This window comes from Hoeflea sp. EC-HK425, from assembly GCF_902498795.1.
Classification (GTDB): Bacteria; Pseudomonadota; Alphaproteobacteria; order Rhizobiales; family Rhizobiaceae; genus Hoeflea; species Hoeflea alexandrii.
Genome location: NZ_LR701572.1, coordinates 2,306,837 through 2,418,065, shown reverse-complemented (window position 1 = coordinate 2,418,065; position 111,229 = coordinate 2,306,837). Strand labels below are relative to the sequence as shown.

The following is a 111,229-nucleotide window of genomic DNA, read 5'->3' as shown; positions in this document are numbered from 1 at the left end:
GTGATGATGCTGTTCCTGATCGGTTTGGAAATGCAACCCAAAGTACTTTGGGCCATGCGGGCGAAGATCTTCGTGATGGGCGGTCTGCAGGTTGGTCTGACCACCGTGGCGGTTATGGCAATAGCCATGCTGTTCGGACAGGCATGGACCATTGCGCTCGCCATAGGGCTGATCTTCGCCTTGTCTTCGACGGCGATCGTCACGCAAACGCTAAATGAGAAGGGATTGATGCGCAGCGATGGCGGGCAGGCGGGTTTCGCGGTGCTGCTGTTCCAGGACATCGCGGTCATTCCAATGCTCGCGCTGGTTCCGCTGCTTGCGCTGAAGGAACTCAGCGACGCTTTGCATCAGGGTGATGACCATGGCGGAGGGCACGGCGATTCAGCGTTGAACCTCAACCTGGTTGAGGGCTTGCCCGGCTGGCAGACCGCACTGATTACAGTGGCTGCCATCGCTCTGGTGGTTCTGGCAGGCCGCTATCTGACAGGTCCGATCTTCCGGTACATTGCACGCGCCCGGCTGCGTGAGCTTTTCGTGAGCACTGCATTGATGATGGTCGTCGGCATCGCGCTTCTCATGACAATGGTCGGCTTGTCGCCTGCGCTTGGAACCTTCCTGGCGGGTGTCGTCATGGCCAACAGCGAATACCGGCACGAACTGGAAAGCGACATCGCCCCCTTCAAGGGCATCTTCCTCGGCGTCTTCTTCATCACTGTCGGGGCGAGTATTGATTTTGCGCTGTTGAGCGAGAACGTTGCGCTGATCATCGGTCTGACGCTTGGCCTGATCCTGCTTAAATGTGTCGTCATGCTGGTGCTTGGCCGTGTCTTCAAGCTGGCCGGAGGCGACAAATGGCTGTTTGCGCTGGGCCTTGCGCAGGCCGGCGAATTCGGCTTCGTGCTGGTTTCCTTCACGGTTGCCAATGCCGTTGTTCCTTCGCCGATCGCCGACCTGCTGCTGCTGGTCATTGCGATTTCGATGCTTCTCACCCCGGCCCTGTTCATCCTATATGACTGGCTGATCGCGCCGCGTTACTCGCGCCAGCAGGAACGCGAGGCTGACGAATTTGCCCATGGTTCAGGGATCATCATCGCGGGCCACGGCAGGTTTGGCGGCATCGTCAATCGGGCATTGCGGGCGGCCGACTACGAAACGACGGTGATCGATTACAGCAATGATCAGCTCAAGATGCTGCGCCGGTTCGGCCTCAGCGCCTATTACGGCGACGCGACACGTCCCGATCTTCTCCATGCTGCCGGTATTGAAAGTGCCAAGGTCCTTGTGATCGCCATCGACAACAAGGAAGCGGCAACCGAACTCGCGCGCCACATGCACGAACATCATCCCCGGGTTCATGTCATTGCCCGCGCCATCGACCGTTGGCACGTCTACGACCTCTGGTCCGCCGGTTGCCGCGACATTATCCGCGAAACCTATGACAGCTCGATCCGTGCGGCGCGGTCTGCCTTCGAAGCGCTCGGCCATCCCCGCGAAAAGGCGGAACGGCTTGTTGGCGCGTTCGAAACGTTCGACCGCAAGACGATGATTGAAACGGCGCAAGCCTTTATACAGAGCGAGGATCCGCATTCCGACGACAGCGAATACTCCCGCTTGATCCGCGAAAATCAGGAAGCCTGGGAAGCGCAATTGAAAGCCAGCATGCAGGAAGTGCTAAAAGCGCGCCAGGATTGATACCGACATAAAATCAGATGCAGAGCATTGAGGAGCTGGAGTCTGCTGCATCATCCTTCTTGACGTCAGATAGCCTTATCGGTCAACGAGCTGTACGCAGTGAACTGGAGCACCAGAACAACAGATGAACGGCCGATCAGGCCCGGCGACCGACCGCCTTCCAACAAACACCGCATCTGATGCGATCCATGCATGTGCCAGCGTCCTGCCCAAAGCTCTCGTCGCGCTCAATTTCAGCATTCGGCCTGATCCGCTCGCCAGCGCCCGCTACTCCCCCTCAATCTCCTCAGGCCCCGTCACCCGGATCTCTCCGGCATGCGAGCGCGCAAACTCCGTTTTCAGGAACGCCTCCAGCAGCCGCGCGGGGAGGGTGACCGTTGCACGGTCGGCGTCGGGCAGGGCGTCGAAGCGGCCGGATTTCGAGCGCTTGCCGTCGATCATGCCGCCGGCGACCGTGTTGAGGCTTTCCGGATCGATCAGGATGAAGGCGCCGGTTTCGCGGTTGGTCTCATAGGCGTCGAAGATCGCCGTGTCCTCGAAGTCGAGCTCGACCACGCCGATGCCGTTGACCGGCAGGAAGGAGGCGTCGTCCCAGTTTCCGGTCGCAAGGTCCAGCGCCGAGGTCGGGCGCACCATTACCCGCTGGCGGCGCGCGCCGGCCTTGAGCCAGTAGCGCTTGCCCGGCACGACGCCGTCGGGTGACAGCGCCACCAGCCGGGCGCTGAAGGCGCGGCCGGTCTGCGGCCGCTGGTCGATGGCCGCAATCATGTCGCCGCGCGCCACGTCCACCGGCCGGTCGAGCACCAGCGTGATGGCATCGCCGGACACCGCCGCGTTGCGTACCAGGTCGTAGGTGACGATGGCCTTGACATTGGCTTCCACGCCCGAGGGCAGCACCACAACGCTGTCGCCGGGCTTGATCGACCCGCCGGCGACCGTGCCCTGGTAGCCGCGGAAACCCTCGCCGGGGCGCGAGACGCGCTGCACCGGCAGCCGGAACCCGGTGGTCTGGCCTGTGCGCTGGGTGGCTTTCTCCAGCGTCTCCACCAGTGTCGGGCCCGAGTACCATGGCATCACGTCGTCACCGCGGAGCACGATATTCTCGCCCTTCAGCGCCGACACCGGAATGGCGGTGACCTGGCGCACGCCGAGCGACAGGGCGATCTCCTTGAAGTCGCGCGAAATCGCCCGGAACCTGGCCTCGTCATACTGCGCCAGGTCGATCTTGTTGACCGCCAGCACGAACTGCCGGATGCCCATCAGCGCCGCGATGGTCGCATGCCGCCGTGTCTGTTCGAGAATGCCCGCGCGCGCATCGACCAAGAGCACCGCCAGATCTGCGGTCGACGCACCGGTCGCCATGTTGCGGGTGTATTGCACATGGCCGGGCGTGTCGGCGACGATGAAGGAACGCCGGTCGGTGGCAAAATAGCGGTAGGCGACATCGATGGTGATGCCCTGTTCGCGCTCGGCCTGCAGACCGTCCAAGAGCAGCGCGAAATCGGGCAGGCCGAGCTCGTTCTGCTTGCCGGTGGAATCGCGCCTCAGCGTCGCCGCCTGATCTTCCTTGACCGCCTTGGTGTCCCACAACAGCCGGCCGATCAGCGTCGACTTGCCGTCGTCGACCGAGCCGCAGGTGATGAAGCGCAGGGGGCGGGCCTGCCGCCCCACCGTCTCCGGATGGGGCAGGGCGGCGGTTTCATTCGCTGCGGACTCAATTTCTGAGGCGGTCTGCGAAAGTGTTTGAGAATTCATCAGAAATAGCCTTCGCGTTTCTTCTTTTCCATGGAGCCGGACTGGTCGCGGTCGATCGCGCGGCCCTGCCGTTCGGACACGGTTGCGATCTCGAGCTCAGTGATCACTTCATCGAGTGTGGTTGCTTCCGAACGGACAGCGCCGGTCAGCGGGTAGCAGCCCAGCGTGCGAAACCGCACCATCTCTTCGCGCACCTGTTCTCCCGGCAGCAGTTCGAGCCGTTTGTCCGCCGCCCAGATCAGCATGCCGTCGCGCTCGACGATCTTGCGGCGCGCGGCGAAATAGAGCGGCACCAGCTCGATTTGTTCGGCCTGGATGTAGCGCCAGATGTCGACCTCGGTCCAGTTCGACAGCGGGAAGGCGCGCACGCTTTCGCCGGGATGGATCATGCCGTTGTAGATCGACCAGAGTTCGGGGCGCTGGTTGCGCGGGTCCCAGGCGTGGTCGGGCGTGCGGAACGAGTAGATCCGCTCCTTGGCGCGGCTGGCTTCCTCGTCGCGCCGCGCGCCGCCAAACGCTGCATCGTAGCGGCCCATGTCGAGCGCCTGCTTCAGCGCCTGCGTCTTCATGATGTCGGTGTAGCGCGCCGAACCGTGGCTGAACGGGGTGACGTTGTCGCGCAAGCCTTCCGGGTTGGTGTGCGAGATAAGATCCAGTCCATGTTTGGCGACCACCGCATCACGGAAGGCGATCATTTCCGGAAACTTCCAGCCGGTGTTGATGTGCACCAGCGGAAACGGCAGCTTGCCCGGGTGAAACGCCTTCAGCGCAAGGTGCAGCAGCACAGAGGAATCCTTGCCGATCGAATAGAGCATCACCGGACGCTCGAATTCGGCCGCCACCTCGCGGAAGATGTGGATCGCCTCGTTCTCGAGCGCTTTCAGATGCGGGTCGAGCGGCGGCTTGCCGCGCCCGTGTTCAATCACGTTCATGTCGATGTCCTTCGCGGGGTCTCAGGAAGCCGGCCCTTGGGATGCCGAAATCGTTACTTTGGGTTGGCCTTGTGCACGCGAGCCGGAAACCGAGGCCGACAGGTGCAGCCCGCATTCGCGGCGCTCGTCCTGCTCCCACCACCAGCGCCCGGCGCGCTCGGGCTCGCCCGGCTTGATGGCGCGGGTGCAGGGCTCGCAGCCGATCGAGGGAAAACCCTTCGCGTGCAGCGGGTTGACCGGCACATCGTCGGCGCGCGCGCGCGCCTGCAGGGTTTCGAGCGACTGATCGGCCAGCGGATTGATCTTGAGCAGGCTGCGGTCGGCGTCCCATTCGGCGAGCGGCGCATTGGCCCGGTTTCCCGACTGGCCGCGCCTGAGGCCGGTCACCCAGATCTCGGCATCCGCCAGCGCGCGCCCCAGAGGCTGCAGCTTGCGGGCATGGCAGCAGGCGTGCCGCGCCTCGACGCTGTCGTAGAACCCGTTCATGCCGTAGAGCGCGACGAAGCCGTCGACCTCGTCCTTCCATGGCCGGAACACCTCAATTGCGATGCCGTACTGCGCCTCTGTCCTGTCGAGCAGTTCCAGTGTCTTGGCAAACAGCCGCCCGGTGTCGAGCGTGACGATCCGCAGCTCGGCGCGTGTTGCCGCGATGATCGAGGTCAGCACCTGGTCCTCGAGCCCCAACGAGGTGGTGAACACCGCCCGGCCCAGCGACGCGATGCGCAGGATCCTGCCCGGCAGCGGCATCGAGGCAAGTTCCGCATTCAGCTGGGCGGCAAGCTGGGGCCCGAAATCGGGATCTGCGGCTACTTTGGAAGTTTGGGGCTTGGTCATGAGAGCGGCTCCGGTTGAAGTCTCAATTTTCAACCACCGTGTCAGCAAAGACGAGGCATCACAGTCTTTTTGGCCGGGCCGAAGAGGTCTGTTGTTCCGCTCAGGCGGGGTGCAACGGAAAAACCTGTCCAATTACCGCCATTGTTGCATTGCACTCATGATTGACCGGGCGCTGCAATCATGCGACGCCAGAACGCAACGACAATCCGACCCTGGACAAGTGCAGATGGGCGCCGCAGACCGATCCGATTCCGACCATCAGCCCTTGCCGGACCTGATCGACACCTTTGAGAAAGCGGCGATTGCAGCGGGCAGGGAAATACTGGCTGCCCGCGCCGCCGGTGCCAGGGTTTCCATCAAGTCGGACTCCACGCCCGTGACCCAGGCCGACCGCGCCGCCGAAGCCATCATCCTTGCCAGGCTGACGGAACAGTTTCCTGACGTGCCGGTGGTTGCCGAGGAAATGGCCGAGGACGGCAAATGCCCGAACTCCACCCAGGCCTCCTATTTCCTCGTTGATGCGCTTGACGGCACTGGCGATTTCATCGCCGGCCGCAACGAGTTCACCGTCAACGTGGCGCTCATCCGGGATCTGAAGCCCGTGGCCGGTGTCGTCTACGCCCCGGCGCTGGGGCGCATCTGGAGCGGCGCCGGACTGAAGGCCCATGTTGGCGAAGTGACCGCCGAGGGCGAAATCCGCAACCGGCGGGAAATCCGCACCCGCGCCCTGCCGAAAACGCCGGTCGCCCTCGTCAGTCTCAGCCATCGTGAGCCCGAGACGCAGGCCTGGCTCGACAAGCTCCCCGCCCACGAAACCGCCCATATCGGCTCGTCGCTGAAATTCTGCCTCGTGGCTGAGGGCAAGGCCGATGTCTATCCCCGGCTCGTCTGCCTGCACCAATGGGACATCGCCGCCGGTGATGCCGTGCTCCGCGCGGCTGGCGGCGTGACCCTCGGCCTTGACGGCAATCCGCTCGAATACGGTGTCGACAATTCCGACTTCGGGTGTGGCCGTTTCGTCTGCTGGGGCCAGCATCCGGATGCGGCCGCCGCCGGCTGATCGCGCCTTGAGGCGTGATCACATCACATCCCGGAAATAATTGCGGCGGGTATCGCTCAGGCCTGTTTCAGCCTGTCGGTCTCGCGCCAGTCGGGGTTCATCCAGGGTTCGAGATTGCTCGGCGCCAGCGGGGTGCGGCCGAGAATGTGATCGGCGGCCTTCTCGCCGGTCATGATCGACGGGCCGTTGAGATTGCCGTTGGTCACCCGCGGAAAGATCGACGAGTCGGCGACTCTGAGGCCCTCGACGCCGATCACCCGGGTTTCCGGGTCGACCACGGCATGGGGATCGTCGGCGCGGCCCATACGGCAGGTGCCGCAGGGATGGTAGGCGCTCTCGGCGTGTTCGCGGATGAAGCCGTCGATCTCTGCATCGCTCTGGATATGGCTTCCTGGCTGGATTTCCTTGCCCCGGAACGGGTCGAAGGCTTTTTGCCCGAACACTTCGCGGGTGATCCGCACGGCGCGGCGGAAATCGCGCCAGTCTTCCTCGTGGCTCATGTAGTTGAAACGGATCACCGGCGCGTCCTTCGCCTCGCCCGAACGCAAGGTGACAGCGCCGCGCGAGGGTGAGCGCATCGGCCCGACATGGGCCTGGAAGCCGTGCATCGGGGCGGCAGCCTTGCCGTCATAGCGGATCGCGCCGGGCAGGAAGTGGAACTGGATATCGGGGTAGGGGACACCCGCTTCCGAGCGGATGAATGCTGCGGCCTCGAACTGGTTCGAGGTGCCGAGTCCCTGCCTGAGGAACAGCCATTGCGCTCCGATAACGGCTTTTGAGAACAGGTTGAGCTTCGAGTACAGCGTGATCGGCTGGATGCATTCCTGCTGGATATAGACCTCGAGATGATCCTGCAGATTGGCGCCCACGCCCGGACGGTCGGCGACCACCTCGATGCCGTGTTCGCCAAGATGTGTACCGGGTCCGATGCCCGACAGCATCAGCAGCTTCGGCGAGTTGAAAGCCGAGGCGGCGATGATGACTTCACGTCGTGCCTTAACAACCTGAATCGAGCCGCGAACTTCGAGCTCGACCCCGGTGGCGCGGTGATTCTCGATGACAACACGACGCGCCAGGCCCTTGACGAGACTCACATTCTTGCGCTTCAGCGCCGGCTTGAGATAGGCTTGCGCTGCCGACCATCGCTGACCCTTGTGGATGGTCTGCTCCATCAGGCCGAAGCCCTCCTGGCGCGATCCATTGTAGTCCTGCGTCACCCCGTAGCCTGCTTGCCGGCCGGCTTCGATGAAGGCCGAGAACAGCGGATTGACCGCCGGCCCACGCTGCACATGCAACGGTCCGTCGGTGCCGCGCCAGCCGTCCTCGCCGCCGATGCCGCCATCCTGGTGCGAGGTTTCCATGCGCTTGAAATAAGGCAGCACGTCGGCGAACGACCAGCCATTGGCGCCTTGCTCGGCCCAGTGGTTGAAGTCCTCGGCGTGGCCGCGCACGAACACCATGCCGTTGATCGATGAAGACCCGCCGATCACCTTGCCGCGCGGCGCGGCAAGCCGCCGGTTGCCCAGATTGGCTTCCGGTTCGGTGGTGTAGCCCCAGTCGTAAAGCCCCATGTTCATCGGGTAGGACAGGGCCGCCGGCATCTGGATGAACGGCCCGAAATCCGATCCGCCATGCTCGATGACAATGACCGAATGTTTCCCGTCCTCGCTCAGCCGCGCGGCCATCGCCGAGCCTGCCGAACCTGCGCCGACGATGACGAAATCTGCTTGCATGGTCATGGGTGAATGCTCGTCTCTAGTGGAGGGTTTGCTTTGCCAGGGAGTGATTGACCGAAGTATAGCTTAGAGCTATATTCGATGGATGAAGCGGGTCGTCTATTCCAAGACAGCGGAAAAAAGCCTCGCCCGGATGCAACCGAAGCGGCGCGCGGCCATTTTCGCCAAGGTGGATGCATTCGCGCGCGGCGAACAGGTTGATATCAAAAAGCTGTCCGGGTCTGACCTGTACCGCATCCGGGTAGGCCAGGACCGCGTCATCATCGACGACCAGGGCGTTGTCGTCTTGGTGATCAGCGCAGGCCCGCGTGGCGGCATCTACAAGGAGTGATTGCCGATGGGTGAAATCCAGAAAATGACCATTGACGGCAAGACCTACGTTCTCGTCGGTGAAGAGGACTATGAAGACATGATGGACAGCCTCGAGGCACACGCGATCCTTGAGCGCGTCAGGGCGGGCGAAGAGACCTGGCCTTCCGAACTCGTGCATGAACTCATGGAAACCGACAGCCGCATCCGCACCTATCGCAAGTATCGCGGCATGACCGGAACCGAGCTTGCCGCAGCCGCGGGCATTTCCCAGCCCCACCTCTCCGATATCGAAAACGGCAAGAAGGCTGGCTCGGTCGATGTGCTCAAGCGCATCGCAACCGCCCTTCGTGTCGATCTCGACGATCTCGTGGTGTGACAAGCCCATCACCTGCACCTCAATACGGGCTGTCGACAGGGCCGGTGGCGACATAGACGCTCTTCAGCCGCGTGTAGTGCTCGATCGCCGCGCGCGAGTTCTCGCGGCCGATGCCCGATTGCTTGACGCCGCCGAAGGGGGCCTCGACCGGGGTGAGATTGTAGGTGTTGATCCAGGTCGTGCCGGCATCGAGCCCAGCGATCACCCGGTGCGCGCGGGTGAGGTCGGTGGTGAACACGCCGGCGGCCAAACCGAACTGGGTGTCGTTGGCGCGGCGCACGGCCTCGTCCTCGTCGTCAAAGCTGAGCACGCTCATCACCGGGCCGAAGATCTCTTCCCGCGCAATCGTCATCTCGTCGGTGACGCCGGCGAAGACGGTCGGCTGGATCCAGGCGCCATTCTCAAATCCCTGAAGCACGGGCACGCCGCCGCCGGTGACGAGTTTTGCACCCTCGCGCCTGCCGGTCTCGATGTAGCCCAGCACCTTGTCGCGTTGCGCCGTTGAGACCATCGGTCCCAGATGCGTGTCGGGATCGAGCGGGTCGCCGAGCTTGATGGCCTCGGTGCGGGTCTTCAGCCGCTCGAGGAACCGGTCATAGACCCCGCGCTGCACGAACACCCGTGTGCCGTTCGAGCAGATCTGCCCGGTCGAGTAGAAATTGCCGAGCATTGCCCCGCCGATGGCGCTCTCGATGTCGGCATCGTCAAACACCAGAATCGGCGACTTGCCGCCAAGCTCCATCGTCACCGCCTTGATCGTCTGTGCTGCCGCCGCCAGCACCTTGGCGCCGGTCGGCACCGAGCCGGTCAGTGACACCTTGGCGATATCGGGATGCGAGGCGAGCGCCGCCCCGACATCGCCAAAACCCTGCACCACGTTGAAGAGACCATCCGGCAGGCCCGCATCCTTGAAGGTTTCCGCCAGCAGCAGCGCCGTCAGCGGGGTCACTTCCGACGGCTTGAAGATGAAGGCATTGCCACAGGCGAGTGCCGGCGCCGATTTCCAGGCGGCGATCTGGATCGGATAGTTCCAGGCGCCGATGCCGGCACAGATCCCGAGCGGTTCGCGGCGCGTGTAGACGAAGTCGCCGCCCAGATCGACATGCTCGCCGGTGATGGCACCCGCCAGCCCGCCGAAATACTCAAGCGCATCCGCAGCTGATGCTGCGTCGGCGACCAGCGTTTCCTGGATCGCCTTGCCGGTGTCGAGCGTCTCGATGCGGCTTATCTCCTCGTTGCGTTCACGCAGGATCTGCGCCGTGCGCAACAGGATCCGCCCGCGCTCGACGCCCTTCAGCCTGGCCCAGGCCGGCTGCGCGGCCTTTGCAGCTGCGACAGCCTGCTCGATCACCGCCGGGGTTGCCGAGTACAGCCGGGCGTTTACCTCGCCGGTGGCCGGGTAAATGCTCTCGAAGGACCGACCGGAGGCGTCCTCGCGGTACTGTCCGTTGATGTAGTGGGATGCTTTTGGCTGTGCGGCGGTCATTGTCCGGCCTCTCGCTTTTTCGTGTTCATCTCTCGGCGGTTCTCGCCATCAGGCCCGGCCGGAACCGAACCACCTGTCCTTCATCTCGCGCAGGAAAACGGGACTCATGCCGAACCCTGCCGCGTCCCCGATCACCGCGTCGATGCCGCAGCTCGGGCACAATGCCGTCCATTCGCCTTGCGCGCGGCTTTTGTCCGTCCAGTGCAGCACGGCGCTCGCCGTGAACACGCTCTCGCAGTGGAAGCAGCCGCAGCGCCGGCTCTTTTCGAGCTCCGCGCGATTGTGGACGGAGTGGCTCTGGGCCCGTTCGAGTTCCTGCCTGTTCATCATTCCCCGCGCGGAAACCGTTGTGATTCTTCGAGGATGTTGAGGTCCATGTGGTTGCGCATGTAGCGCTCCGAGGCCTTCTGCAGCGGCTGGAAATCCCACGGGTAGTAGTTGCCGTTCCTCAGCGCCTCGTAGACCACCCAGCGCCGCGCCTGGCTCTGCCGCACCTCGGCGTCATAGGCAGCCATGTCCCAGCGGGCCCGGACCTGGGCCATGTAGTTGGCCACCCGCTTGGCGTGGGCCGGATCATTGGCGAGATTGGTGAGTTCTTCGGGATCCGCGTCGAGATCGAACAGTTGCGGCGCATCCAGCTCGCAGTGAATGAACTTGTACTGTCCCTCGCGGATCGCCACCAATGGCGCCTCGGAACCTTCCGCCGCATATTCCATCAGCACCGGAGAGGTGCGCGTCTCGCCCTCCATGGCCGGGACCAGGCTTTCGCCATCGGTCCAGGGCGCGACCTCCTCGAGCGACACGCCGGCAAGCGCTGCTAAGGTCGGCGTGATGTCGAGATTGGAGGTCGGCTCGGCTACCTGCCGGCTTGGCGCACCTGGCACCGCAATCATCAGCGGCACCCGCGCCGAGCCTTCGAAGAAGCTCATCTTGAACCACATGCCGCGTTCGCCCAGCATGTCGCCATGGTCGGAGCAGAATACCACGATGGTGCTGTCCGCCATCCGCGTGGCTTCCAGTGTCGCCAGAATCCCGCCGATCTTGTCATCGAGATAGGAGATGTTGGCGAAATAGGCCTGCCGCGAGCGCCGCACATTGTCTTCGGTGATGTCGAAATTTTCGGAATCGTTTGCCTTGTAGAGCCGCTGCGAATGCTGGTCCATCTGCTCATAGGGGATCGGCGGCACCCGCGGTTCGAGCTCGGCACAATCCTCGTAGAGATCCCAGTACTGCTTGCGCGCCACATAGGGGTCATGCGGATGGGTGAACGACACCGTCAGCGCCCAGGGGCGGGCCTCGGCACTGTCGCTGGTCCGCGACAGCTGGTGCAGCTTCTGTGTGGCGAAGAACGCCACCTCGTCGTCATACTCCATCTGGTTCGATGTCTCGGCCACACCTGCGCCGGTGACGGACCCGAGATTGTGGTACCACCAGTCGATCCGCTCGCCGGGCTTGCGGTAATCCGGCGTCCAGCCGAAATCGGCCGGGTAGATGTCGGTGGTCAGCCGTTCCTCGAAGCCGTGCATCTGGTCGGGTCCGACGAAATGCATCTTGCCCGACAGGCAGGTGTAATAGCCCGCGCGCCTGAGATGATGCGCATAGGTCGGAATGTCGGATGCGAACTCCGCCGCATTGTCATAGACCCGCGTCTGCCGCGGCAACTGTCCCGACATGAACGAGGCCCGCCCCGGCGCGCACAGCGGCGAGGCGGTGTAGTTGTTGGCAAACCTGACCGAGCACGACGCAAGCGCCTTCAGGTTCGGCGCGTGCAGGAAGTCTGCGGGACCGTCGGGAAACAGCGTGCCGTTCAGCTGGTCGACCATCAGGATGAGGATGTTGGGTCTCTTGGCGCCTCTGTCCGTCATACCGTCCTCCCGCGAATTTCGAGCAATTGCGTTTCGATGTGATCCTCTACCAGCGCCACCGCGTCGTGCCGTGCCGGCCCGGTGCCGAGTGCCTTGCGGATGTAGAGCCCGTCGATCATTGCAGCCGCACCCTCTGCGATGCGCTCGGCCTCGTACTGGCCGCAGAGCGGCGCAAGCCCGCTCATCAGGTTGGAATGCAGCCGCCTTGCATAGACTGAAAGCAGCCGGCGAATCTCCGGCGCGCGCTGGGCGTCGACGTAGAACGCCAGCCAGGCAGCAACCACATCCTCGGAGAACTGCTTGTCGGAGAAGCTGACCGCGATGACCGCCGAGACCCGCGCCCTATGGCTCCGCGCGGTCTTCAGGGCTTCCACCGTGTCGCGTCTCAGATCGCGGAGCAGAGCCCGCACCGACGCCGTGATCAGTTGCTCCTTGGAGCCGAAATAATGGTGTGCGAGCGCAGGCGACACGCCGGCGCGGCCGGCGATGTCCGACATCGTCACATCCATCGAGCCGCGCGCGCCGATGGCTTCGATGGCCGCATCCGTCAGCGCCTTGCGGCGAATTGGTTCCATGCCGATCTTGGGCATTTGCATACCTTCCGAGAAATGGATGGTCGAGGCCGGACCCTCGACGGCAGGCCAAGTCTAGTTTTGATTGACTGATCAATCAACCAAAATTTGCCATAGCTTTTGCCTCGACTTGTTCAGGGAAGCGCTATGCCGGGTCGGAAGCAGGTATGTCGGTGTCCTCTGTCACGGCCGGAACCCCGGTGGCGATCAGGGTCTCGCCGACCGGCGCGGGTGTCTCGGCCCGCTCGGGCGCGCGCAGTTCGCGATAACCGATATAGAGCCCGGCGCCGATGATCAGTGCCATCCCGGCAAGCGTGTTGAGCGCGGGAACCTCGCCCCAGAAGAACCAGGCTGCGGTCGCGGCAAACGGCAGGTAGGCATAGTCGAACGGCGCGATCAGGCTGGCATTGGCCACCTGGTAGGCGCGGCTCAGAAGAATGTATCCGGTCATCCCCACTATGCCCAGGAGCGCCAGGTCGGCCATCTGTGCTGCGTCCGGCACAATGAATTCAAGCCGCAGGTGATGGAACTCCGGTCCCATCGGCACCAGCGTGTTGACCAGCCATCCCAGCGGCCAGATCATCAGCCCGGATCCGCCGATGGTCCACAACCCCATCGTCAGGCTGCTTTCGCCGTCGCCCACGCGCCGGGTCAGGATCATCGATGCCGCGTAGGACATGGCGCAGATGAGCGGCAGCAGCGCCACCCACTGGAAGCTGTCCTGGCCGGGCGCCATGGCGATCAGCACCCCGCTGAAGCCCACCACAAGGGCTGCGATCCGATGCACTCCCATGCGCTCGCCCAGGAACAGCGCCGCCAGGATGCCGATGAACAAGGGTGCGGAGAAGAAGATCGTGGAGACTTCTGCGAGCGGCATGAACGGGAAGGCGGCATAGAACATGGCGAAGCCGCCGGTCAGCAGAAACGCCCGCAGCAGGTGTATCGGCCACAGCGGCGTATAGAGACTGTGCTTGCCGCCAAGCCACGTGATCAGCGGCGCCAGCACCAGCACGGCGATGCAGGCGCGAGCAAAGATCAGCATCCACAGGGGTTGCGCCCCGAGCAGGTCCTTGATCAGCAGGTCCTGGCCGACAAAGCACCAGGCGCCGCCAAGCACGCAGGCAATGCCCTCGATCGGGCGCGAGGATTGTGCGGGCGCAAGGGAGGCCACTGCGGTCATTGTGAAATCCCCCGGTTTCATCTCGTCGGCTGCAGGCTGCGAACCAGCGGACCGCGCGGCGTGAACTCGACTGGGCAGCCTGAAAACCATGGCCGATTTTTCGATGTCGCGCGCGCCATTCCGCGACATCGAGGCCGAAAAATGCCGGACGCGCCGGGGCCGCCACCCGGGCCATTTCCAGCGCATGCACCAAACCGGCCCGACAGGCCGGCCCGACACGCCGGACGGCGAGGCGACGGCGACGATTTCCCGCACTCCCGGCCACGCGCAGGGTCGCTCTATTAATGCTGACATAAACTGTCATCAAGACAGTGCTAGTCGGGCCTCGGAATCATCAACCGGACAGGAGATCCGAAATGCTGACGCTCTACCACTCGCCCCAAACCCGCTCATCCCGCATCATCCGCCTGCTCATCGAGCTTGGCGTGCTTGATCAGGTCGATGTCCGCATCGTCACAGTCACGCGCCAAGACGGATCGGGCGGTGCCGATCCATCCAATCCGCATCCGGAAGGCAAGGTGCCGCTGCTGGTGCACGACGGGGTCGAGCTATGGGAATCAAACGCCATCATTATCTACCTGACCGACCTTTTTGCTGAAAAGGGGCTTGGCCGGAGCATTGGTGACAAGGACCGCGGCACCTATCTGAGTTGGCTTGCCTGGTATGGAAATATCGTCGAGCCGGTGTTGGTCTTCACCGCCGCCGGGCTGAACCATCGCTATCTCGATGCCACATTCCGTGGAGCGCCGGAGGTGGCGGCGCGGCTCAGCGCCCAGCTCGAAAAGACGCCCTATCTGATGGGCTCGGATTTTTCCGCGGCCGACCTGCTTGTCGTCTCGCCCTACACCTGGATGCCGCAAGCCACGCCGGATGTGCAGGTTGTCCGGGACTGGATCGAGCGCTGCGAGAGCCGTCCCTCGGCCAGGCAGACCATGGAGTTCGACAGGGCGCACATGCCCGGATAACCGGATAGTGCGCTGACGGCATCTCATCCCCGCGACCGGCGCGAACAGCCCGGTCGCGGGGTGAAATCCGTTCTCCCCTTTACAAAGCCGCCCGCGGGATCAAAATGCGCGCCAGCACAGACAAGATTCCCGGGAGAGTAGATCATGAGCGCCTGTATCATCGGCTGGGCCCATACGCCCTTTGGCAAACACAGCGACGAGACTGTCGAAAGCCTGGTCACAAGGGTGGCGCGAGAAGCGGTCGAGCATGCCGGGCTCGAAGCCGGAGACATCGACGAAATTTATCTCGGTCATTTCAACGCAGGCTTTTCCGCGCAGGATTTCACTGCAAGCCTGGTGCTTCAGGCCGACGATGATTTCCGCTTCAAGCCTGCCACCCGGGTCGAGAATGCCTGCGCCACCGGTTCGGCCGCCGTCCACCAGGGCATCAAGGCGATCCGCGCCGGCGCTGCGAAGCGGGTACTGGTCGTCGGCGTCGAGCAGATGACCACGACGCCCGGCCCGCAGGTCGGCGCCAATCTGCTCCGCGCCTCCTATCTGCCGGAGGATGGCGACACGCCGGCGGGCTTCGCCGGCGTCTTCGGCAAGATCGCCGATGGCTATTTCCAGAAATATGGCGACCAGTCCGACGGGCTTGCGGCGATCGCCGCCAAGAACCACAAGAACGGCGTCGACAACCCTTGGGCGCAGATGCGCAAGGATCTGGGCTACGAGTTCTGCCGCGCCGAGAGCGACAAGAACCCTTACGTCGCGGGCCCCTTGAAGCGCACCGACTGCTCGCTTGTCTCCGACGGCGCCGCGGCCATCGTGCTCGCCGATGTCACCACCGCCATGCAGGCGCCGCGCGCCGTGCTGTTCCGCGCCGCCGAGCATGTGCAGGATTTCCTGCCGATGTCCAAGCGCGACATTCTGGCCTTCGAGGGCTGCGCGCTCGGCTGGAAGCGGGCCTTCGCCAATTCCAAGACCGCGCTCGACGATCTTTCCTTTGTCGAGACCCACGACTGCTTCACCATCGCCGAACTGATCGAATATGAAGCCATGGGGCTCGCCAAGCCGGGGCAGGGCGGCGACGTCGCGATGAGCGGCGCTACGCAGAAGGACGGCCGTCTGCCGGTCAACCCCTCCGGCGGTCTCAAGGCCAAGGGCCATCCCATCGGCGCCACCGGCGTCTCCATGCACGTGCTTTCGGCGATGCAGCTGACCGGCGAGGCCGGCGGCATCCAGGTCAAGAATGCCGAACTCGGCGGCATCTTCAACATGGGCGGTGCGGCGGTGGCGAACTACGTCTCCATCCTCGAGCGCATCCGGTGACCTCTAGCGCCACCGGTCACGTCGTCGTCACCGGTGGCGCATCCGGCATCGGCGAGGTCACAGTGCTGGCACTAATCGATGAAGGCGTTGCCGTCACCATCCTCGATGCGAACGAGGAGGCTGTGGCGCGCCTGGAAGACCGGCTGGCGGGCGAGGATGTGCAGGCACTCACCTGCGATGTCACCGACGAGGAGGAGGTGGCCGACTGCCTTTCGCAGGCCGTCGACGCCTTCGGGCCGGTCACGGGCCTCGTCAATTGCGCCGGCATTGCCCGCGACATCCCGGCCGAGAAGACCAGCGCCGAGATCTTCCGCCAGATCCTCGACGTCAATCTCACCGGCAGCTTCATCACCTGCCGGGCTTGTCTCGACCAGATGGGCGACACGCTGTCGATCGTCAATTTGTCCTCGGCGTCGGGAATCCGCGCCAATGCGGGCAGGGTGGCCTACGGCGCCTCCAAGGCCGGCGTCATCCTGATGAGCCAGGTGCTCGCCAGCGAGTGGGGCGCCTCGGGCGTCCGCGTAAACGTGGTCGCGCCCGGACCGGTCGACACGCCGCTGATCTCGAACCTCCACACCATCGACGACCGCAAGCGCTGGACCGCCCAGATCCCGCTGCACCGCTACGGCCGCCCGGACGAAATCGCCGACGCCATCCTGTTCCTGCTGTCGCCGCAAGCCAGCTACATCAACGGCCATGTTCTGACAATCGACGGCGGGTTCAGCTCTACGGGGATCCTGGCGGGGCGGTGAGGCATGTAAGTCAAGACGTTAGGAGAGAATCCAAGTATAAATAAAAAGCGGCTCGAGAGTGAATTAGTTATGGCTGATAAGTCAGGCAAATTGCATGATGTTTTTACGAAACATTTGGAAAAAATATGTCGCCACCCTCACGATTTGAAATTCGACAAGAACTGAAAAAGCTTAACCGATTGGACCCGGAGCGCGCCTTATATTCGGCAATAAATTCAACTTATATAAAAATCATGCACGGACTCGTCACTGTCGTGGGGATGGCAGGTGGGGGAGAGCTTTTTTATCGAGTGCGTCGAACTAAAGGCTCAAAGCCAACGCTGGTGTCTGAGCTACAGGCACCTCCTGAGAAATTTGTGACTGGTTATCAAAGATGCAACCCACCCGGAACTCCGATGTTTTATGCCGCGTCAAGGCGCATAGGGGCGCTTGTCGAGGCACGCGTTGAACCCGGAGAGATCGTCTATTTAAGCGAATGGATAGGGCGCAACCGGATACCGGTAAATAGGATATTCGAGAATGAAGAAAATCAAATAGTTCCATTCGTCGAAATGTCCACAATTCATGGGCCAAACCAAGATATCATTCTAGCTCATCTGGATACTATGTTTACCAAGCGCATACACTCCACGTTTGGAGACGATTACAAATTTACAGCAGCAATAGCTCAACAGCTAACAACAAAGTTCCCGGAAAACGAAGAGCATGATGTTCATGAAGACGGGTATGTTGCATTAAAATACCCTTCTGTCTTGAATCGAGAGAACATCCATAACACCGCCATGCATGCGAGCTTCGCTTCGGAGCGACTCGAACTGTTGCATGTAATGGAGTTGCGCGTAAATTCTAATGATGAAGATGATTTTTCAATCGAAGTAATAGATACTGCCGTAAATATTTTGGGAGACAAATTTGAATGGACAGGCAATCCCAAGCTTATTCCAGAGATGTTGGATAAAAAACGTAGCGTCCCATTTATTTTTAATGGAAATAAATGGAGCAGGAGGTTGTTTCAGGGGGATGTAACAATGGAATATATTAATAACTTAATGAAGGAGTGAATTTTATTATTTATGTGTTGCAATGTATTTCTTGAAATTATTTACTGCGTGAGCCAATATGCAGTTGAAATGAACGCGCATTCAACACATTGAGACCATCTTATTTCGGCGGAAGATCTTACCCCCGCCGCCCGATCGAAACCCCGGCCGCCGTCGCCCCGATCACCAGCGCCATGCCGGCCCATTGCGCCGGGCTGAACCATTCGCCGAGTGCCACCGCGCCGATGGCAGTGGCCACCACCGGGCTGGCAAGCGAAAGATAGGTGGCGCTTGAGCCGATCCGGCCGATGCCGCGGGTCCAGACGAAATAGGCAAACGCGGTGCCGAGCAGCATCAGCCAGCCATAGCCGAGCATTTCGCTCAGCCCCGGCGCTGGCGGCAGGCCCTCGATCACCAGCGCCACCGGCAAGAGCATAGCGCCGCCGAAGATCAGTTGCCAGGTGGTGGTCTCGAGCGGCGTCCCCATCCGCCCCCAGCGGTCGATCAGCACGGTGCCGATCGCCATCGACAGCGCCCCGCCGATCGCCGCCGCGACACCGATCGGGTCGGGGCGGGCCTCCGGCGACAGCACCAGAAGGCCGACCCCGATCACGCCGGCGACACCGGCCAGCAGCTGGACCCGGTTCGGCGCGCGGCGGATCAGAAATGCGGAGATCAGCACCACCACCAGCGGCTGGATCGCGCCCAGCGTCGCCGCCAGCCCGCCCGGCATCCGCGATGCGGCGACGAACAGCAGCGCGAAGAACAGGCCGATATTGGTGAAACCGATCGCCGCATGGCGCTTGAGCGCCGCCACCGGCGGAATGCGCGGGTTGAGCATCAGCAGGATCAACCCCGCCGGCAGCGCCCGCATCGCACCGACGAGCAGCGGATGGCTGACCGGCAGCGTTTCGGTAAACACCGCATAGGTGGTACCCCAGAGCATCGGCCCCAGTAGGGTGATCAGGATGGTGCGCAGCATGGGGGCTCGGGTGGTTGGACAGGGTGCCGGAGAGCTTAGCGCCGATCAAGTTCAATTGGAAACATTTGAACGACGAAGCATCGTGACCCAGGCACGGCTAACCTCGCGCGACGTCGGACAATGAGGCGGTATTTTCAGTGTTTTGCGGTGGGGTCGGAGGCCATGCAGGCTGACGCGGAACTGTTATTAGATTCCTGCCCACAGGATGCAGCCGAGCAAGCCGACAACAAAACAGACCGGCAAGACAGCCGGGGAGCTCAGCCATCGCCAGTAAGACTGCCGTCCCAGCAAGACCAGAAAGCTGGCGGTTATTCCGGCCGCCGCACCCAGGCCCAGAAAAAGAGTTATGGCCGCCCCTAAAAACACGCCAGCGCCATCGGCTCTGGAAATGTCTTGATATTGCAGCACGGCAACAAAAACTGCGACGACGGTTGCCCAAAACAGCGGTCTCCAATGCCACAGGAACCCAAATAGCACGAAGCCGATCACGTATGGGGGCACAACAATGAAGAACAGCATTGATCGCTCGGACAGTTGCAAAAGCCAAACTCATTCCATCATGTGTGGCTGGGTCAAGCCATTTGCAATTTTTCCGGGTGCAATCCTTCACGGGCGCTTAACAGATAGAGTCCCTTCAGCTACGAATTGGTTGTCGCACTGAAGCAGCGATAAAAGCGCTGCCGCACCAGTTCGCAAGTGCACCTGGCGAAGCCAATGCAGTTGCTTTCTTGTATTTTGTGCAGATAGGCAAGGCCCGACCAGGGGGTTCCATTTGCCAGGTCGGTATGGTCTCATCTCATGCATGGATTTCGAAGATACTGGATAGATGCAGTCGCGGTATGCGCCATTCTGGCGGTATTCGCCTACTATGCTCAGAGGCCCTATTCCTGGCTCCTGGAGCATGAATGTGCCGATACCGGCACCGTGATCGCCGATGAAGTCTTTGTCAAAAACGGTTTCGAGTTGGTGGCGAGCTATTGGGTGAAGCTGTCGCCACGGACAGGTTATACCAATACCTATGAAGACCTTCTTGCCCAGTATCCGGACTGTTGCACGATCTATGAAGGCCCTCCGGCAGATTATATGCAATCACCATCCTGGTGGCAGACTGTGACCAACCAATATGCAAAGGCTGTCTTGGTGATATTGGATATCAAATCCAGGGAAGGAGCCGATTATCGGACTATGGAGTTTTCCCGACTGGTAACCTTCGATGCCTGCGGAAACAATGTTCCGAACTGAGCGTCGCAAGCCACGGCCTTTCAAACACAGCCAACCCTGTTCCTGGAGTTGGCAATTGCAAGGAAAATGATGGGAGGTCTTGCCGGGCTTCAGCCGTTTCCATGTATTTGGACATTCCGCTCGCAGACAACCCGTCTCACCCCTTCGATCCCGGCCGCAGGCCCTCGGTGAGGAGCGCCGCTACCTTCGCCGACGCCTCGGCCTTTGTGACCTGGCCGTCACCATTTAAATCCAGCCCCCGGTTGAGCTTGTAGGCTTTCGATCCTTTTCGAAAGAGCACGTAGCCGGGTTCCTTGTCGACGGCGCGCGGATAGAGCACCGCCATGTAGGCGCTCGGCAGATCCTTCATCCGGCCCGCATAGGGGGCGAGATAGGCTTCCACGGAATCGAGCTGGTCGATGGCGCTCATCCGGGACAGGGCCGCCGTGCTGGTTCCAAGCGACCTGGCCGTTGCCGGCATGAACTGGATCAGTCCCGTAGCGCCCGAGCCTGCCCGGTTGGTCTCGGAAGGGTCAAATGTGCGGCCGGTCTCGAACGCCATGATTGCCATCAGGTGGTTCGGGTCCATCGCGAGCCTGCCGGCGACGGCTATCACCTTGCGCCTGAAGGCGGACGAAACATGCGCGCCCCAGGCGACGGCTGCATCCTTATCGCCGGGTGCGCGCGGGCGCGATCCGGAATCCGGTTGCGGTTTGAGGCCGGGCGAGGGCGGTTGGTCGGGCGCCAGCCGCAGCCTGAGCCAGGAGAACAGGCTATCGAGAAATGGGATGCGGGGCATGCGGGTCTCCCGTCTGCGATGTCAGGTGAACGATGCGGACAAGTCTGGGCCAGCGCCTGCGAGTGTGGATGAACTTGCCGGCTGCCCGGTTGGCGCGCTTTGGCGCCGCAAGGTGCGGGGCTCAAGGAGCCGCGTGGCAGGCGGTCGGCAAAACCGGAGCCGGTTCAGAGCCTTGGGGAGATGCAAGCCGGCGCGTCGGATGTCGTGCAAGGCGGCGGCGGGCCGTCTCCGGGCAGGGTGAACGGGGCAAAGCTGTCAGCGCTTTTATCCCCGCCTCTTGCCCGAAGCTGCGGCTTCTGCGATCACACGCGCATGAAAGCGTCCGCTCATACGGGCGCCACCACGCAACCACCGCCAGGAAATCAAGCCATGCAGAACCCCGTCCTTGTCGAAGTCACCCGCGGAGAGATCGTCGAAAGCCGTCATCGCGGCATGGCCGTGGTGGTGGATGGCGACGGCGCGGTGGTGATGAGCCTCGGCGACGTCGAAACCCCGGTGTTCCCGCGCTCGGCGGTCAAGTCGATGCAGGCGCTGCCGCTCATTGAGACCGGCGCCGCGGACCGCTACGGCTTTGGCAACAAGGAACTGGCGCTGGCCTGCGCCTCGCATTCGGGCGAGCCCGGTCACATGCAGCTGGCCGGTGAAATGGTTGGCCGCGCCGGATTGGGTGAAGCCGATTTCGAATGCGGCTGCCACTGGAGCTCGGAACAGAAGGTGCTGATCGCCCAGGCCCGCGCCGGCGACAAGCCCAACCAGCTCGGCAACAATTGCTCCGGCAAGCATGCCGGTTTCCTCTGCCTCGCCTGCCATGCCGGCGTCGATCACCACGGCTATGTCGGCTATGACCACTTCGTCCAGGCCTCGGTCCGCGATGTCATGTCAGATCTGACCGGCACCGCGCTCGGCCATGACAATTGCGGCACCGACGGCTGCTCGATCCCCACCTACGCGGCGCCGCTCAGGAACATCGCCCACGGTTTTGCCCGCATGGCATCTGGCGCGGGCCTCGGGCCCGAGCGCGCGAAAGCAGCCGAGCGGCTGATGTCAGCCTGCATGGCCGAGCCGTGGCACGTGGCGGGCACGGGTCGCGCCTGCACCGCCCTGATGCAAATCGCCCCGGGCCGGATCTTCGCCAAGACCGGTGCCGAGGGCGTCTTCTGCGCGACTGTTCCAGAGAAGGGCTACGGCATCGCGCTCAAATGCGAGGACGGCTCCACCCGCGGCGCCGAGGCAATGATCGGCGCGGTCCTGGCAAAGCTTTTTGCAGATGACGAGGAATTCTCTTCCCGGCTTGGCGACTGGTCGCGCAAGACGTTGAAGAACTGGAACGGCATCGAAGTCGGTCGCATCCGCCCCGTAGGCGAACTGGCCTGAGCTTCAGCCCGCGGACTGCGCCGGCTGGTAGATCGGCTTGGCACGGTCGGGCTCGGCGCGGCGGATGCTGCCCGGCGGTTTGCCGAAGACCCGTTTGAACGCCCGGCAGAACGCGGCTTCCGACTGGTATCCAAGATCCATCGAGATTGCCGCCAGACCGTCGCCGGTGTCGATCAGCCGGGCGCGGGCCACCCGCATCCTCCATTCGGTCAGGTAGCGAAGCGGCGTCTGGCCGACCAGATTGGCAAAACGCGCCGCAAAGGCCGAACGTGACATGCCGACTTCAAGCGCCAGCGTGTCGACGCTCCAGTCCTCGCCGGGGCGGCGGTGCATCAGCGCCAGGGCCTTTCCGATCTGTGGATCGCGCAGCGCCGCCAGCCAGCCGGTCTCTGTGGTGGGCGCGGTTTCGAGCCAGGACCGGATCGCCTGGATCACCACCACGTCCGACAGCCGGGTGATCACCGTTTCGCCGCCCGGTTTCAGCGACGCCGCCTCGCTTGCGATAAAGCGCAGCGTGCTTTGCAGCCATCCGCCGGTCTGGTCGTCCCAAGCGTCGATATTGATGATCTGCGGCAACAGTCCGAGCAGGTGCTCGGCGGCGACATCATCAAACCGCACCACGCCATACATGGTCCGGGTCATCGCGCCACCGCCGCCGTGGCGCATGACCTCGTAACGCTCGCTCACCTTTTCCACCGGCAGTTCGAACAGCGGCTCGCCTGCCATGTCCGGTGCGCTCGAGATTACGTGGGGCGTGCCGTGCGGGATCAACGCCAGGCTGCCCTGCTGCAGGAGGCGCGGCTCGGCGCCTTCCAGTTGCAGCCAGCAGGCGCCGGACGTCACCACCATGAAGATCATCACGCCCTCCAGCCGCGGAATGGCAATCGCCCAGGGCGTGGTCAGCTCGCCGCGGCAATAGAGCGTGCCCGTCAGCCGCAGCATGTGCAGCGTTTCGGCAAGAGGGTCGGATGTGAGGGGAATGCTCGGATCAGGTTTTGACATCAGAATGGGATAGCGGTGTTTTTGCGGATTGTCCATGAGTGTGGACGATCTGCATACCAATAGAGCTTTTCAATCATTGTTCATCCAAAATTCGAGGCGTAGGTCTAGCGCATCATCAATCGAACGCAAGGAGCTTCTCATGAACACCGCACCCATTCTCGTCATCGGATCCACCGGCAAGACCGGCAACCGCATCGTCAGGTCGCTGACCGAAAAGGGTTTTTCCGTCCGCGAAGGATCGCGCAACTCGGCCATCCCGTTCGACTGGGAGAAGCCTGAAACTTGGGCAGCAGCACTCGCCGGCGTCAAAGCGGCCTACGTCTCCTATTTCCCCGATCTCGCCTTCCCTGGCGCTGCCGCAAAGATCGAGGCTTTGACCAAAGCTGCCAAGGCAGCCGGTGTCCGCAAGCTGGTCCTGCTGTCGGGCAGGGGAGAGGCGCATGCCCGCCATTGCGAGGAGATCGTACGCAATTGCGGGCTTGATTTCACGCTGGTCCGCGCCGCCTGGTTCGCCCAGAATTTTTCCGAAGGCTATCTTCAGGCGCCCGTTCTCGACGGTGTGGTGGCGCTTCCGGCCGGTGACATCAAGGAGCCGATCGCCGATGTCGACGATATCGCCGATGTTGCCGTCGCGGCGCTGACCGATGACCGCCACAATGGCGAACTCTACGAGATTACCGGCCCGCGTCTGCTGACATTCGCCGAGGCTGCCGCAGAAATTTCTTCCGCCGCCGGAATTCCTGTCCAGTACATGCCGATCACGCTGGAACAGTTCCATGCCGGCATGCTCGACATCGGCGGTCCGCTGATCGCCGATGTCTTCACCGAGATCTGTCGCGAGACCCTCGACGGCCACAACGCCTATCTCACCGACGGCGTCCAGCGGGCTCTCGGCCGCGCCCCGCGCGACTTCGCGGACTTCTGCAGCAATGCCGCGGCAGGCGGTGCCTGGAAGAAGGCCGCCTGACCTGGCTTTCCGTCTCAAACAGGAGTGATCCCATGAATACCTCTCTGCTTCAAAAGGCCGTACTTCTCGTGGCTGGCATCACGGCGGTCTACATCGGCGGATCGGTCATCATTTCCCCGGATGCGTTCTACGCGGCCTACGGCATTTCCCTGCACGGCGATGTCAGCCTCGCAAACGAGCTCAGGGCGATGGGCGGCGGCGTATTGATGCTCGGCCTGCTGATCCTCTCGGGGCTGGTGATCTCGCGCTTCGCATTGGCGTCGACCGTGCTGGCCGGGGCCATGTTTGTCGCCTATGGCGCAACCCGGTTCTTGAGCCTTGGTCTCGACGGCCAGCCCGATGCCGGTCTTGTCACGGCGATGATCGCCGAGCTTGTGATCGGGTTCGCAAGCGTGGCGGCGCTGATCGCGGCACGCAGAACGGCCTGATCCCAGGATCTGTCGGGCGGCTGCCAGACGGCGGCCGCCTCCAATTCCCAAACCCTCCAGGCACGGCGCCTGGCAACCGAAAGAAAAGACAATGTCCCTCTGGTTCCTTCTTCTTTGTGCACTCACGCTGATGGCCTATGCAGGCATCGGCGGCATCTTCCTCGCGTTCTCCGATTTCATCATGCGCTCCTTCGACCTGGTCAGAAACCAGGCCGGCATCGAGACCATGCAGGTACTCAATGTCGAGATCATGCGATCGATCTTCATGGTTCTGTTCATGGGCCTGGTCATCCTCTCGCTCGTCATCATGATCTATGCAGCGCTCAATCTCGACGGCACCGTTCGCAGCCTGCTGCTGCTTGCAGGTATCTCCTACGTCATCGGCGTCTTTGCCGTGACCGCTGCCGGCAATGTGCCGCTCAACAACCAGCTTGCGGCCCTTGCGCCGGCCACATCGCAGGCCCTGGTTTTCTGGAAAGAGGCTTACATGACCCGCTGGGTCGCTCTCAACAGCTTGAGGACGCTGGCCTGTTTCCTGGCGTCGGGGTTGACCCTGGCCGCGCTCATCGTCCGGTAAACATCATGGCTCAGGCGGTTTTCGCGCCGCCTTGCCTTGATCGGCCCCGGCGCGGGCTCTATGTCGGGTTACCGGCCGCTTCCGGGCTGATCCTTCCCGCACATGGAGTTCTCCTTGTCCGCCTCTAAATTGTCTGCCTTCAAAAACCTGCCTGTTGCCCCGATCGCTGCCAAGCGACCCGTAACCGACACTCGTCACGGTATTGCGCGCTCTGATGATTACGCCTGGATGCGCGATGACAACTGGCAGGCGATGTTCAAGGATCCTTCCATCCTCGATCCGGCGATCCGCACCCATCTGGAGGCGGAGAACTTCTACCAGCAGGCGGCGATGGCGGACACCGAGGCGCTGCAGAAGACACTGTTTGCCGAAATGCGCGGCCGCATCAAGGAAGATGACAGTTCGGTGCCGTCGCCCGATGGCGCCTGGCTCTACGGGGTGCGCTATGTCACCGGTGGCGAGCAGCCGAAATATTTCCGCATTCCGCGCGGCGGCGGCGATGAGCAGATCACGCTTGATGGTGACCGGGAAGCCCATGGCAAACCCTATTTTCGTCTGGCCGGAACCGGTCATTCGCCCGATCACCAGGCGATGATCTGGGGGTATGACGACAAAGGTTCTGAATTCTTCACCCTCAAGGTCCGAGATCTCGCAACCGGCGAGGATTCGTCCGACCTGATCGAGAACACCGGTGGCGGTGCCGCCTGGGCGGCCGATTGCAAGGGGTTCTTCTACACCGCAGTGGACGACAACCACCGGCCCAGCAAAATCTTCTACCATCGCCTCGCGACACCCCAGAGCGAGGATGTCCTGGTACACGAGGAGACCGACACCGGCTTCTTCATGGGGGTCTCCGGCTCCCGGCTCGATGATTTCATCATGATCGGCATCAATGATCATGAGACCTCGGAATGCTGGGTCATGCCGGCCGATGATCCGCAGGCCAAACCGCAGCTGGTGGCGGCCCGCAAGACCGGCATCGAATACTCGCTCAGCGAAGGCGGCGATGTTTTCTTCATCCTCACCAATGCCGGCGGCGCCAAGGACTTCAAGATTATGCAGACCCCGGTCGGATCTCCCGGGCCTGAAAACTGGAGCGAGGTCGTCCCCCACAAGTCCGGCCGGCTGATCCTCTCGGTCAGTGCCTACCGCAATCACCTTGTCTGGATGGAGCGGGAGAATGGCCTGCCGCGCATCGTCATCCGCGACCGCTTGAGCGGCGAGGAACACGCCATTGCCTTCGACGAGGAAGCCTATTCGCTCGGCTTCCAGGGTTCGATGGAATACGACACCGACACCGTCCGGTTCAGCTATTCCTCAATGACGACACCCTCGGAACTCTACGATTACAACATGACCACCCGCGAGCGCACACTTCTCAAGCGTGACGAGGTGCCTTCGGGCCACAATCCGGGCGATTACGTCACCCGCCGAGTCATGGCACCTGCCGATGACGGCGAACTTGTGCCGGTCACGCTTCTCTACCGCCAGGACACGAAGCTCGACGGCACCGCGCCGTGCCTGCTCTACGGTTACGGATCCTACGGGATTTCGATCCCCGCCAGCTTCAACACCAACTGTCTCTCCCTGGTTGACCGCGGCTTTGTCTACGCCATCGCCCACATTCGCGGTGGCAAGGAGAAGGGCTTTTCCTGGTATGAGGAAGGCAAGCGCGGCAAGAAGATCAACACCTTCACCGATTTCATTGCCGCGGCTCGCTATCTCGACAGGGAGAGCTTCACCTCACATGACCGAATTGTCGCCCAAGGCGGTTCCGCCGGCGGCATGCTCATGGGTGCAGTGGCCAACATGGCGCCTGAAGCTTTCGGCGCGATCATCGCTGCCGTGCCGTTCGTTGATGTGCTCAACACCATGCTCGACGACACGCTGCCGCTGACGCCGCCGGAATGGCCGGAATGGGGCAACCCGGTTGCCTCCGTGGAGGATTACCGGACGATTGCGGCCTACTCGCCCTACGATAATGTGAGCGCACAGGCCTATCCGCCGGTGCTGGCGGTGGCCGGCCTGACCGATCCCCGCGTGACCTACTGGGAACCCGCCAAATGGGTCGCCCGCCTGCGCCAGATGTCGACCAGCGGAAATCCGGTTCTCTTCAAGATCAATATGGCCGCCGGTCACGCCGGTGCCTCTGGGCGCTTCCAGCGGCTTGAAGAGATTGCCTATGAATATGCCTTCGCGCTCAAGGTTGTCGGCAAGGTTTGAGACGGAGAATCGAAGCAAAAGGCGCGGCAAAGAATGTATTGCCGCGCTTGAGTGAAATATCAAAATATATGATTATGATTGTATAATATGGGTTATCAGTGTTTTTACCATTCGCCTTAAGCGTATGCTCATAACCGGCGTTTAGAACGGGTCCCATCGTATTCCAATGATGTGGAGTCCGCGAATGACCAATTGCGCGATCATGAAGATCTCGAAATTGTTGTCCAACGATGATGGCAATTTCACAATGATGGCGGCGCTGATGCTGCCCATACTGTTTGCTGCGGGAACGCTCGCGGTCGACGCCACCAATGCGTTCTCGATGAAGACACGGCTGCAGAATGCGGCCGACAGCGCTGCGTTGGCCACCACCAGCCAGCTTGCCCAGGAAAAGATCACGGAAAGCCAGGCCGTCGCCTATGCCGAGAATTTTTTCAATGGCCAGGTTGCCGACGACGCCAATGCCTTCACCGCATTTTCGGCCACCCCGACTGTCACGCTCTCCAAAACCGGAACGGGCAAGAAGACCGTCTTCACGGTCAAGGTGGCGGCAACGGGAACGCAAGAGCTTACCGGATTTGCCAGGTTTGTCGGCAAGGAAACACTGGACGTCACGGTCAACGGTACCTCCGAGTCCGCACGGGATGGCTCCAATCCGCTGTCCATGATGCTTGTGCTCGACCGTTCGGGGTCAATGGACTGGGCATCCGGCCGAACCACAACCCAGACTGTTCCGCGCTATTGCGGCTGGGGCTGGTATCGCTATCGCTGCGGCACCACCACGCAGGAGGTCGACGTTCCGAAAATCGAGGTGCTCAAGGAAGCGGTCGCCAATCTGGCCGACCATATCGCCGAGTCCGATCCGACCAATGAATATGCGCGGATGGGTGCAGTTGCCTACAATTCCTCGACCGGCAACAGCGACAAGCAAACCATCAGCTGGGACAAGTCGGACGTGACCGATTTCGCCGACGGGCTGAATGCCACCGGAGGCACCAATTCGGAATACGCCATGAAATGGGGCTATGAGCAGGTCACCGGATCTGGCGAGATCAATGCCCACGTCTCCAAGAACGGTTCCAGCAAGCCGTCCAAGTTCATTGTCTTCATGACCGATGGGGAAAACAATGTCGGCTCCAGTTCCCAGGATGATTACGCCGACAAGCAGACGCTCCGCTACTGCGACAAGGCCAAGGAGGACGGCACCATCATATTCTCGGTTGCTTTCCAGGCCCCCACGCGCGGCAAGGAGCTGCTCAGCTCCTGCGCCTCGGGTGAGAACTACTACTACGATGCAGAAAGCGCCGATGAGCTGACCAAGGCGTTCAAGGATATCGGTGAAGAGGCGGTCAAGCTGGTCACCCGGCTCACCCGCTGAACGCCGTGCCGCGCGGGCACGCCAGATGCCCGTGCGGGAAACACCCTGCTCGAACGGACCGGAGAGCCAATGACCTGAACGGCTCACCCGCGTTACGGAAATGATCGGATTGGATAGCCCGTGCTTCATCTCAAGTGCGGTGACGGGGAGCCGGGATGCCCCATTTTGACCGGCGGTTGCCATCCGTCTGGGGGCCATCGGGTACCATAACGGGAAAGGGTTGAGAGCCTCTCGGTTTATTGCCGGAAATAGCCGCGGATCTGTCCCAATCCGGCAACCGATAAAATTTGAACATATGTTTTAAGCCAACGCTTATGGCCTCTGCTGTATTTTCCGAGCATCGGCAGTTCCAGATGAAAACGGAATCGAGCAATGTCAGACTTGGCAAAGAAGAAGTTTACCCAGCTGTTGGAGAACAACAAAGGCAACTTCGCGATCATGGCGGCGTTGAGCATTCCGGTCGTCTTCATTGCGGCAAGTCTTGCAGTCGACACAACCAACGCGATGTCGATGAAGAACCGCCTGCAAAACGCCGTCGACAGTGCCGCACTGGCGACATCGACACGGCTTGCGCAGGAGGAGGGGCTCAGCCTTGATGATGCGAAAGCCTTTGCCGTGTCGTTCCTTAACGGACAGATCGAGGAAGACATGCCGGCCTTCACGGACTTGAACGTCAAGCCGACGGTCAACATTACCACCGAGGAAGAGGACGGCGCCACCGTCTGGCGCGTTGCAATCTCGACCGTGGGGACCCAGACACTGACGCCCATGGCGCGCCTGATGGGACGGGAGAACATAAGTGTCGACGTTTTTGGCCAGTCCGAGAGTGCCTCGGGCAAGACCCAGGGCGCCTTTTCCATGGCACTGGTGCTTGACCGCTCCGGCTCGATGGACTGGAACCTGGATGGACAGCGCAAGATCGACGTGCTCAAGGCTGCTGTCGGCGGGCTTCTCGACCAGATCGAGACCGCAGACCCCGCGCAAAACTATGTTCGTATCGGTGCTTCCAGCTACAACACCCGCATGACCGGTTCGCAAAAGCTTCACTGGAAGCCGAAAAAGACCAGGGATTTTGTCAATGAGCTGCCAGCCGATGGCGGTACCGATTCCACAGAAGCTTTTGGTTGGGCCTATGAAAGCGTGACGGCTGCCAAGGAAGCAAAACAACATCAGGCCCGGAACGAACAGGAGCCGCAGCGCTTCATCGTCTTCATGACCGATGGCGACAACAATTACAGTTCCGCCGATTCCTCCACCAAGATCCTCTGCAAGGAAGCAAAGGAAGCAGGTGTTCAGGTTTACACCGTGGCTTTTGCCGCACCGACGCGCGGCAAGCAGCTTCTGTCCTATTGCGCCAGCAGTTCGGCTCATTTCTTCGATGCCCAGAGCAGCGCCGATCTGATCGCCGCTTTCAAGAGCATCGGTGAGCAGACCTCACAGGTCGCTTCACGCCTCACGCACTAGTTCTCTCGGCAGACCCCACCAAAACAATGGCTCGCATGGTTGCGCACGTTACACGGCAGCAACCGATGCGGGCCAATTGCTTTATGTTGGAGCTTACAACCTGAAGTATCCCGTTTCGGTACATGTACAAAACGCCTGTTATCTAAAGATTTACCGAATGCGTTAGAGGGATACTTACGGGTGGTGTTGTACAAGAAGGTACAGTTGCACCAACACAAGCGAGGTCGATCATGACCAAGTCAGCCAAGAACACAAAGTTTTCACAGATGATCCGCAGCCGGGACGGCAACTTCGCCATGTTGGCGGCCGTTCTCCTGCCGGTGGCAATGATCGCCGGCAGTCTTGCACTGGATACCACCAACGCGCTTTCGATGAAGACCCGGCTGCAGAATGCCGTCGACAGTGCCGCGCTGGCGACCGCGACACGGCTCTATCAGGAAGAAAACCTCAGCGTCGCTGATGCGAAGATCTTCGCGGCGACTTTCCTGAAAGGCCAGGTCGAGGAAGATTCAACTGCCTTCGACGGGTTTTCGATTTCCCCGACCGTCACCATTACACCGGTGAACACCAATGGTGGTACCACCTGGAAGGTGTCGGTGGCTGTAACCGGAACCCAGAAGGCCACGCCGATGGCCAAGCTGATCGGCCGCGACACGCTCAGCGTCAATGTGACCGGCAAGTCGCAAAGCGGCTCTGAATCCGCGCAAGGATCGATCTCCATGGCACTGGTGCTTGACCAGTCGGGATCGATGGACTGGAAACTCGATGGCGAGAAGAAGATCAATGTGCTCAAGCAGGCTGTGTTTGGCCTCATTGACCAGTTCAAGGCCGTCGACAAGAACGGTGACTACATCCGTCTCGGCTCGGTTAGCTATAACTCAAACGTCACCGGCAAGAACAACATGACGTGGAACATCAACCGCGTGCACAATTTCGTCGGACAGCTCCAGGCCACCGGCGGCACGGACTCCACCGATGCCTTCAAATGGGGATATCAGAAAGTCTCTTCCACGAAAGAGACCGACGAACACAAGGCCAGGACCGGACAGGAGCCGGAACGGATCATCGTCTTCATGACCGACGGAGACAACAACTACACCTCCGCCGACACCTCGACGAAGAAACTCTGCGACGAAGCCAAGGCGGATGGCCTGACGATCTACACGATCGCATTCGCGGCACCCACGCGCGGTCAGCAGCTCCTGTCTTACTGCGCCGACAAGCCCGAAAATTACTATGATGCGCGCAACAGCCAGGAGCTGATTGACGCCTTCAAGAACATCGGCGAGCAGACATCGAAGGTGGTTTCCCGGCTTACGGAGTAAGCCAGGAGGCCGGTCGCAAGTGGCGGGAAGTCATGCCTTTGACTTCAAGCGGCTTTACTCCCAGCCATTGTCCCTTTTTGGCAGGGCCTTCAGATAGGCGGCGATCGCATCCCGGTCGCCGCTTGTCAGTTTGGCCATGTTCTTCTGAACATCCACCATCGAGCCGCCGGCACTGTCGAAGTCGGGAGTGAAACCGCTTTCGAGATAATAGGCGATATCGGACTTGCTCCAGCCGCCGATCGACTTGCTTCCGGGTGTGATGTTCGGGATCACCCCTTCACCGTCCGGGTTCTGGGCGCCGGACAGCCAGGCGTCGGACACAAATCCGCCGATCAGGTTTCGCGGTGTGTGGCATTCGCCGCAATGGCCTGGCCCTTCAACCAGGTATTGCCCCCGGGCGATTTCGGTGTCCGGCCCGCCCAGCGTGACGTGAGGCTGATCCGAGAAGAACAGAAATTTCCACCCGCCGAGCGAGCGTCGTATGTTGAACGGAAACCCGATCTGATGGGGCAGGGACGCTACATCGCTCGAAGGCAGGGTCTTGAAAAACGCGAACAGGTCGGCGATGTCCCGGTCGTTCATGCGCGTGTAAGACGTGTAGGGAAAAGCCGGATAATAGTGCTCGCCCCGGGGTGAGACGCCGGCCAGCATCGCATTGGCAAAGTCGGCAATCGACCAGCCGCCGATGCCGGCTTCAGGATCGCTCGATATGTTGGGCGCGACGAAGGTGCCGAAATCGCTTGCCAGCCGGACCCCGCCCGAAAGCATGAGTTTCGCATCGCCCTCCGCACCGGGCGCGGCATGGCAGGAGGCACAGCCGCCCGCCCAGAACAGGGTTTCGCCCGCCGCCGCGTCGCCTTCGATTGAAGCGATGGCGTCAAGCCGCTCGGCGGCAACCGGACGCGGTGCGGTGACGGCGAAGGCAATGCCTGCGCCGGCAACCACGGCCACACCAAGTCCGAGCGCCAGCCGTTTCACGGCAGGCGCCCGAGGATGTTCAGAGCCAGGCTGACCGGCATCAGCTCTTCTTCTGGCGATAGGTCTCGTGGCAGGTGCCGCAATTCTTGGTCAGTGGACCGAACGCGGCCTTCAGGCCGTCGAGGTCGGCAGGGGCAGCCGCAATACCAGCGTCTGCGTCAGCCTTGAATTTGGCAATGGCTGCTTCAAACCCCGCGCGGTCAGACCAGATTGCCGGAGCCGCTTCGGTCTCCATTCCGGTTTCCGAACCTTCCGGGAAGTAGTCGCCGAATGTGGCCGCCACTTCGCTGATGGTTGTCAGCGCGGCAAGTGTTGCAGCCGCATCGAACTCGCTTTCACCCTTGACCATCTTGGCCATGGCGCCGGTGGCACCGCCAACCTTCTTCATCATTTCCTGGCGAACCACCTGCGGTTCGTCGGCGGCAATCGCGGGGGCAAACCCAGCAGCGCCGATCAGGGCTGCGGCAAACAAAGTCCGAAATTTCATGAAGTCTCTCCTGCAGGTGGTTGATGGGTTGGCTTTCATGTTTCACAACATGATTACATTCTGTCGATGACAGGGAAGTCAAAAGATTGTGAACACTGTGTTACCGATTGAGGCTTCGCAATTGCCGTTCCCGCCATAAAAAAACCCGGCGGTCATGCCGCCGGGTTTTCCATTATTCAAGGTGCAGGCGCTTGCCTGTTCTCAGACGGCCTTCTCGTACATTTCAGCGACGTGATCCCAGTTGATCAGGTTGTCGACGAATGCTTCGAGGTACTTCGGACGGGCATTGCGGTAATCGATGTAGTAGCTGTGCTCCCACACGTCGCAACCCAGCACCGGCGAGGCGCCGTGCATCAGCGGATTTTCGCCGTTCGGCGTCTTCATGATTTCCAGCTTGCCGTTCTTGACTGCGAGCCAGGCCCAGCCGGAGCCGAACTGTCCGACGCCGGCTGCAACGAAATCGGCCTTGAACTTGTCGAACCCGCCGAGATCGGAATTGATCGCCTTTTCAAGCGCGCCCGGCATCTTCGAACCGCCGCCGCCCTTCTTCATCCACTGCCAGAAATGCAGGTGGTTGTAGTGCTGGCCGACATTGTTGATCAGTCCGGCGTTCTTCTCGTCAAAGGCTGCCTTGCAGATCTCTTCGAGAGACTTGCCGGCGTGCGCGCTGCCTTCAAGCAACTCGTTGCCCTTGGTGACATAGGCCTGGTGATGCTTGTCGTGGTGGAATTCCAGCGTCTCGCGCGACATGTAGGGCGCAAGGGCATCATAGTCATACGGCAGGTTTGGCAGTTCGAGGGCCATGGGGGTCTCTCCTCTAGGAAATTGGATTGGCAGCGGACCATCGTCCGCGGCGTCGCCAGAACATAGGCGCGCCATCTCCTCCTAGCAACGGGGCAGTGGCAAAAAGGTTCCCTCCGGCCGCGAAAAAGGCTGGGCAGACAAACCCTTCCGCGTGGCCTTCAGTTCTCAGCGGGTCCTGCGTCCGAAGCCGCCCGGGCGGTGCCTTTGCACTGGACGCGGTGCTGCGGGATCTCCGAATATTGGTCTGGATGGCGCATTGCTTACAGCAATGCTCTCGTCGGCGTAAGGTTCAGGCGTCAACACCTGCTGGCGCGCCTTGCCCGTTACCAGTTTCTCGCCGATGAAGCGGACACCGCACTCGCTGCCTCTTTGCCACACCCGTTCGCACTCGATCTTGTAGCCGTCGATATCGACATGCAGCATGAACCGGTCGGGCACGAACCAGCCGCCTTCAAACACGACATGCGCGCCGGTGGCGCTGATGTCGCGCAACGTGCAGGGGATGGCGCTGAATTCCTGGTTGAAGGCTGCGTAAGCGCCTTTGAGCACGCGCGTCCTTGGCGTCCGCGCCTGGTCGACGGCGTTCGGATCGTCTGGATGGTCAACCGGCTCGTGGCTGGACACGGTCTCTTTCCTCGTTGGCGGCATGGAGGTCTGCGCGACAGAACCTTCATTCTTGTCGCATGCCCGGGTTAGTCTAATGTTAAAGCAAGCTCTAATGTGCTCCGTCTGAGCGTGGTTCTCAGAACTCTTGACTGGGATGCCGGGCGCCCTTTCGTACGATTGCCCGTTTGTGCGGCGACTGGAGTCCTTTGGTGGTCGCTGCTTGCCGCTGCGGCTGCAGGTGTCCCGAACCCGGATTGGAACCAAACCGCCTTTGAGGTGTTTGTGCTGCGACACCGATGTCGTGAAGTTCACATCAAAACGCCCAATGCAATGCAAGGACAGGAAAATGAAAACCAGCTCTATCGTCGCACTCTCCGTCGCAGCCGTGGCCATCGTCGCCGGCGCGTTCTATTTCGTCGAAGTCGACCAGACCCGCGAAGCGCGGTTGCCGGATGTCGACGTCAGCGTCGAGGGCGGCCAGGCTCCGGAATTTGACGTCGAGACCGGTGACGTCGAAGTCGGCACCACCGAGAAGAAGGTTCTCGTCCCCAAGGTCGTGATGGAAGAGGAAACCGTCACCGTGCCGACCGTCGAGGCAGAACCGGCCGGCTGATCCGGCAACCTGATGCACAGCCCCGGCGTGACCGCCGGTAACTAGATGCGGCGGTGCCTGAGAGGGCTCCGCCGTCTTGCTTTTGCGGCTCGAGTTCAGATCGTCTTCAGCGTTCCGCCAGCGCCAGCCGCAGACCCATCAGTGCAAACATCGAGGCAAACGACTGCTTGACCAGGCGCATGATCCTCGGCCGCGAAATGACGTGATCTCGCGCCTGCGCCGCCAAGAGCCCATAGAGCACGAACACGATGAAGGTGACTGCCATGAAGACGCCGGCAAGCAGCAGCATCTGGAAGCTTGCATCGGCCGCGCCAACATCGACGAACTGCGGCATGAAGGCGAGAAAGAAAACCGTCAGCTTCGGATTGAGCAGATTGATCAGGATGCCCGCGCCAACAATCCGCCGCCCCGACTGCACCGGCAGGCTTTCGCCACTCGAGGCGTCGATCTTCAGCGCGCCCGTATCGCGCCACATCTGCCACGCCATGTAGAAAAGGTAGATCACCCCAAGATACTTCAGCGTCTGGAAGGCCAGCGCACTGGCATGCAGCAGCGCCGCCAGCCCGGCAATCGAGGCCGCCACATGCGGAACGATTCCCAGCGTGCATCCGAACGCTGCCAGTATCGAGGCCCGCGCCCCGCGGGTCAGTCCCGCAGCCAGGGTGTAGATCACCCCGGTCCCGGGAAGCAGGACCACGATCAGCGTGGTGATGAGGAATTCGATGCTCATGGCTGTACTCCGGCGGCGTGTCGGAAGAAACAGTGATCGCAGCGGGCGGGCAAAGTCAATTGCTCCGGGCCGCGCTTACAGTGTCAAGATCGACGCCGGGTGACCCCATCATCGCGACCTCAGGGGTCGATCAGGATGCTGCCAAGAACCTCGATATTGCCGTCTGTCTGGCGGATAACCAGGACTTCGCCGGACCTGGTTCCGCGCCCGGCGAGCGCCGAGATGTTGACCTGGTGGGTGACGAGCATCAGTCGCCCTTCGGTCGATCCGATGAGGTCGAGGGTCTCGCGGGTCTGGCTCTCTCGCGTGGAGAAATCCTGGAAGAAGGAGTTGAGCGACGGGGCATCGCTGACCGGTCCCAGCTCCAGCAGTTCGGCGGTTTCGCGGGTCCGGCACCACTGGCTCGACAGGACCTGCGCGAATTCGAGCCCGCGTTCGCGAAAGGCTTCGCCGATGCGGCGGGCCTGATCGCGTCCGCGTTCGTCGAGGTTTCTCTGGGTTGAGCAGTCGCCCAACGTGAAGCGGGAAGGGTCGCCGGTGCCAGGCGCGAGCGCGTGGCGCATGATGGCGATGGAGCCGGGTCGGTCCAGGGCCTCCCAGTCATTGGCCCAGGCGAGGCCCGGCAGGAGGAGAAGAAAAACGACAAATGCAGGAAATCTCATAGGCTCGGGTCTCGCTTTGTGTGCCCGGTCAGTGCCGGGACATCCAAACTCATCAACGGCAGTGCATCGTGGCTTCGTGTGCGCTCTCCGTAAACCGATATGGAGAGCGCCCGCACAGCCTGGTCAGCCGGGGAGATGTTCGTTCAGGAAGTTCGAGAACGCTTCCCAGCTCTCGGTGTCGGCGCGTTCCTGATAGCGGGAGGAGCCGAACACGGTGAAGGCATGCGGGGCCTTCGAATAGATCTCGATCGTGTAGGTATTCCCGGCCTGCTCGAGTTCGCCCGCCAGCGTTGCCACATCCTGCAGGGTGATCGATGTATCCGCGCCGCCATGCATCACCAGGATCGGCGGTTCGTCTCCGCTCCATGACTGGCCTTCCGGCGTGCTCAGCCCGCCGTGAAAGGTGGCAAACCCCTTTGCCTTGTCCGCCATGTCGCTTCGCGCCATCTCGAGCGCCACCGCGCCGCCGAAGCAGTATCCGGTCACCAGCATCTGGTCGGTACCGGAGCGTTCCAGTGCCTGTTCGATGCCCGCCTCGACCAGTATTCTCATCCGCTCCCGGTCCTTGTAGAGCGCGCCGGTCGCCGCCACGCGGTGATCCACTGTTTCCGTCGGAGTGTCGTTGCCGAACATGTCCAGAGCGAAGGCGCTGTAGCCCATTTCGGCCAGCATGTCGGCTCTCTGGCGTTCGTAATCGGTCATGCCGTCCCAATCATGAACGATCAGCACGACGCCTTTCGGATTGCTGGCCTCGGCCCAGTATCCGGTGAATGTCTCTCCATCGACGGTGTAGGAGACATCCGCGGCAAAAGCCGGGGCAGCAGCCATCAGCGAGAGTGTCAGAAGGGGTGTAAGACGCATTTTTGCTCCAATTCTTAGCTCTTCAAGAAGGCTTCAAGCCGCTCTGCCCACTGGCCTTGGCAAATGGATCAGCTTTTTTCGCGGTCAAGGGCAGGCGGTTTTCTGCGCTGGCCGGTGGCTGCTCACGATTTGGCCTTTGCCACAATCGTGCTAATCCGGTCGGGCACGGGACAGACCGGACGGACTGCAGCAATCCGGCCGGTGCGGCAGCGGGGAAAGCGGGAATGGACAAGCTCTCGGTCATGAATGCCTATTGCCGCATCGTCGAACGCGGCAGCCTTGCCCGCGCGGCCGACGATCTCGGCGTCTCGGCAGCCCTGCTCAGCCGCGAATTGAAGCTGCTCGAAGAGAGCCTTGGCTGCGTGCTCTTGACCCGGACCACGCGGGCGATGTCGCTGACCGATGCCGGGCGTCTCTATTACGAGCAGTCCCAGGCCATTCTCGATGCGGTCAGCCGCTCCGAGGACCGCATCCGCGAGGGCGCCGGCACGGTCCGCGGCCATCTCAAGGTCAACGCCTCCAGCTCCTTCGGCCAGATGGTGATCGCGCCGTTCCTGCCGAAGTTCCTCGAACACTACCCCGATCTCAAATTTACACTGTCGCTCGATGACCGTGTGGTCGACATGGTCGAGGGCGGCTTCGACGTCTCGATCCGCATCCGCGCGGCGATGCCGGATTCGGCGCTGGTGGCGCGGCGCATCGGTACCGCGCGGCAGCGGATCTTCGCCGCGCCCGCCTACCTGAAACGCGCCGGAACCCCCGCCACCCCGGACGATATCGGCAGCCACCGGGTCATCGGCTTCCTGCTCGCCGACCATCTCACCGGCTGGCGGCTCTCGGGCCCCGGCGGCGAGAAGACCATCGCGCTTGATCCCACCGTCAAGGTCGGCAACAGCCTGGTGCTGCGCGACCTGCTGGTTGCCGGCCACGGCATCGGCACCCTGCCGGATTTCGTCTCCGACGAGGCCGAGGCGCGCGGCGAACTCGTCCGGGTGCTGCCGGATTGGGAGCTGCCCGCGCCGGAGATCTTCGCCGTTACCGCTTCACGGCTTGGCATGGATGCGCGGGTGACCGCTTTCATCGACCATCTCCGCGCGGCGCTCGATCACCATTCATAACACCACGTAAACAATCCTTTGTCAGCCAGCGGCTTATTCCCGCGGCCGGTCTGGCTGATCCTCCCGGCATCGAAACATCAAGCCGGAGAGGATTTCATGACCCGCATTCTCGTTCTCTACTATTCCAGCTACGGCCATGTCCGAGCGCTCGCCGAGGCCGAGGCCGAAGGCGCGCTCGGCGTCGCCGGCACCACCGTCGACATTCGTCGCATTCCCGAAACCGTGCCCGAGCCGGTGCGCCGCGCCGCGGGCTATGTCGACGACTACACGCCGGTGGCCACCCCCGCCGATCTCGCCGCCTATGACGGCATCATCTTCGGCACGCCGACACGCTTCGGCATGATGGCCGGGCAGATGAAGCAGTTTCTCGACCAGGCCGGCGGGCTGTGGGCGCAGAACGCGCTCGTCGGAAAGGTCGCCGCGGTCTTCGCCTCCACCGGATCGCAGCATGGCGGCCACGAGGCGACGCTGCTGTCGACCCAGATTCCGCTGCTGCATTTCGGCATGCTGATCGCCGGTCTGCCCTACACCTTCTCAGGCCAGACCTCGGGCGAGAGCATCATCGGCGGCGCGCCTTATGGCGCCGGCACCATCGCCGGTGCCGACGGCTCGTTGCAGCCGACCGCCACCGATCTAGACGGCGCCCGCTTCCAGGGCGCCCATGTCGCCCGCATCGCCGCGCGGCTCGCCGGCGCGGATCTCGCCCGGGAGGCCGCGTGATGGCCGCGCTCACCATCGACTTCTTCCACGATGTTGTCTGCTGCTGGTGCTTCAACATCTCCTCGCGCATGCGCAGTCTGGCCCGCGAGTTCGACCTCGACATCCGCCACCGCAGCTTCGTGCTGCAGGCAAGCCGCCAGGAGATGGCCGCGCGCTGGGGCACACCCGCTGAGGCCCGCGAGACCATTCTCGGTCACTGGTCGGTCTGCCGCGATGTCAGCGACCGGCCCGACTTGATCGACGTGGAGGCCATGCGCATGGCCCGCTTCGACTATCCGCACGGCTTCGAGGCGGCGCTGGCCTGCAAGGCCGCCGAGGCGATCGGCGGCCAGGCGGCACACTGGAACCTGTTCGACCGCATCCAGCTCGCTCATCTGGCTGAAGCGCGCAACATCGCCGACCCGGACGTGCTTGCCGACGCGGCTCGCGGTATCGGGCTCGATGCGGCCGCCTTCACAAGTGCGATGGCCGATCCTGCGACGGCTCTGGCGGTGGAGGCCGACCGCCGGACAGCGCGTCAACTGCAGGTGCGCAGCATCCCAGCCCTCATCATCCGCGATACCGGCACCCGGCTGGTCAACGGACCCGTCGAGGACCTGCGCGCGCAGATCCGAGCCGCCGCTCACTTGGTCGCTTGATTCTGAAAGGACACCGCCGTGAAACATTCTTCCGACATCCTGCTTACTGCGCTGGCCCCGGCGATCTGGGGCAGCACCTACCTGGTTACCACCCAGATGCTGCCCGCAGGCTACCCGGTGACGCTCGCCGTGCTCCGCGCCCTGCCGGCGGGACTGCTGCTGCTGGCGCTCACCCGTTGCCTGCCGCCGAGAGCCTGGCTTGGCCGCACCTTCCTGCTCGGCGCGCTGAATTTCGCCGTTTTCTGGTCGCTGCTCTTCGTCGCCGCCTACCGGCTGCCCGGCGGGGTTGCCGCCACGCTCGGTTCGCTGCAGGCGCTGATGGTCATCGTCATGGCCCGCGGCTGGCTCGGAACCCGGATCCGCGCCGGTGCAGTTGCCGCTGCGATCGCCGGCGTCTTCGGTGTGGCGATGCTGCTGCTTGGCCCGGAGGCGGGCCTTGATCCGGTCGGCATTGCCGCCGGTCTCGGCGGGGCTGCCTCGATGGCCGCCGGCACGGTCTTGAGCCGCAAGTGGCAGCCGCCGGTCTCCGCGCTCAGCTTCACCGCGTGGCAACTGACAGCGGGCGGCCTGTTGCTCGTGCCTGTGGCGCTGCTGTTCGAACCGGCGCTGCCTGAACTGACGCCGCTCAATTTTGCCGGTCTTGTCTGGCTCGGGCTGATCGGCGCGGGGCTCACTTACTGGCTCTGGTTCCGTGGCCTGTCGCGGCTCGAGCCGGGTGCTGCCTCGATGCTCGGGATGATGAGCCCGGTGACCGCCGTCGCTCTCGGCTGGCTCTGGCTCGGCCAGGCGCTGACGCCGCTGCAGATGGTTGGCGCGGTGATTGTCCTAGGCTCGGTCTGGATGGGCCAGGTCGCCAACCGTCCGTCCGCCGCTTTGCCCGGGCTGGATCTTGCGCCCGCAGTCAGCCGTCAGCGCTGACCATGCGTGCCGGTTCCGGTTCTGGCTGGCCCGCTACGCATTCGAGGATCAGCTTGCGCAACCAGTCATGCATGGCCGATTTGTGGGTGCGGGTGGTCCAGACGAGGTAAACCTCGAACGGTGCCGGGCAAGGGGACTGGACGATCCTCACCGCGTCGCTGTAGGTCTCGGCGACGCGGCCCGGCACGGTGGCGATCAGGTCGGTGCCGGCGATCACCTTCTCGAGCCCCGCCGGGCTCGGCACCTCGAGAACCGTGTTGAGTTTTTGTCCCAGAGTGTCGAGCTGCAGCAGGTAGCGCGAGCGCCAGGTGCCGCCATAGGTCACCGTCGCATGCGGGGCGGCAACATACTGCTCAAGCGCCAGAGGCTGCTCCGCCAGCGGGTTGTCCCGGTCCATGACGCAGACATAGCGTTCGCTCAGCATCGTGCGCGAATAGAATTCGTGCCCGTCCGCCTGCAGCGGCCCCATCAACAGGTCGGCATCCGACATCTTCAAGAGCTGGATGCCTTGCGTGGTCGAGTTCAGCGCGGTGATCCTGATCCCCGGCGCCCGCTCCCTGAGCGCCTTGACGACGCCGGGCAGGATGATCTGTCGCTCGTAATAGTTACAGGCAATTGTCACCGTCTGCTCCGCAGCGCCCGGGTCGAAGGACACCGGGGTCGCCAGCGTCTCGATCTCGTCAAGCATCCGCATCACGGAAGCGACGATGATGCCGCAGCGCTCGGTCGGCACCACCCGTCCGCCTTGCCGGAAGAACAGGGGATCGCTGAAGGCGCGGCGCAGCTTCTCGATCGTGTAGCTGACCGCCGACTGGTTGACCCCCAGCACCTCCGCCGTTTCCGTGAACGAGCGGTTTTCGTAAAGCAGCCGCAAGGTGCGCAGCGCCGCGAAATCCATTGCCAGCAGGGTCGGCTGTTTCATTGCGGAAATCCCCGGTCACAGAAGCAGGTTCGTCTACGATATCAGAAAATCTGATTTGCCAAATCAAATTCATCTAATTGTTAGATTGAGCGCCAGTCCCTAAGGTTCCGGCCTCGACACGGGAGATGGGCGGCACAGCTTGGGAGGGCTACGCGATAATGGCTTTTGCGCCGACGGATGAAACGATCACCATAGATCAGCTGACGCGCGATCCCTATGCGGTCTATCGCCGGCTGCGGGCGGAAACCCCGGTCGTCACCGTCAGGTCGATCGGCAGGACCCTGCTGACCAAGGCGTCCGACACCCGAGCGGTCAAGGACAATCCGGCTCTGTTCAGCTCCAATGATCCCAACACGCCGATGCAACGCGCGTTCCAGGCCCACACGCTGATGCGCAAGGACGGTGACGACCACATGCGCGAACGCATGGCGATGACCCCGACCTTCTCACCGGCCAATCTGAAGACCCTCTGGATCCCGGCTTACGAGAAGCTCGCCGGCGAATATCTCGACAGGCTGCCGCGAAACGAGACCGTCGATCTGTTCCCCGCGCTTGCCGGACCGCTGGCGGCGCGCATCCTCGCCATCATTCTCGGCATCCCCGACGCCACCGACGAGGAGATGCAGTACTGGAGCCAGGCGCTGATCGACGGTGCCGGCAATTTCGGCTACGCCGATGAACCCTTCGCCCGCGTCGACGCCTGCCACGCCGCCATGAACGCCATGGTGGAAGCCCGCGTCCCGCTGCTGAAAGCCGAGCCGGACCAGTCGGCGCTCTCGGTCATGATCAACGCCGCGGACCCGATCCCCTTCAGCCAGGTTCTCGCCAATCTGAAGATCGCCATCGGCGGAGGCATCAACGAGCCGCGCGATTCCCTGCTCACCGTGCTCTACGGGCTTTTGACCAATCCCGACCAATTGGACGAGATCAAGCGCACCGGCAACTGGAGCGGCGCCTTCGAGGAGGGCCTGCGCTGGGTCGCGCCGATCCAGGCCAGTTCGCGCTGTGCCAATGAGGATACTGAGATCCGCGGCGTCGATATCCGCAAGGGCGAGATCATCATGACCGTCCAGGCCTCCGCCAACCACGACGAGGAGCTGTTCGATGACGGCCACCTCTACAACGCGCTGCGTCCGAAGACTTCGCACCAGAGTTTCGGCAGCGGCCCGCATCATTGCATGGGCACGCATCTGGCGCGCGCCACCATCGGCAAGATCATATTGCCGATGATCTTCGAGCGCTTCCCCGACATGCAGCTGGTCGAGCCGGAGAAAGTGGTCTGGTGGGGCTTCGGCTTCCGCGGCCCTCTCAGCCTTCCGGTCAGGCTCAACTGACATGCGTGGCTCAAACGACCAGATCCGAGGAGACCGGTAATGCCGCAGATCACCTTCGTCTCCGCCGATGGCGACCGGACCACGGTCGAGGCCGGTGGCGGCGACAGTGTCATGCAAACAGCGCTCGCCAACGGTGTCGAGGGCATTGTCGCCGAATGCGGCGGCGCGATGATGTGCGCCACCTGCCATTGCTATGTCGACGAGGACTGGCTGTCGCGGACCGGCGCCGCCTCCGACGAGGAACGCGCGATGCTCGATTTCGCCGCCAGCGAGGTGAAGCCTGCGAGCCGCCTGTCCTGCCAGATCGCGATCACCGAGGAACTCGACGGCCTGACGGTCCATCTTCCGGAAGCCCAGATATGAGCTCGGAACGCGTCGTCATTGTCGGTGGCGGTCACGGCGGCTTTCAGATGGCCGCCAACCTGCGCAGCGAGGGATTTGCCGGCGCCATTACGCTCATCGGCGAGGAGCCGGGCCTGCCCTATCAGCGGCCGCCGCTGTCAAAGGCCTTTCTCAAGGATGGCGACGCCGCACGGCTGCATTTCCGGCCGCAGGCGTTCTTCGACACCAACAATATCGAGCTGATGCCCGGAACGCGGGTAAGCCGCATCAATCGGGAAGCCAGGCACGTCACCACCGCCACAGGCACCGAGATCGGCTATGATCACCTGGTGCTGGCGACCGGCAGCCGCAACGTCCGGCCGCCCGTGGCCAATCTTCATCTCGAAAATGTGCTCTCGCTGCGCAATCTCGCCGATGCGGCGGACCTGCGCGCCCGCCTGAGCGCCGCCCGCCATGTGCTGGTGATCGGCGGCGGCTTCATCGGCATGGAATTCGCCGCCGTTGCATCTGATTTCGGTGTCGAGGTTACCGTCATCGAGGGGGCGGACCGGCTGATGGCGCGCACCGTTTCGGGCGCGGTTTCAAAGCATTTCCTGGCACTCCACGAAGGCCGTGGCACCAGGGTCCGGCTCGGCCGCTTCGTCTCGGAACTCGTCGATGACGGCGCCGGCCGTGTCGCGGGCGTCCGGCTCTCAGACGGAACAGAGATCGCCGGCGACCTGGTGCTGATCGCAGCCGGCGTGGCGCCCAACAGCGAGCTTGCCGCCGAGGCCGGGCTTTCGGTCTCCAACGGTATCGATGTCGACACGCTTCTGCGCACCTCCGATCCCGATATCTCCGCGCTCGGTGACTGCTGCAATTTCCCCGACCCGGTCTCGGGCAGCCGGGTGCGGCTGGAATCGGTCCAGGCGGCCACCGACCACGCCCGCACCATCACCAAGAGGCTCACCGGAAAGCCCGCGCCCTACACCGCCGTTCCATGGTTCTGGAGCGACCAGAGCCATTTCAAGCTGCAGATCGCGGGCCTTGGCGCGGGCGCCGACGAGCAGGTCGCCCTCGAGCCGGAAGCCGGCGGGCTGGTAGTGATCAGTTTCGCCGCCGGCCGGCTCGTCAGCGTCGAGACCGTCAATTCGGCTGCGGCGCATATGAGCGCGCGCCGGCTTCTGGCTTCGGGACGACCCGTCGCGCAGGCCGAACTCGCAGCCCACAACTACAATCTGGTGGACTATGCGCGCGCGGTGTGAACCGGCACGGGGAGGGAGGCCCCGGAAAGAGAATACCAAAAGGGGAAATGCAATCGCCTGAACAGCACGGCTCAGGCGATTGACCGAATGCAGACAACGATCAAGGGAGGAAACCAAATGATCAGACGCAATTTCATCTACTCCGTGGTGGCCGGCGCGCTGGCGCTGACCGCACTGCCCGCAACAAGCTTCGCCCAGGAGGTCACGCTCAGGCTGCATCAGTTCCTGCCGCCGGTGGCCACCGTGCCGAAGCACATTCTCAAGCCCTGGGGCGACCGGCTGGCCGAACTCTCCGGCGGCCGCATCAAGATCGAGCATTTCGACGGCATGTCGCTGGGCGGTCGTCCGTCGGACCTGATGGACCAGGCCCGCGACGGCGTTGCCGACATGACCATGACCGTGGTCGGCTACACCCCCGGCCGCTTCCCGCGCACGGAAGTCTTCGAGCTGCCGTTCATGATGACCAACCCGATCGCCACCTCGCTCGCCTACTGGGAAATGGTCGACACCGATTTCCAGAACAATGAATACAAGGATCTCAAGGTGCTCGGCGCCTGGGTCCACGGCCCCGGCGTGATCCACACCAACGAACCGGTCAACAGCCTCGAGGACATGAAGGGCAAGACCATGCGCGGCCCGACCCGGGTGATCAACGGCATGCTCTCCGAACTCGGCGCCGAGCCGGTCGGAATGCCGCTGCCGGCCATTCCCGAAGCCCTGTCAAAGGGCGTCATCAACGGCACCGTCATCCCCTGGGAAGTCACGCCGTCGATCCGTCTCACGGAACTGGTCAAGAACCACACCGAGTTCGGCGGCCCCGAGGCGCTTTACACCGCCACCATCGTGCTGGTCATGAACAAGGCCAAGTATGACGCGCTGCCCGAGGACCTGCGCGCCATCCTCGACGCCGAGGCCGGCGCCAAGCTCTCGGCCTTCGCCGCCGAGGTGATGGAGGCCTACGACCAGCCCGGACGCGACATCGCCGTTGCCGCCGGCAACAACATCATCGAGCTCGACGAGACCGAAGTCGCCCGCTGGAAACAGGCCGCCCAGCCCGTCATCGACCGCTGGGTCGCCGAGATGGACGGCCAGGGCATCGACGGCCAGGCCCTGATCGAAAAGGCCAAGGCGCTGATCGCCGAAAAGTCGATGTAAGGCATGAAAAAGCCAGGGCTCGCCTCGGGGAGGGCGCGCCTTGGATGGCATAAGGGAGATGCGGCAACGAGCGGGCAGAAATGCCCGCTCGTTTTGTGTTTAAGGGGCAGGGTGGTCGGTCGGAATGGCTGCGGGAGGCCCTGAAAGCTGTCGTTGGTTTCCCGCTGATAAAGGTCCTCAACGGGCGGGGAGCGGACGTTCGATGAATCGTGCACAAATGGCAACCATGCGGACAAAGTGAGCTTTCGTTGCACTTGCGCCAATGACAGCTTTCGGATTTGCCATACGGTGGTTTTGGAGTTCCTGGCAACGTATGGGTTGTGGACTGAAACAATTCTGGGACCAGCAATTTTCGCAGCATTTTGTGAAGACTACTTTGCAGAACTCGGCCAGCTGTGCAAATCTTCGGGCAATAGAATTCGCAGGGGTGCGGAATGCCAATTGTTGAAGTCGTCGGTGGAGTTTTACAGGCAAGCCTTGCCCTTGTTGGACGGGATGCGTTTCTTACCGGTTGGTACGACCGCTGCAAGAAACGTATCGTCGATGAAAAGCGCATCCCTGGCAACCACGACATTGTCAAGGGCATTCGAACCGCACAACTGTGTGCGGTTCGGCATGTTGCTGAGCAGCATAAGAAGACGCTTAGCAAAACGCCTGCTCATGAAGTGGGTTCGGATGAGCACGCCTTTGCACAGTCGTTGGAAGGGTTCATCACGAAGCGCTTGAAAGCCTTCCGAGAGCATAAGCTCGACACGGATGTGCTAACGCTCGAAGACCTTGACCATGTGCTTGATGATATACTCAAGCCGTCTGTCCAGGAGGGCTTTGAGGCACCAAGAGCGGATACGCGCGCGCAGGCTATTGCCCGCGCGCTTGAGCAGATCGAGGCCGATGCCGGGCGCAGTGCACCGCCTCTCTTCAAGCAGGCATTTAATGGCGGGTTGGGAGCAGCGGGCTGGTATGACGCTTTCAGCCTCTACATCGCAGAAGAGCTGAAAACCAACGATCGGTTTCGCTCCATTTTCCAAGCTGGGCAGATTGTCGATCTGCGCGGTTCGGTCGACCAAATTATTGCCGAGCTTCATACCGCTCATGCCGATCTTGCAGGCTTTATTCACGATGTTCGAGGTCAGCTGGGGCGTATCGAAACCGATGTGAAAGCAATCCGATTTACGGTTGAGGAGATAAAGACGCACTATGCTCCGGAGCTGAAACAGGCGCAGAATTCACTACACGCGACTGAAGCCGAACTCACTTCCATACTAGCGCACATCCTCGAACGCAGGGTGAAACGGGAGGACATACCGAACGCGCTCGATCGGGCGTGGCAGCGGCTTAGTGAATTGCGTAAGGACATGCGTACCCTGTCATCCCTCGCTAATGAAAGTCCAGAGATCGCACCGCTCATTGAGCAGGCTGATAAAGCCTTGTCATCTGTCGCCGGTTTTTCGCTCGATGATGCCGCTGATGCCCTAGCCCAGGCCCGAAAGCGTTACTTGAAGATCGTCGATAATCGGGACGCGCAAAGGATAAGTGATAAGCAAGACATTGCCGAGATTTTAGGCAGGGAAGCGCAGATTGCGGCGGTGGGGTTTGACTACAGCTCAGCCGTCGATTTCTACAGGCAGCAGCTGTCATGCTTCGTTGAAGCTCATGGTGAGGAGCATCCCAATACGGCGACCAGCTATAACAGTATCGCCTTCTATCTGAACGCCCAGGGGCGGGCGGCGGAGGCCGAGCCGCTCTTCCGCAAAGCCCTGGAGATCAGGCAGCGGGTGCTGGGTGAGGAGCATCCCCATACGGCGACCAGCTTTAACAATGTCGCCTCCAATCAAGATGACCAGGGGTACGTAGCGGAGGCCGAACCGCTCTACCGCAAAGCCCTGGAGATCAGGCAGCGGGTGCTGGGTGAGGAGCATCCCCATACGGCGGACAGCTATAACAATGTCGCCTACAATCTATTTAACCAGGGGCGCGCGGTGGAGGCCGGGCCGCTCTTTCGCAAAGCCCTGGAGATCAGGCAGCGGGTGCTGGGTGAGGAGCATCCCGATACGGCGGACAGCTACAACAATGTCGCCTCCAATCTGAACGATGAGGGGCGCGCGGTGGAGGCCGAGCCGCTCTACCGCAAAGCCCTGGAGATCAGGCAGCGGGTGCTGGGTGAGGAGCATCCCGATACGGCGGGCAGCTATAACAATGTCGCCTACAATCTATATAGCCAGGGGCGCGCGGCGGAGGCCGAGCCGCTCTACCGCAAAGCCCTGGAGTTCAGGCAGCGGGTACTGGGTGAGGAGCATCCCAAAACGGCGGACATCTATAACAATGTCGCCTACAATCTATATAGCCAGGGGCGCGCGGCGGAGGCCGAGCCGCTCTACCGCAAAGCCCTGGAGATCAGGCAGCGGATGCTGGGTGAGGAGCATCCCAAGACGGCGTCCAGCTACAACAATCTCGCCGCCATTCTACATACCCAAGGGCGCGCAGCGGAGGCCGAACCGCTCTACCGCAAAGCCCTGGAGATCAGTCAGCGGGTTCGGGGTGAGGAGCATCCCGGCACGCAGAATATCGTGAACAATTTGGCGAAATGTAAGACATGAGTTGTTTCGGTATCTTCCGACCATAACAATATGCCTAGAGCAGTCGTTTTTATCAGATACTGTTTGCACGCGGAAATCACTGAATGTTCCGACGCCACAAACCTTGGCAATACCTGCGTTGATTTTGTCGCGTTTTTGGCCGCACCTTGAACAGCCGACATTCGTGCGCCGCGCAGCATCTGTCACATTGGGCTCCTGCTGCACTGGGATCGAAGGTCCGCAATGGGCCGAAAGCGACACCGAGCCTCTTTAGCCGAATGTCCGCTTCGCCGAGTTTATCTCCACAAGCCGCCTCCGGGCCATACCCGCCCATCCAGCCCCCCCACACCCCTCAAGCCACCACATTCCGCTCCAGCGTCAGGTGCCCATACCGCCCCGCGCCGGTCTTGGCCAGATCCTTGGTCACCACCTCGTTCCAGCGGCAGCCGATGATCGCGCCGCCCGGCGTCGTGTCAAACATGTTGCCGGAAATCAGCGCCGAACCGGCGCCCTCGACCACCGAGACGGCGACGCCTGCGCCTGAGGTGCGGATGGTGTTGCCGGTGAAATTGACCGAGCGCAGGAACGGGCCCCAGCCCATCAGCACGCCCCATTTCGGCGCGCCCTCGATGACGTTGCCGCTGACCGCCGCGTCCGCCTCGATGGCGATGCCGATGCCGAAGCCGGCATATTCGGCCGGGTAGGGGCCCTGGGTCGTGAGGTTGCGGATGATGTTGCCGGTGAGCGAGGCAAGCCGTCCGCCCTCGTTGAAATTGGCGACCGATATCCCCACCGTGCCGCCGTCGATCAGGTTCGAGGCGATCACTGCGCCCTCGAAGGAGAACTCGGCATAGATCGCGGTCTCGCCCGAGCGGATCGCCTGGTTGGAGGTGATCTGGATGTTGCTCGCCTGGTTGGCGCGGATCGCCGAGAACGCGCAATCGGAGACGTGGTTGTTGGTCACCATCACGTTGCCGGCGCGGAAGATGTTGATGCCGTTGCCGTTCTGCCCGGTGCCGCCGGCCCGCGCGGAAATCCGCATCACCCGGTTGCCGTCGATCAGTGTCGCGTCCTCGCCCACCGACCAGCGGTGCACCAGGATGCCGCCATTGGCGCAGTCGCGCACCAGATTGCGGGTGATCGACAGCCCACGGCTTTCGATGGCATAGATCCCGGCCAGCCGCGCGCCGAAGATTTCGCAGTGGTGGATGCGTCCGCCGCAGGCTTCCAGCGTCACCCCATGCCCGTCGGCGCCGGCGATCGCCATGTCCTCGAGAACCGCCTCGCTGATGCCGCGCAGGTGCAGGAGCCCCGAGACATGGCCGCCGAGCCGCTGGTTGGCGCCGTCGAGCGTCAGGCCCGTGAGTTCGATCCGCCGCGCGCCTTCGGCCAGCATGAAATGGCCGCGCCCGCCATAGATCAGACGCGTCGCACCCGGCACGCCGGTGATCCTTGCGCCGTCGGGCAGGTCGATGTTGGAAACGACGTAGGTGCCAGGCGGCAGCCGCAAAATCCGTCCGGCCGCAGCCGCATCATTGATGGCGCGCTGGAACAGCCGGCTCTGGTCGTCGGCCGCATCCGGCAGCAGCCCGGCAAGATCGGCGTCATGCCCGCCGCGCAGGTCGACCCGGCTGAACAGGTCGCCGGCCCTGGCTTCCGGCGACAGCAGCGGCATGGCAAGGCTCGCGGCGCTTGCGGCGGCAAGGCCGGAAAGAAGGGCGCGGCGGCTCAATATGTGACGGGTGTTGCTCATGCGGCTGATGGAGCAGGAACCGTGCCAGTTGCACCTGTGCCGGAATGGCACAGTCTTGCCGGCCAATCGCTGGCGGGAACACAACGGGATTGGCCAGGCTGCCCGAAAACGGCAATTTCGTTGAGCCAGATCAAAATGTCGCACCCGGCTCCGGTCTAGTCTGCAGTTCAGGGACGCCGGAAGCAGTGCGGCTCTCGGACCGAAAGACAGGAGACACTCATGCTCAAGCTTGCAGCAATGATCTATATCATCGTGGGAAGTATGCTGGCGGGCAGCTTCGTCGTCGCGGCACTGACGATGGGCCGCATGGACGCACTATCGATCTCGGTCGCGGCAGTTCTGGGTGCGGTGGCTGCTCTGCCGGTCGCCTGGATCGTCGCCGGCAGACTGAACAAGGCCATCCGTCCGGCCTGATGCGCCGCGTTTCCGGTTTCCGGATCCCGGGGGGGGACGTCCGGAAAACCGGCAAAGCGTGCGCACGGCCACGGACGGGAGGAGCGCGGGGCTGGCTCGGGAGTGGCCGCCCCGCTGCTTCATCCGGTGGCGTTTGCCAGCTTCAGCTATCGCAACCGCACCAGCGGAAAAATGGCATAGGCCAGTTGTGCGGCCAACCCGAGCAGCGCCGGTGCGGTTTGATAAAGCGCCAAGTGTTCGCCAGGACTGCGTCCGGCAAGCAGCACCGAAACAAACAGTTCCGCTCCCATGAGCAGCGCCAGCGCAACCACGCCCATGACAAGCCGCGGGCTGAACCGGCTCTCGACGTCGAAACGGCGCAGTGCCCAGCCGCAGGCCATCCAGGACACGGCCAGCATCAGCGGCAGTTCGAGTGCCACCGCGCCGAGCGCGCCGGTCGTGGGCTCCACCAGCAGGGTCCGGATTGTCCCGAGCACGAACCCCGCCGCAAAGGTGGCACAGAAATAGGCCGCAGCTGCGTTCAATGCTTTGACCATACTCCGGGTCATCCCTTTGCACCGTGTTGTCCCGTTGCGCCTTTTTATCCCGTTGCAATGACCTGCCGGTTTTTACGTTCTACCGGCCAGACGTCTTCCCGGCGTTGATATGCGTCAAGCATACAAGGCCACCGGAGGAACCAGCTGCACAGGTCACATAAGAAAACCCGGCGATTTTCACCGCCGGGTTTCCAAACATGTTCTCAACCGCTGTCGATGATCAGACGAACTGCGACAGGCCCGGGATCGAGGCGACGATCTCGTCGATGGAATCGCCGGCGCCGTTCTCGCGCGCATAGCCCATTGTTTCCTTTGCGACGCTGGAGATTTCCCCCATGCCCAGGCCCATGCCCATCAGCTTCTGGCCAAGCCCCATCACACCGCCCATCGACAGCATGCCGCCGCTCGGCGCCTGCGCGATCAGGTCTTCAGCGCCCGGCACCGAAGCCAGCATTTCCTTGACCTTGTCAGCCGGACCTTCCGACTTGAGGAATTCGAGAATGGCGCCGACCGCCTTGGCTGCGGTGTCGGGGTCGATGCCGACATTGGTGGCGATACGGGAAACGAGATCGTTCAAGGGGATATCCTCCGGCTGTATGACGTTAACGTAAGCGTAAACGCGAGATTTCGCCAATGCAAGCTGCCCCGGCGGATTTCAGCGCAAAACCAGGCCGAAATTTTGCCCAGGCCCGACCTGCGGCCGACCGGCAGCGCGTTGCTGATCAGAACATGGTGCCCTTGAGGAAGGCAAGCGTCCGTGTCCATGCCAGATCCGCCGCCTGCTTGTTGTAGCGCGCCGCCGAGGTGTCATTGTTGAAGGCGTGGTTCACCCGCGGGTAGACATGGATCGCAAACACCTTGTCGTTGCTCAGAAGCGCCGAGCGGTACTCCTGCAGTCCGGCATTGATTCGCTCGTCGAGACCGGCATAGTGCAACAGCATCGCGGCCTTGATCCTGGGGACATCGGCCGTGTCCGGCTGGCGTCCGTAATAGACAATGCCGGCGCGCAGTTCAGGATCTGCCACTGCCAGTTGATTGACCAGAGCGCCGCCCCAGCAGAACCCGATGGCGGCCACCCGTTCGGTGGTTCTGGGGTGACCCGAAAGCCAGCCACGCGCCGCCACCGCATTGGCGATGTTGTCCTCCGGCTTCAGCTCGCTGACCATCTCCCGCGCCGTGTCCTCGTCCTCGGGCGTGCCACCCAGCGGCGAAAGAAAGTCGACGGCAAGCGCGGCATAGCCCTCAAGTGCCAGCCGCCGGGCAATATCCCGGATATGGTCGTTGAGCCCCCGGTTCTCGTGAACGACGATGATGCCTGGAACCGCTTCCGTGGCGAAAGCGGGTATGGCCAGGTAGCCTGCCATAACCCCCGTAGCGCCTCTGAATCTGACTTCCGATGAGGCCACCCGGCGGTCGTCCGGCGCAATGATGGCAGCCTGCGCACTGTTGGCGGCCAGAAGCGGCGCAATCGCGGCCGCCGCGGTTCCGGAGCCGGCAAGCTTGGTCAGCTTTTCCATGAAGCCGCGCCGGTCCAGCGTCAGGTGGGTGTAGTCGTCATAAGCCTGGATCATGGCCTGAGTAACGGTTGGTTTGTCTGCCATGCTCGTTCTCCCGATTTCAATCCATACAGATACGCAGATTTATTAAATTAGTATCCGCGAAAGACAACGAAATGATGTTCTACCATAAAAATAGAGGGTTTTCCCCCGTTCCCCAGGACCGTGCTGTTAACAGCAAGGCCTGTCACATCCGACGCCGTGTGCCTGTCTTTCACAGTCTAAGGTCCGTGTGTGAATGATATGTTTAGCTCCGCCATTGCCTGCCCGTCAGCGCGGACTGCATCTGCAACACCCGGCGGTCGCTTCATGGTCATCCCATGCTTTTCGCTGCGGCCCATTTCGGCTATGGAAACTGGACGGATTTATGGCCAGGGAGAGGGTGCGATGGGGATGGCAAAACGGGTGTGGGCGGCGGGAGCTGCAAGACAGTGGGGCAGGGCGGGGCTTGTCCTGCTGGTGGCTGTGCTCCTCGCAGGCTGCGAGAGTGTACCGGTGGAGCAGGGGCCGACCCATCTCGACCAGTTCCAGATCACCCAGATCGATGTCGACTTCTCCCGCGCCGAGCGGCCGTTGCTGGTGGCTGAACTGGATGGCGAGATCAGTCAGTCGGTCTCCGGGTCCAATCTCGGAGCGATCGGAACCCGCCTCGGCGTGGTCAATCAGCGTGACAGGCAACTCGCACTCGAGCAGGCGATTTCCGAGAACGTCAAGGCGCATGTGCGCGATGCGTTCACGCCGCTGATGCGTGGCCAGCGTCCGGCGCGGGCCGTGGTGACGATTCGCTCGGTCTTCATCCGCAGCCGAGCCAGTCTTCAGCAGCTGACCGGCGCCAATGTCTTCATCAATGGTGAGAAGCGACCGGACAACGCCCAGTTCGTTGCAAGCATCGTGGTCTATGACATCGCCACCGGGATTCCCGTCGGCATGGCGGGGCCGATCACCCGCACCGATGACGGCGCGATCACCATCGCCGGAGGCGGGCCCAAGACACCGCCTTACAGCAGCGCGGCACGGCTCAACCAGCTTGCCTTCGAATTCGCGCAAGGGGCAGCAAATGTGATCCAGCGCGAAGCCGCAACCGGTGAATATGTCGACGGCGACCAGGGCGACACCCGGGTGCTCTGGGAACGCAGATACAAGCTCTAGCATCAACCGGCCCGCGGCCCGGTACGAAAGGAAGCCAAACGCCATGACAACCTACAGCCCCGCCGACAACCCCGAGGCCGATGCCCGCGTCAAGGCGGTGTTCGATGACATTCGCAAGACCCGCGGTACCGATTTCATCAACAACATGTGGCACTGGCTCGCGGTCGACCCGGCGTTGCTTGAAAGGACCTGGACCGAGGTCAAGGAGGTAGTCGGCAAGCCGTCCTCGATCGATCCGCTGACCAAGGAGATGATCTACATCGCCGTCTCTGTCGCCAACAACTGCAGCTATTGCATCCACTCCCACACGGCCGCGGCCCGCGCCAAGGGCATGACCGAGGAACAATATGGCGAACTGCTCGCCATCATCGGCCTGGCCGGCAAGACCAACCAGCTCGCCACCGCGCTACAGGTCCCGGTCGATGACGTGTTCGATGCCGGCAGGGCCGGATGATCCAGGGATGATAAGGCTTTACGATGGTCAGGGCATTTGCCTCGACACGCCCGACACGGATGATGCCGCGCTGCCCGAAACGGTATGCTGGATCGACATGCTGCACCCGGTGCCGAAGGAAGAGGCGCAGGTCGAGGCGCTGATCGGCGTGGAGGTGCCGAGCCGGGACGAACTGCGCGACATCGAGCCCTCAAGCCGGCTCTACATCGAGAACAGCGCGGTCTATCTCACCGCCAGCGTGGTCTGGAAGGCCGACACCGATTTCGCCGAGATCGCCGACATCGGCTTCGTGCTGTCCGGCGACCGGCTGGTCACCATCCGCTATGCGGAGCCCAAGGCCTTCACCATGTTTGCCGCCAGCGCCCACCGCGAACTCGCTCACCGCGAGATCGCCGGCGCCGGCGGTCATGATGTTATGACCCGTCTGCTTGAGGCGATGATCGACCGCAGCGCCGAAGTGCTCGAACACCGCTCGCGCCGCATCGACGCGCTTTCCACCGAGGTGTTCTCGCGCGGTGCGGCAAGCAATCCCGAAGCCGTCACCCGTGACCTTGAGGCCACGCTCGGAATCATCGCCGGCCATCAGCGCACCGTCGCCAAGGTGCGCGAAAGCCTGATGTCGCTCGCCCGGGTCACGAGCTTCCTGCAGACGCTGCCTCAGATCATGGGCGACAAGGTACTCAAGCAGCGCTGCCGTTCGATGGCGGTCGACGTCCAGTCGCTGTCCGAGCATGCCGATTTCATCTCCGAAAACATCATCTTCCTGCTCGATGCCTCGCTCGGCCTGATCTCTGTGCAGCAGAACCAGGTTATGAAGGTGCTTTCGGTGGCGGCGATGATCTTCCTGCCGCCGACCTTCATCGGCACGGTCTATGGCATGAACTTCCAGGACATGCCCGAACTGAGCCAGCCCTGGGCCTACCCGGTCGCACTGACGATGATGGCCGTCTCGGCGCTCGGCCCCTATCTCTGGTTCAAGCGCAAGGGCTGGTTTTGAGGGCGTAGCTGCAGGACGCTGCTCCCGTCTTTGCATTCCAGCCGCATGCCGAAACCCCTGCCGGACCGACGCCAAGGAAACCACCATGCCCTCATGCCCCTGCGGATCCATGCTCGACCTTTCCGCCTGCTGTGGTCGCTTTCACGCGGGCGAGCCCGCGCCGACGGCCGAGGCGCTGATGCGCTCGCGTTATGCCGCCTATGCCCTCGGGCGGCTCGATTACATCACGGCCACCTGTGCCGGCCCCGCCGCCGCCGGCTTCGATGTGAAGGAAGCGGAGCAGTCGCAACTGGGTACAAACTGGCTTGGGCTCGAGATCGTGCGGAGCCGCAAGGGCAGGGAAGCCGATGAAGACGGAACGGTCAGCTTCATCGCCCGCTACAGCCACAATGGCACTGCGGGCGCACTTGAGGAGACTTCGCAATTCCGCCGCATCGACGGCCGCTGGCTCTACTGGGACCGGCTCAACGAGGCCGCGGCCCCGCGCCAAGCCAACGTCGGCCGCAATGACCCGTGTCCCTGCGGATCGGGTAAAAAATACAAGAAGTGCTGTAGCTGAAACCGCAGGTTCCGGGCTCGGAAGCGGCCTGTGCCAATCTCGAATTTCACCGTACTTTCTCAGGATGTTGACGTCCGGCCTCGCTTCAAAGGTGCGGGTTGGGGCGTCATCAACGCTCGGTTAACCATAATCCGCGAAAATCTGGCATCGACACTTTTGTGAGTTCAGTGCCATGGTTTCGCGTCTTGCCCTTGTTTGCGTCCTGTCGAGCCTCGCCATGGCTGGCTGTGCCTCAAAACCTCCGTCCGGTTCCGACGCCGCCCGAACCGCCTATGTACCGGTTGCCGGACAGCAGTCGCTGCTCGGCCGCGACAAGGCCGGTAACCCCGATGGCAATCCGGCTTTTGCCGCCTTCCGCAATGCGCCGGGACGCAAGAGCTTCGGCTCGCTCGCCGGACGGACGCTGACGGTCTCCTCGATCTCCGAGATCCGGCTGGCCGACAAGGAAGTCATCCTGACCTTTGACGACGGTCCGATCCCCGGCAAGACCGACCAGGTGCTGGCAACGCTTAGGCAATACGGCGTCAAGGCAACGTTCCTGATGGTGGGCCAGATGGCGAGCAACTATCCGGCGATCGCCCGACGGGTTGTTGCCCAGGGCCATTCCATCGGCGGTCACACCTACAACCATGCCAACCTGGCGAATGCGGGCTATACGCGCGCGCTCACCGACATCGCCAACGGAAATGCCGCTGTCAGCAGGGTCACCGGCACCCCGGTCGGCTTTTTCCGCTTTCCCTATCTGGCCGATACCGGTGCATTGCGCCAGGCTGCCGCCGATCGCGGCCTGGTCATTCTGGATGTCGACATTGATTCCAAGGACTATTTCAAGCTGAGCCCGGAGACCCTTGCCGCAAACACCATGGCCCGGGTCCGCGCCAAGCGAAGGGGCATCATCCTGATGCACGACATTCATGGCCGCACCGCTGCGATGCTGCCCACGCTGCTGGCGCAGTTGAAGGCCGGCGGCTACAAGGTCGTGGCCCTGCAGTACCGCCGCTCGCGCATGCCGCAATTGCTGGTGTCGGCGAAGGGCGTGAGGCCTTGAATGCATGCGATCTGAAGTGGTGAAATTGGCAACACGCTCAGCACTTGCCGGTAATGAGCTCGCGGGATTCTACGTGGCTTGCAGGGTTATGGCGTTGCGATGAAACCGACTGGAATTCAATTTAGATGATAACGTCCGTTCCAACCTTGGATTGTGCCGCCCAGTATCATTGAGCCAAGCCTATGAGTTCACGACCGAGTCGAGCTGGAGCTACATACAACCGCCGTTCCTAGCTGCGAAAGCTGCTAACCCAGAGCCAAACTGAGCGCTTGCTCGAGTTTGAGTCCTCAGAATATCGACCTGCCCCTGGTAGAGGCAGTAAAAATCCCTTCCATATTGACCGATCTGATTCAAGATTGTCTTCTCATCACATCGATTTGCAACAAGACAGGCTTCAACTCGATCGAAATATGTCGTTATGCTAACCAACGCCGCCACTGTATCTCGCTTTGGCACTGTAGATCTTTCGATAGTAATGTCGACCAAAGCATCGATGTAATGCCGTGTTTGAGGCTCATCAAGCGGCGACATATCCTCATCGAGCCACAGTGAAAATAGTGTGGTTTGCGCAGCAACCAATCCTTCCCCATAGAAAGACTCAATTTTAAGGTTGCTATTGTCAATCTTGGTTTGCCAAGTCTGAATAAACAGACTTGCGACAGCCACAAGTAATGTGATGGGGACAAGTATATTGGCGGCAACCTGAGTCCATCCGACCCAAGTTTCGCGGATTTGTACGTCACTCATCCTTTCTACAGCAATTGAACTGGGGGAGACGTCTGTTGTCTCCCAACTTTGCAGAGTGTTGCTGTCAGATGGTTTCGTTGCCTCGCCGCCCGTTGCTGTTTCGCTCATTGCGCACACGGTGCTCGCGGCAATTCTACTAACGGTTCACCGGGATCGATTTCGAATCCGGAAAGGCAGCTCAAGTCCTCATGGGTGTAGAGCAGCTTTTCATCCACATCAGTAGCCAAAACCGATACGGATGGCTGGATGCTTGTTGCGACTTGCAGAGCACGAAGTGCTGCACGCCGATCGACGATGGGACATACTTTCAGATAGATAGTGATTGGATTGTCGACTGAATTTTGATAATCAGCCAGACTGTTCAAGAAGCATCGGGCGTGCTCTTGGTTGACTCTCCAAACCTTTTCCGCTGACAGTGCGCTCGCGGCGTGCAACCCGCAAAAAGCTGAGATGCTCACCATTAGTAAGAGCTTTGTGAATTTTACATACTCAATCCGCATTTCGGCCTCTCACGTTGGTGTTTTCAAGCTGTAAAAGCAGAATATGTTTCGTGTTCTTGAATTCAGATGACAGTGCCCGAGATGTGCGTTGTTTCCGCTTTTACCGTCCTGAAGAAATATGGCTCTCACACCGTTAAGGTACGTGTTCCCGCGAATATGTTGAAGGGTGGTTCTTGAACTGGAAGGCCAAGTGTAAACAAGAGCGTCTCTCTCTTCAGTTTGAACGCATTTTTCCACATCTACTATTTTGTTATCACTTATTACTCGGCATATTCCACGTACGACGGAAGGTGGGTCGGGCGAGATCAAGCTTAAAAAATTCATAGATTCAAATACATCGTCCTTGCGTCTTGATATTGAAGCCAATACTGTGTCTGGCGCAAACAAGAAGTAAGGGGCTGCATGGATCCTGATGTCAAGGTCTGAGAAGGTGACTGCGCCCGGCATGTAGCCAGGGATTAAAGTATCTTCATCTATACTGGTGCTATAAGAAAAAAAGCAAGATGATACCGCTTCTTGTAGATATCCGCTCCTTTCGCCCTCAAACACTATTTTCGGTTCAGATCCAGATTGTGAGAATGATACATGACCATTTGGATCAAACTTTGTATTGATAGCATCCACGGCACCTTTAAATCCATATTTGCTTACATTATCCTCCATGCTTGCAAGGGCAGCATCACATGCCAACTGCATCTGTAATGCACCTAGTTCAATTGGTATTTTTGTTCCATATACTCCAATATGCCATCGAATCGCTTTCCCGACCGTATCGATGTAGAACATTTCACTCGGCGGTGTTGATAGCATTTGGGCCAAAAGGCTGTTTTTGAAATTCAGTATGGAACTGCTATTCTGAATGTTGGCCATGCTTTCTATGGCGACTTCATACGCATCCATGACCTCTGCCCGACTATATGTTCCGCCGGGAAGATCCAGTGCTGGTGCATGAAATCCAAGTTTTGCCGTCGCGTGGATGTGACGGTCTGAAACCTTAGCCTCACCTTCGGTCGTGAAAGCACCTGCCAAAAAAATTAGAGCGCATGCAGATTCACAGACTGAGTCACGCTCGACAACCGTTCCGTAGCCAGCCTGATGGACGATGTTAGCGACTTCAAGAGCTTCTGTGTAGGACCCGCCAGGAGAGTTGAGGCATATTCTCTTGCGGTTCTCCGAGGCAAAAGAAGTTGGTCGGTTTATGAATGGAATTCCGCCACCAGTGTAGGCAAGAAATTTACTCACCGGTTCGATTCCAAGGTCGTCGGGATCTTGGTAGCCTAACCTGTTGGCCAAAATTCGTTTAAGCGAATCGGCATCACCATTTGTTATCGGGCCGCGGAGCTCTATGACGCACCCTGTGATAGGATCGTGAGTTTCGGATAATTCAGCAGCCAATGCGTCCGCAGGTATCCAGAAAGCAGATGCTGCAACAAATAGTATCTCAGTGAAGCGGACGATATAATATTTGAATGTACAATACTTTTTTTTCACAGCGTGGCGGATCCCTTTGTTATGTCCAACACCGCCCGGATAGGGGTACCATGATTGCAAGATTGGCATAGACGGTTCCATTTTCCAATTCTAGATTCCGTAGCATCAAGTGGATATTCCAGCTGTAGCGACTAAAAGGCCGGCTGGAGCGATATTGTGGACTGGAACTCAAACCAGCGCCTTTACCAATCCAATCAAAGACCATCAGCAACATGACCGATCCGCAGCCGAACCCGAAACAGCGTCTGCTGCGCCACGCCCCTGCGGCTCCCGGCTCGGCCTTGCCGTCTGTTGCGGCCGCTACCACTCACGCGCAGCTGCCCCATCGGCAGAGCCGCTGATGCGCTCGCGCTATGCGGCCTATGCGCTGGGACGGCTCGATTAAATCGAGGACACATGCGGTGGACCGGCAGCGCTCGCCTTCGACCGGACGGAGGCCGAGATGGCGCGGCTCGGCATGCGCTGGACCGGGCTTCAAATCCATGACTTGCGCGACGGCGGACCAACGGACGAACGCGGCACGGTGCGCTATATCAGCCAGGGTGCCCCCGGCGCGCTTGAGGAGGCGGCAGCCTTCCGCAAGGTGACGGGCCGCTGGCTTTACTCGGACCGGATGGAGACGCGTGCACCCGGCGGCGCCGGAGCCCAAAAGCCCGTCCGCAACGATCCTTGCCCTGCGGGTCTGGCTAAATATACAAGGCCTGCTGCGCCCGGGTCGGGTGACGGGAAGTATTGAGCGGACGCGCTGACAGAGCGCGTCCGCCACCTATCCGACCTACCCGTCCTTGCGTTCGATGAAGCGCAGCCGGTTGCCGAACGGATCGATCACCTGCATCTCCATCCCCCAGTCCTGGGTCTGCAGGCCCGGCCGGTTGTGGCGATAATTTTTGACAAACACTTCCGCATGAAGCGCCGCGACGCCGGTGCAGAAAACCACGGCATTGGCGCCGGGCGTCGCATCGCCCGAATGCTCGCTCAGGTGCAGCTTGAGGTCGCCGCGCGAGACCTGCATGTAGATCGGCGTGTCGGGTTCGAAGCGATGCTCCCAGTCGACGCTCATGCCCAGAAACCCCAGATAGTATTCCCGCGCCTTGTCCACGTCGAAGATGCGGAAGATCGGCGTGGCGCCTTCGAATTGCAGCTCGGCATCTGCCTTTGTCTCTCTTTCTCCGCCCGTTGCCGCGTCGATCCGGGCGGAGAGAATGTTCCAGCTATCCAGCCCGAACTGGCGGGCGACGATCTCCAGCGCCTCGCTGTGGGGCATGTCGATGCCCTTGTCAGCCAGCCGCTCGCGCATGGCTTTCGCCATGGCCTTGGAATCCAGATATGTACGCATGATGGTCTCGATCCTTATCAATGGCGAAAATCCTGGTCAGTATCCGCGTTGCTGACGGTTTCGCCGTGAAGGATGAAACCTGTCGTGATCCGTGGTGCTTTCGCCTTGCCCTTATCGGGTGCGGATTGCCGGCAGCATCGGGCCGTTTCGCAATCCTTGCCAAATCCGTCCGAAATGGCAAGCCCGAGTTGTGAAAGGTGGGGGACAGGTTACTTTTGGCGGTCCGGTTTCGCAGTGGCGTCATATCCCAAGGCGCCAAAAGTAAACTGTCTCCGAGATCCCCGACATGACGGACCAAACCGCGAACGCTGGTCTTTCCGCCCCGAATCACTACATTCACGGGGTATGAACAGACCAGATGACGATATCCCGTTTTTCGGCGACGAAGATCCCGCGCCCCGCGCTCCCGCAGCCAGCGCCTCGGGTGGCGGAATTGCCGCGCGTGCCATGGCTGCGCGCAACGCATCGCGGCCCGCGCCGAACTACCTCGCGGGCCTCAATCCAGAGCAGGCCGATGCAGTCGAATCCATCGAAGGCCCGGTGCTGGTGCTGGCTGGGGCGGGCACCGGCAAGACCCGCGTGCTGACCACCCGCATCGCCCATATCCTCAATCTCGGCCTGGCATTCCCGTCGCAGATCCTTTCGGTCACCTTCACCAACAAGGCGGCGCGCGAGATGAAGGAGCGCGTCGGCGTTCTGGTCGGCGGCGCGGTCGAGGGCATGCCCTGGCTCGGCACCTTCCACTCGATCGGCGTCAAGCTGCTCCGCCGCCATGCGGAACTGGCAAGCCTTCGTTCCGATTTCACAATTCTCGACACCGACGACGTCATCCGGCTGTGCAAGCAGCTGATCCAGGCCGAAGGCATCGACGACAAGCGCTGGCCCGCGCGGCAGTTCGCCAATTTGATCGACGGCTGGAAGAACAAGGGTTACGGCCCCGCCGACATCCCCGAGGGCGACAGCCGCGGCTTTGCCAATGGCAAGGGCAGGGCGCTCTACCAGGCCTACCAGGAGCGGCTGCAGACGCTGAACGCCGTCGATTTCGGCGATCTGCTCTGCCTGCCGATCCGCATGTTTCGCGCCAACCCGGATGTGCTGAAGGACTACCAGCAGAAGTTCCGCTTCATCCTGGTCGACGAGTACCAGGACACCAACACCGCCCAATACATGTGGCTGAGGTTGCTGGCCCAGCGGCCCGCCGGCGAGCGCCCCAACATCTGCTGCGTCGGCGATGACGACCAGTCGATCTATGGCTGGCGCGGCGCGGAAGTCGAAAACATCCTCCGCTTCGAGAAGGATTTCCCCGGCGCGAAAGTCATCCGGCTTGAGCGCAACTACCGCTCGACCGAGCATATCCTCGGCGCTGCCGGGCATCTGATTTCCCACAATGAAGGCCGACTCGGCAAGACGTTGTTCACCGAGCAGTCCGACCCCGAGCACGAGCGCGTGATGGTCCATGCCGCCTGGGATTCCGAGGAAGAGGCCCGCGCCATCGGCGAGGAGATCGAGCAGGCGCAGATCAAGGGCCGGGCACTCAACAACATGGCGATCCTGGTCCGCGCCTCGTTCCAGATGCGCGAGTTCGAGGAACGCTTCGTCACGCTGGGGCTGAACTATCGCGTCATCGGCGGCCCGCGCTTCTATGAGCGCCAGGAAATCCGCGACGCGATGGCGTTCTTCCGCGTCGTCAGCCAGCCCGCCGACGATCTCGCCTTCGAGCGTATCGTCAATGTCCCCAAGCGCGGCCTGGGCGAAGCGGCGGTGCGCCAGGTCCATGACGTCGCCCGCGCCCGCGGCATCCCGATGTTGGCCGCCGCGCGCGAACTGATCCTGACCGATGAACTGAAACCCAAGCCGCGCAAGTCGCTGACCGACGTGGTCGAGATGTTCTCCCGCTGGCAGGGGATGATGGAGACGACACCCGGCCACGAACTGGCCGAGACCATTTTGGAGGAATCCGGCTACACCGAGATGTGGCAGAACGACCGGTCCGCCGACGCGCCGACGCGGCTCGAAAACCTGAAAGAGCTGGTCGAGACCATTTCCGGCTTCGAATCGCTGCGCGCCTTTCTGGAGCATGTGGCGCTGGTCATGGACACCGACAACAACCCCGATCTCGACGCCGTCTCGATCATGACGCTGCACTCGGCCAAGGGGCTGGAATTCGAGACCGTGTTCCTGCCCGGCTGGGAGGAAGGCCTGTTCCCGCACCAGCGCGCGCTCGACGAGGGCGGGCGCTCGGGCCTCGAGGAAGAGCGCCGGCTCGCCTATGTCGGCCTCACCCGCGCAAAACTCTATTGCCACATCTGGTTCGTCTCCAACCGCCGAATTCACGGGTTGTGGCAATCGACACTGCCCTCGCGCTTCCTCGATGAACTGCCCGAGGCCCATGTCGAAGTTGCCGAAATGGACACCGGCTACGGCGGCTATGGCCGGGGTGGGCGCTTCGGGGCGTCAGGCGGCCGCCACTCCGGCGGCCCCTACGGCGCCTCGCGCTTCGACAAGGCCGAACCGTTCGCCGGCAACTACAACACGCCGGGCTGGAAACGCGCCCAGGCCAACAAGACCGACGCCGCCCGCGACAACTGGGGCACCCGCTCCGGCCACGCCGTCGAACGCATCGCCTACGGCGAATCCGGCCCGCGCGGCTCCACCATCGAAGGCGAACTCGTCGCCAAGTCCACTGGCACCACCTCCGCCTACTCGGTCGGCGACCGCGTCTTCCACCTCAAATTCGGCAACGGCAATATTGCCGGGATCGATGGCAACAAGCTGACGATCGATTTCGACAAGGCGGGGCAGAAGCGGGTGCTGGATGGGTTTGTGGAGCCGGTGGGGTAGGGGGCTTTAATGCCCGCCTGTCGCGCCTGGATGCCAGAGCGCAATCCGAGCTACCCCCTTACCCTCCCCAATTCCCCCACCAGGTAATCCGCGAATATCGCCACATGCGGGGCGCAGGCGGCCTTGTTGTAGTGCACGCTCATGGCGATCTCGGGGAGCGGCGGGAAGCCGGGATGGCCGTCGAGGATGCGTAAGCTTTCGGGGATGATCGAGGCTTCCATCACCGAGACTGCCGAGCCGTTGAGCACGGTCTGCTCGATCAGGTTAACGCTGCGGGTCGAGCAGGCGATGCGCCAGGGACGCTCGATCTGCTCAAGCGCCCGCAATCCGGCTTCCCGCACCGCGCAGCCGTTCGGAAACAGCGCCAGCGAGAGCCGCTGGTCGGGATCATCGACATAATCGGGTGCGGCCACCCAGTGCAGCGATTCGTAACGCGCGATCCGGCCCTTGACCTGGTCCGACCGGTGGGTGCCGAGCAGGATGTCGATCTTGCCGCGCTCCAGCATCGGCACGAGGTCGATCGAGCTTTCGCAGGTCAGTTGAAATTCGACGAGCGGGTATTCGGCGGAAAATCCGGCGAGGATCGGCGCCAGCAGGTGGCTGGCGTAATCGTCGGGCGCGCCGAAACGGATCAGGCCTTCGGCTTCGGGCCGCCGCATATGCGCCAGCGCCGCCTCGTTGGCTGACAGGATCCGGTTGGCATAGACCAAGAGCGCCTCGCCCGAATTGGTGATCTCGACGGAATTGCGGCTGCGCTCGAACAGCCGCTCGCCGGCGATCTCCTCGAGCCGCTTGAGCTGCAGGCTGACCGCCGACTGGGTTCGCCCGATGGCTTCCGCCGCGCGGGTGAAGTTGCGGTGCGCGGCAATCGCCACGAAGGAGCGCAGAAGGTCGATTTCGAGATCACGTTGCATGGCTTTGATTAGCAACGCTCATCATAAGAAGCAATATAATTCGTTTTACGCATTAGGGTCCGGACTCTATGGTTCTCGCATAGTCACAGCCGGAACAGGAGAAAGCCATGTTCAATCTGATCGCCAGAACGATGTTCGAAGCCACGCGGATGTCCGCTCCTGAAACAACGCAGCCGCGCAACCGCTGGTCATTCAAGGGTGACCGCAGCCCGGCTGCGTCATGCTCGAAAGGTGCGTCGACAGGGAAGGCCGATACCGCGCCAGGCCGCTGAGACCACCGCTGAGACCACCGCTGAGGCCAGCCCTGAGACCGCCACAGAGGGCAGGGCCGCCCTCAAGATCATTGCAAGGCATCGAGAGCCGGTGGCGTGGGCCGCCGGCTCTCCTGTGCTGTTGAGCGTTCCCTTTTCGATACGTGCATCATAAGAGTCGGTTGGCTCCGATGAATGCCGGATGAATTTGCCGTTCAAGGCCGGTTCAATCGAGTGGCGGCACAACAGGGCATCGCTCAATGGTCAACAAGGGGTTCCGGCCATGAAAAATCTCGTTCGCAGCTGTCTCGCTCTCGGTTTCCTGCTTGCCGCCGAGGCAATGGCGAAGGCTGAGGAAATCTATCTCCAGTCGGTTCAGTCCGGCAAATATGTCACGATCGTGGGCGGCACGCTTGCCGCCGCTGCCCCGGACACCCGGAGCGCCAGCCGCCTTGATACGGTCCGGCTGGAAGGCAACAGGATTGCATTTCGTGACGTTCGCACCGGCAGCTTTGTTCGCGCGGGCGTCGGACAGGGCACCTTTCTGGCCGCGGGCAGCCCGCATATCAGGGGCTGGGAAACCTTTGAGGTGATGGGGGTCAACGGACGCAACGTCGCGCTGCGGTCGGTCCAGAACGGCAAGTTCGTCCGCGCCGGCGTTGGCAAACGCTCGCATCTGGCAGCCGTATCCGAGCGCGCTTCCGGATGGGAAACCTTCCGCTTTGTCGATGCGCGTTCTGCCGGGCAGACCTCGAGCCAGGCGGGCGGCGTCGATCTGGGCGATCTGGTCGGCAATTACCGCATCACCCACATCGCCGCCGACAACGGTTTCCTGGTCCAGCTCGGCCAGCAGATGGCGGCAAGAGCGCGCCTGGGGCTCGATGATCGCGGCCAGGTCAGCGCCACGATCGGTTGCAACAGTCATTCCACCCGCATCGCGGTCCGCAATGGCCGTGTCCAGCCCGACGGGCAGGTGATGCAAACCAAGATGCGGTGCGCCGGCCAGGGCGAAACCGCGGCGGAGGATGGGCTTCGCCGGGCGCTCACAACCAGCAGGCTCATTGTCCGCGAAGGCCGCACTGTGACCTTCAAGGCAGCCAACGGTGCGGAGCTGATGAAGATCCGGCGGATGTAACGGCCGCCGATTGCCGCCAAAAAACGGCGCAGCTTCAGCACTTTACGCCGCCGGGAGGCATCCTCCAGGCGGCGTCAACCTGCACCAGGCCACGTCTTGCCGGTGGTGCGTATCTCCCATAATGGAACTGCTGTGCCGTTCTGGCACATTCTTAACCAGTGCCGTCAACGGTTTTGAAACAGATTGCGTGCAACCTTGCCGTGTCTGGCCAATGATTGGCCGGACCCGGTCGATGATTGACCGGGCGTGCACACTGATCTGAAAGGGACCTCCATGATGAAGGTACTCTGCACCCGCGCCGCCGACTGCGAGTCCGGTGCAACCGCGATGGAATATGCGCTCACGGCGGCGGTCCTCTCCGTGGCCCTTCTCACCGGGGCCGGAACCGTCGGTACGGCCATCCAGACCCAGTTCGGGCTTGTCTCAAACACGCTTGCGATGTCCTCCAGCCGGCCCGGTGCGGCCGCCGGCGGCACAAGCCTTGTGTCGCTGCAGACTTCCTCACAGGGACAGGCCCGGGCGCATGGTCAGCCGCAATCTTATGGGCACACCCAGTCACATGGGCATGCCATGACCGCAGGCCACGCCTTGCAATCACCTCCCTGATCCCCCCGAGCCACGCCGCGGCGCCGGCAGACACTCGGCAGCAATGCCCCCTCTCTGCGCAAAAACCCTGCAGAGTTGAAAAATCCGCTGTATCGCGTGGCGGTATTTGGCTAGGGGTATGGCATGATGCAGGGATTGAGAGAGCTGGAAACGAGACGACTGGTCTTTGCGGCCCTGTTCGTTCCGTTGCTGCTTGCCTCGTTCTTCTCGGTCCACACCATGCCGCGGTTCTCCGGTCAGGGCATGGAGATCGTCATCTGTACAGGAGCCGGCTTCGAGACGGTCACCTTGGGCGATGAAGGCGATCCGGCCGGAGATCCCGCGAAATCGCTTTGCGACTGGTCGATGCAGGTGCATACGGCGGCCCTGCCGCAGGCGGGCGCGGCGCTCGAGCCGGTTGAGCTTGGCGATGCCGAAGCTCTCGCTTTCGAAAAAACCATCCTGCGTTCCGGCGTTTTCAAGTCCGGCCGCCATGCCCGGGCGCCGCCCGTCCTTCTCTGACACCCGCAATTCAAAGCAATTCTTTTGTCAGAGGAGAGACTGATGGTCTCGATCGATTCGTCCGGTGCGCCGGCGCAGGCCACAGCGCCTGCCGGCACCAGCAAACTCTATCTCGCGGCATGGCGCTGGCATTTCTATGCCGGGCTCTATGTTATCCCGTTCTTCGCCATGCTGGCCATTACCGGCATGGCCATGGCCTGGATCGCCTATGTCGATGGTCGTGACGGCGAACGCATCGCCGTTCAACAGCAAGCGGTGGCCCAATCCGTCTCGGTCCAGGCCGATGCCGCGCTGGCGGCCATTCCCGGTGGCACGCTCAAGCAATATGTCGCCCCGCGCGCCGAAGGTCTCGCCGCCATCTTCCGCGTCGATCTCGACGGCAAGGCGACCATGGTCGCGGTCGATCCCTACACCGCGACCGTGCTGGCGGAGTTCCCCCGCCGCAGCGGCTGGTATGACTTTTTCGACAACGTTCACAGCGATCTCCTGCTCGGCGTCACCGGCGACCGGATGATCGAGATCGCTGCCTCGCTCGGCATGGTGCTGATCGCCACCGGGCTTTACATGTGGTGGCCGCGTGGGTTCGGCTGGCGGGCGGTGCTGGTGCCGTCTTTCGCCCGCGGCGGCAGGGCGATGTGGCGCTCGCTGCATGGGGTTCTGGGCTTCTGGATCTCGCTGTTCCTGGTGTTCTTCCTCGTCTCCGGCCTGTCCTGGGCTGGCATCTGGGGCGAGAAGATGGTGCAGGCCTGGAGCCAGTTCCCGGCGGAGAAATGGGACAATGTGCCCTTGTCCGACGATACCCACGCCTCGATGAACCATGGCCCCAAGGAAGTTCCCTGGGCGCTGGAACAGACGCCGATGCCCGCATCCGGCAGCCAGGCCGGCGAGGCCGGACTGCCCGCAGGCACCGGAATCACCATCGACACCATGGACCAGCTTGCCCGCGCAATCGGGTTTGACGGCCGCTACCAGATGAACGTCCCCACCGGCGAAACCGGCGTCTACACCTTCAGCCGGGATTCGATGAGCACCGACAGTACCGACCCGATGTCGGACCGCACCGTGCATGTCGACCGCTACACCGGCAACATCCTGGCCGACGTCCGCTATGAGGACTATTCCTGGGCGGGGAAGGCCATGGCGGTGGGTATTGCGCTGCACATGGGCACCATGGGGCTGTGGAGCGTGCTCGCCAACACGGCTGTCTGCCTGTCGGTGCTGTTCCTGTGCGCAAGCAGCGTGGTGATGTGGTGGAAGCGCCGGGCAGGGGGCTTGCGCCTCTCCGCGCCGCCATTGCCGCGCGACATGCCGCTCTGGCAGGGCGCCACATTTGTTGCGCTCGCAGTCTCGATGGCGTTCCCGATGGCGGGTCTCACCCTGCTCGTGGTGATGGTCGTGGACATGCTTGTCCTCTCCCGCATCCCGGCGCTCAAACGCGCGCTCTCCTGATGCACTGACAACGGGAAGGCCGCGTCCGAAGGGGCGCGGCCTGGGTGTCGCGCCGTTTCGCGCACCGGCCTGATTCGCCCGCAGAGGCGCGGCCGGTTATTTCAGCGTTTCTTAGAACAATTGCGATATCGAAGCAGTTGCATTCCCAAAATCATGCGCGGAAAGCAAACGCTGGAGAAAGGCCGAAACGATGTTCGAGATCCGCACCAGGCGGCAGGTCTACAGGATGGCGGCGGTCATCACACTGTTCGCGGTGCTGATCCCGGTTTTGACATTCGCGCTGCCATTTGCCTTTTTCGGCAAGGCCTATTTCGGCTTCTTCGCCATTGCGGTGTTCCCCGCCGCGCTGATCCCGCTGTTTCTGGCGCCGCCGATCGCCATCATCATTCTGCAGATGTTCCGCAGGCAGACCCTGACCATCGACAAGGTCGACGAATACATAAGGTACGACGCGCTCACCGGGGTTCTCACCCGCACCTACCTGCTCGGCAAGAGCCGGGAACAGCTTGCAGCCGGTGGCGGCGCATTCCTGATGATCGATGCGGATCATTTCAAGGCGATCAACGACACCCATGGTCATGATGTGGGCGACGAGGCGCTCAAGAAGCTGGCCGAGGTGCTGCGCAAGGCGCTGACAACCGAGGCGCTGATCGGCCGGCTGGGCGGAGAGGAATTCGGCGTTTTGCTGCCCGGTGCCAACCAAGCCAGAGCCGCCATGGCGGCTGAAGCGGTCTGCAGCCTGATGCGGTCGGAGGCCGGCACCATCGCCGGCCATGAAATCGGCCTGACGGTCAGCATTGGCTGCGCCGTACATATTCCCGGACAGACACTCGAACGCATCATGAAGCGCGCCGATGCCGCGCTCTACCAGGCCAAGCGCACTGGCCGTGATCGTGTCTGCGTTGCCGAAGCGGAAGTGTCCGTGCAAGAGCCGGAGGCAGTTGTCGCTGACACTGCCGGAAAACCGGCGCGCGGCGGCGACCGCAACAACAGGCGCTTAACCCGCCAGCGTCCACAGCCCGTGGCCGAGCAGGCCGATCAGCAGAACCACCTGGGCCAGGAACGACAGGCCGAAGCCGCCGCCGCGCTGCCAGCCCGGCGCGTCCTCCTGGATGAAGTGCCAGGCATGCAGTGCCCGGCCGATGGTGAAGACCAGCCCGAGCCCGTGCGCCGCTGAAACCGGCATGCCGATCAGGGCACCGATGAGCAGCATGACGAAGAACATCGGCATGTTCTCGACCGCATTGGCATGGCCACGGATGATCCGGATCAGGTGCTTGACCCCGCCGTCGCCGATCGAGACCTTGTACCTGCCGCGCAATCGCCCGGTTTCGGTCGCTATCCACAGCAGGATCGCCATGTTGAGCGCGGCGTAAATACCGACTGCCGAAAGGACTGATGTCAGGTCTTGCATTGTGGATCTCCGTCAGATGGGTCGGTTGGGCCATGCGGTCCCGGGCCTATGCGATGCCGGGTTTTGTGCATGAAGTAAACAGGTTTGGTGTCCTGCGCCTGGTTTGTCGCGCGGTGTCCGCGGGCTAGCGCAAATGCCTGGTCGGCTGCTCCAGTTGAAACACATCGTCCCGCAGACTGTCCATCCGCTTTCCTATCAGGTCCTGCGCATCGTAGAGCCCGCGATTGTAGAAATACGCGCCCATCTTCTCGCTGAAGAACCGCATCAGCATTTCCGCCGGCAGCGAACCGATATCCTGGTCGAGCTCGTCGCGGAAATACTCCTGGATTTCACCCACCATGGCCTTGGTTTCCTCGCGGCTGAACGTGATCGGCTTCATTGGTCTCTCTTGGATAGCTGGAATTGGAAAGTGCGGGGGACCCGGGCAAACCACGAGCCGGTTTTTGGCCGCTAGCGATGCTCTTCCTCGCTGGCGGCGATCAGGCGGCGGTTGAAGTGACTGACCGCCTTGACCTGCTCGGCCCAGGCCACGATCCGCCCCGTCTCCTCGTCGGCCACCACCGGCAGGCGCGTATGCCCGCTCGAATCGAACACGCGCAACGCCGTCTCCAGCGTGTCGGTTGGTTTGAGCGACGGTGTCTCTCGCTCGGGGTCAAGGTACTCGGCTTCGGCATCGTCGGCCGGCAGCGTCATGAAATCCATCACCCGGGCGTTGCGCAGCTCGGTCCGGTGCGGCCCGTCCTTGACGAACAGCCCGCGCATTTCAAGTTGCCACTGGAAATAGGAATGCCCGTGCAGCGCCAGGTTCGCCCCGTGCGCGATCGCGACGGTGAGCAGCAATGCGATCGACAGCGCATAGCCGCCGGTCAGCTCGAACACGATCACCGTGGTCGAGATCGGCGCGCCGAGCACCGCACCCGCCACCGCGCCCATGCCGAGGATCGAGTAGAGCGCCTGGCTCGAGGCAAGTTCGGGAAAGGCGCTTGCCGCGATGATGCCGAAGGCGCCGCCGGTCATGGCGCCGAGATAGAGCGAGGGGGAGAACACCCCGCCGCCGAACCGCGCGGCCAGCGTGACCGCCGTGGCCAGCGTCTTCATCAGGATCAGTGTGAGCATCAGCGCCAGCGGCAACTGCCCCCACAAAGCCAGGTCCGTGGCCTCGTAGCCGACGCCGAGCACATGGGGAAAGGCAACCCCCATCAGGCCGACGGCCAGCCCGCCGCAAATCGGCAGCGCCCAGATCGGCACTGGTGAGCGCCGCGCCACATATTCGGCCGAAAACAGCGCGAACTGAAAGGCTGCGGCCACCATCGCGCAGACCACGCCCAGCAGCGCGAACGCCGGAAACTCCCAGTAAGAGGTGATCTGGTAGGAGGGCACGATGAAGGCCGCGGCATCGCCGAACCAGAGCCGCGAGACAATCGCGCCCGCCGAAGACGCGATCACCACCGGCACGAAGGCGCGTGAGGCGTAATGGCCGAGGATCACTTCATGGGCAAACAGCACGCCGGCGATCGGCGCGTTGAAGCTTGCCGATATCGCCGAGGCGACGCCTGCAGCCATCAGCGTCCTCCGTGCATAATCGGGCAGGTGCAGCCGTTCGCCCACGGCATTCGCCAGCGTCGCGCCGAGATGGATCACCGGACCCTCGCGGCCCGCGCTGCCGCCGGCACCAAGGGAAAACGCCGTGGTGAACGCGCTCAGCAAGCCTTCGCGCAGGCTCAGCCGCCGCCCGGTCAGGGCCCGCGCCTCGATCACGTCGGCCACGCCACCGGTGCGGCGGGAGGGAAGAAAACGGCTGACGATGATGCCGACAACCACGCCGCCGAGCGTCGGGCCGGCGACGATCATGTACCAGGGTGTGTTGCGGGCGACCGAGAGCACCTGTTCGCTGGTGTCGCCGAGCCAGTAGAGCTGGACGATGCCGATCAACTGCCGGAAGCCGATCGCCGCCCAGGCCACAGACAGTCCGATGACGAGCGACAACAGCCAGATCACCGGCTGACGATGTTCGACAAAGGCCCTGATGTTGGGAAGCACCCATTGCCGGATGCGTCCAGGCACTGTGCGGACGATCTCAGGCAGCATCTCTCATCCTGTCTGGTGAGCCGGTTTGCGCGTGATCCCGACGGACCGTCCGGCGCGTTCGGGCCGCGGCAGGCGCCTGTGCGCCTCAGCCATGCGGCCGACATTGGCGACGACGTCATCGGGCATCGGCGTTGTCCTGGGGCCGGTCATGTCGATATGCAGCAGCATCGCCTCGCAGGTTGCAGACAGCCAGCCGTCCACATGCATCAGTTCCTGGAACAGGTGGATCCGCTTGGCGTCAAAATCCATGAGCCGTGTATTCACGCTGACCCTGGCGTCGGGCTTGAGTTCGCGGACGTAGCAGACATGGGCTTCGGCTGTAAAAAAGCTGAGGTTCCGCTCGGCGAGGTAGCCAGGTCCACAACCAAGCAGCTCAAAGACATGATCGACGCCCTTGTCGAACAGCACATTGTAGTAAGCCATGTTCAGGTGACCGTTGTAATCGAGCCAGGCCGGATCCAGTCCGCGCGCTGGCGCGATCACCGGAGCATCAAAAATCATGGCTTCTCCCTTACCAATGTCTGCCAGCGGCCACTAATCTTCACCCTCAGCGGCGCCCACACTGGACAAGAGCGCCTCAGTTTGCACATTACCTCATCACGCCGAAGCAGCAAGCATTTGGCAGATAAAGCGTAAACACCATTGACCGGAGAAAACCACATGGGTCTGAGCGACCTCCAACCCGGCCTTCGCAACGAGGAAGGCATCCAGGCGGTCATCGGCGTGCTGCGTCAGCGTTTCGGCGAGCAATTGCAGACCGGTGAGGCGTTGCGCGCCCAGCACGCCCACACCACCACCTATATTCCCGGCCAATTGCCCGATGCGGTGGTGTTCCCCGGCAACGCCGAGGAGGTCAAGCTTATCGTCCGGGCCTGCGCCGATCATCGCGTGCCGGTGATTCCCTTTGGCACCGGCACTTCGCTGGAAGGTCAGGTCAACGCGCCCAACGGCGGCATTTCCATCGACATGTCGCGCATGAACAAGGTGCTTGAGGTCAATGCCGAGGATCTCGACTGCACGGTCGAGCCGGGTGTGACCCGCGAGCAGCTCAATACCTATCTGCGCGACACCGGTCTGTTTTTCCCCATCGATCCCGGCGCCAATGCCTCGATAGGCGGCATGACCTCGACGCGTGCATCGGGCACCAATGCGGTGCGCTATGGAACCATGCGCGACAATGTCATCGCCGTGACCGCCGTGACCGCGTCTGGCGAGGAGATCCGGACTGCCCGCCGCGCCCGCAAGTCCTCCGCCGGCTATGATCTGACCCGCCTGTTCGTCGGTTCCGAAGGCACGCTTGGCGTGATCACCTCGGTCACGCTGCGTCTGCAGGGCATCCCGCAGGCGATCTCCGGCGGGGTTTGTCCGTTCCCGACCGTCGAGGCCGCCTGCAACGCGGTCATCATGACCATCCAGATGGGCATTCCGGTGGCCCGCATCGAACTCCTCGATGCGCTGCAGATGAAGGCCTGCAACGCCTACTCGAAGCTCGACAATCCCGAGAGCCCGTCGTTGTTCCTCGAGTTCCACGGCACCGAGGCCGGCGTTGCCGAACAGGCGGAGCTGTTCGGCGAGATCGCCGCGGAATGCGGTGGCGGCGAATTCCTCTGGACCACCAATCCCGAGCAGCGCACAGAACTGTGGAAGGCGCGCCACAATGCCTACTGGGCCTCGTTGCAGCTCAGGCCCGGTGCCAAGGGCATCTCGACCGATGTCTGCGTACCGATCTCCAGGCTCGCCGAATGTGTCGCCACAACCCAGGAAGACATCGCCGCCGCCGGATTGATCGCGCCGATTGTCGGTCACGCCGGAGATGGAAACTTTCATGTTCTCATCCTGCTCGACACCGATGTTCCCGCCGAGATCAAGGCCGCTGAGGACTTCGTCGGGCGGCTCAATGCGCGTGCCCTGGCGATGGATGGAACCTGCACCGGTGAACATGGTATAGGTCAGGGCAAGCAGCCCTATCTCTCCCTGGAAATGGGGGAGGGGGTATCGGTGATGCGGCAGATCAAGCAGGCGCTCGACCCCATGAACATCATGAACCCGGGCAAGATTTTTTCGTTCGAGAGCTGAAACCAACAGGCGCGGTCGTGCTGACCGCAAGGGAGGATTGAAAGCTGGTACGGATCTTTGTTGCCATTGGCGGATTGCTTGTTCTGGCGCTGTTTACGGCACTGATTGCGCCCTATTTCATCGACTGGAGCAGCTACCGGACAGCGTTCGAGGCCGAGGCAAGCCGGATCATCGGCCAGCCGGTCAAGGTGCGCGGCGACGCGGATGCGCGGCTGCTGCCGTTTCCTTCGGTCACGTTCTCGGATGTGGTTGTTGGCGAAGAGGCCGAGCCGGCCATGACCATCAGCCGGTTCTCCATGGATGCGGAACTGGCGCCGTTCCTGAGCGGCGAGGTGCTGATCTTCGACATGCGGGTGGAGGCTCCGAAGGCACTTGTCCGGGTTCTTGAGGATGGCAGGCTCGACTGGGCGCTCAAGCGCAAGCCGACGCCGCCGGGTGATCTGGTGGTGCTCGAACGGGTCACCATCAGCGACGCCGACATCACCATTGCCGACGACCAGAACGGCCGCACCCACCGTCTGCGCGACATCGACGCGCTGGTCTCGGCGAAGTCACTCTCAGGCCCCTGGACAGTTGAAGCCGAGGGCGAGATCGCCGGCCATCGCGGCGGGGTGTCGATCACCACCGGGATTGCCCAGTCCGACGGCTCGATCCGGATGCGGGTGAGGGCGGTGCCCGACGACTGGCCGGTGCTGCTTGAAACCGAGGGCGAGGCGCGGATCCAGGACAACAAGCCGGTCTATGACGGCCTGTTCACGTTCACCGCCCTGTCGGATCCGGGCGAGGGTGGTGTTGTCTCGGCGAAACCGCTGCTGGTCGCCAAGGGCGATTTCGCCGCGACCAACGAGCGCCTCGCCATCGAGGAATGGCGGGCCGAGATCGGATTTTCGGCAGATCCCTATATCGTCACCGGACAGGCCACCATCGACACCGGGCCAAATCCCGAATTCCTGCTGATTGCCGACGGGCAGCAGATCGACATGGACCGCTTGTCGGGCGATGAAGCCTTCGCCGATGAGACGGTCGCGGCAGTGCCGCTGGGCCAGCGGCTTGCCCTCGTCAACGCGATGATCGACCGGCTGCCGCCGCCACCGCTGCCCGGACGCATCTCGCTCAATCTGCCTGCGATCGTTGCCGGGGATACCACCTTGCGGCAAATCACGCTCGATGCCCGGCCCGATGGCAATGCCTGGCTGGTCGACAGCTTTTCCGCCAATCTTCCCGGTCGCACCACGGTGGAAGCGCGCGGCCGCCTGGTCTCCGGAACCGGTGCCGGTTTCGACGGGACCCTGACAGCCGCCTCGACCCAGCCCTCGGGCCTTGCCAACTGGCTGGTCGGCGATGTCGATCCGGTGATCCGTCGCCTCGGCGCTGCGGGGTTCTCCGCCAATGTCAGCCTGTCTCCGTTGCTGCAGCGCTTCGAGGCACTGGAGGTTGCGGTCGGTCCGGCCATTCTCAAGGGCAGGCTCGAACGCCAGACGCCTCGGACCGGTGCACCTTCGCTCTCGGTCGAACTGGCGGGCGACACGTTCGACGCCGATGCGGTGCGGGCGCTTGTGCTGCTCGCCGGCGCCGAGAGCAACGCGGTCCGCCCGCTTGATGAGTACAATTTGGCGGGCCGTATTCAGGCCGACACCTTCGCTATCGGCGACTATCGCCTCGCCGGCCTTGACAGCTCCATGGTCTGGCGCAATGGCGAACTGACCGTCGAGCGGCTGCAGTTCGATGATTTCGGCGGCGCTTCGGGAGAATTCAGCGGCACCGTGACCGGGTCTTTTGCAGCCCCGGCCGGCGAGATCACCGGGCGGCTTGAAGCCGCGAACGCTGCCGGGCTGTTCGTTCTCGCCGAGCGCATCAGCGGCGGCCATCAGCTGATCCGCCGTCTTGGAGCAAACGGCACCGCCTTCGATCAGTTGAGCGCGGATGTGAGGCTGACGCTTGATCCCGATGCCGGCCCTGCGCTTAATCTCAGCGGTGTCACCGGTGGCAGCAGCTACCGGGTCACCGCGTCGGGCACTGGCCTTGCGCCGGGCGGTGACGGCCCCAAAACCATCACCGTCAGGGCGGAGAACTCCGAAGCCTACCGGATTATCGAACAGCTCGGTTATGCGGTCCTGCCGCTCGAAGGCGTGGGGCCGGCGGCATTGCAGCTCAACGCCTCCGGCGGCGCCGATGACGGCGACCTGGTGATAGACGCCCAACTGACCGCAGCCGGCGCGCAAGTGACGCTCGACGGCAATGCACGCATCCCGGCGGTGGAACCCTCGTCAGGTCTTTTCAAACTGGCCGTGACCGCGGACGATGTCGAGCCGTTCGTCATGATGTTCGGCCACTCGCTGCCCCAGGCCGGAGCCGGACTGCCCGTGTCGATGACGGCAAGCCTGGCCATGAACGATGACATGCTGCTGCTCTCGGAGATCGCGGGAAGGGCCGAAGACAATGCCTTTGCAGGCCGGCTTGAGTTCGACCGGTCAGCGGCCGATATCTCCGGCGAAGGCCGGTTGCGTGTTGATTTCGCAAATCTCGAATGGCTGGCCGAACTGGCGCTCGGGCCGCAACTCTTCGGCAATGACGGTGCGACCTGGAGCGATCAGCCATTCCTTCCGCCGGCCCCCGGCCAGCCGCAGCTGCGGATCGCGCTCGAGGCCGGGCAGATCGATCTCTCCCGCGGTGGCGTGGCCCGTAACGTCAAGGCCGATCTTTCCACCGGCCTCGGCCTGATGGCGCTTGAAAACGTGGAGGCCGACTGGTTTGGCGGCCGTCTGGGTGGCCGTGTCTCGCTGAGCAATGCAGATGGCTCGGTGTTCCTTTCGGGCCGGATCGACGCCGGGGGTGCCGACCTTGCCGCTCTTGAGCGCGCGGTGCGCGGCGCTTCCGTGTTTTCGGGCACGTCCAGCGCCAGCGTCAGCCTCGAAGGCACCGGCAAATCCCTGCGCGAACTCGTGTCTTCGCTTGCCGGTGGCGGCGAGCTTTCGGTCGGGGATCTGACCGTTGCCGGCCTCGACCCGACCGCTTTTGACCGCATCCTCGGCAGGGCAGATCGCGAGGGCTTCGAGATCGAGGCGGGTGCGGTGGCTGAGCTGGTCGACGAGCTGATGAGCCCTGGCCAAATGACAACGGAAAGCTTGGGTCTGCCGTTCACCCTGACCGGCGGTGTCATGCGCTTCAGCAACACCGGGTTCAGCGATGAAGGGGCGGAACTGGCCGGCGACGCCCGGGTGGACCTCGTCGGCCTGCGGCTCCAGTCGGACTGGCGGCTGACATTCGCGCCGGGTGTCGAGGCTATTGCCGGTGGCGACCCTTCGGTGGTGTTCACGCTTGGTGGTCTGCTGGTTGATCCGGCCGTATCGATCGATGCAGGCCAGCTGACAAACTATCTTTCGATGCGGGCCTTCGAGCGCGAGCGCCGCAAGGTCGAACTGCTGCAGGCTGGGGTTGTCGAGAAGCAGCGGCTGCGGCGCGAGATCGCGCTTCTGAACGAACGCGCGGCTCAGCGCGAGGCCGCCGAAGCCGCACGGTTGGCCGCAGAGGAGGCTGCCCGGATCGCCGCGGAGCAGGAGGCGCAACTGGCTGCGGAACAGGCAGCCCGCGAGGCCGAGGAACAGGCTCAGCGCGACCGTGAACAGCAGGCCGCAGCCCAACGCGCCGCGGAGGAAGCCGCGCGGCTTGCGGCGGAAGAAGAGAAACGGCAGGCCGAGGAAGAGGCGCGGCGTCTTCAGCAAGAGCGGGAAGCCGCCCAGCGGGCAGCAGAGGAGGCCGCCCGGCAGGAAGGCCTTGTGGATGAGCAAGGCGCGATCGAGCGCCGGCCGTTGCCGAGCCCGCTCGAGAGCCCGCCCAATTCACCGGCCGATCCGCCCTCGGCCATCGCCGACGATCTGCAAGCCCGGGATCTGCCGCGGTTGCGATTTGACGATCTGCCCGGTGTCGAGGACCCCATCCGCAGCCTGATCGACGGAAATTAACCGGCTCCGCCGGACTTTGCTTGCCGGCGTCCGGGTTGTTTCTGCTGGTTGCGGTATCTCTCCAACGACGCGACCGCGGGTCGCCCGGGCCCTTGCATCGGGGGCGCGAGATTGGGCGCGAATTGCAGCGGCCTCAGTCGTGCGAAATGGTCGCATCCCGGCGGTTGAGCGCCCAGTCGAGCACAGCGAGCCGGATGGCCGATGACAGGTTGACGGGTGTGACTTGCGCGCTGTCGATCTCGGCAATCAGGGCTGCGACCGCGATGTTGCGCTCATCGGCCATCTGCCTGAGCGCATCCATGAACGCGTCTTCGAGTGTGATGCTGGTGCGGTGGCCGCGAATGCTCACCGAATGTTTGCGCATACGGCCTTCGGCCATGCCCTAGGAGGTTCCCTTGTCGGGCTCGGGTGCCGATGTGTCCGGTTCGCGGCGTGAGGCATCGAGTTCGCGGGCAGCCTTTTCGTTGCGGGCCCGCGCCAGCGTGCGTTCAGCCTTGGAGCGTCCATGCTCGAACCGGTTGCGTTCGGCCTCGGCCTCCCTGGCGGTGCGGTCGCGCCGCTTGCGGGCCATGCGCAGATTGACGACGTCGCCGCTCACAGCACTGCTCTCGTCAGTTCTTCTTGCGGAAGGAATCGAGCGAGACCACATCCGCGCCAGGCTTCTTCGACCCGTCGGGATCGGTGTCGTCATCATCGCCATTGTCCGCCGTGGCTGCATCGTCCTTGGCCGAGGGCTCGACAAGCCGTTCGATGGTGCCCGCCAGTTCCGCGCGGTCGTCATCCTCGTCATCGCCGCCATCATTGGCGGCTACATCGAGAACGGTGTCGAACTCCAGTTCGAAATTGACCGACGGATCGTAAAACCCGCGGATGGCGGCAAAGGGCACAACCAGCTTCTCGGGCTTGTCGGAAAAGGACAGGCCGATCTCGAACAGCGATTCCGTCACCTTCAGGTCCCAGAACTGGTGCTGCACCACGATGGTCATCTGTTCCGGATAGCGTTCCTTGAGCGCGGTCGAAATCCGCACGCCGGGAGCTTCGGTCAGGAAGGTGATGAAGAAATGATGGTCGCCCGGCAGGTAGCCGGTCACTGCCACTTCGGACAGCACCTTGCGGATCACGCCACGCAGCGCGTCCTGGGCAAGAATGTCGTATCGAATGTGGTCTTGCGGCATCAGCGCGTTCTTTCCTGTCTGGGCCCGGTTGGGGAGCCAATTCGCATTGATCAGGGCGGTTTGCTGCCGCTGATTCATTTATCTTTCTTAGCGGAAAGCCGGTTTGCTTGAAAGCTGTGTTGCGGGAGAAAGCCGGATTGTATCCGCAAACATTCACTACACAGCGCATCCGGCGGTCCGGAACCTGCGGCGTTCCCGGCTGCATGCGGAAGGGGCTGTTGGATGCGCCCGGTCTGCGCAGGAGGGAAAGTGGAGGTTTCTGTTGCCAGGTACCTCCGAACCCCGCCTAGAAGTGCGACCCCCTAGGACTTAATTTGAAGTGTCACACCGCCATTAGGCAGCGAGACGAGCTTCCGCATAGTTGTCGTTTGCAACTACAAGTTTAGCCCGATAACGGTGGTACAATGCCGAACAAAAAGTCGCTCTTTACACCCTCGTCGATCCTATTTCGCCCCCATCATCATCCGGCCGTAAGGCCTTTGCGGCGTGTCGCCGGATCATGGTGGAGGCGCCGGGTACCGCCCCCGGGTCCGAATGGTTTATTGCAACGCTCGTTTATTGTCATAGCTGCTTGCGCAGCACTCCCAATATAGGGGGCCTCCCCCAGGATGAAAAGGGGTTAATCACCGCAACGGACTATTGACAGCTTCTGCTTCCGCGCCAAACATGCAGATGTTGAATTGCTAACGGAGGGCGGTTCCGGGAGGGGCGGCTTCCAGTCCAAGGGGAATATCCATGACTGACTACGCAGCCGATGTGAAGAAATATGACGCCGGTGCATCCGATGAAATCATCGGCAAGATTGTCAAGCATCTCGGAATTGCACTGAGAAGCCGCGATTCTTCGATGGTTGCTTGTTCGGATCCGTCGGAGCTTGCGCGCGTTTCTGAAAAATGGTGTGGCAAGAAGCTCGGCGTCAGCGGGGCTGCCGCAGATGATGCAGTCGCCAAGGTCTGCGAAATGATGAAGGGCGACAACTCCAAGGCGCGCGTGACCTTCTACTATCTGGTTGCCAAGGAACTCGGCAAACTCGGCGATCTCTGATCCCGAACCGCCAGACCTGCAAAATCCCGCCATGATCAGTCCGGCCATGGCGGGATTTGTATATCCCGACAGCGGATGAGCAGGCACCCATCGTGCATGGCCTGAACCACTGTCCTCCAAGCCATACATGAGCGGCAGCGGATATCGCTCTGTCCCTTGCTAGGCACCGGGCAGGGCCGGTGGTATTGTCCTCTCCGGGTTGGAGGAGGGTGATTGTGATGGCTACCGGCGGCATCACCATTCTGGTCGGCACCACAAAGGGTGCCTTCCTGATTTCAGGCGGAGACAGCCGTGCGGGCTGGACCGTCAGCGGACCGTTCTGCGAAGGCTGGCCGATCAACCACATCGTTGGTGATCCGGTGACGGGAGCGCTCTGGGCCGCGGGCGGCGGCGACTGGCACGGGGCCGGCGTCTGGCGCTCTCTCGATGGCGGCGGCACCTGGGAGCTTGCGCGGCTGACGCGCGGCACGATGGATGACTGGGCCGAGAACGACCCGGACTTCGCGGCCATGATCAACTGGAACGGCGAGGCCTTGCCGTTCACCGACACGTTCTCGCAGATCTGGTCGCTGGGCCATGCCCACGGCACGCTCTATGCCGGAACCAAGCCCGCCAGCCTGCTGGCGAGCACTGATGGCGGGATATCGTGGGAAAAGGTCGAGGGTCTGAGCAATCATCCCTCCGCCGGCAGCTGGAACCCCGGCGCCGCAGGCCTGGTGCTGCACACCATCGTCGCTGATCCGGCGGATCCGAAAAAGCTCTGGATCGGCATCTCCGCCGCCGGCGTGTTCGCCACCGAGGATGGCGGCAACGCCTGGGAGCGGCGCAACCGCCTTTCCAATTCAGACAATTGCGGCCATCACGATCATCCAGCCGCGCCGCGTGACGGCGAGATCGGCCATTGCGTGCACAACATGATGCGTGCGCCGGGAGCCGGCGACCTGCTGTACCAGCAGAACCATCACGGTGTGTGGCGCTCGGTCGACGGGGGGCGCAACTGGGATGACATCACCGAAGGGCTGCCTTCGACATTCGGGTTTCCCATCCGGGTGCATCCGCGCGACCCCGACACCATCTGGACCCTGCCGCTCGACGGCGACAGCCAGGGCCGCTATCCGCCCGATGCGGCGGCGGCGGTCTGGCGTTCGCGCGATGGCGGGGCAAGCTGGCAGGATCTGCGTCAGGGCCTGCCGCAGCAAAGCTGCTTCTTCACCGTGTTGCGCCAGGCCATGGCGGGCGATGCGCGGGACCCGGCCGGGATCTATTTCGGCACCAACTCGGGCTCCGTCTTCGCCAGCCTCGACGAGGGCGAGAGCTGGGACGAGATAGCCCGGCACCTGCCGACGATCCTTGCCGTCGAGGTGCTGGACCAGGCCTGACCTCGAAGGCCGGGATGCAGAATTAGCGTGTGGTCATGCAGACACCAAAACAAGGCATTGGCTCGATGACCGGATTCAGTCCGGCAACCCGAGGATCGAGGCGAACGGGATAACCCGCCCGCAGCATTTAAGCCTGCACCCAACTCGGCTAGGATCGCATTTCCTCGAATCATCAAGCGGCGGCCATGCAGCAATATCACGACCTTCTTCGCCTGGTTCTCGACCAGGGCTTTGACCGCGACGATCGCACCGGCACCGGCACGCGCAGCATCTTTGGCCACCAGATGCGCTTCGATCTGGCGGCGGGCTTCCCGGCGCTGACCACCAAGAAGCTGCACCTCAAGTCGATCATCCACGAGCTGCTGTGGTTCCTCAAGGGCGACACCAACATCGCCTATCTCAAGGCCAACGGCGTTTCGATCTGGGACGAGTGGGCCGATGAGAACGGCGACCTCGGTCCGGTCTACGGCGCGCAATGGCGCTCCTGGCCCGCGCCCGACGGCACAACCATCGATCAGATCGGGGGTGTCGTCCGCCAGATCGAGACCAATCCGTCCTCGCGACGTCACATCGTGTCGGCATGGAACCCGGCTGAGGTCGACAACATGGCGCTGCCACCGTGCCATTGCCTGTTCCAGTTCTATGTCGCCGATGGCAAGCTCTCCTGCCAGCTCTACCAGCGCTCAGCCGACATCTTCCTCGGCGTGCCCTTCAACATCGCCTCCTATGCGCTTCTGACCATGATGGTGGCGCAGGTGACCGGCCTCAAGCCGGGCGATTTTGTCCACACGCTCGGCGATGCCCACATTTACAAGAACCACTTCGATCAGGCGCATCTGCAGCTTTCGCGCGAGCCGAAGGCTTTGCCGGTGATGCGGATCAACCCGGATGTCACCGACCTGTTCGCCTTCACCTACGAGGATTTCAGCCTCGAGGGCTACGACCCGCACCCGGCGATTTCAGCGCCGATCGCGGTGTGACCGTGGAATTGCACGAAATTCAGCAGAAGGTGGAAGCGGTTTCACGGATCTACGCAAAGAACTGCGATGTCCGCCGCGACGACGACTGGTATTTTCTCAAGATGCAGGAAGAGACCGGCGAACTGCTGCAGGCGTGGCTCCGCTTGACCGGACGCGGTCGCCAGAAGGGTGACACCGACGCCCAGATCCGGCAACAGCTTGAGGATGAACTCGCAGACTGCCTGGCCCAAATTCTCCTGATCGCCGAACGTTTCGATGTCGACGTGGAGAAGGCCGCCGAGCGGAAGTGGTTCAAATATCTGCCCGGAGACAATGATACCGAGAATAAAGATGCCGGAAATGCCGATGAATAGCCCTAAAATCGTCCTCGTCGCAGCCCATGCCCGCAACGGCGTGATCGGCCGCGACGGCGACATGCCCTGGCGGCTGCCATCCGATCTCAAGCATTTCAAGGCGGCAACGCTTGGTACGCCGGTGATCATGGGCCGCAAGACCTATCTTTCCATCGGCCGGCCGCTGCCGGGCCGCGCCAACATCGTGGTTTCGCGGTCTGGGTTTTCTGCCGAAGGGGTGGAAACGGTCACAAGCCTCGACGACGCGCTTGAACTGGCAAGGGACCGCGCAGGCGAGACCGGCGCCGACCGGGTATCCGTCATCGGCGGCGGCCAGATCTATGCCCTCGCCATCTCTCTTGCCGACGAACTCCTGCTCACCGAGGTCGACGCCGAGATCGAGGGGGACACGATCTTCCCCGCCATTGATTCGAGCCTGTGGCAAAAGGTCAGTCTGTCCGATCCGGTAAAGACCGAAAAAGACAGCCATACTGTCCGTTTTGCCGTCTGGCTGCGACAAAACCGATAATTCGACCGGATTATGTGGCAATCGGCATCTGATCACACGATGCCGCGTTGAAAGCCGCGGGCGCGATACCTATAACGTGGACAACGTGCAAGCACCGGAAAGTTTCCGGCGCGTGCCATAACACGGTTTGGAAAGAGGTCTTGATGCCCTGGAGCAATCAAAACGGAGGAGGCGGCGGCCCATGGGGCGGCGGCGGTAATGGTGGTGGCAACAATCAGGGACCGTGGGGCAAGGGCCCCCAGCCGCCACGTGGCGGTGGCAATCCGCCCGATCTTGAGGAGTTGATCCGCCGCGGACAGGACAAGTTGCGCCAGGCCTTCCCGGGCGGTGGCGGATCCGGTTCCGGAAGCTCGAAACTGATTGTTGGCCTTGTTGCACTTGGTCTGGTCGGCCTCTGGCTGATGCAGTCCGTCTACACGGTCCAGCCCGATGAGCGCGGCGTCGAGCTGCGCTTCGGCAAGCCCAAGGAAGAGATCTCCCTGCCTGGCCTGCACATGATCTTCTGGCCGTTCGAAACCGTCGAACTGGCAACCATCGTCGAACGTGAAATGAGCACCGGCGGATCGTCCCGCACCGGTTCGAGCGACGGCCTGATGCTGTCGGGTGACCAGAACATCGTCGATGTCGAGTTCAAGCTGCTCTATTCGGTCCAGGATCCGGCGGCGTTTCTGTTCAATATCGCCCGACCGGAAGACACGTTGCGCCAGATAGCCGAAAGCGCCATGCGCGAAGTGGTTGGCCGCAGACCGGCTCAGGATATTTTCCGCGACAACCGTGAGGCCATCGCCACGGAAGTGCGAACCATCATCCAGAGCGGGATGGACGCTTTCCCGTCCGGCATTGCCATCAACCAGGTTGCCATCGAGGACGCAGCGCCGCCGCGGGAAGTGGCCGACGCCTTTGACGAGGTGCAGCGCGCCGAACAGGACGAGGATCGCTTCGTCGAAGAAGCCAACCAGTATGCCAACCAGAAGCTCGGTCAGGCCCGCGGTGAAGGCGCCCAGCTTCGCGAAGAAGCCTCCGCCTACAAGGACCGTGTCGTCAATGAGGCGACCGGTGAGGCGGGCCGTTTCATTTCGGTCTACGAGGAATATGCCAAGGCGCCGGAAGTTACCCGGTCGCGCCTCTACCTCGAAACGCTCGAGCGGGTTCTCGGCGGATCTGACAAGGTCATCATCGAACAGAGCGGAGGCGGCGCAGGCGTCGTGCCCTATCTGCCCTTGCCGGAAGTCCGCAAGAATGCAGGAGGCACAAACTAATGGCTAACCGTCTTCCCCTTATCGGCGGCCTGCTGGCCGTCATCATCTTCATCGTCTGGTCGTCGATCTTTGTGGTCAACGAGCGCGAGCAGGCAATCGTCGTCCGCTTCGGTGAAATCCAGAGCGTCAAGACAGAGCCTGGCCTCTATTTCAAGCTGCCTTTTGCGTTCATCGATGCCGATACCGTGCAGTATGTCGAGGATCGGGTGCTTCGCTTTGACCTGGATGATATCCGGGTACAGGTTTCCGGCGGCAAGTTCTACGAAGTCGACGCATTCGTGCTTTACAAGATCGCCGATGCGAGAAGGTTTCGCCAGACAGTTTCCGGCGATCAGGTGGCAGCCGAATCCCGGCTTCGTACCCGCCTGAACTCCGCCCTTCGTACGGTTTACGGTCTGCGCGGCTTTGAATCGGCCTTGTCGGAAGAACGCACATCGATGATGCGTGAAGTGCGTGATCAGTTGCGTCCGGAAGCCGAGTCGCTCGGACTGCGCATTGATGATGTGCGCATCCGTCGGACCGACCTCACTCAGGAAGTCTCGCAGCAGACTTACGAACGGATGAAGGCCGAGCGTCTGGCCGAGGCTGAACTGATCCGCGCGCGAGGCAACGAGGCAGCGCAGCGCATTCGCGCGATTGCCGACCGTCAGGTCGTCGAGATCGTTTCCGAGGCAGCCCGGGACTCGGAAATCATCCGGGGTGAGGGCGACGGCGAACGCAACCGCATCTTTGCCGAGGCATTCGCGCGTGATCCGGAATTCTTCGAGTTCTACCGTTCGATGAACGCCTACAGCCAGGCCTTGGCCGATACCGGCACCACCATGGTGTTGTCGCCCTCGTCGGAGTTCTTCAGGTACTTCAACAACAGTGCCGCGGGTTCCGGCGCTGCAGTGCCGGCGACCCCGGCTGCGGCACAGGCACCGGCAGCACCTGCGGCTGATACCGGCAACTGATGGACGGAGATCGCCGGTGAGCACGTTCTTTCTGGCGGTTGGACTTGTGCTTGTAGTGGAGGGGCTGGCCTATGCGCTGGCCCCTTCTTTTATCCGGCGCATGGCCGAGCAGCTTCCCCGTCTCGCCGATGAGCACCTGCGCATTTTTGGCGTGGCGGCGCTGGCGATCGGCGTCGGTCTGGTCTATCTGGCGAGGCACCTTTGATACGCCGGATCGTGCTAAAACGAACACGGGGCTGGATGTGCCGCGTCAGTGCCATATCTGCTTATCCGGTGGCGAAGAAACAGTGTCGTTCAAGGAGACCGTCTCAATGAGAAGAATTCGTTTTCGCTCTGTGCGAATGGCATTGGCAGCGGCTATGCTGGTGGCATCCCCGATGGTGGCGCCGGCCTATTCGCAATCGGCGCCCGGGCCTGTGTCGGTCGCCGACCTGGCCGAGGGACTGCTCGACGCCGTGGTCAACATTTCCACCTCGCAGAATGTTGGCGGCGGGCGCACGCAGCCGCGGATGCGGGCACCGGAAGGCTCGCCCTTCCAGGATTTCTTTGATGAATTCTTCAACGACCGGCAGGGGCAGGGACCACGCAACCGCAAGGTTTCATCCCTCGGCTCGGGTTTTGTCATTGATGCCGAGCAAGGCATCATCGTCACCAACAATCACGTCATCGAAGGCGCCGACGACATCGAGGTCAACTTCGCCGACGGCTCGAAGCTCAAGGCCGAACTGGTCGGTGCCGATTCCAAGACCGATCTGGCGGTGCTCAAGGTCGAGCCGGTCAAACCGCTGACCGAGGTGCCGCTCGGAAAATCCGAGCAGATGCGCATCGGCGACTGGGTGATGGCCATCGGCAATCCCTTCGGGCTCGGCGGCACCGTGACCGTGGGCATCATTTCGGCGCGCGGACGCGACATCAATTCCGGCCCTTACGACAATTTCATCCAGACCGACGCCGCCATCAACCGCGGCAATTCCGGCGGCCCGCTGTTCAACATGTATGGCGAGGTCATCGGCATCAACACGGCGATCATCTCTCCCTCGGGCGGCTCGATCGGCATCGGTTTTGCCGTGCCGACGGAACTCGCGGTCAACGTCATCGACCAGTTGCGCGAGTTCGGCGAAACCCGCCGCGGCTGGCTCGGCGTGCGCATTCAGCCGGTTACCGACGAGATCGCCGAAAGCCTCGGCATGGCTGAAACCAAGGGCGCGCTGGTCGCCGGCGTCATTCGTGGTGGCCCGGTCGACGACGGGTCCATCGAGCCGGGCGATGTGATCATCCGGTTTGACGGCAAGGATGTCGATAACATGCGGGATTTGCCCCGGGTCGTCGCAGAAAGTCCGGTCGGCAAGGCCGTCGATGTCGTTGTCATTCGCAAAGGCGAGGAGCAAACCGTCAAGGTCACGCTCGGCCGGCTCGAGGACAGCGAACAGCAGGCAGGTCTCGATGATGGCGGCGAGGACGGGTCCGGCCTACCCGATGCGGTCACCACCGTCGATGTGCTGGGCATGACGCTGGCTGAACTCGATGACGAAGGCCGTCAGGAGTTTGCCATCGCCGACGATGTCGAAGGCGTGGTCATCACCGCCGTCGACCCGGATTCGGCGGCTGCGGAAAAGCGGATCGAACCCGGTGACGTGATTGTCGAGATCGCCCAGGAGGTGGTGGCGACGCCGCAGGACGTGGAAGAGCGGATTGCCGCACTGAGGCAGGACGGCCGCCGCAACGCGCTGCTGATGCTCGCAGGACGGACCGGCGAACTGCGGTTTGTGACCGTTCGCATGGATTGATCCAGCCGGATTTGGGCATGGAAGAAAAGGCGGCCGGTGAGCCGCCTTTTTTGTGACCGGTCCTTCGTGCGAAACCTGTTTCGAGTTGTTCGATTGGCCGGCTGATGCCTTCAGGCGGCCAATCCGGTCCAGGCGACTATCCATGCCAGATCCACTGTCCCGGAGGGTCAATCCCGCTCTCTTGATCCCGGCCGGCGGATCAGGCGGTTCACCGAATTGATTTGTGTCCGGTCCGGATTGATGATTGCATGCGGCAGGTTCAAGTTTGGTCCCTGTGGCCTGTTGTGCCGGACCGGGACCTGGACAATGCGTTTGGAGCGGAGACTGTAATGGCAGAATCGGGCGACGCTGAAGGCAGACGGTTTCAACTCGTTCTCATCAAGCCGTCCCACTACGACGATGACGGATATGTTATCCGCTGGTGGAGATCGATGATCCCGTCGAACTCTCTGGCCGCCGTCTACGGCATCGCTGTCGATTGCGCCGAGCGGGAAGTGCTTGGCCCCGGGGTTGGCATCGACATCGTGGCGATTGATGAGGTCAACACCCGTATCGACATAGCCGGACTCCTGAAGCGGTTCGAGCGCAACGGCAATTTCGGGCTCGTCGCCCTTGTCGGGGTCCAGTCCAATCAGTATCCGCGCGCCCTTGATCTGGCCCGGCCGTTCCGCGAGGCCGGACTGCCTGTTTCCATGGGCGGATTTCATGTCTCGGGCTGTCTGTCCATGCTCGATGGCAAGGCCGTGGGACTGGACCAGTGCAGGGAAATGGGTGTCTCCATGTTCGCCGGCGAGGCTGAAGGTCGCCTCGACGTGGTGCTGCGCGATGCGGCCGCCGGCAAACTCGAGCCCGTCTACAATTTCCTCAATGATCTTCCCAATATCGGCGGCACCCCGGTGCCCTTCCTGCCCAAGGACAATGTCCAGCATACTCTGGGCTTGAGCACCAGCTTCGATGCCGGAAGAGGCTGTCCCTACCAGTGCTCGTTCTGCACGATCATCAATGTCCAGGGTCGCAAGTCACGCTTCCGCTCTGCCGATGACGTCGAGAAACTGGTGCGCATGAACTGGGCGCAGGGCATCCACAAATTCTTCATCACCGATGACAACTTCGCCCGCAATCGCGACTGGGAGGCGATTTTTGATCGCCTCATCGAGCTCAGGGAGAACGACGGTATCCCGCTTGGCCTGATGATTCAGGTCGACACGCTGTGCCACAAGATCGACAACTTCATCGAGAAGGCAAAGCGGGCCGGGGTGACGCGGGTCTTCATCGGGCTCGAAAATGTCAATCCGGACAATCTGGCAGCCGCCAAGAAGCGCCAGAACAAGATCACCGAATACCGCCACATGCTGCTCGCCTGGAAGGCGCAGGGCATCATCACGATTGCCGGATACATCCTGGGTTTTCCCGCCGACACCCCTGAGACGATCCGGCGCGACATCGCCATCATCCAGAACGAGTTGCCGCTCGACATCGTCGAGTTCTTCTGCCTGACGCCTTTGCCCGGGTCGGAAGATCACCAGGTCTTGTGGAAGGCGGGCGCCGAGATGGACCCCGACCTGAACATTTATGACGTGGAACACATCTGCATGGCGCACCCGAACATGAGCAAGGCGGAATGGGAAGGCATCTATCGCGAGGCCTGGTCACTCTACTACACGCCTGAGCACATGCGCACACTTCTGCGCCGCGCTGTGGCGACCGGGGTTCCGTTGCACAGCCTGGTCAAGCTCCTGGTCACATTCGCGACCGCCGTGCCGCTTGAAAACATCCATCCGCTGCAGACCGGGATCCTGCGGCTGATGCATCCCTCAGAACGCCGCCCGGGTCTGCCGCGGGAAAACCCGTTTGTCTTCTGGCCGCGGTTCATCTGGCAGAGCCTGCGCAAGAACGCCCTCATCATCGGCAGGATTGTCCATCTTTCGGTCGTTGCCCACCGGATTTCACGGCGGGATGACGCGAAGCGCTACATGGACCAGGCCCTGACACCCGTCGACGATCATGATGACGAAACGCTGGACCTCCTCACCAAGACCACCGGTGGGGCAACCGCCGTGGCCCATCTCAAGAACGTTGCCCGCCTCACAACGGTCTCCAAGGCCGGTTGAGACCGACAGCCGAGACTGCATGCTCCCGTGACCTCGGCCAGCGGGCCTGTCAGCTTGTTGTAGCTCTAGGGCTGCAAGGGCAGGGGGCTTGGAGCCGGTCATCTTTAGATGGAATCGTTTTGGCCCAGGGATTTCGTGATCTGGCTGGGAGCGGCAGGCGACGCGGCGCCAGCGTCGTCAAAATCCTCGCCCGACGCACTTCATCGCGCTTGCGGTTTTTCCTGGTAGGCACGAAAAACCCTGTCCACCAAACCGCTGCCAGCTAAAGGTGATTGGCTCTAGCTGCGGGGATCGTCCGGCAACATCTCGTAAAAGACATGCCGGATCAGCTGCGGATGACTTTGCGGGACGTTGGGATGGTCGAAATCGAGCTCCGGCCTCGCCGTCATCCCGATGCGCCGCATCACCGCTGTCGAGCGATGATTGCCGGCCACCGCGAAACTGATGATCCGTTCAAGGCCGAGCTGGTCGAAGCCGAAATCGCGCCAGACCCGCGCGGCTTCGCTGCCAATGCCCTTGCCCCAGAACTGCGGCGCCATCCGCCAGCCGATTTCCACGGTTCCGTCCGCTACGCCCGGCACGTTTCGTGTCGCGTTCAGCCCCGCGAAGCCGGCGGTCTCTCCCGTCGCGGCAATCTCGATCGCCGCCAGGCCGAAGCCGTTCCTCGCGATCCCGTCCGCAAGCTGATCCATCATCTGGTCCGAGTCCGCACGGCCGCGGCGCATCGGGAAGAACTCCATCACCCGGTCGTCGGAATTGATCAGGTGAAACAGCTCGCGGTCGCTCTCCCGCCAGTTCCGCAGGATCAGCCGCTTGGTCCTGAGCGGCATCATGAGGTGACGAAATCGGCCCGCCGGTAGCCCTGCAAGTAGAGCAGCGCGGTCAGGTCGCCGTGATCGATGCGGATATCGGCCTGCGCCGCCACCGAAGGCTTGGCATGCAGCGCGACGCCCGATCCCGCCCGCTCGAGCATGCCCAGATCATTTGCGCCGTCGCCCACGGCAATCGCGTCGGACGGATCGAGATTGAGCCGAGCGGCGATCTCCTCGAGCGCATCGACTTTGGCCTGCTTGCCGAGGATCGGTTCGCGTACCGTTCCGCTGAGGACGCCGTTGTCGCTTTCAAGCACATTTGCGCGGTTTTCATCAAAGCCGATCATCCCGCCGACGACCGATGTGAACGCGGTGAAGCCGCCGGACACAAGCGCGGTATAGGCGCGGTTTGCCCGCATCGTACTGACCAGCTCGCGTCCCCCGGGCGTCAGCGTGATGCGGCTGTCGATCACCCTGGCAATCACGTCGACCGGCAGGCCCTTGAGCAGCGCCACCCGCTCCCTCAGCGCCGGCTCGAAGGCGATTTCTCCGTTCATCGCCCGCGCGGTGATTTTCGAGACCTTGTCCTTCAAGCCGACCTCGGCTGCCAGTTCATCGATGCATTCCTGGCCGATCATGGTCGAATCCATGTCCGCGATCAGCAGCTTCTTGCGTCTGGTCTCGGCAAACTGCACGGCCACGTCCACCGGCTGGTCACCGATCACGTCCCTGATCCTGGCCAGCGCAGTCTCCGCGGAAACATCGTTCTTGAGCGCGATGTCGCAGGCCACGCCATCGGCAAGCCAGTAGAGACCGGCGCCGTCCACCGAAGTGAAGGCGGCTTCCCCGAGCGCTTGCGTGAGAACAGGGTTTGACGGATTGGCGACAAGCGTGGCAACGAGAGCCATGATGGAAATACTCCAGGAGCAGAAGAACGGGAATGTCTCGGCGGTTCTGATAGCCGGGCCGACCGCCAGCGGCAAGTCCGCCCTGGCGCTCGCGATCGCGCGCGAGCTGGGGGGGGAGATCGTCAACGCCGATTCCATGCAGGTCTATGGCGTGCTCGATCGCCTGACCGCGCGGCCTGCGGTGGATGATCTCAACACGGTTCCGCACCATCTTTACGGCCACGTGCCGCCGGGATCGCTTTACTCCACGGGCATCTGGCTCGATCAGGCAACCGAGGCCATCGCCGGCATCAGGGCGCGCGGCGCGGTGCCGGTGGTCGTTGGCGGTACCGGACTTTACTTCCGCGCGCTCACCGGCGGTCTGTCCGACATGCCGGCCATTCCCGAGCCAATCCGCCAAGAATTGCGCTCCCGGCTGGAGACGGAAGGCGTCGAGGCGCTGCATCGCGAACTTGCCCGGCTCGATCCACGGATGGCCGAACGGCTGCGTCCGGCAGACCGCCAGCGCATTCTGCGCGCGCTGGAAGTGGTTCGCGCCAGCGGCCGCTCGATCACCGAGTTCCATGGGCGCGGCGGCGCAAGCATAGTCGATCCACAGAGCGCCCGATGCATCGTGCTCGACCCCGAAAGACCTGTGCTGCACGCGCGCATCAACGCCCGTTTCGCACGCATGGTCGAGGAGGGGGCGCTCGACGAGGTCAGGGCACTGCTTGCGCTCGAGGTCCCGCCGCTGCATCCGGCCATGAAGGCCATAGGTGTGCGTCAGCTCGCAGATTACCTTGCCGGTCACACATCGCTTGAACGTGCGGTTGAACTTTCAACCGCCGCCACCCGGCAATACGCAAAGCGGCAGATGACCTGGTTTCGAAACCAAATGGGCGATGAATGGCAAAGAACAGGATAGTGACCTGCCGACTATGCTTGTCATCTTGCGATCTGAACTGAATTGTTAAGTCAAACATAAGGGGTTGGCATTAGTCTTCCATCCACGATGTTTGATTTCAGTTGGGACAATGCGTTTTCACAAGGCTGAGCTGTTTCTGTTTTTGCTGATGCTGCTGATCGGGATCGGCGGTTTTTTCTCGTGGGCGGCCTTTTCCGCTGCGACCGGCGGGATTGTGGTCGGCGGCGTCGAAACGGCAGCGAATTTCGCCTTCATGGGCGCGGTGCTCAGCGCGTTGGCTGTGGTCTGCGGCTCTCTGCTGGTTTTCCCGATCATGACCCGAAGCCTGCGCGAGCGCGGCACCTTGCAGCGCATGACCGAATCTCTCTCGGTCCGCTCGCAGTCCCTGGAGCATGCCGCCGTCACCGACGGCCTGACCGGAATGTACAATCGCCGCTATTTTGATGAGGCGCTTGCCGAATATCTTCAGGCTTTCGGGCAGATCGACAAGCCGATCGGCATGGTCATTCTCGATCTCGATCACTTCAAGAAGGTCAATGACACCCATGGCCACGATGTCGGCGACGAGGTCTTGCGTCAGGTGGCGGACTGCCTGCAGGTCTTCACCCGGTATCACGATGTACTCGCCCGGCTCGGTGGAGAGGAATTTGCCATCCTGTCCCCCAACATCAACGAGCGGCAACTGTTCAACCTTTCCGACCGGATTCGCCAGGCGGTTTCAGATCTCAGGATCATCGATGGCAATGTCACGCTGAGGGTCACCGTCAGCGCCGGGCTTGCGATCTGGGATGGCGTGGAAAGCGGTGAGGAACTCTATCGCCGCGCCGACAAGCAGCTCTACGAGGCCAAGCGCAAGGGCCGCAATCGCGTCTGCGCCGCCTGAAAGCCGCCACGAGCAGAAACAACGCCCTGGTCCATCGGCCAGACGACGGAGAGTCCGGCATTTTCATAAATTAAGGCAAGCGCGGGCCATTTTGACCATGAGGGCCAGTCGTTCGGTGTCAGTCCTTGAGCAGCGAGGACAGCGGCTTTTTCAGCAAAGTCGAGCGGATCGAGTTGAGCTCGTGGCGCGGCGTTGCCGGCGGCGCGGGCCTGTAGTCGCCTGAAGCCGTGCCGGTTTCGCCACCAAATCTCTGCGGAGGTGGTGCGGCGGCTGGTACTCCTGCCTGCGAATGATCGGCATGCCCCAGATCGGTGCTCCGGCGCATCGCCGGCGCGTCGCCGAATTCATCTGCAGGATCGATCGAAGGCATCTGCGGCTTGATCGATGAGGGCTGCGGCCTGTGCGGATCGGGTGCGGGCGCATAGGTCTTCGCGGATTCATCGATATGACGCATGCGCATGACGATCTTGCCCAGGTCGACCGTGTTCGGATCGCCGCGATGCACCGGCTGCAACCCGGAATTCGCCCGCGGCAGCACGTCTTCGGGCACCCGCTCGAACACCATTCGCATCGGAACGGCAACAGCCTCGCCGAAGGCAATCGCTTCGCCGTTGCCGATCGAGGACAGGAAACTCATGGTAGAGGCGGACGAGTCCGGAATGGCCGAACGGATGATGTCCTGGTCACGGTCGTTGGAGAGCCGCATGGCAAACACGGTGGAACACTGCGACAGGATGGTCGGATCGAGTTCGCCCGGACGCTGGGTGATTACGCCGAGGCTGACGCCGTATTTGCGGCCTTCCTTGGCGATCCGGGAGATGGCCTGGCGCGTCGGAAAGAAACCGAGCTTCGGATCGGCGGGCACATAGCGGTGCGCCTCTTCGCAGACCACAAGAATGCGCACGCCGCCCGCACTCCACAGCGCGATCTCGAAGGCCATCCGGCACAGGATCGAGGCCACCGAATTGACCACTTCGGACGGGATGCCCGCCAGCTGGAAGGTGGTCACCGGCTTGCCTTCCCCGGGAATGCGGAAGATGTGGCTGATGGTGGTCAGGATAGTGTCGTGGATCGTGTTCGAGGAGAACATGAACTCGTAGCGCGGATCGTTGATCGCGGCCTGGATCCGCACCTTGAGCGAACGCAGATGCGGCTTTTCGGCCCGGCCTTCGAGCTTGCCGATGCGCTCGTCGATCAGCGCCAGCAGGTCTGCGACCCGGTAGGGAACCGGCGTGTCGGCTGTCAGCGATGATTTTTCCGGCCCTCGGCGGATCAGCGTCGTGTCGGTGGTCCCCTTGAACATCCGTTTGGCTTCCGGGATCAGATCGCGAAGGACGTCGATTTCCTCGGCGATGGCCGGACGGCCGCGGAACAGGACCTCGGTGAATTCCTCAAGTTTGAACAGCCAGAACGGCAGGTCAAGCGTATCGGTGTCGATCACCACGGACTTGCTCGGAAACGCCGCCGCGAACTCGTTGTGCGGATCGAGAATGAGAACCCTGAGCGAAGGATCGGCGATCAGCGCCTTGTTGAGCAGCAACGTCACCGCCGTGGTCTTGCCGACGCCAGTGGTGCCGACAACGGCGAAGTGCCGCGACAACAGCGACGGAATATGAATGAGTGCGCCCAGCGAGGTGTCCTGCGTCAGCTTGCCGATGACTGCCGTATCGCTGACACCCGGATCGTAGATGACTGCGAGATCCGCGGAGCGCATCCGGTGCGCCACCGCCCCGAGATAGGGATAATGCGTGATGCCGGCGCTGAATTCCGGTTTGCCGGTAATGCCGGTATGGATCTCGCCAACCAGCTCGACTTCGATGTGCATGACGTTTTCATCGGATTCCGACCATGCGGTCGATGCGGTCTCCATCGAGCAGACAAGCGCCACCACACGGTTGGTGCCGACGCTGATCGAGATCAGCCGCCCCACCGACCAGAGTTCGGCCAGGCCGTTGCCGTCCTTGCCTGCGATCGCGCTGACCGTCGCCTTGGAACCGGAGCAGCCGACCACGCGGCCCATGAGCCGGCTTCCGGGCGGATAGGTGCCACGGCGCGCGCGGCCGTCCTCCTCGTCAGGAGCCGGTGATGTCATGTCGTTGTCTGTGGTCTGTCCATTATCCATCCCGGCCACCATCGCATCCCCGGGTTAATGGGGAGTTGCGGCTTCTTGCAATTGGAGGGTTTGAGCCGGATTTTCTCGCAATTAATCCGTTGACGCGGGGTGTGCGAGGCGATACGAGTTTGATCATGAACAAGATCGCGAACATTCTCGTGGTAGGACCGCGCATGGGCAGGGTGGCGTAGCCACCCGGCGAAAGCTCCCATGCGCGAAACACAGGCTCCTCCGGGGGCCTTTTTTTATGGCTTGAACCGGGTTATTGAGCCCGGCACACAGACGGGAAAAGGGGTCAGGCGAAATGGCCGGCAAGCAGATGGAAATGACAGGCGCGGAAATGGTTCTGCAGGCGCTCAAGGACAACGGCGTCGAGCATATCTTCGGATATCCCGGCGGAGCGGTTCTGCCGATCTACGATGAACTGCACCAGCAGGATGACATCGAGCACATCCTCGTGCGCCACGAGCAGGGCGCCGGCCACATGGCGGAAGGCTATGCCCGCTCCACCGGCAAGCCCGGCGTCGTTCTCGTCACCTCCGGTCCCGGCGCCACCAATGTGGTCACCGCGCTGCAGGACGCGCTGATGGATTCGATCCCGCTGGTCTGCCTCACCGGCCAGGTTCCCACCTCGCTCATCGGCTCGGACGCCTTCCAGGAATGCGACACCGTCGGCATCACCCGGCCATGCACCAAGCACAACTGGCTGGTCAAGGACGTCAACCAGCTCTCCCGCGTCATCCATGAAGCTTTCCGCATCGCCACCACCGGCCGTCCCGGACCGGTCGTGGTCGACATCCCCAAGGATGTTCAGTTCGCCACCGGCATCTACACCCCGCCGTCCCCGGTGATCGAACAGAAAAGCTATCAGCCCAAGCTCTCCGGCGATCTCGAGAAGATCCGCGCCGCCATCGATCTGATGGCCGGCGCCAAGCGTCCGATCATCTATTCGGGCGGCGGCGTCATCAATTCCGGCCGCGAAGCCAGCCAGTTGCTGCGCGAACTGGTCGAACTCACCGGTTTCCCGATCACCTCGACGCTGATGGGCCTGGGCGCCTATCCCGCCTCGGGCAAGAACTGGATGGGCATGCTGGGCATGCACGGCACCTATGAAGCCAACATGGCGATGCATGATTGCGATGTCATGATCTGCATCGGCGCCCGCTTCGATGACCGCATCACCGGCCGGCTCGATGCGTTCTCGCCCAACTCGAAAAAGATCCACATCGACATCGATCCGTCCTCGATCAACAAGAACGTCCACACCGATATCGGCATTCTCGGCGACATCGGCCACGTTCTCGAGGACATGGTGCGCCTTTGGCGGGCTTCCAAGAAGACCGACCGCAGTCAGCTCGCCGACTGGTGGACCCAGATCGCCAAGTGGAAGGGCCGCAACTCGCTGGCCTATCCGTCCAACAAGGACGTGATCATGCCGCAATACGCGATCCAGCGGCTATATGAGCTGACCAAGAACCGCGACACCTACATCACCACCGAAGTGGGCCAGCACCAGATGTGGGCGGCGCAGTTCTATGGCTTCGAGGAACCCAACCGCTGGATGACGTCGGGCGGCCTGGGCACCATGGGTTATGGTTTCCCGGCTGCCGTCGGCGTCCAGGTCGCTCATCGCGACAGCCTGGTCATCGACATTGCCGGCGATGCCTCGATCCAGATGTGCATCCAGGAGATGTCCTGTGCGGTGCAGTATGAGCTGCCGGTCAAGATCTTCATCCTCAACAACCAGTACATGGGCATGGTCCGGCAGTGGCAGCAGCTGCTGCACGGAAACCGCCTGTCGCATTCCTACACCGAATCCATGCCGGATTTCGTCATGCTGGCGGAAGCCTATGGCGGCGTCGGCATCCGCTGCGACAAGCCCGACGACCTCGACGGCGCGATCCAGCAGATGATCGACACGCCGCGTCCGGTGATCTTCGATTGCCGTGTTGCAGCGCTCGCCAACTGCTTCCCGATGATCCCCTCGGGCAAGGCGCACAACGAGATGCTGCTGCCCGACGAGGCCACCGACGAAGCCGTCGCCAACGCCATTGATGCCAAGGGCCGCGCGCTCGTATGAGCCGCGCCCGTTACAGGAACTGATCCCATGAACGCTCAGCACCAGCCCACCGGTTCGGCCTACTTCATCGCCGCCGAAACCGCCCGCCCGGAAAGCCACACGCTATCGGTCCTCGTCGACAACGAGCCCGGCGTCCTCGCCCGTGTCATCGGCCTGTTTTCAGGCCGCGGCTACAACATCGAGAGCCTGACGGTCTCCGAGACCGAACACGAGGCGCACCTGTCGCGCATCACCATCGTCACCACTGCCACCCCGAACGTGCTCGAGCAGATCAAGTCGCAGCTCGAGCGCATTGTGCCGGTCCACCGGGTGGTCGATCTCACCGTCCGTTCCGCCGAACTCGGCCATGACAAGCCGCTCGAACGCGAACTGGCGCTGATCAAGGTCTCAGGCACCGGCGACAACCGGGTCGAGGCTTTGCGCCTGGCCGACGCCTTCCGCGCCCAGGTGATCGACGCCAACACCGAGCATTTCATCTTCGAGATCACCGGCCGCGTCTCCAAGATCGAACAGTTCATCGCGATCATGCGCCCGCTTGGCCTGGTCGAGATCTGCCGCACCGGCATCGCCGCCATGAACCGTGGTCCGCAGGGGATGTAGTCAGCGGTCTTTCAGATCATCTGAAGCGGTTCGCGCGAGCGCGGCGGCGGGAACATCCGGTCGAGCTCGGCCAGTTGCTCCCCGCTGAGATCGATATCGGCACTGGCGCGGTTCTCGGCCACCCGGTCCGGGCTTGATGACTTCGGAATGGCGATGGCGTTGTCGCGGCCAAGCAGGAAGGCCAGCGCCAGCTGCGCCGGTGTGACGCCGAGCTGTCCGGCCATCTTTCCCAGGCCCGGATGGCGCATCAAGCGGCCTTCATCGAGCGGCGAATAGGCCATCAGCGGCATTGTCAGTTCCTGCATCCAGGGCATGAGATCGAACTCGATGCCCCGCGTCGACAGGTTGTAGAGCACCTGATTGGCGGCGCAGTTGCCGCCGCCCGGGACGGCGGACAGCTGCCGCATGGCCAGAGTGTCGAAATTGGACACGCCCCAGCGGACGATCTTGCCGGCGCCGCGCAATTCCTCGAAAGCTGCTACCGTTTCACGCAGCGGGTGCCGACCGGGCCAGTGCAGCAGGTAGAGATCGATCCGGTCGGTCCCCAACCGCCTGAGGCTGGCCTCGCAGGCGGCAACCGTGCCCTTGTGGCTGGCATTGGACGGCAGCACCTTGGAGACGAGGAAAACCTCGTCGCGCCGGCCCCGTATGGCCTCGCCGGTCACACTTTCCGCGCCGCCATCGGCATACATCTCAGCCGTATCGATCAGCGTCATTCCGCACTCGATACCCGCCTGCAGGGCGCGGACTTCCGCGGCGGAGTCCTTGCGGCTTTCACCCATGTGCCAGGTCCCGAGCCCGAGGGCAGGAACCTCGGTCCCGTCCGCAAAGCGCGCCTGAGGTATCGGCTGGGTCATGAAGCTCTCCTTCGGCCTGTTCTATCAATATTTTCAAACGGTCGGATCAGCATTTTTTGATTGTCTCGTTTCCCCGCTCGGCTATCAAGCATAGGCTGGTCAGTATCCGGAGGGAAAGAACATGGCAGTCGAAACCTTCCTGACGCTGATCGCCTTTGCGTTCGTCGCCGGGGGCACGCCGGGGCCCAACACCATGATGCTGTTCAGCTCGGGCGTGAATTTCGGCTTCCGCAACACCGTGCCGCACATGTTCGGTATCGGTATCGGCTTCCTGCTTCTCGTTCTGGGTGTTGGCTTCGGGCTTGGTGCACTGCTGACCACCTTTCCCGCGCTCTATCTGGTTCTCAAGATTCTGGGCGGCAGCTATCTTGTCTACATAGCCTGGCGGATCGCCAGAACTGACACGCTGCCGGAGGCCAAGGCCGGCGCGCGGCCGATGACTTTTCTCGAGGCGGCTGCGTTCCAGTGGGTCAATCCCAAGGCGTGGGTGATGCTGGTCACTGCCATGGGAATCTACACCGATCCGGACCACTATGCCGATACCGTGATGCTGATCTTCCTTGCCTTCGCCATTGCCACCGTGCCTTGCGTGATGGCCTGGGCCGGTTTCGGCTCGGTGCTCAGGGCCTGGCTGGCTGATCCGGTGCGGCTGAAATGGTTCAACATCACGATGGCTTTGTTGCTGGTGGCGAGCCTCTGGCCGATGCTGCGCTAGGGCTCGAAAGGGATTGCACGGCTCTCTCGCTCGGCGTCGTCACGGCGCTCGCACTTGTGTCCGGTTTCCATCACATCTTCGAATGCGGACATGACGACAATTTGCTTGTCTCCTCCGGGAGCTCATCTATCAAGCAGGAGCCGGCATTCAGCCGGCGGGAACAGCCATGGCACTGGAAACCTTTCTGTCGCTGATCGTATTCGCCTTCGTCACCTCGGTGACGCCGGGGCCAAACAACATGATGCTGTTTGCCTCTGGCGTGAATTTCGGCATCCGCCGCACGGTTCCGCACATGGTCGGCATCGGAGTCGGGTTCTTTTCGCTGCTGCTGGGTGTCGGCTTCGGCCTGGGCGCGCTGCTGGAAACCTCGCCCGTCCTTTACACAGCGCTCAAATTCGCCGGCGCCACCTATCTTCTCTTCATCGCATGGAAGATCGGCAGTTCGCGGGCGCTTCCCGACGGCAGGGTGGGCGCCTCTCCGATGACGCTGATGCAGGCAGCAGGCTTCCAGTGGGTCAACCCCAAGGCCTGGGTGATGGCGGTCACAGCCATGGCCGTCTACACCAACCCGGACAACCACACCTTCACCGTGCTGCTCGTCGGTCTTGCCTTTACGCTCACCAATTTCCCCAGCGTGTCGATCTGGGCCGGTTTCGGCTCGGCGCTGAGATCCTGGCTGTCCGATCCGGTCCGGCTCAAATGGTTCAACATCACCATGGCCGTGCTTCTGGTTCTGAGCCTCTGGCCGATGTTGCGGTAGCGCTTGCGGAGGATTAACCTGCCATCATGACAGACAATCATCACCACCATGACCATGACCATGATCACGACAACGAGCTCGATCCGTTCGCGGCCCGGGTGAAGGCGCTCGAGACGATCCTGACCGAGAAGGGCCTGATCGACCCCGCCGCCATCGACGCCATCGTCGACACCTATGAACACAAGGTGGGCCCGCGCAACGGCGCCCGGGTGGTGGCTAAGGCCTGGGCCGAGCCGGAGTTTGCCGCATGGCTCGCCCGCGACGCCACCGCGGCCATCGCTTCGCTCGGCTACACCGGGCGCCAGGGCGAGCACATGCAGGCGGTGTTCAACACCCCCGACACCCACAATCTCGTCGTCTGCACGCTGTGCTCCTGTTATCCCTGGACCGTGCTCGGCGTGCCGCCGGTCTGGTACAAGGCGCCGCCCTACCGCAGCCAGGCGGTGATCAATCCGCGCGGCGTGCTGGCCGAATTCGGCCTCAAGCTACCAGAGGACACGCGCATCCGGGTGTGGGATTCCACTGCAGAGCTGCGCTACATGGTGGTGCCGATGCGCCCGGTGGAAACAGAGGGACTGAGCGAGGATGAACTTGCCCGGCTGGTCACCCGCGATTCGATGATCGGCACCGGCCTGCCGCTCAGGCCCGGATCGCTCGGTCCCGGCGCGCTGTGGCCGCCCGAGGCCGATCCCGGAGCCGGGATATGAACGGCCCGCACGATCTCGGCGGACAGATGGGTTTCGGCCCGGTCGCGCCGGAAACCGACGAGCCGGTGTTTCATGCTGAGTGGGAGCGCCGTGCGCTCGGCGTTACGCTGGCATCGGGAACGCTCGGCGCCTGGACCATCGATGAAAGCCGCCATGCCCGCGAAAGCCTGCATCCGGCGACCTATTATTTGGCGAGCTATTACGAGATCTGGATCCGGGCGCTGGAAACCCTGCTCGAGCGGCACGGCTTCGTCTCCGCCGACGAGCTTGCGGCTGGCCACAAGATCTGGCCCGGCGTGACGCCCAAAAGGGTGCTTCATGCCGCAGACGTGGCAGGCGTCCTGGCCCGCGGCGGCCCCTGCAATCGCGAGGTCGAGACAGCACCGAAGTTCAAGGCCGGCGACAGGGTCCGCACCATCAATGAACACCCTGAGGGCCACACGCGGCTGCCGCGCTATGCCCGCGGCAAGCTCGGCGTGATCGAGGCGGTGCGCGAGGGGTTTGTCTTCCCCGACACCAATGCCCACGCCAAGGGCGAGGCGCCGCAGCATGTCTACACCGTCAGCTTCGACGGGCGCGAACTCTGGGGGCAGGGCGCCGATCCGGCGCTCACCGTGTCGATCGATGCCTGGGAGAGCTATCTTGAGCCCGTCTGATCCCGCAGCTTCTTCCCGACCGCGGTTTGAACTTCCTCCCGGCACCGGGCCCGACGAGCCGGTCTTCGCCGAGCCTTGGCAAGCGCAGGCCTTTGCGCTTGTGGTGGCGCTGCATCAGCGCGGCCTGTTCAGCTGGAGCGAATGGGCGGCTGAATTGTCGAAGCAGGTTGCCCGGCCCGGAGCGGCCCAGGACGGCAGTGATTATTACCAGCACTGGCTTTCAGCGCTGGAAGTCCTTTTGTCGGAAAAGGGCGTGGCCGGTCCGGACAGGATCGACGCCGTCTCCGCCTCCTGGCAGCGCGCCGCGCATGCCACGCCGCACGGGCAACCGATCCTGCTCGAGAACGATCCGGAGCGGCGTCAAGCCTGAAACGACGGCGCGCGCAGCCTGCTTGTCTGGCTTTGGCGAACGGCACACTCGGTCGTCTCGGACATTCACACCGTTACGTGTCTCCGGGCTCAATCGAGCCATGCGGGTGTCTGGTTGAAGGGCGTGCCAAACCGCGCCAGCCAAAGGCTGCGGGCGATGCGCCGGGCCACGACCGTGATCGGTCCGGCGGTCGGCGGCGCGAACAGCGTCGAAGTCGTGCTCTCAAACAGCTCCAGCCAAAGCCGGAAATCATCCTCTTCGAGGTCCGGCAATCCGTTGTGCTTGACCACCGGCTGCCCGGAATACTCGCCCGAATGCAGCAACACCGAGCGCCAGAACCTGTTCATCCGGTCCAGATGTACGTCCCATTTGCCCGCCAGCCGCTCCTCGAACAGCGGCCCGAGCCGCGGATGTGCCTGGATATCGCCGTAAAACCGGTCGACCAGCAGGCCGATCTCGCGCGGCGAAATCTCGACCACCGGTGTGCGCGGCCGAGCCGGACGGGCGGTGATGACGACAGGTGCAGGCCGGTCAGCCATAAAATTTGAGTGCGATCAGCAGCGTAACCGCTCCCCAGAAGCACATGTTGACGAAGGAGCGGATCAATCCGCCATCCTCTTCCACGGTGATGCCGATCTTGCGGCGGACCAGGTCGCCCGGGAGCAGGAACAGCCAAAGCAGTGTTTTCATGTCGATCTCTTTTCTGGTATTTGAATTACCACTATTCCATCGTTGTCAGAAATGCAATATATGAAATACCACTATTGAGGATTCCCATGCGGCTCACCCTGCACACTGATTACGCATTTCGGGTTCTGATGGCGCTGGCGCGGGCGCCCGACAAGGTGAAGTCGGTCGATGATCTGGCCCAGGAATTCGATGTTTCCAGGCACCATCTGATGAAGGTCGCCCAGAACCTGACAGCCGGTGGTTTTGTCACCACCGTTCGGGGCCGCAAGGGCGGATTGCGCCTGGCCGTGCCCGCGCGTGAGATCAACCTCAGGGCTGTGGCATTGCACATGGAGCCTGATTTCAACATCGCCGGTTGCTTTGGCGACGAGCAGTGCTCGTTCCTGCCGCGCTGCGGCCTCAAGGGCGTGCTCGGCCAGGCCAAGCTTGCCTTCCTGCAGACGCTCGGAAAGCACGATCTGGACTCGATCCTTTAGCGTTGCCCTTGTGCAACGCCCGCCACCCGGCCAATCTCCGCTTGTTCGGCGCGCCGGTCCGCCGATGCAAGACTTGTTGAAACAGGATCCGCGCATGCCACTGAAGATCACCGTTCGGCCAATCCGGCAACAGGACCACGAGGAGTGGGAGGCTCTCTGGAGGGACTACAACGCATTCTACGGGCGCGAGGGCGCCAGCGCTTTGCCTGAAGACGTGATCCAGGCCACCTGGAGCCGGCTGATGTCGGAAGCTGGGCCGATCCACGGTCTTGTTGCAGAATCCGAACGCCGCCTCGTCGGGTTTGCCCATATCATCTTTCACCCCAACACCATCCACATCGAAGACACCTGTTATCTCCAGGACCTGTTCACGGAAACGGAATGTCGCGGGCGCGGCGTCGCCCGGCAATTGGTCGGGGCCGTCTATGAGATCTGCCGGAGCAGAGGCGTGTCCAGCGTCTACTGGCACACGCATGCGTCGAATACGGCCGCCCGGCTGCTCTATGACAAGCTCGCGACAAACACCGGTTTTCTGGTCTATCGCGCAAAAGCCTGACAGTCTTCGCAGCGCATTTGCCGGGTCGCTTAGCCGTTCCGAATCTGCCATGAGAAGCTATGAAGTTTTCACCCCAACAGGATGAGGCGCTGAAAGCCGTCTCGCGCTGGCTCAAGGACGGTCGCACCCCGATCTTCCGCCTGTTCGGCTATGCCGGCACCGGCAAGACCACGCTGGCCAAGTATTTCGCCGAACACGTCGATGGTGAAGTGCTGTTTGCCGCTTTCACCGGCAAGGCGGCGCAGGTGCTGCGCGCCCGTGGCGCGAAGAATGCACGTACCATCCATTCGCTGATCTACCGGCCCAAGGGCGAGGAGGAGGTCTCCGACGAGGAGACCGGCAAGACCACGGTCTCCCCCCTGTTCTCGATCAACCGGCAGAGCCCGCTGGCCCAGGCAGCCCTGATCATCATCGACGAATGTTCGATGGTCGACGAGGCGCTGGGCAAGGATCTGATGAGCTTCGGCACGCCGATCCTGGTGCTCGGCGATCCGGGGCAATTGCCGCCGATCTCCGGCGGCGGTTACTTCACCGAGCACGAGCCCGATATCCTGCTCACAGAGATCCATCGCCAGGCCCGCGACAACCCGATTATTGATCTCGCCATGCAGGTGCGCGAGGGCCGCGAGATCATGCATGGCGACTACGGCACCGCCCAGGTGATCGGCAAGAACGAGGTCGACCGCGACATGGTGCTTGATGCTGACCAGGTGCTGGTCGGCATCAACCGCACCCGCCGCCGCTACAATCAGCGCCTGCGCGAATTGAAGGGCTTTGACCAGACCTATCCGCAGGCCGGCGACAAGCTGGTCTGCCTCAGGAACGACCCCGCCAAAGGGCTCTTAAACGGCTCGCTCTGGCAGGTGATGACCTCTTCCAAGGAAACCGTCAAACCCGGCATCAACCTGCTGGTCCGGCCCGAGGACGACGACATGGACCGCGGCTCGGCCAAGATCAAGCTTCTGAAAAGTGCCTTCGATGATCCGGATCTCGAAGTGCCCTGGCAGACCAAGAAACGCTACGACGATTTCGACTACGGCTACGCGCTGACCGTTCACAAGGCGCAAGGGTCGCAATGGAACTCGGTCGTCCTCTTCGACGAAAGCTTCGCCTTCCGCGACAGCCGTGAACGCTGGCTCTACACCGCGATCACCCGCGCCGCCGAACGGCTGGTGATTGTCAGGTAGCCAGCGCCATCGCAAGCCAACGACCGCCCGACCGATCGCACCTCGGTCCGGATCAACCGATCCCTGCTATGCGGAAAGCGGATCCAGAAAGCCGTGAATCTGGCCGAGGCGTTCGGCAATCTCCGATGCCAGGGCCGCAGGGTTCTTGACCGCGGCCTCCGATGGAACCCAGGCGGCCTGCGCGATGATGTTCGCTTTCACCGCCAGCGCCGGCACTCTGCATTCGACTCGGGTGCAGTAGACCACCAAGGCCAGATTGCCACCGAACGGAGAGACCAACTGGCAACTCAGATCGCCCGCTCCGCTCAGGCCGGCGCACAGATAGGTCGCTCCGGTGGTGACAACTCTGTCGTCCTGTTCAAGCCGTGAGCGATGCTCGGCCGCGGCGCGCTCGGTTTCCGCCACAATGTCGCTGACGGTCTCCAGGCGCAGCACCTTGAGATCAATGCCGGTCTTTTCCGGATCATAATTGACGCTTGCGACGACAGGGACCGGATTGCCGCGCCCGTCGACGGACAGGTCGCGCACCTGACGGCATAATGTGAGATCTCGGATCAGCAGCGCCTGTCCGTCAAACCCCTCGGCCCGGTAGGTCGGGCCTCCCCGGTGGATGGTCCCGTCCGCTGCTTCCAGGCCGAAATCCACGAAACGATAAAAACCGGGGCAGTCCCCGGCTCGTGCCTGACTGTTCATGAAGATCAGCAAGAGCGAAGTGAAGATGATCGTGCGCACGGCTCCTCCGGTTCGGTGAGGATTAAACCGTTTCCACAGGCAAAGTGCCATCGCAAAGCGTGTCGTATCACCTGAAAGTGAGATCGGCTGGCATCGCAAGCCGACCACGTCATCAATTGAAAAACGCCGCCGGAAACATCTCCCGGCGGCGATTGGCGATGTCAGACCAGTTCGGCCATCGAGGCCGGGTCGAACGGTTGCAGATCGTCGGTGTTGCCGGTCTTGATCTTGGTTACCCAGTGCGGGTCCGACAGGATGGCGCGGCCAACCGCGATCAGGTCGAATTCCTCGGCTTCCATCCGCTTGACCAGACCGTCGAGACCGACCGGCGAAGATGACTGGCCGCCAAACGCTGCCAGAAACTCGCCCGAAAGACCGACCGACCCGACCGAGATCGTTACAGCCCCGGTCAGCTTCTTGGCCCAGCCGGCAAAATTGAGCCCTTCCTCGCCGTCGATCTCGGGAAACTCGGCTTGCCAGAACCGTCGCTGCGAGCAGTGGAAGATATCGACGCCGGCTTCCTTGAGCGGCAGCAGCCAGTCGCTCATCTCGTCCGGCGTGGTGGCAAGCCTGGTCTTGTAGTCCTGCTGCTTCCATTGGCTCAGGCGCAGGATCAGCGGGTAGTCGGGACCCAGCGCCGCGCGTGTCGCGGCCACCACTTCAGCGGCAAACCGGGCGCGTTCCTTCAGGCTCGCCCCACCATAGCGGTCGCTGCGCTGGTTGCTGGCCGACCAGAAGAACTGGTCGATCAGATAGCCATGGGCGCCGTGCAGTTCGACCACGTCGAAGCCCAGCCGCTTGGCGTCGGCGGCCGCGCTGGCGAAGGCCGCAATCGTGTCGGCGATGTCTTCTTCGCTCATCGCCACCCCATTCGGGTCGCCCGGGCCGTTGAGGCCGGAGGGGCTCTCGACCGGCGCTTCAGGCTTCCACCCGCTCATGCCGCGCGTGGCGCCCGTGTGCCAGATCTGCGGTCCCATCTTGCCGCCGGCGGTGTGAACATCGTCGATGACCCGCTTCCAGCCGCCAAGCGCGTCCTCGCCGAAAAAGAACGGAATACCTGCTTCGTTGCGCGAGGCCGGGCGGTCGATCACCGTTCCCTCCGACAGGATCAGGCCGACATCGCTTTCCGCGCGGCGGCGGTAGTAGTCGGCCACATTCGCGCCGGGAACCCCTCCAGGTGAGAAATTCCGGGTCATCGGCGCCATGACGATGCGGTTCTTCAACGTCAGCGATTTGAACTGGAAGGGGCGGAACAGGCTGTCGGTGCTTGGTGTGGATGGCATGGTCTGTATGGTCCTTTCAAAACGGACCTCTCAAGTATACATTTGATACCTGCGATCAAGAGCGCACTCTGAATTGCCTAGGTATAGCAAAGGAAACCACCATGGACAAAGCCACCTGCCAGAGCTTCTCGGCGGATTGCCCGAGCCGGGAACTGTTCGATCAGATTGCCGGCAAATGGTCGATGATGGTGCTGACGGTCCTTGATGGCGGGCCGATGCGGTTCAACGCCATCAAGCGCCATTTGCAGGGTGTCACCCAGAAGGCACTGACCGACTGCCTCAGGCGGCTGGAGCGCAACGGTCTGGTCGAGCGGCGGGTGATCCCGGCCTCACCCGTCGGCGTTGAATACGAGATCACCCCGCTTGGACGCACGCTTCAGCCGCCCTTCAGGGCGCTCTATGCCTGGACGATCCAGCAGATGCCTGCGGTGGAGGCGGCCCGCGCGGCTTTCGACGAGCGCGTCCGGTGATCGATCCCGGCCGCCCGTCCCGGGTGCGACCGGTCCGGAGGCATCAGCCCTGGCAGGAGCGAATGCCTCCGGCAGGGCTTATTTCTTCAGGGCGGAGAACGAGGTGTCGAATGCCAGGCGGGCGACGAAGCGTGCCGGGTCCCTGTTTGAATCGTAGTAGCGCAAGTCCAGCGTGACGGTATCGTCGGCAAAGCTGCGCGAGAAACCGGCGTCCCAGGCGATCTTGTCCGAGCCGAGGTTCAGCGTGCCGAAATCCGAGCCCACTGACCCGGAGAACGCGATCTCGTAGGGCAGGCCGGAAAACTCGGTGTTGGCGGTGATCCAGTTGCTGCCGGCATCGGGATCCCAGTAGATGTCGCTGCCGACCGAAAAGCTGTCGGTGACCGCGAAGGAGCCCTTGGCATAAAGTTCGCCGCTAACACTGCCGGAATTGTCATAGATGTAGCGGGCGTAGCCGAGATCCAGCGACAGTTTGCCGAACTCGGGGCGGATACCGCCATACAGGTCGATTTCGACATCGTCGGGCGCAATGTCGACCCGGGACGCCCACACGCCGGCATAGACGATGCCGTAGGTGGCTTCCATGTAGCCGTCGATGATCGGCTTGTCGGCGGACTGGGTCGAGCCCCGGGAGATATAGTTGTTGGCGACGCCAACGCCGAAGCCGACGTCGAATTCATTGTCACCGGCATGCGAAGACATCGCACCGGCTGCGACGAGCAGGCCAGCGGCGAGACCAATTTTGAGAGGTTTCATGGGAGGCTCCAGAGAAGCGGTTGTGCAACGCAACAATCAGATCGCCAAAACCGCGAAATTGACAAGCGGGATTTTGCGTCTGGACGTCGCCGCCCATCAAATGCGGCCGGCTGTCATAAATCCGCAACACACCGAATTCTTCTCAATAAAATGCTGATTTTGCGACAATATCAGAGTTTTTGTCGCCGTGGATGGTTTGAAATCGGATCTGGCCGCCAGAATTGTCGCGGCGCAGCACAAATCCACGGGAAAATGCTGAAAACACGCATTTTCTGCGATCCGGATCATGCGCGTGCCGGAACTTGAAACCTCCGTCCTTGGCAGGAGATGACCTTTCCCGAACGAGCAGGAAGGGGGCATTGTGATCCGGCCCGGTGCGCACCCCGCGGACTGGCATGGTCCGGGTTTTGCGCCGGCGCCCATCCGGTGTATTGCACCGGCCTGTTTCGCTCTCAAGCCAAGGTGACTGCGATGATTCCCTGGGAACGGCTTGATGCCGTCACGCTCGAAGATGGCATCGAGCTCAAGCTGATGCGGCGTGGCCGCGAATACTCGATCATGCTTGGAGCCAACGAGCTGATGAACAGCCGGCTGAGCGGCTCCGAGGAAGCTCTGGCCAGTCTTGCCGCCGAGAGGCTTCAGGGCAGGCAGGCGCCGCGCCTGTTGATCGGCGGGCTCGGCATGGGGTTTACCTTGCGCGCTGGGCTCAGAGCGCTTGACGACCATGCAAGCCTGACCGTTGCCGAACTTGTGCCCGAAGTGATCGACTGGGCGAGGGGGCCAATGACGGAAGTCTTCAGCGGATGCCTGGAGGATCCGCGTGTCATCCTGCACCAGGGCGATGTCGGTGCGCTGATCGCGGACAGTGAGCAGGCCTGGGATGCGATCCTTCTCGACGTCGACAATGGTCCCGACGGCCTGACGCGCCAGGGCAATGATGCGCTCTATTCCGCTCAGGGGCTTGCCCGTGCCCATCGCGCGCTAAAGCCCGGCGGCGTCTATTCGGTCTGGTCATCCGCGCCCGATCCCGCCTTCACCCGCCGGCTCAGGCAGGCCGGCTTTCAGGTTGCCGAAGTTCCCACCCGGGCGAGCACGAAAAAGCGCGGTGCCCGGCACATGATCTGGCTCGCCACAAGGCCGGGTTGAGTCTCTCCGGCAAACACGTCAGACCGCGCCCCGGGGCCTCAGTGTGGCCTTCGAATTGGTTTGAACGAGGTTCTTGCTTGGGCGGTCTATCCCGATGTCTTGTGTAAAGTATTGAAAATCTGATGAAATACTCGGAAGTATAAAATGTTGCAAACGTGGTTTATTAGTTATTAGTAATAAAAAAATAGCCTGCTTTTGAGACCATGATGATCTTGTTGCACGCCTGACAACGGTGGATTTCCCGCTTCTACTCAAGGCATCGGATCGGGAAAAAACTGCAATGAGCAATGTGTCGGGACACGAAGAAATCTCCGGAAAGCTGGCATTTGTCGGCATGGACCAGTCGCAGATGGCGGCATTGAACTCGCTCAGGCCTTTGATTGCGGAGGCGGTCGGCCCGGCGCTCGACCGGTTCTATGCGCATGCCAAGTCCAATCCGGAAACCGCCCGCCATTTCCGGGACAACGCCCATATCGAACACGCCAAGCAGAAGCAGGTCGACCACTGGGGCATCATTGCGACCGGAAAATTCGATCACGCCTATATCGACGGGGTGACCCGTATCGGCAAGGTCCACGCCAAGCTCGGCCTTGAACCGAAATGGTACATAGGCGGCTATTCGTTGATCCTCGAGGAACTTGTCACCCGGATCATCGCCAAGGAACTCAAGGGCTTCGGCACGGGCAAGAAGGCGGAAAAGGCAGCCAAGGGTGTTTCCGCTGTCGTCAAGGCAGCCCTTATCGACATGGATTACGCCATATCGGTCTATCTCGATGAACTCAGCGAGGAACGGGCAAGGGCCGAGCGTGAGCGCGAACGCCTGAAGGCCGAGCAGGACACGGCGCTTGCTGCACTGGATCGGGCTCTCACCACCCTGGCGCAGGGGGATCTGCGCTCCTCGATCACCGAAAACCTTTGCCCGGACTTCGACGATCTGAAGAACAAGTTCAACACCGCTGTGTCAAAGCTCGATGAAGCCTTCCTCGACATCGCGACCGCGATCAGCCAGTCGGCCTCCGACACCCGCGAACTTTCCGGCGCGACAGACGACATGGCGCGGCGCACCGAGCAGCAGGCGGCGGCGCTCGAACAGACCGCCGCGGCGATCGAAGAGATCAGCACGATTTCCAAACAATCCTCCGAACGGACCAAGGAAGCCCGCGAAGTCGTCGGCCAGACTTCCGAGCAGGCCGCGCGATCGGGCCAGACGGTGACCGAGGCCATTGCCGCCATGGGCAAGATCGAGGAATCGTCCAAGAAGATCACCCAGATCATCTCGGTGATCGACGAGATTTCCTTCCAGACCAACCTCCTGGCGCTCAATGCCGGCGTCGAGGCCGCGCGCGCCGGCGAGGCGGGCAGGGGCTTTGCCGTCGTCGCCCAGGAGGTTCGTGAACTGGCGCAGCGTTCGGCATCGGCGGCCAAGGAGATCAAGGAACTCATCGAGGCCTCCTTCAGCGATGTGCTGACCGGTGTCGAACTGGTCAACAAGACCGGAGAGGCGCTCGGCAGCATTGGCAGCCAGGTGCAGATCATCAGCGATCACTTCGCCACCATCTCCCAGGCGGCGCAGGAACAGTCCACCGGTATCTCCGAAATCAACAGCTCGGTCGGCGCCATGGACCAGATCACCCAGCAGAACGCGGCCATGGTCGAAGAGACCAACGCCGCCACGCAGAACCTGCTCGGGATCAACCAGACGCTTGCCGAACTGGCCTCGCGGTTCACCGTCTCCGGCCAGAGCACCCAGGTGCTCAAACAGACGGGTTACGCAAGGGTTGCCTGATGCCATTCGGGCCTGCCGCTTTCGCTTTCCCGCAGCCGGGCCGGGCCGTCCTTCAGTCAGTCGCCGACATGCGGCTGCGTGTCCGGGCATCGACCTGGGCCCTGATGCTTTCGAGCAACGGGTGCCGACTGGTGGCGTCG

At 62.2% G+C, this 111,229-nt stretch carries 113 protein-coding genes, 1 other RNA gene and 1 pseudogene (2 of these 115 cut by a window edge); 68 read left to right on the top strand and 47 right to left on the bottom strand.

The features are described 5' to 3' along the window. A protein-coding gene (locus tag SPHINGO391_RS14515; RefSeq protein ID WP_152009497.1) for a monovalent cation:proton antiporter-2 (CPA2) family protein crosses the window boundary here: on the top strand, positions 1–1,692 show its 3' portion. 189 nt of this gene lie to the left of the window's left edge; 1,692 of the gene's 1,881 nt are visible here — the last part of the coding sequence; its start codon lies off the left edge, out of view; it ends in the stop codon at positions 1,690–1,692. Between the two features lie 267 nt (positions 1,693–1,959). On the opposite strand, the gene cysN is transcribed toward SPHINGO391_RS14515, so the two are convergent. The 3 genes from cysN to SPHINGO391_RS14500 are packed head-to-tail and all read right to left on the bottom strand — an operon-like array spanning position 1,960 to position 5,213. Continuing rightward, entirely contained in the window at positions 1,960–3,447 is a 1,488-nt protein-coding gene (cysN, locus tag SPHINGO391_RS14510; RefSeq protein WP_152009496.1) for a sulfate adenylyltransferase subunit CysN, read from the bottom strand. Next, entirely contained in the window at positions 3,447–4,379 is a 933-nt protein-coding gene (gene cysD / locus SPHINGO391_RS14505) for a sulfate adenylyltransferase subunit CysD (protein WP_152009495.1), read from the bottom strand. The genes cysN and cysD overlap by 1 nt, the downstream gene beginning before the upstream one ends. A gap of 21 nt (positions 4,380–4,400) precedes the next feature. Next, positions 4,401–5,213 (bottom strand): phosphoadenylyl-sulfate reductase, encoded by an 813-nt coding sequence (locus SPHINGO391_RS14500; protein WP_152009494.1) that lies wholly within the window; start codon positions 5,211–5,213, stop codon positions 4,401–4,403. Positions 5,214–5,439: 226 nt separating this feature from the next. Here SPHINGO391_RS14500 and cysQ point away from each other — a divergent pair, with 226 nt between their 5' ends. Beyond that, on the top strand, positions 5,440–6,273 hold the full coding sequence (gene cysQ, locus SPHINGO391_RS14495) for a 3'(2'),5'-bisphosphate nucleotidase CysQ (protein WP_244615200.1): 834 nt from the start codon (positions 5,440–5,442) through the stop codon (positions 6,271–6,273). A 56-nt stretch (positions 6,274–6,329) separates the two neighbouring features. On the opposite strand, the gene betA is transcribed toward cysQ, so the two are convergent. Further along, on the bottom strand, positions 6,330–8,006 hold the full coding sequence (gene betA / locus SPHINGO391_RS14490; protein WP_152011571.1) for a choline dehydrogenase: 1,677 nt from the start codon (positions 8,004–8,006) through the stop codon (positions 6,330–6,332). 88 nt (positions 8,007–8,094) lie between these two features. Between betA and SPHINGO391_RS14485 the strand changes: the two genes are divergently transcribed. Then, positions 8,095–8,340 (top strand): cytotoxic translational repressor of toxin-antitoxin stability system, encoded by a 246-nt coding sequence (locus SPHINGO391_RS14485; RefSeq protein ID WP_152009493.1) that lies wholly within the window; start codon positions 8,095–8,097, stop codon positions 8,338–8,340. Between the two features lie 6 nt (positions 8,341–8,346). Then, complete coding sequence (locus SPHINGO391_RS14480) at positions 8,347–8,697, top strand: helix-turn-helix transcriptional regulator (RefSeq protein ID WP_152009492.1); 351 nt, start codon at positions 8,347–8,349, stop codon at positions 8,695–8,697. Between the two features lie 19 nt (positions 8,698–8,716). Here SPHINGO391_RS14480 and betB read toward each other — a convergent pair whose 3' ends face one another. From betB to SPHINGO391_RS14455, 5 genes are all read right to left on the bottom strand, one after another. Beyond that, entirely contained in the window at positions 8,717–10,183 is a 1,467-nt protein-coding gene (gene betB, locus SPHINGO391_RS14475) for a betaine-aldehyde dehydrogenase (protein ID WP_152009491.1), read from the bottom strand. Between the two features lie 48 nt (positions 10,184–10,231). Further along, the gene (locus tag SPHINGO391_RS14470; RefSeq protein ID WP_244615198.1) at positions 10,232–10,513 is read right to left on the bottom strand and encodes a cytoplasmic protein; all 282 of its coding nucleotides are present in this window, start codon (positions 10,511–10,513) and stop codon (positions 10,232–10,234) included. After that, positions 10,510–12,048, bottom strand: coding sequence for a choline-sulfatase (gene betC, locus SPHINGO391_RS14465; RefSeq protein ID WP_152009490.1), 1,539 nt, complete (start codon positions 12,046–12,048; stop codon positions 10,510–10,512). Before betC ends, SPHINGO391_RS14470 begins: the two co-directional genes overlap by 4 nt. Beyond that, a complete protein-coding gene (gene betI, locus SPHINGO391_RS14460; protein ID WP_152009489.1) occupies positions 12,045–12,638 on the bottom strand; it encodes a transcriptional regulator BetI in 594 nt (197 codons plus the stop codon). Before betI ends, betC begins: the two co-directional genes overlap by 4 nt. A 127-nt stretch (positions 12,639–12,765) precedes the next feature. Continuing rightward, complete coding sequence (locus tag SPHINGO391_RS14455; protein WP_152009488.1) at positions 12,766–13,800, bottom strand: DMT family transporter; 1,035 nt, start codon at positions 13,798–13,800, stop codon at positions 12,766–12,768. Positions 13,801–14,156: 356 nt separating this feature from the next. On the opposite strand from SPHINGO391_RS14455, the gene SPHINGO391_RS14450 reads away from it, so the two are divergent. From SPHINGO391_RS14450 to SPHINGO391_RS14435, 4 genes are all read left to right on the top strand, one after another. Continuing rightward, on the top strand, positions 14,157–14,765 hold the full coding sequence (locus tag SPHINGO391_RS14450; protein WP_152009487.1) for a glutathione S-transferase family protein: 609 nt from the start codon (positions 14,157–14,159) through the stop codon (positions 14,763–14,765). A gap of 144 nt (positions 14,766–14,909) precedes the next feature. Next, positions 14,910–16,076 carry an acetyl-CoA acetyltransferase gene (locus SPHINGO391_RS14445; protein ID WP_152009486.1) on the top strand — a complete coding sequence of 389 codons (1,167 nt, stop codon included), beginning with the start codon at positions 14,910–14,912 and terminating at the stop codon, positions 16,074–16,076. Beyond that, positions 16,073–16,828 (top strand): SDR family NAD(P)-dependent oxidoreductase, encoded by a 756-nt coding sequence (locus SPHINGO391_RS14440; RefSeq protein ID WP_152009485.1) that lies wholly within the window; start codon positions 16,073–16,075, stop codon positions 16,826–16,828. Before SPHINGO391_RS14445 ends, SPHINGO391_RS14440 begins: the two co-directional genes overlap by 4 nt. Positions 16,829–16,953: 125 nt before the next feature. Next, positions 16,954–17,889 (top strand): RES family NAD+ phosphorylase, encoded by a 936-nt coding sequence (locus tag SPHINGO391_RS14435; protein WP_152009484.1) that lies wholly within the window; start codon positions 16,954–16,956, stop codon positions 17,887–17,889. 118 nt (positions 17,890–18,007) lie between these two features. On the opposite strand, the gene SPHINGO391_RS14430 is transcribed toward SPHINGO391_RS14435, so the two are convergent. Both SPHINGO391_RS14430 and SPHINGO391_RS14425 read right to left on the bottom strand, forming a co-directional pair. Beyond that, complete coding sequence (locus tag SPHINGO391_RS14430; protein ID WP_152009483.1) at positions 18,008–18,850, bottom strand: EamA family transporter; 843 nt, start codon at positions 18,848–18,850, stop codon at positions 18,008–18,010. 186 nt (positions 18,851–19,036) lie between these two features. After that, the gene (locus SPHINGO391_RS14425; RefSeq protein WP_152009482.1) at positions 19,037–19,369 is read right to left on the bottom strand and encodes a hypothetical protein; all 333 of its coding nucleotides are present in this window, start codon (positions 19,367–19,369) and stop codon (positions 19,037–19,039) included. A 279-nt stretch (positions 19,370–19,648) separates the two neighbouring features. Between SPHINGO391_RS14425 and SPHINGO391_RS14420 the strand changes: the two genes are divergently transcribed. Next, positions 19,649–20,092: a hypothetical protein gene (locus SPHINGO391_RS14420; protein WP_152009481.1), complete on the top strand. Its 444-nt coding sequence runs from the start codon at positions 19,649–19,651 to the stop codon at positions 20,090–20,092. A gap of 136 nt (positions 20,093–20,228) precedes the next feature. Here the strand turns inward: SPHINGO391_RS14420 and SPHINGO391_RS14415 are convergent, their stop codons facing one another. Next, positions 20,229–20,870: a transglycosylase SLT domain-containing protein gene (locus SPHINGO391_RS14415; RefSeq protein ID WP_152009480.1), complete on the bottom strand. Its 642-nt coding sequence runs from the start codon at positions 20,868–20,870 to the stop codon at positions 20,229–20,231. A 369-nt stretch (positions 20,871–21,239) separates the two neighbouring features. Between SPHINGO391_RS14415 and SPHINGO391_RS14410 the strand changes: the two genes are divergently transcribed. Beyond that, on the top strand, positions 21,240–22,244 hold the full coding sequence (locus SPHINGO391_RS14410; protein ID WP_152009479.1) for an asparaginase: 1,005 nt from the start codon (positions 21,240–21,242) through the stop codon (positions 22,242–22,244). 3 nt (positions 22,245–22,247) lie between these two features. On the opposite strand, the gene SPHINGO391_RS14405 is transcribed toward SPHINGO391_RS14410, so the two are convergent. After that, positions 22,248–23,246 (bottom strand): AraC family transcriptional regulator, encoded by a 999-nt coding sequence (locus SPHINGO391_RS14405; RefSeq protein WP_152011569.1) that lies wholly within the window; start codon positions 23,244–23,246, stop codon positions 22,248–22,250. Between the two features lie 139 nt (positions 23,247–23,385). Here SPHINGO391_RS14405 and SPHINGO391_RS14400 point away from each other — a divergent pair, with 139 nt between their 5' ends. The 7 genes from SPHINGO391_RS14400 (at position 23,386) to SPHINGO391_RS14370 (ending at position 31,608) form a co-directional block, all read left to right on the top strand. Further along, on the top strand, positions 23,386–24,213 hold the full coding sequence (locus tag SPHINGO391_RS14400) for an NmrA family NAD(P)-binding protein (RefSeq protein ID WP_152009478.1): 828 nt from the start codon (positions 23,386–23,388) through the stop codon (positions 24,211–24,213). Between the two features lie 32 nt (positions 24,214–24,245). Continuing rightward, complete coding sequence (locus SPHINGO391_RS14395; protein WP_152009477.1) at positions 24,246–24,641, top strand: DUF4345 domain-containing protein; 396 nt, start codon at positions 24,246–24,248, stop codon at positions 24,639–24,641. Positions 24,642–24,732: 91 nt separating this feature from the next. Then, on the top strand, positions 24,733–25,218 hold the full coding sequence (locus SPHINGO391_RS14390) for an anthrone oxygenase family protein (protein WP_152009476.1): 486 nt from the start codon (positions 24,733–24,735) through the stop codon (positions 25,216–25,218). Positions 25,219–25,347: 129 nt separating this feature from the next. Beyond that, a complete protein-coding gene (locus SPHINGO391_RS14385; protein WP_244615425.1) occupies positions 25,348–27,441 on the top strand; it encodes a S9 family peptidase in 2,094 nt (697 codons plus the stop codon). A 184-nt stretch (positions 27,442–27,625) separates the two neighbouring features. Further along, positions 27,626–28,819, top strand: coding sequence for a TadE/TadG family type IV pilus assembly protein (locus tag SPHINGO391_RS14380; protein WP_193217296.1), 1,194 nt, complete (start codon positions 27,626–27,628; stop codon positions 28,817–28,819). Between the two features lie 372 nt (positions 28,820–29,191). Further along, complete coding sequence (locus tag SPHINGO391_RS14375) at positions 29,192–30,283, top strand: TadE/TadG family type IV pilus assembly protein (protein WP_152009473.1); 1,092 nt, start codon at positions 29,192–29,194, stop codon at positions 30,281–30,283. 230 nt (positions 30,284–30,513) lie between these two features. Next, positions 30,514–31,608: a TadE/TadG family type IV pilus assembly protein gene (locus tag SPHINGO391_RS14370; protein ID WP_152009472.1), complete on the top strand. Its 1,095-nt coding sequence runs from the start codon at positions 30,514–30,516 to the stop codon at positions 31,606–31,608. Positions 31,609–31,662: 54 nt separating this feature from the next. Here SPHINGO391_RS14370 and SPHINGO391_RS14365 read toward each other — a convergent pair whose 3' ends face one another. From SPHINGO391_RS14365 to SPHINGO391_RS14350, 4 genes are all read right to left on the bottom strand, one after another. After that, the gene (locus tag SPHINGO391_RS14365; RefSeq protein WP_152009471.1) at positions 31,663–32,586 is read right to left on the bottom strand and encodes a cytochrome c; all 924 of its coding nucleotides are present in this window, start codon (positions 32,584–32,586) and stop codon (positions 31,663–31,665) included. A gap of 40 nt (positions 32,587–32,626) precedes the next feature. Further along, a complete protein-coding gene (locus tag SPHINGO391_RS14360; RefSeq protein ID WP_152009470.1) occupies positions 32,627–33,073 on the bottom strand; it encodes a cytochrome c in 447 nt (148 codons plus the stop codon). Positions 33,074–33,274: 201 nt separating this feature from the next. Continuing rightward, positions 33,275–33,877 (bottom strand): superoxide dismutase, encoded by a 603-nt coding sequence (locus SPHINGO391_RS14355; protein WP_152009469.1) that lies wholly within the window; start codon positions 33,875–33,877, stop codon positions 33,275–33,277. 165 nt (positions 33,878–34,042) lie between these two features. Further along, entirely contained in the window at positions 34,043–34,501 is a 459-nt protein-coding gene (locus SPHINGO391_RS14350) for a PilZ domain-containing protein (RefSeq protein WP_193217295.1), read from the bottom strand. A 328-nt stretch (positions 34,502–34,829) separates the two neighbouring features. Between SPHINGO391_RS14350 and SPHINGO391_RS14345 the strand changes: the two genes are divergently transcribed. After that, positions 34,830–35,096 carry a hypothetical protein gene (locus SPHINGO391_RS14345; RefSeq protein ID WP_152009467.1) on the top strand — a complete coding sequence of 89 codons (267 nt, stop codon included), beginning with the start codon at positions 34,830–34,832 and terminating at the stop codon, positions 35,094–35,096. 106 nt (positions 35,097–35,202) lie between these two features. Here SPHINGO391_RS14345 and SPHINGO391_RS14340 read toward each other — a convergent pair whose 3' ends face one another. From SPHINGO391_RS14340 to SPHINGO391_RS14330, 3 genes are all read right to left on the bottom strand, one after another. Next, positions 35,203–35,826 carry a LysE family translocator gene (locus SPHINGO391_RS14340; protein ID WP_152009466.1) on the bottom strand — a complete coding sequence of 208 codons (624 nt, stop codon included), beginning with the start codon at positions 35,824–35,826 and terminating at the stop codon, positions 35,203–35,205. A gap of 119 nt (positions 35,827–35,945) precedes the next feature. Beyond that, complete coding sequence (locus tag SPHINGO391_RS14335; RefSeq protein WP_152009465.1) at positions 35,946–36,488, bottom strand: histidine phosphatase family protein; 543 nt, start codon at positions 36,486–36,488, stop codon at positions 35,946–35,948. A 123-nt stretch (positions 36,489–36,611) separates the two neighbouring features. After that, positions 36,612–37,349: a dienelactone hydrolase family protein gene (locus SPHINGO391_RS14330; RefSeq protein WP_152009464.1), complete on the bottom strand. Its 738-nt coding sequence runs from the start codon at positions 37,347–37,349 to the stop codon at positions 36,612–36,614. Between the two features lie 224 nt (positions 37,350–37,573). On the opposite strand from SPHINGO391_RS14330, the gene SPHINGO391_RS14325 reads away from it, so the two are divergent. The 4 genes from SPHINGO391_RS14325 (at position 37,574) to SPHINGO391_RS14310 (ending at position 40,743) form a co-directional block, all read left to right on the top strand. Beyond that, positions 37,574–38,467 (top strand): LysR family transcriptional regulator, encoded by an 894-nt coding sequence (locus SPHINGO391_RS14325; protein ID WP_152009463.1) that lies wholly within the window; start codon positions 37,574–37,576, stop codon positions 38,465–38,467. 96 nt (positions 38,468–38,563) lie between these two features. After that, the gene (gene wrbA, locus SPHINGO391_RS14320; protein WP_152009462.1) at positions 38,564–39,187 is read left to right on the top strand and encodes an NAD(P)H:quinone oxidoreductase; all 624 of its coding nucleotides are present in this window, start codon (positions 38,564–38,566) and stop codon (positions 39,185–39,187) included. Next, positions 39,187–39,825, top strand: a complete 639-nt coding sequence (locus tag SPHINGO391_RS14315) for a DsbA family protein (RefSeq protein ID WP_152009461.1) — start codon at positions 39,187–39,189, stop codon at positions 39,823–39,825. Before wrbA ends, SPHINGO391_RS14315 begins: the two co-directional genes overlap by 1 nt. Positions 39,826–39,843: 18 nt before the next feature. After that, the gene (locus SPHINGO391_RS14310; RefSeq protein ID WP_152009460.1) at positions 39,844–40,743 is read left to right on the top strand and encodes an EamA family transporter; all 900 of its coding nucleotides are present in this window, start codon (positions 39,844–39,846) and stop codon (positions 40,741–40,743) included. On the opposite strand, the gene SPHINGO391_RS14305 is transcribed toward SPHINGO391_RS14310, so the two are convergent. Beyond that, positions 40,727–41,665: a LysR family transcriptional regulator gene (locus tag SPHINGO391_RS14305; RefSeq protein ID WP_152009459.1), complete on the bottom strand. Its 939-nt coding sequence runs from the start codon at positions 41,663–41,665 to the stop codon at positions 40,727–40,729. The genes SPHINGO391_RS14310 and SPHINGO391_RS14305 overlap by 17 nt on opposite strands. Positions 41,666–41,823: 158 nt before the next feature. Here SPHINGO391_RS14305 and SPHINGO391_RS14300 point away from each other — a divergent pair, with 158 nt between their 5' ends. The 5 genes from SPHINGO391_RS14300 to SPHINGO391_RS14280 all read left to right on the top strand — a co-directional run bounded on the left by SPHINGO391_RS14300 (position 41,824) and on the right by SPHINGO391_RS14280 (position 48,337). Continuing rightward, positions 41,824–42,999, top strand: a complete 1,176-nt coding sequence (locus tag SPHINGO391_RS14300) for a cytochrome P450 (protein WP_152009458.1) — start codon at positions 41,824–41,826, stop codon at positions 42,997–42,999. A gap of 39 nt (positions 43,000–43,038) precedes the next feature. Next, positions 43,039–43,362 (top strand): 2Fe-2S iron-sulfur cluster-binding protein, encoded by a 324-nt coding sequence (locus SPHINGO391_RS14295; protein ID WP_152009457.1) that lies wholly within the window; start codon positions 43,039–43,041, stop codon positions 43,360–43,362. After that, positions 43,359–44,585 carry an FAD-dependent oxidoreductase gene (locus tag SPHINGO391_RS14290; RefSeq protein ID WP_152009456.1) on the top strand — a complete coding sequence of 409 codons (1,227 nt, stop codon included), beginning with the start codon at positions 43,359–43,361 and terminating at the stop codon, positions 44,583–44,585. Before SPHINGO391_RS14295 ends, SPHINGO391_RS14290 begins: the two co-directional genes overlap by 4 nt. A 117-nt stretch (positions 44,586–44,702) precedes the next feature. Next, the gene (locus SPHINGO391_RS14285) at positions 44,703–45,740 is read left to right on the top strand and encodes a TRAP transporter substrate-binding protein (RefSeq protein WP_152009455.1); all 1,038 of its coding nucleotides are present in this window, start codon (positions 44,703–44,705) and stop codon (positions 45,738–45,740) included. A gap of 434 nt (positions 45,741–46,174) precedes the next feature. Further along, entirely contained in the window at positions 46,175–48,337 is a 2,163-nt protein-coding gene (locus tag SPHINGO391_RS14280; protein ID WP_152009454.1) for a tetratricopeptide repeat protein, read from the top strand. 331 nt (positions 48,338–48,668) lie between these two features. Here SPHINGO391_RS14280 and SPHINGO391_RS14275 read toward each other — a convergent pair whose 3' ends face one another. After that, positions 48,669–50,069: a TIGR03808 family TAT-translocated repetitive protein gene (locus SPHINGO391_RS14275; protein ID WP_343200307.1), complete on the bottom strand. Its 1,401-nt coding sequence runs from the start codon at positions 50,067–50,069 to the stop codon at positions 48,669–48,671. Positions 50,070–50,288: 219 nt separating this feature from the next. Between SPHINGO391_RS14275 and SPHINGO391_RS14270 the strand changes: the two genes are divergently transcribed. Continuing rightward, entirely contained in the window at positions 50,289–50,483 is a 195-nt protein-coding gene (locus SPHINGO391_RS14270) for a CTP synthetase (protein WP_152009453.1), read from the top strand. A 146-nt stretch (positions 50,484–50,629) separates the two neighbouring features. Here the strand turns inward: SPHINGO391_RS14270 and SPHINGO391_RS14265 are convergent, their stop codons facing one another. From SPHINGO391_RS14265 to SPHINGO391_RS14255, 3 genes are all read right to left on the bottom strand, one after another. Continuing rightward, the gene (locus SPHINGO391_RS14265; RefSeq protein ID WP_152009452.1) at positions 50,630–51,019 is read right to left on the bottom strand and encodes a hypothetical protein; all 390 of its coding nucleotides are present in this window, start codon (positions 51,017–51,019) and stop codon (positions 50,630–50,632) included. Between the two features lie 220 nt (positions 51,020–51,239). After that, a complete protein-coding gene (locus SPHINGO391_RS14260) occupies positions 51,240–51,596 on the bottom strand; it encodes a DUF2780 domain-containing protein (RefSeq protein WP_152009451.1) in 357 nt (118 codons plus the stop codon). A 145-nt stretch (positions 51,597–51,741) separates the two neighbouring features. Next, positions 51,742–52,620, bottom strand: a complete 879-nt coding sequence (locus SPHINGO391_RS14255; protein ID WP_152009450.1) for a dienelactone hydrolase family protein — start codon at positions 52,618–52,620, stop codon at positions 51,742–51,744. Between the two features lie 342 nt (positions 52,621–52,962). Here SPHINGO391_RS14255 and SPHINGO391_RS14250 point away from each other — a divergent pair, with 342 nt between their 5' ends. The 5 genes from SPHINGO391_RS14250 (at position 52,963) to SPHINGO391_RS14230 (ending at position 56,782) form a co-directional block, all read left to right on the top strand. Next, positions 52,963–53,724 (top strand): hypothetical protein, encoded by a 762-nt coding sequence (locus SPHINGO391_RS14250; RefSeq protein ID WP_152009449.1) that lies wholly within the window; start codon positions 52,963–52,965, stop codon positions 53,722–53,724. 43 nt (positions 53,725–53,767) lie between these two features. Continuing rightward, complete coding sequence (locus tag SPHINGO391_RS14245) at positions 53,768–54,178, top strand: carboxymuconolactone decarboxylase family protein (protein WP_152009448.1); 411 nt, start codon at positions 53,768–53,770, stop codon at positions 54,176–54,178. Between the two features lie 7 nt (positions 54,179–54,185). Beyond that, positions 54,186–55,175 carry a magnesium transporter CorA family protein gene (locus SPHINGO391_RS14240; protein ID WP_152009447.1) on the top strand — a complete coding sequence of 330 codons (990 nt, stop codon included), beginning with the start codon at positions 54,186–54,188 and terminating at the stop codon, positions 55,173–55,175. A gap of 85 nt (positions 55,176–55,260) precedes the next feature. Next, the gene (locus SPHINGO391_RS14235) at positions 55,261–55,734 is read left to right on the top strand and encodes a YchJ family protein (RefSeq protein ID WP_152009446.1); all 474 of its coding nucleotides are present in this window, start codon (positions 55,261–55,263) and stop codon (positions 55,732–55,734) included. 172 nt (positions 55,735–55,906) lie between these two features. Beyond that, positions 55,907–56,782: a polysaccharide deacetylase family protein gene (locus SPHINGO391_RS14230; protein WP_152009445.1), complete on the top strand. Its 876-nt coding sequence runs from the start codon at positions 55,907–55,909 to the stop codon at positions 56,780–56,782. A gap of 210 nt (positions 56,783–56,992) precedes the next feature. On the opposite strand, the gene SPHINGO391_RS14225 is transcribed toward SPHINGO391_RS14230, so the two are convergent. Together SPHINGO391_RS14225 and SPHINGO391_RS14220 are read right to left on the bottom strand one after the other, a co-directional pair. Continuing rightward, on the bottom strand, positions 56,993–57,637 hold the full coding sequence (locus tag SPHINGO391_RS14225; protein WP_152009444.1) for a hypothetical protein: 645 nt from the start codon (positions 57,635–57,637) through the stop codon (positions 56,993–56,995). Between the two features lie 401 nt (positions 57,638–58,038). Next, a complete protein-coding gene (locus SPHINGO391_RS14220; RefSeq protein WP_152009443.1) occupies positions 58,039–59,589 on the bottom strand; it encodes a hypothetical protein in 1,551 nt (516 codons plus the stop codon). A 316-nt stretch (positions 59,590–59,905) separates the two neighbouring features. Here SPHINGO391_RS14220 and SPHINGO391_RS14215 point away from each other — a divergent pair, with 316 nt between their 5' ends. Next, on the top strand, positions 59,906–60,256 hold the full coding sequence (locus SPHINGO391_RS14215; RefSeq protein WP_343200364.1) for a YchJ family metal-binding protein: 351 nt from the start codon (positions 59,906–59,908) through the stop codon (positions 60,254–60,256). 39 nt (positions 60,257–60,295) lie between these two features. Here the strand turns inward: SPHINGO391_RS14215 and SPHINGO391_RS14210 are convergent, their stop codons facing one another. After that, positions 60,296–60,856 (bottom strand): glyoxalase superfamily protein, encoded by a 561-nt coding sequence (locus tag SPHINGO391_RS14210; RefSeq protein WP_152009441.1) that lies wholly within the window; start codon positions 60,854–60,856, stop codon positions 60,296–60,298. Positions 60,857–61,201: 345 nt separating this feature from the next. Between SPHINGO391_RS14210 and SPHINGO391_RS14205 the strand changes: the two genes are divergently transcribed. Then, entirely contained in the window at positions 61,202–63,697 is a 2,496-nt protein-coding gene (locus SPHINGO391_RS14205; protein WP_152009440.1) for a UvrD-helicase domain-containing protein, read from the top strand. 50 nt (positions 63,698–63,747) lie between these two features. On the opposite strand, the gene SPHINGO391_RS14200 is transcribed toward SPHINGO391_RS14205, so the two are convergent. Then, a complete protein-coding gene (locus SPHINGO391_RS14200) occupies positions 63,748–64,611 on the bottom strand; it encodes a LysR substrate-binding domain-containing protein (protein WP_152009439.1) in 864 nt (287 codons plus the stop codon). Between the two features lie 107 nt (positions 64,612–64,718). On the opposite strand from SPHINGO391_RS14200, the gene SPHINGO391_RS14195 reads away from it, so the two are divergent. From SPHINGO391_RS14195 to SPHINGO391_RS25275, 6 genes and pseudogenes are all read left to right on the top strand, one after another. Then, positions 64,719–64,883 carry a hypothetical protein gene (locus SPHINGO391_RS14195; protein WP_193217294.1) on the top strand — a complete coding sequence of 55 codons (165 nt, stop codon included), beginning with the start codon at positions 64,719–64,721 and terminating at the stop codon, positions 64,881–64,883. A 262-nt stretch (positions 64,884–65,145) separates the two neighbouring features. Beyond that, positions 65,146–65,997 (top strand): META domain-containing protein, encoded by an 852-nt coding sequence (locus SPHINGO391_RS14190; RefSeq protein ID WP_193217293.1) that lies wholly within the window; start codon positions 65,146–65,148, stop codon positions 65,995–65,997. Positions 65,998–66,270: 273 nt separating this feature from the next. Continuing rightward, complete coding sequence (locus SPHINGO391_RS14185) at positions 66,271–66,603, top strand: Flp family type IVb pilin (protein ID WP_152009437.1); 333 nt, start codon at positions 66,271–66,273, stop codon at positions 66,601–66,603. Between the two features lie 123 nt (positions 66,604–66,726). After that, positions 66,727–67,104 (top strand): hypothetical protein, encoded by a 378-nt coding sequence (locus SPHINGO391_RS14180; RefSeq protein WP_152009436.1) that lies wholly within the window; start codon positions 66,727–66,729, stop codon positions 67,102–67,104. A 42-nt stretch (positions 67,105–67,146) separates the two neighbouring features. Beyond that, on the top strand, positions 67,147–68,553 hold the full coding sequence (locus SPHINGO391_RS14175; protein WP_152009435.1) for a PepSY domain-containing protein: 1,407 nt from the start codon (positions 67,147–67,149) through the stop codon (positions 68,551–68,553). A 190-nt stretch (positions 68,554–68,743) separates the two neighbouring features. Next, positions 68,744–69,448 (top strand): annotated as a pseudogene (locus SPHINGO391_RS25275) (GGDEF domain-containing protein); the annotation flags it as partial. 102 nt (positions 69,449–69,550) lie between these two features. Here the strand turns inward: SPHINGO391_RS25275 and SPHINGO391_RS14170 are convergent. The 4 genes from SPHINGO391_RS14170 to SPHINGO391_RS14155 form a co-directional block, all read right to left on the bottom strand. Next, complete coding sequence (locus tag SPHINGO391_RS14170) at positions 69,551–69,967, bottom strand: MAPEG family protein (RefSeq protein WP_152009433.1); 417 nt, start codon at positions 69,965–69,967, stop codon at positions 69,551–69,553. Positions 69,968–70,091: 124 nt separating this feature from the next. Further along, entirely contained in the window at positions 70,092–70,346 is a 255-nt protein-coding gene (locus tag SPHINGO391_RS14165; RefSeq protein WP_152009432.1) for a DUF2164 domain-containing protein, read from the bottom strand. Positions 70,347–70,417: 71 nt separating this feature from the next. Continuing rightward, positions 70,418–72,055 (bottom strand): chloride channel protein, encoded by a 1,638-nt coding sequence (locus SPHINGO391_RS14160; protein ID WP_152009431.1) that lies wholly within the window; start codon positions 72,053–72,055, stop codon positions 70,418–70,420. Positions 72,056–72,058: 3 nt separating this feature from the next. Beyond that, complete coding sequence (locus SPHINGO391_RS14155) at positions 72,059–72,556, bottom strand: thioesterase family protein (RefSeq protein WP_152009430.1); 498 nt, start codon at positions 72,554–72,556, stop codon at positions 72,059–72,061. Positions 72,557–72,715: 159 nt separating this feature from the next. Here SPHINGO391_RS14155 and SPHINGO391_RS14150 point away from each other — a divergent pair, with 159 nt between their 5' ends. After that, a complete protein-coding gene (locus SPHINGO391_RS14150; RefSeq protein ID WP_152009429.1) occupies positions 72,716–74,131 on the top strand; it encodes an FAD-linked oxidase C-terminal domain-containing protein in 1,416 nt (471 codons plus the stop codon). Positions 74,132–74,175: 44 nt separating this feature from the next. Next, the gene (locus SPHINGO391_RS14145; RefSeq protein WP_343200363.1) at positions 74,176–78,093 is read left to right on the top strand and encodes an AsmA family protein; all 3,918 of its coding nucleotides are present in this window, start codon (positions 74,176–74,178) and stop codon (positions 78,091–78,093) included. Positions 78,094–78,226: 133 nt separating this feature from the next. On the opposite strand, the gene SPHINGO391_RS14140 is transcribed toward SPHINGO391_RS14145, so the two are convergent. The 4 genes from SPHINGO391_RS14140 to ssrA all read right to left on the bottom strand — a co-directional run bounded on the left by SPHINGO391_RS14140 (position 78,227) and on the right by ssrA (position 79,887). After that, positions 78,227–78,472 (bottom strand): ribbon-helix-helix domain-containing protein, encoded by a 246-nt coding sequence (locus tag SPHINGO391_RS14140; RefSeq protein WP_152009427.1) that lies wholly within the window; start codon positions 78,470–78,472, stop codon positions 78,227–78,229. Positions 78,473–78,475: 3 nt separating this feature from the next. After that, positions 78,476–78,691 carry a DUF4169 family protein gene (locus tag SPHINGO391_RS14135; RefSeq protein ID WP_152009426.1) on the bottom strand — a complete coding sequence of 72 codons (216 nt, stop codon included), beginning with the start codon at positions 78,689–78,691 and terminating at the stop codon, positions 78,476–78,478. 13 nt (positions 78,692–78,704) lie between these two features. Further along, positions 78,705–79,268, bottom strand: coding sequence for an SspB family protein (locus tag SPHINGO391_RS14130; protein ID WP_152011567.1), 564 nt, complete (start codon positions 79,266–79,268; stop codon positions 78,705–78,707). 248 nt (positions 79,269–79,516) lie between these two features. Continuing rightward, positions 79,517–79,887: a transfer-messenger RNA gene (gene ssrA / locus SPHINGO391_RS14125) on the bottom strand. Between the two features lie 116 nt (positions 79,888–80,003). On the opposite strand from ssrA, the gene SPHINGO391_RS14120 reads away from it, so the two are divergent. The 10 genes from SPHINGO391_RS14120 to SPHINGO391_RS14075 all read left to right on the top strand — a co-directional run bounded on the left by SPHINGO391_RS14120 (position 80,004) and on the right by SPHINGO391_RS14075 (position 89,642). Continuing rightward, complete coding sequence (locus SPHINGO391_RS14120) at positions 80,004–80,312, top strand: DUF2853 family protein (protein WP_152009425.1); 309 nt, start codon at positions 80,004–80,006, stop codon at positions 80,310–80,312. A 218-nt stretch (positions 80,313–80,530) separates the two neighbouring features. Next, a complete protein-coding gene (locus SPHINGO391_RS14115; protein WP_152009424.1) occupies positions 80,531–81,691 on the top strand; it encodes a sialidase family protein in 1,161 nt (386 codons plus the stop codon). 185 nt (positions 81,692–81,876) lie between these two features. Continuing rightward, positions 81,877–82,671 carry a thymidylate synthase gene (locus SPHINGO391_RS14110; RefSeq protein ID WP_152009423.1) on the top strand — a complete coding sequence of 265 codons (795 nt, stop codon included), beginning with the start codon at positions 81,877–81,879 and terminating at the stop codon, positions 82,669–82,671. A 2-nt stretch (positions 82,672–82,673) separates the two neighbouring features. After that, positions 82,674–83,024: a MazG nucleotide pyrophosphohydrolase domain-containing protein gene (locus SPHINGO391_RS14105; protein ID WP_244615195.1), complete on the top strand. Its 351-nt coding sequence runs from the start codon at positions 82,674–82,676 to the stop codon at positions 83,022–83,024. Then, positions 83,017–83,532: a dihydrofolate reductase gene (locus tag SPHINGO391_RS14100; protein ID WP_152009422.1), complete on the top strand. Its 516-nt coding sequence runs from the start codon at positions 83,017–83,019 to the stop codon at positions 83,530–83,532. The genes SPHINGO391_RS14105 and SPHINGO391_RS14100 overlap by 8 nt, the downstream gene beginning before the upstream one ends. A 143-nt stretch (positions 83,533–83,675) precedes the next feature. Next, on the top strand, positions 83,676–84,791 hold the full coding sequence (gene hflK / locus SPHINGO391_RS14095) for an FtsH protease activity modulator HflK (protein ID WP_152009421.1): 1,116 nt from the start codon (positions 83,676–83,678) through the stop codon (positions 84,789–84,791). Then, entirely contained in the window at positions 84,791–85,744 is a 954-nt protein-coding gene (locus SPHINGO391_RS14090; protein WP_152009420.1) for a protease modulator HflC, read from the top strand. The genes hflK and SPHINGO391_RS14090 overlap by 1 nt, the downstream gene beginning before the upstream one ends. A gap of 16 nt (positions 85,745–85,760) precedes the next feature. Further along, positions 85,761–85,949: a DUF2065 family protein gene (locus SPHINGO391_RS14085; protein WP_152009419.1), complete on the top strand. Its 189-nt coding sequence runs from the start codon at positions 85,761–85,763 to the stop codon at positions 85,947–85,949. Between the two features lie 106 nt (positions 85,950–86,055). Beyond that, complete coding sequence (locus tag SPHINGO391_RS14080) at positions 86,056–87,531, top strand: DegQ family serine endoprotease (RefSeq protein WP_244615194.1); 1,476 nt, start codon at positions 86,056–86,058, stop codon at positions 87,529–87,531. A 329-nt stretch (positions 87,532–87,860) separates the two neighbouring features. Further along, on the top strand, positions 87,861–89,642 hold the full coding sequence (locus tag SPHINGO391_RS14075) for a radical SAM protein (protein WP_152009418.1): 1,782 nt from the start codon (positions 87,861–87,863) through the stop codon (positions 89,640–89,642). A gap of 278 nt (positions 89,643–89,920) precedes the next feature. Here SPHINGO391_RS14075 and SPHINGO391_RS14070 read toward each other — a convergent pair whose 3' ends face one another. Both SPHINGO391_RS14070 and serB read right to left on the bottom strand, forming a co-directional pair. Further along, positions 89,921–90,475, bottom strand: a complete 555-nt coding sequence (locus tag SPHINGO391_RS14070; RefSeq protein WP_152009417.1) for a GNAT family N-acetyltransferase — start codon at positions 90,473–90,475, stop codon at positions 89,921–89,923. After that, on the bottom strand, positions 90,472–91,362 hold the full coding sequence (gene serB / locus SPHINGO391_RS14065) for a phosphoserine phosphatase SerB (protein ID WP_152009416.1): 891 nt from the start codon (positions 91,360–91,362) through the stop codon (positions 90,472–90,474). Before serB ends, SPHINGO391_RS14070 begins: the two co-directional genes overlap by 4 nt. On the opposite strand from serB, the gene miaA reads away from it, so the two are divergent. Together miaA and SPHINGO391_RS14055 are read left to right on the top strand one after the other, a co-directional pair. Further along, a complete protein-coding gene (miaA, locus tag SPHINGO391_RS14060) occupies positions 91,361–92,266 on the top strand; it encodes a tRNA (adenosine(37)-N6)-dimethylallyltransferase MiaA (RefSeq protein WP_152009415.1) in 906 nt (301 codons plus the stop codon). The two genes, serB and miaA, sit on opposite strands and share 2 nt — an antisense overlap. Positions 92,267–92,375: 109 nt before the next feature. Then, positions 92,376–93,149 (top strand): GGDEF domain-containing protein, encoded by a 774-nt coding sequence (locus tag SPHINGO391_RS14055; RefSeq protein WP_152009414.1) that lies wholly within the window; start codon positions 92,376–92,378, stop codon positions 93,147–93,149. 118 nt (positions 93,150–93,267) lie between these two features. Here SPHINGO391_RS14055 and SPHINGO391_RS14050 read toward each other — a convergent pair whose 3' ends face one another. Continuing rightward, complete coding sequence (locus SPHINGO391_RS14050; protein ID WP_152009413.1) at positions 93,268–95,241, bottom strand: DUF87 domain-containing protein; 1,974 nt, start codon at positions 95,239–95,241, stop codon at positions 93,268–93,270. A gap of 325 nt (positions 95,242–95,566) precedes the next feature. Here SPHINGO391_RS14050 and SPHINGO391_RS14045 point away from each other — a divergent pair, with 325 nt between their 5' ends. Together SPHINGO391_RS14045 and ilvN are read left to right on the top strand one after the other, a co-directional pair. Further along, on the top strand, positions 95,567–97,342 hold the full coding sequence (locus SPHINGO391_RS14045; protein WP_152009412.1) for an acetolactate synthase 3 large subunit: 1,776 nt from the start codon (positions 95,567–95,569) through the stop codon (positions 97,340–97,342). Between the two features lie 27 nt (positions 97,343–97,369). Next, positions 97,370–97,942, top strand: coding sequence for an acetolactate synthase small subunit (gene ilvN / locus SPHINGO391_RS14040; RefSeq protein ID WP_152009411.1), 573 nt, complete (start codon positions 97,370–97,372; stop codon positions 97,940–97,942). 11 nt (positions 97,943–97,953) lie between these two features. On the opposite strand, the gene SPHINGO391_RS14035 is transcribed toward ilvN, so the two are convergent. Beyond that, on the bottom strand, positions 97,954–98,799 hold the full coding sequence (locus tag SPHINGO391_RS14035; RefSeq protein WP_152009410.1) for an aldo/keto reductase: 846 nt from the start codon (positions 98,797–98,799) through the stop codon (positions 97,954–97,956). A 121-nt stretch (positions 98,800–98,920) separates the two neighbouring features. Here SPHINGO391_RS14035 and SPHINGO391_RS14030 point away from each other — a divergent pair, with 121 nt between their 5' ends. The 5 genes from SPHINGO391_RS14030 (at position 98,921) to SPHINGO391_RS14010 (ending at position 102,007) form a co-directional block, all read left to right on the top strand. After that, on the top strand, positions 98,921–99,514 hold the full coding sequence (locus SPHINGO391_RS14030) for a LysE family translocator (RefSeq protein ID WP_152009409.1): 594 nt from the start codon (positions 98,921–98,923) through the stop codon (positions 99,512–99,514). 166 nt (positions 99,515–99,680) lie between these two features. Next, positions 99,681–100,274 (top strand): LysE family translocator, encoded by a 594-nt coding sequence (locus SPHINGO391_RS14025; RefSeq protein ID WP_152009408.1) that lies wholly within the window; start codon positions 99,681–99,683, stop codon positions 100,272–100,274. 26 nt (positions 100,275–100,300) lie between these two features. Then, positions 100,301–100,981: a nitrile hydratase subunit alpha gene (nthA, locus tag SPHINGO391_RS14020; protein ID WP_152009407.1), complete on the top strand. Its 681-nt coding sequence runs from the start codon at positions 100,301–100,303 to the stop codon at positions 100,979–100,981. Continuing rightward, positions 100,978–101,637 (top strand): nitrile hydratase subunit beta, encoded by a 660-nt coding sequence (nthB, locus tag SPHINGO391_RS14015; protein ID WP_152009406.1) that lies wholly within the window; start codon positions 100,978–100,980, stop codon positions 101,635–101,637. Before nthA ends, nthB begins: the two co-directional genes overlap by 4 nt. Next, positions 101,624–102,007 carry a nitrile hydratase accessory protein gene (locus tag SPHINGO391_RS14010; protein WP_244615193.1) on the top strand — a complete coding sequence of 128 codons (384 nt, stop codon included), beginning with the start codon at positions 101,624–101,626 and terminating at the stop codon, positions 102,005–102,007. The genes nthB and SPHINGO391_RS14010 overlap by 14 nt, the downstream gene beginning before the upstream one ends. 89 nt (positions 102,008–102,096) lie before the next feature. Here SPHINGO391_RS14010 and SPHINGO391_RS14005 read toward each other — a convergent pair whose 3' ends face one another. Both SPHINGO391_RS14005 and SPHINGO391_RS14000 read right to left on the bottom strand, forming a co-directional pair. Then, positions 102,097–102,546, bottom strand: coding sequence for a group III truncated hemoglobin (locus SPHINGO391_RS14005; protein ID WP_152009404.1), 450 nt, complete (start codon positions 102,544–102,546; stop codon positions 102,097–102,099). After that, positions 102,539–102,697, bottom strand: coding sequence for a hypothetical protein (locus SPHINGO391_RS14000; protein WP_193217292.1), 159 nt, complete (start codon positions 102,695–102,697; stop codon positions 102,539–102,541). Before SPHINGO391_RS14000 ends, SPHINGO391_RS14005 begins: the two co-directional genes overlap by 8 nt. 86 nt (positions 102,698–102,783) lie before the next feature. On the opposite strand from SPHINGO391_RS14000, the gene SPHINGO391_RS13995 reads away from it, so the two are divergent. From SPHINGO391_RS13995 to SPHINGO391_RS13985, 3 genes are all read left to right on the top strand, one after another. Continuing rightward, entirely contained in the window at positions 102,784–103,173 is a 390-nt protein-coding gene (locus tag SPHINGO391_RS13995; RefSeq protein ID WP_152009403.1) for an Rrf2 family transcriptional regulator, read from the top strand. A gap of 94 nt (positions 103,174–103,267) precedes the next feature. Next, a complete protein-coding gene (locus SPHINGO391_RS13990) occupies positions 103,268–103,729 on the top strand; it encodes a GNAT family N-acetyltransferase (protein ID WP_152009402.1) in 462 nt (153 codons plus the stop codon). 59 nt (positions 103,730–103,788) lie between these two features. Beyond that, positions 103,789–104,916 carry an ATP-dependent RecD-like DNA helicase gene (locus SPHINGO391_RS13985; protein WP_152009401.1) on the top strand — a complete coding sequence of 376 codons (1,128 nt, stop codon included), beginning with the start codon at positions 103,789–103,791 and terminating at the stop codon, positions 104,914–104,916. Between the two features lie 66 nt (positions 104,917–104,982). Here the strand turns inward: SPHINGO391_RS13985 and SPHINGO391_RS13980 are convergent, their stop codons facing one another. Beyond that, a complete protein-coding gene (locus SPHINGO391_RS13980; RefSeq protein ID WP_152009400.1) occupies positions 104,983–105,648 on the bottom strand; it encodes a hypothetical protein in 666 nt (221 codons plus the stop codon). A 161-nt stretch (positions 105,649–105,809) separates the two neighbouring features. After that, a complete protein-coding gene (locus tag SPHINGO391_RS13975) occupies positions 105,810–106,931 on the bottom strand; it encodes an NADH:flavin oxidoreductase (protein ID WP_152009399.1) in 1,122 nt (373 codons plus the stop codon). 101 nt (positions 106,932–107,032) lie between these two features. Here SPHINGO391_RS13975 and SPHINGO391_RS13970 point away from each other — a divergent pair, with 101 nt between their 5' ends. Next, positions 107,033–107,401, top strand: coding sequence for a helix-turn-helix domain-containing protein (locus SPHINGO391_RS13970; protein WP_152009398.1), 369 nt, complete (start codon positions 107,033–107,035; stop codon positions 107,399–107,401). A 78-nt stretch (positions 107,402–107,479) separates the two neighbouring features. Here SPHINGO391_RS13970 and SPHINGO391_RS13965 read toward each other — a convergent pair whose 3' ends face one another. After that, entirely contained in the window at positions 107,480–108,157 is a 678-nt protein-coding gene (locus SPHINGO391_RS13965; RefSeq protein WP_152009397.1) for a TorF family putative porin, read from the bottom strand. Positions 108,158–108,628: 471 nt separating this feature from the next. Here SPHINGO391_RS13965 and SPHINGO391_RS13960 point away from each other — a divergent pair, with 471 nt between their 5' ends. Together SPHINGO391_RS13960 and SPHINGO391_RS13955 are read left to right on the top strand one after the other, a co-directional pair. Beyond that, positions 108,629–109,303 carry an MnmC family methyltransferase gene (locus tag SPHINGO391_RS13960; RefSeq protein WP_152009396.1) on the top strand — a complete coding sequence of 225 codons (675 nt, stop codon included), beginning with the start codon at positions 108,629–108,631 and terminating at the stop codon, positions 109,301–109,303. A gap of 280 nt (positions 109,304–109,583) precedes the next feature. Further along, positions 109,584–111,089, top strand: a complete 1,506-nt coding sequence (locus tag SPHINGO391_RS13955; protein ID WP_152009395.1) for a globin-coupled sensor protein — start codon at positions 109,584–109,586, stop codon at positions 111,087–111,089. 52 nt (positions 111,090–111,141) lie between these two features. On the opposite strand, the gene SPHINGO391_RS13950 is transcribed toward SPHINGO391_RS13955, so the two are convergent. Next, positions 111,142–111,229: the end of an HD domain-containing protein gene (locus SPHINGO391_RS13950; RefSeq protein ID WP_152009394.1), read on the bottom strand. 491 nt of this gene lie beyond the right edge of the window; only the last 88 of its 579 coding nucleotides appear in the window; its start codon lies off the right edge, out of view; the stop codon is at positions 111,142–111,144.

Bases quoted from the DNA above. Each gene is read 5' to 3' on its own strand.
- cysN (WP_152009496.1), bottom strand. From the start codon at position 3,447: ATGAATTCTCAAACACTTTCGCAGACCGCCTCAGAAATTGAGTCCGCA.
- cysD (WP_152009495.1), bottom strand. From the start codon at position 4,379: ATGAACGTGATTGAACACGGGCGCGGCAAGCCGCCGCTCGACCCGCAT.
- SPHINGO391_RS14500 (WP_152009494.1), bottom strand. From the start codon at position 5,213: ATGACCAAGCCCCAAACTTCCAAAGTAGCCGCAGATCCCGATTTCGGG.
- cysQ (WP_244615200.1), top strand. From the start codon at position 5,440: ATGGGCGCCGCAGACCGATCCGATTCCGACCATCAGCCCTTGCCGGAC.
- betA (WP_152011571.1), bottom strand. From the start codon at position 8,006: ATGCAAGCAGATTTCGTCATCGTCGGCGCAGGTTCGGCAGGCTCGGCG.
- SPHINGO391_RS14485 (WP_152009493.1), top strand. From the start codon at position 8,095: ATGAAGCGGGTCGTCTATTCCAAGACAGCGGAAAAAAGCCTCGCCCGG.
- SPHINGO391_RS14480 (WP_152009492.1), top strand. From the start codon at position 8,347: ATGGGTGAAATCCAGAAAATGACCATTGACGGCAAGACCTACGTTCTC.
- betB (WP_152009491.1), bottom strand. From the start codon at position 10,183: ATGACCGCCGCACAGCCAAAAGCATCCCACTACATCAACGGACAGTAC.
- SPHINGO391_RS14470 (WP_244615198.1), bottom strand. From the start codon at position 10,513: ATGATGAACAGGCAGGAACTCGAACGGGCCCAGAGCCACTCCGTCCAC.
- betC (WP_152009490.1), bottom strand. From the start codon at position 12,048: ATGACGGACAGAGGCGCCAAGAGACCCAACATCCTCATCCTGATGGTC.
- betI (WP_152009489.1), bottom strand. From the start codon at position 12,638: ATGCCCAAGATCGGCATGGAACCAATTCGCCGCAAGGCGCTGACGGAT.
- SPHINGO391_RS14455 (WP_152009488.1), bottom strand. From the start codon at position 13,800: ATGACCGCAGTGGCCTCCCTTGCGCCCGCACAATCCTCGCGCCCGATC.
- SPHINGO391_RS14450 (WP_152009487.1), top strand. From the start codon at position 14,157: ATGCTGACGCTCTACCACTCGCCCCAAACCCGCTCATCCCGCATCATC.
- SPHINGO391_RS14445 (WP_152009486.1), top strand. From the start codon at position 14,910: ATGAGCGCCTGTATCATCGGCTGGGCCCATACGCCCTTTGGCAAACAC.
- SPHINGO391_RS14435 (WP_152009484.1), top strand. From the start codon at position 16,954: ATGTCGCCACCCTCACGATTTGAAATTCGACAAGAACTGAAAAAGCTT.
- SPHINGO391_RS14430 (WP_152009483.1), bottom strand. From the start codon at position 18,850: ATGCTGCGCACCATCCTGATCACCCTACTGGGGCCGATGCTCTGGGGT.
- SPHINGO391_RS14425 (WP_152009482.1), bottom strand. From the start codon at position 19,369: ATGCTGTTCTTCATTGTTGTGCCCCCATACGTGATCGGCTTCGTGCTA.
- SPHINGO391_RS14420 (WP_152009481.1), top strand. From the start codon at position 19,649: ATGCATGGATTTCGAAGATACTGGATAGATGCAGTCGCGGTATGCGCC.
- SPHINGO391_RS14415 (WP_152009480.1), bottom strand. From the start codon at position 20,870: ATGCCCCGCATCCCATTTCTCGATAGCCTGTTCTCCTGGCTCAGGCTG.
- SPHINGO391_RS14410 (WP_152009479.1), top strand. From the start codon at position 21,240: ATGCAGAACCCCGTCCTTGTCGAAGTCACCCGCGGAGAGATCGTCGAA.
- SPHINGO391_RS14405 (WP_152011569.1), bottom strand. From the start codon at position 23,246: ATGTCAAAACCTGATCCGAGCATTCCCCTCACATCCGACCCTCTTGCC.
- SPHINGO391_RS14400 (WP_152009478.1), top strand. From the start codon at position 23,386: ATGAACACCGCACCCATTCTCGTCATCGGATCCACCGGCAAGACCGGC.
- SPHINGO391_RS14395 (WP_152009477.1), top strand. From the start codon at position 24,246: ATGAATACCTCTCTGCTTCAAAAGGCCGTACTTCTCGTGGCTGGCATC.
- SPHINGO391_RS14390 (WP_152009476.1), top strand. From the start codon at position 24,733: ATGTCCCTCTGGTTCCTTCTTCTTTGTGCACTCACGCTGATGGCCTAT.
- SPHINGO391_RS14380 (WP_193217296.1), top strand. From the start codon at position 27,626: ATGACCAATTGCGCGATCATGAAGATCTCGAAATTGTTGTCCAACGAT.
- SPHINGO391_RS14375 (WP_152009473.1), top strand. From the start codon at position 29,192: ATGTCAGACTTGGCAAAGAAGAAGTTTACCCAGCTGTTGGAGAACAAC.
- SPHINGO391_RS14370 (WP_152009472.1), top strand. From the start codon at position 30,514: ATGACCAAGTCAGCCAAGAACACAAAGTTTTCACAGATGATCCGCAGC.
- SPHINGO391_RS14360 (WP_152009470.1), bottom strand. From the start codon at position 33,073: ATGAAATTTCGGACTTTGTTTGCCGCAGCCCTGATCGGCGCTGCTGGG.
- SPHINGO391_RS14355 (WP_152009469.1), bottom strand. From the start codon at position 33,877: ATGGCCCTCGAACTGCCAAACCTGCCGTATGACTATGATGCCCTTGCG.
- SPHINGO391_RS14345 (WP_152009467.1), top strand. From the start codon at position 34,830: ATGAAAACCAGCTCTATCGTCGCACTCTCCGTCGCAGCCGTGGCCATC.
- SPHINGO391_RS14340 (WP_152009466.1), bottom strand. From the start codon at position 35,826: ATGAGCATCGAATTCCTCATCACCACGCTGATCGTGGTCCTGCTTCCC.
- SPHINGO391_RS14335 (WP_152009465.1), bottom strand. From the start codon at position 36,488: ATGAGATTTCCTGCATTTGTCGTTTTTCTTCTCCTCCTGCCGGGCCTC.
- SPHINGO391_RS14330 (WP_152009464.1), bottom strand. From the start codon at position 37,349: ATGCGTCTTACACCCCTTCTGACACTCTCGCTGATGGCTGCTGCCCCG.
- SPHINGO391_RS14325 (WP_152009463.1), top strand. From the start codon at position 37,574: ATGGACAAGCTCTCGGTCATGAATGCCTATTGCCGCATCGTCGAACGC.
- wrbA (WP_152009462.1), top strand. From the start codon at position 38,564: ATGACCCGCATTCTCGTTCTCTACTATTCCAGCTACGGCCATGTCCGA.
- SPHINGO391_RS14315 (WP_152009461.1), top strand. From the start codon at position 39,187: ATGGCCGCGCTCACCATCGACTTCTTCCACGATGTTGTCTGCTGCTGG.
- SPHINGO391_RS14305 (WP_152009459.1), bottom strand. From the start codon at position 41,665: ATGAAACAGCCGACCCTGCTGGCAATGGATTTCGCGGCGCTGCGCACC.
- SPHINGO391_RS14300 (WP_152009458.1), top strand. From the start codon at position 41,824: ATGGCTTTTGCGCCGACGGATGAAACGATCACCATAGATCAGCTGACG.
- SPHINGO391_RS14295 (WP_152009457.1), top strand. From the start codon at position 43,039: ATGCCGCAGATCACCTTCGTCTCCGCCGATGGCGACCGGACCACGGTC.
- SPHINGO391_RS14290 (WP_152009456.1), top strand. From the start codon at position 43,359: ATGAGCTCGGAACGCGTCGTCATTGTCGGTGGCGGTCACGGCGGCTTT.
- SPHINGO391_RS14285 (WP_152009455.1), top strand. From the start codon at position 44,703: ATGATCAGACGCAATTTCATCTACTCCGTGGTGGCCGGCGCGCTGGCG.
- SPHINGO391_RS14280 (WP_152009454.1), top strand. From the start codon at position 46,175: ATGCCAATTGTTGAAGTCGTCGGTGGAGTTTTACAGGCAAGCCTTGCC.
- SPHINGO391_RS14275 (WP_343200307.1), bottom strand. From the start codon at position 50,069: ATGAGCAACACCCGTCACATATTGAGCCGCCGCGCCCTTCTTTCCGGC.
- SPHINGO391_RS14270 (WP_152009453.1), top strand. From the start codon at position 50,289: ATGCTCAAGCTTGCAGCAATGATCTATATCATCGTGGGAAGTATGCTG.
- SPHINGO391_RS14265 (WP_152009452.1), bottom strand. From the start codon at position 51,019: ATGGTCAAAGCATTGAACGCAGCTGCGGCCTATTTCTGTGCCACCTTT.
- SPHINGO391_RS14255 (WP_152009450.1), bottom strand. From the start codon at position 52,620: ATGGCAGACAAACCAACCGTTACTCAGGCCATGATCCAGGCTTATGAC.
- SPHINGO391_RS14250 (WP_152009449.1), top strand. From the start codon at position 52,963: ATGGGGATGGCAAAACGGGTGTGGGCGGCGGGAGCTGCAAGACAGTGG.
- SPHINGO391_RS14245 (WP_152009448.1), top strand. From the start codon at position 53,768: ATGACAACCTACAGCCCCGCCGACAACCCCGAGGCCGATGCCCGCGTC.
- SPHINGO391_RS14240 (WP_152009447.1), top strand. From the start codon at position 54,186: ATGATAAGGCTTTACGATGGTCAGGGCATTTGCCTCGACACGCCCGAC.
- SPHINGO391_RS14235 (WP_152009446.1), top strand. From the start codon at position 55,261: ATGCCCTCATGCCCCTGCGGATCCATGCTCGACCTTTCCGCCTGCTGT.
- SPHINGO391_RS14230 (WP_152009445.1), top strand. From the start codon at position 55,907: ATGGTTTCGCGTCTTGCCCTTGTTTGCGTCCTGTCGAGCCTCGCCATG.
- SPHINGO391_RS14225 (WP_152009444.1), bottom strand. From the start codon at position 57,637: ATGAGCGAAACAGCAACGGGCGGCGAGGCAACGAAACCATCTGACAGC.
- SPHINGO391_RS14220 (WP_152009443.1), bottom strand. From the start codon at position 59,589: ATGCCAATCTTGCAATCATGGTACCCCTATCCGGGCGGTGTTGGACAT.
- SPHINGO391_RS14210 (WP_152009441.1), bottom strand. From the start codon at position 60,856: ATGCGTACATATCTGGATTCCAAGGCCATGGCGAAAGCCATGCGCGAG.
- SPHINGO391_RS14205 (WP_152009440.1), top strand. From the start codon at position 61,202: ATGAACAGACCAGATGACGATATCCCGTTTTTCGGCGACGAAGATCCC.
- SPHINGO391_RS14200 (WP_152009439.1), bottom strand. From the start codon at position 64,611: ATGCAACGTGATCTCGAAATCGACCTTCTGCGCTCCTTCGTGGCGATT.
- SPHINGO391_RS14195 (WP_193217294.1), top strand. From the start codon at position 64,719: ATGTTCAATCTGATCGCCAGAACGATGTTCGAAGCCACGCGGATGTCC.
- SPHINGO391_RS14190 (WP_193217293.1), top strand. From the start codon at position 65,146: ATGAAAAATCTCGTTCGCAGCTGTCTCGCTCTCGGTTTCCTGCTTGCC.
- SPHINGO391_RS14185 (WP_152009437.1), top strand. From the start codon at position 66,271: ATGATGAAGGTACTCTGCACCCGCGCCGCCGACTGCGAGTCCGGTGCA.
- SPHINGO391_RS14180 (WP_152009436.1), top strand. From the start codon at position 66,727: ATGATGCAGGGATTGAGAGAGCTGGAAACGAGACGACTGGTCTTTGCG.
- SPHINGO391_RS14175 (WP_152009435.1), top strand. From the start codon at position 67,147: ATGGTCTCGATCGATTCGTCCGGTGCGCCGGCGCAGGCCACAGCGCCT.
- SPHINGO391_RS14170 (WP_152009433.1), bottom strand. From the start codon at position 69,967: ATGCAAGACCTGACATCAGTCCTTTCGGCAGTCGGTATTTACGCCGCG.
- SPHINGO391_RS14165 (WP_152009432.1), bottom strand. From the start codon at position 70,346: ATGAAGCCGATCACGTTCAGCCGCGAGGAAACCAAGGCCATGGTGGGT.
- SPHINGO391_RS14160 (WP_152009431.1), bottom strand. From the start codon at position 72,055: ATGCTGCCTGAGATCGTCCGCACAGTGCCTGGACGCATCCGGCAATGG.
- SPHINGO391_RS14155 (WP_152009430.1), bottom strand. From the start codon at position 72,556: ATGATTTTTGATGCTCCGGTGATCGCGCCAGCGCGCGGACTGGATCCG.
- SPHINGO391_RS14150 (WP_152009429.1), top strand. From the start codon at position 72,716: ATGGGTCTGAGCGACCTCCAACCCGGCCTTCGCAACGAGGAAGGCATC.
- SPHINGO391_RS14140 (WP_152009427.1), bottom strand. From the start codon at position 78,472: ATGGCCGAAGGCCGTATGCGCAAACATTCGGTGAGCATTCGCGGCCAC.
- SPHINGO391_RS14130 (WP_152011567.1), bottom strand. From the start codon at position 79,268: ATGCCGCAAGACCACATTCGATACGACATTCTTGCCCAGGACGCGCTG.
- SPHINGO391_RS14120 (WP_152009425.1), top strand. From the start codon at position 80,004: ATGACTGACTACGCAGCCGATGTGAAGAAATATGACGCCGGTGCATCC.
- SPHINGO391_RS14115 (WP_152009424.1), top strand. From the start codon at position 80,531: ATGGCTACCGGCGGCATCACCATTCTGGTCGGCACCACAAAGGGTGCC.
- SPHINGO391_RS14110 (WP_152009423.1), top strand. From the start codon at position 81,877: ATGCAGCAATATCACGACCTTCTTCGCCTGGTTCTCGACCAGGGCTTT.
- SPHINGO391_RS14100 (WP_152009422.1), top strand. From the start codon at position 83,017: ATGAATAGCCCTAAAATCGTCCTCGTCGCAGCCCATGCCCGCAACGGC.
- hflK (WP_152009421.1), top strand. From the start codon at position 83,676: ATGCCCTGGAGCAATCAAAACGGAGGAGGCGGCGGCCCATGGGGCGGC.
- SPHINGO391_RS14090 (WP_152009420.1), top strand. From the start codon at position 84,791: ATGGCTAACCGTCTTCCCCTTATCGGCGGCCTGCTGGCCGTCATCATC.
- SPHINGO391_RS14080 (WP_244615194.1), top strand. From the start codon at position 86,056: ATGAGAAGAATTCGTTTTCGCTCTGTGCGAATGGCATTGGCAGCGGCT.
- SPHINGO391_RS14075 (WP_152009418.1), top strand. From the start codon at position 87,861: ATGGCAGAATCGGGCGACGCTGAAGGCAGACGGTTTCAACTCGTTCTC.
- SPHINGO391_RS14070 (WP_152009417.1), bottom strand. From the start codon at position 90,475: ATGATGCCGCTCAGGACCAAGCGGCTGATCCTGCGGAACTGGCGGGAG.
- miaA (WP_152009415.1), top strand. From the start codon at position 91,361: ATGATGGAAATACTCCAGGAGCAGAAGAACGGGAATGTCTCGGCGGTT.
- serB (WP_152009416.1), bottom strand. From the start codon at position 91,362: ATGGCTCTCGTTGCCACGCTTGTCGCCAATCCGTCAAACCCTGTTCTC.
- SPHINGO391_RS14055 (WP_152009414.1), top strand. From the start codon at position 92,376: ATGCGTTTTCACAAGGCTGAGCTGTTTCTGTTTTTGCTGATGCTGCTG.
- SPHINGO391_RS14050 (WP_152009413.1), bottom strand. From the start codon at position 95,241: ATGACATCACCGGCTCCTGACGAGGAGGACGGCCGCGCGCGCCGTGGC.
- SPHINGO391_RS14045 (WP_152009412.1), top strand. From the start codon at position 95,567: ATGGCCGGCAAGCAGATGGAAATGACAGGCGCGGAAATGGTTCTGCAG.
- ilvN (WP_152009411.1), top strand. From the start codon at position 97,370: ATGAACGCTCAGCACCAGCCCACCGGTTCGGCCTACTTCATCGCCGCC.
- SPHINGO391_RS14035 (WP_152009410.1), bottom strand. From the start codon at position 98,799: ATGACCCAGCCGATACCTCAGGCGCGCTTTGCGGACGGGACCGAGGTT.
- SPHINGO391_RS14030 (WP_152009409.1), top strand. From the start codon at position 98,921: ATGGCAGTCGAAACCTTCCTGACGCTGATCGCCTTTGCGTTCGTCGCC.
- SPHINGO391_RS14025 (WP_152009408.1), top strand. From the start codon at position 99,681: ATGGCACTGGAAACCTTTCTGTCGCTGATCGTATTCGCCTTCGTCACC.
- nthA (WP_152009407.1), top strand. From the start codon at position 100,301: ATGACAGACAATCATCACCACCATGACCATGACCATGATCACGACAAC.
- nthB (WP_152009406.1), top strand. From the start codon at position 100,978: ATGAACGGCCCGCACGATCTCGGCGGACAGATGGGTTTCGGCCCGGTC.
- SPHINGO391_RS14005 (WP_152009404.1), bottom strand. From the start codon at position 102,546: ATGGCTGACCGGCCTGCACCTGTCGTCATCACCGCCCGTCCGGCTCGG.
- SPHINGO391_RS14000 (WP_193217292.1), bottom strand. From the start codon at position 102,697: ATGAAAACACTGCTTTGGCTGTTCCTGCTCCCGGGCGACCTGGTCCGC.
- SPHINGO391_RS13995 (WP_152009403.1), top strand. From the start codon at position 102,784: ATGCGGCTCACCCTGCACACTGATTACGCATTTCGGGTTCTGATGGCG.
- SPHINGO391_RS13990 (WP_152009402.1), top strand. From the start codon at position 103,268: ATGCCACTGAAGATCACCGTTCGGCCAATCCGGCAACAGGACCACGAG.
- SPHINGO391_RS13985 (WP_152009401.1), top strand. From the start codon at position 103,789: ATGAAGTTTTCACCCCAACAGGATGAGGCGCTGAAAGCCGTCTCGCGC.
- SPHINGO391_RS13975 (WP_152009399.1), bottom strand. From the start codon at position 106,931: ATGCCATCCACACCAAGCACCGACAGCCTGTTCCGCCCCTTCCAGTTC.
- SPHINGO391_RS13970 (WP_152009398.1), top strand. From the start codon at position 107,033: ATGGACAAAGCCACCTGCCAGAGCTTCTCGGCGGATTGCCCGAGCCGG.
- SPHINGO391_RS13965 (WP_152009397.1), bottom strand. From the start codon at position 108,157: ATGAAACCTCTCAAAATTGGTCTCGCCGCTGGCCTGCTCGTCGCAGCC.
- SPHINGO391_RS13960 (WP_152009396.1), top strand. From the start codon at position 108,629: ATGATTCCCTGGGAACGGCTTGATGCCGTCACGCTCGAAGATGGCATC.
- SPHINGO391_RS13955 (WP_152009395.1), top strand. From the start codon at position 109,584: ATGAGCAATGTGTCGGGACACGAAGAAATCTCCGGAAAGCTGGCATTT.